Raw genomic sequence first — 115,343 nt, forward strand, 5'->3', positions numbered from 1 at the left:
ACGGAAAACCTCGCCTACACCGCCAAGCTGATGGGACTGCCGCGCGCCGAGCGCGTGCGGCGGATCGAGGCTGCGTTGGTGCGGGTAGGATTGGCGGACGTCGCGTCACGCCGCGTCGCGACATTCTCGCGCGGCATGCGCCAGCGGCTGGGCCTTGCCGAGATCATCGTCAAGCGCGCCGAGATAGCGATCCTCGACGAGCCGACTTCCGGACTTGATCCGCAGGCGACGCAGGAATTCCTCGGATTGATCGGGGAGTTGAAATCCGAGGGCATCACGGTGCTGTTGTCCTCCCACATGCTCGACCAGGTTCAGCGCATCTGCGATCGCGTCGCGCTGTTCCAGGCCGGCCGCATCGTGCTGATGGGCGCTGTGCCGGAACTGGCGGTCAAGGTGCTCGGCGCCGGCTTCGTCGTGGAAGTCGAGGCCGAGGGGCTTGGCATCGCCCGGCGGCTCGCGATGATCCCCGGCGTGACCCAGGTCGAGACGCTTGCCGCCGATCGCTTCCGCATGACCGCGGAGCGGGACGTGCGGCCGGACGCGGCGCGCGCCGTCGTCGCGGTCGATGGATCGCTGCGGCGCTTGTCGGTCGACGAGCCGAGCCTGGAGGCGATCTACGCGCGCTATTTCCAGGTCCAGCCCACCGGAGACGTTCGTCATGCGGCGTGAGGGTTCACCATTCCAGGGACTGTCCACGGTCTTCGTCAAGGAACTCGCGGACCACATCTCCAGCGTCCGAATGCTGATGCTGGAACTGCTGATCGTCTTCACGGCGCTCGCCGCGCTCTACGAGGCGATCAACAGCCTGCGGCAGAACACGGCCGAAGATCCGTTCCTGCTGCTGCGGCTGTTCACCATCGACCAGGCGCCGCTGCCGTCCTTCGTCGCGATCCTCGGATTTCTCATCCCCCTGATGGCGATCGGATTGGGCTTCGATGCCGTCAACAGCGAACACAACCGGCGGACGCTGTCCCGTATCCTGGCGCAGCCGATCTACCGGGATGCGTTGCTGATGGGGAAATTTCTCGCAGCCCTCGCGACCATCGGCATCAGTCTCGCCGCATTGTGGCTTTTGGTGATTGGCCTTGGCCTGATTTTCCTCGGGGTGCCGCCCGGCGGCGAGGAGATCGCGCGCTCGCTCGTTTTTCTGGTGGTGGCGATCTTCTATGCCGGGGTCTGGCTGTCGCTTGCGATGCTGCTCTCGATCGTATTCCGCTCGCCCGCGACCGCCGCGCTGGTCTCGCTCGGCATCTGGCTGTTCCTGACCGTGCTGTGGCCGATGCTGGCCCCGGCGATCGCGCAGGCGGTCGCGCCGTCCGATCCGCGCTACGCGCTGCTCGGCCTGAACGACCCGGCAACCGCGATCTGGACTCAGGAACTGCTGCGGCTGTCGCCAAACGATCTGTTCGGGGAGGCCATGCTTGCCGTGCTGTCGCCGAGCACGCGCACGCTCGGGCCGGTCTTCCTCGATCAGCTCCACGGTGCCGTCATGGGCGCGCCGCTCCCGTTCGGCGAAAGCGTCATGATTGCCTGGCCGCAGACCGTAGGCCTCGTCGCGGGCACCATCGTGCTGTTCGCGTCCGGCTACGTGCTGTTCCAGCGGCAGGAGGTGAGGGCGTGAACTGATTGCGCTTTGCCCTCTCTTCCTCCAGAGATGGGCGAAGAGGGGGTAGCCGGAGTCCCCCGTCCCGGCTACCCCCTCGACTCTCTGTTTCACCGTCGCCCGGTCTTCTCCCACAGCCACCGCGCCACTGCATCAGGCGACGAGTTCGCGTCATTGCCGCTGGCGCGCAAATTGGCTTCGCGCATGGTTGTGATGTCGATCTTGTCGAGCAGCGGTCTGAGCGCAGCCTGCAGCCGCTCGTCGCCGGCGCGCTTCGGGGCGAGCAGCAGGATCGCATCGTAGGGCGGAATCGCCTGCCTGGGATCGTCGAGCGCAACGAGATCGTATTTCGCGATCAACCCGTCGCTGGTGTAGCCGGCGATCACGTCGACCTCGCCGCTGGCGACGGCCGCATACATGAAATCCGGCTGCATCTGGCGCTGGGCGCGGAACTGGAGCCCATAGGCCTTTTGCAGTGCGGCCCATTCGGGCCGCGAGAAGAACTCATAGTCGCCGGCGATCGACAGCGTCGGCGCATGCGCGGCGAGATCGGCGATGGTGCGGATGCCAAGCGCCTCGGCGCGCTTTTTCGGGATCACCAGCGCATAGGCATTCTCGAAGCCGAGCTCGCCGAGCAGGGTGATGTTCTCCTTCGCAAGTGTTGTCTTCAGCTCCGCGAGCAACTCGGCGCGCGGCTTGATGTCCGTGCGATGCAGCTGGTTGGCCCAGAGCGTGCCGGAATAATCGACGTAGAGATCGATGTCGCCGGCCTTCAACGCCGCGAAGATCACGCTGGAGCCGAGGCCCGATCGTGCGGTGGCCGAGAGGCCGGCGGCCTGGAGGCGCTCCCTGAGCAGGGCGGAGAGCACATATTGTTCCGCAAAAGTCTTGGCGCCGACGACATAGCCTTGCGCGGAGCGTCCCATCGTCGGCACCAGCGTTGCAGCGACCAGCGCCGCGATCCCGCCCGCGCCAAGCGCCATACGCACGCGGCTGCGGCGGCGCAGGCCGCTCTCGATCAGGCCGAGCAGTTGATCGACCGCGAGCGCGAGCAGCGCCGACGCAAAGCAGCCGAACAGCACGAACACCCAGTTCTGGGTCTGAAGCCCGGCAAAGATGTAATTGCCGAGGCTGGTCTGCCCGATCGGGGTCGACAGCGTCGCGGTGCCGATCACCCACACCGCGGCGGTGCGGATGCCGGCCATCATCACCGGCAGCGCCAGCGGCAGCTCGACCATGACGAGCGACTGCCGGGCCGTCATGCCGACGCCCTTCGCGGCCTCGATCAGCGCGGGATCGATGCCGTTGAGGCCGGTGATGCCGTTGCGCAGCACCGGGAGCATCGAATAGAGCGCCAGCGCCAGCATCGCCGGCAGGAAGCCGAAGGCGGAGAAGGAAATGCCGAACCAGGCCAGCGTCACGGAGGCCGCCGCAAGCAACAGCGGATAGAACAGCGCAAGCAGCGCCAGACCCGGGACTGTCTGCACGATGCTGGCGAGCGCGAGCAGGACGCCGCGCGGTGCCGGGCGATTGCGCGTCACGATCGCCAGCGGCAGGCTGGCGGCAAGGCCAAGCGCGAGCGCGACGAGACTCACCCGCACATGATTGCCGAGATAGTCGGGCAGATGCGCCAGCGCCTCGCCCCAGCGCGGATCGGACGACAGGCTCATGCCGCACCGCCGTGCGGTAGCAGCGCGTTCAGCCGCTCGACCTGTCGTCGTGGCGTGCGCAACAACTCCAGCACGTAGGCGTCGCTGCTTCTCGAGAGCTCCGCCGGCGTGCCCTGCGCGAGCAGCTTTCCGCTGCGCATTACCGCGATACGGTCGGCGAGCAGGATCGCTTCCGTCATGTCGTGCGTGATCATCACGGTGGTCAGGCCAAGGCTGCGGTGAAGCGAACGATAGTCGTCGCCGAGCGCATCGCGGGTGAGGGGATCGAGCGCGCCGAACGGCTCGTCCATCAGCACGATGCGGGGCTTTGCCGCGAGCGCCCGCGCCACGCCGACGCGCTGGCGCTGGCCGCCCGAGAGTGCCTCCGGCAGACGGTCGCGATGCGCGGCACGGTCGAGCTGCACGAGTTCGAGCAGTTCGTCGACGCGAGCGCCGATGTCCGACGGCGGCACGCCCAGCAGCCTCGGCGTGATCCCGATATTGTCGGCCACGCTCAGGTGCGGAAACAATCCGCCGCTCTGGAACACGTAGCCGATCCGCCGGCGCAGTGCGACCGGATCGACATTTTGGACGTCCTCGCCCTCCACAGTGATGGTGCCGCCATCCGCCTCGATCAGCCGATTGGCGAGCCGCAGCAACGTCGTCTTTCCCGAACCCGAGCCGCCGACGATGGCCACAAACTCGCCTTCGGCGATGTCGAGCGACAAATCGTCCACGGCCTTGAGCGCGCCGAAGCTCTTGGTGACGTGGGCATAGCCAATCATCGGCCTGGACGGCATCGGGCGGGGCTCACTGCGCTGACCCGCCCAATGGAGGGAGGGGATGACAAGGCCCATGCGTACCACGCTTGGCCGGTTGATTGAACTTGGCCGCGCGAGGGGCTAAGGCATCGGGCCATATTCGGAGGGAACCCATGACAATGCCCACGGCAGTGGCGCTGGAAAATGCCAAGGTCGCGTTCCGGCTGGGGGACGACCGGGTCTATACGGCGGTGGAGCAGGCGAATCTGACAGTCGGGCAGGGCGAGTTCGTCGCCATCGTCGGCCCGACCGGTTGCGGGAAGTCGACGCTGCTCAACGTTGCGGCCGGGCTGCTCAAGCCGGCCGCCGGCGGCGTCGAGATATTCGGCCGGCCGCTCGCCGGGCTGAACCGGGATGCCGGCTATCTGTTCCAGGCCGACGCTCTGTTCCCCTGGAAGACCGCGATCGACAATGTCGCGATCGGGCTCGAGATCAAGGGCACACCGCGCAGCGAGGCGCTGCCGCGGGCGCAGAAATGGCTGACGTCGGTAGGCCTCGGGGCCTTCGCGGGCCGCTATCCGCACATGCTGTCGGGCGGCCAGCGCAAGCGTGTGGCGCTGGCGCAGGTGCTGATCCGCGATCCAAAGATCCTGCTGATGGACGAGCCGTTCGGGCCGCTCGATGCGCAGACGAGGCAGGTCATGGGTAACCTTCTGCTCGACCTCTGGAATGCCGACCGCAAGGCCGTGCTGTTCGTGACCCATGACCTCGAGGAGGCGATCGCGCTCGCCGATCGCGTCGTGATCATGTCGGCGGGGCCGTCCTCGCGCATCATCGGCGACTGGCGCGTGAGCTTGCCGCGACCGCGCGACATTTTTGAAGTGCGGCTAGACAAGGAGTTCCATGCGCTTCATCGCGAGATCTGGGGCGTGCTCAAGGACGAGGTCATGAAGGGCTATGCGCAGTCCACCCACGCGACGGAGGCAGTCTGATGTCGCGGGTCACGCTGCTTGGGCTGCAAATCCTGGTCGCCATCGTCGGCATCGCGCTGTGGCAATTGCTGTCGACCGTCCCCGTGTTCGGGAAGATCCTCCTGCCGCCGTTCTTCTTCTCCAACCCGGTCGACGTATTCGCGCAGATCGTCAAGTGGTTCTCGTCCGGTGTGATCTGGAAGCATCTCGGCATCACGCTGACGGAATCGATCCTGGCCTTCGTGATCGGATCGCTCGGCGGTGTGCTGATCGGCTTCTGGTTCGCGCGCCAGCCGCTGGTCGCCGCGGTGTTCGACCCCTACGTCAAGATGGTCAACGCGCTGCCGCGCGTGGTGCTGGCGCCGATTTTTGCGCTGTGGCTCGGCCTCGGGATCTGGTCGAAGGTCGCGCTCGGCGTGACGCTGGTGTTCTTCATCGTGTTCTTCAACGTCTATCAGGGTGTCAAGGAAGTCAGTCGCACCGTGCTCGACAACGGTCGCATGCTCGGCATGAGCGAGCGGCAGTTGATGCGCCACGTCTATTGGCCCTCGGCCCTGTCCTGGATGTTCTCCTCGCTGCACACCTCGGTCGGTTTCGCTGTGGTCGGCGCGGTCGTCGGCGAGTATCTGGGATCGGCGGCAGGACTTGGCTATCTCATCCAGCAGGCCGAAGGCATATTCGACGTCGCCGGCGTATTCGCCGGCATGTTCGTGCTGTCGGCCTTCGTCATCCTGATCGACTTCGGGGTGACGCTGGTGGAGCGGAGACTGTTGGTCTGGCGGCCGACCGTGGACGGGCGCGGCTAAGCCGGCCCGCGCCGGCTGACATTTATGTGATTGACCGGCCGGAATAGAACGCGCGCTCACGCGTCAAACCCCCATGCAACCACCTGCATGGGAGTTCAGGATGCCCCCCTTACAGTTTCGGCGCGCGGTAACGGCGCTCTCAGGCAGATGCCGATGGCCGCGGCCGCCTGGCCTCGGCACAGCGCTCCTTGCCGCGCGCATTCTCGTTGCGTTCGCGCTCCCTCCAATCGTCTTCGCGCACGAGTCCTATCCGAGCCAGCCTGCTGCGCTGAGCACGGAGGAGAGCGCCTTCCTGCAGGAGAACGATTCTGCCATGACCAGGATGATGAACAACATGGCGGCCAAACCGACCGGCGACATCGATCGCGATTTCGTCGCGATGATGAGCCCGCATCATCAGGGTGCCATCGACATGGCGGTGATCGAGCTGCGGTACGGCAAGAACGAGCAGCTTCGGCGCATCGCCCAGGAAATCATCGTCGATCAGATGCAGGAGATCGCCGCCATGAAGCTCGCCATCGGCGAGCCGGCGACCGACGCCACCCCTGCTCCGACCCAGCCGCAATCCGTTCCCATCGCAACCGTTCATCATCACCAGGGAATGCAGATGGACATGTCCACTGGAATGAAGAAGTAGGAGCCCAGATGACCACGTCACGAATCAATATGATGAAGAGCATTCTTCTGGCGGCCACCATGCTCGCCACCGGCCCCGTCGCATGGGCTGGACAGGCGCCGGGCGCGCTGTCCGCCCCCGACATTCCGATCAGTCATCACGATCGCGTCTACGCGGCGGAGCAGTTCTCGAATACGGTTTCGGTCACCGACCCGGTCGACAACAAGCTGCTTGGTGTGATCCGGCTCGGTGACCCGCAGCCCGGCAATTTCAGCCCGCTCTACAAGGGCCAGGTGCTCGTGCACGGCATGGGTTTCTCGCCCGATCACAAGACGCTGGCCGTTGTGTCGATCGGCTCGAATTCGGTAAGCTTCATCGACACCGCGACCAACGCGGTCAAGCACGTGACCTATGTCGGGCGGTCGCCACACGAGGCGTTCTTTACGCCTGACGGCAAGGAGGTCTGGGTTACCGTCCGCGGCGAAAACTACATCTCTATCATCGACCCGACGAGCTTCAGGGAGAAAACCCGCATCACGACGCCGAACGGGCCGGGCATGCAGATTTTCTCACCCGACGGCAAATACGGCTACATCTGCTCGTCCTTCAATCCCGAGACCGACGTGGTCTCGGTGGCCGAGCACAAGATCATCGCCACGGTGAAACAGGAGAGCCCGTTCTGCCCGAACATCGCGGCGACGCCGGACGGAAAACAGGTGTGGTTCACGCTGAAGGACGTCGGTCGGACCCAGGTGTTCAACGCCAGGCCGCCGTTCAACGCAATCAGGACGATCGACACCGGGCCGATCACCAATCACGTCAACTTCGCGCACACCGCCAAGGGCACATTCGCCTATGTCACCATCGGTGGCCTGAACCAAGTGAAGGTGTTCCGCACCGACGACTTCTCGCAGGCCGCGACGATTCCGATGGGCAGCCTGCCGCACGGCGTCTGGCCGTCCGGCGACGGCACACGCATCTATGTGGGATTGGAGAACGCCGACGCGCTTGCGGCGATCGACACCGCGACCAACAAAGTGGTCGGAAACGTGCCGATCGGCCAGGCGCCACAGGCGATCGCCTATGTTCCAAATGCCGCGCCCGACCCGGATGACCGTCAGAATTTGCAGGCACTCGGCATCGCTGGTCAGGTTGCTCATCTCACGCTCGCATCGAAGGACGCTGCAAAGGACGGTAAGGCGCCGACCAGCGTCTCACTGTTCGATCAGGGTCTGATCCAGGTATTGCAGGCTTCGGTGACGGGACTTCGGCCCAAGCAGAAATATGTGTTGGCGCTTGCGGAACGCAGTGACGGGGGCGGCCCATTGCAGCCGCTGGCAGCCTTCATGACCAATCCGGCCGGATCCGCTATCGTCAACGCGGCCGGTCCGATCCGGCAGATCGTCGACCAGTCTGCCGCGGCCGCAAAGCGCTATTTGGTGATAGCGTCCGGCGACGCAGCCATGCCCGGTGAGGCGGTCCAGATCGAGGCGCAATGACGACCAGCCGAACGGCAATGGAGAGCAGGCGGAGCGCTTCATGAAGGATATGCTGGTTCAGGTCGAGCCGCTGATCCCCGCGCTCCGCCGCTATGCGCGCGCGCTCATGCGCGAACGCGCGGCGGCCGACGATCTGGTTCAGGATTGCCTGGAGCGTGCCGTCAGCCGCTGGCACCAGCGGCGCGACGGCAGCGTGCGCGCCTGGCTGTTCACCATCCTTCACAACCTGGCGGTCACTCAGTTTCGCCAGGCGACAGCGCGGGGCAGGCATATGCCGATCGACGATGGCGAGCGGGAACTTGTCAGCGCGGCGGAACAGGAGCACAGGCTGATCTATCAGGACGTCCTGGGCAAGCTTGCGAAACTCCCGGAGGAGCAGCGGGCCGTGTTGTTGCTGGTCGCAGTCGAGGATCTCTCCTATGCGGATGCCGCGGTGGTGCTGAACATCCCGATCGGGACCGTGATGTCGCGGCTGTCGCGTGCGCGGGAAAGGCTGCAGCAGGAGATGGATGGCGTTGCGGCTGGAAATGTCGTGGCTTTGCGGAGTGTGAAATGAACCAGCGGCCGATCACCGAGGATGATCTCCACGCCTATGTGGACCAGGCGCTCGAGCCCGAGCGTCGCGCGGAGGTCGCCTCCTATCTGGACGATCATCCGGATGTCGCCGCGCGCGTTGCGGCCTTCGCGACCCAGCGTGAGCATTTGCGCGGTGCGCTTGCGTCGATCGCCGACGAGCCGTTGCCGGCCGAGCTGAACCTGTCACGCATCATCGAGCGCCGGAAGCCGCCTCAGCGGGCGTGGTGGGCCGTCGCTGCGATGTTGCTCCTGGGCATCGGTGGTCTCGGCGGGTGGACCATGCGCAGCGTGTTGCAGGAGGGCTCGAACGGACTGTCTGCGCTGGCACAAGAGGCCGCCTACTCCTATGGCGTCTACGCACCGGATCGCGTGCGGCCGGTCGAGATAAGGGCGTCCGAAAGTGCGGAACTCACGCAATGGGTCTCGAACCGGTTGAAGCAGCCGGTGAAGGTGCCGGACCTCTCTGTCTCAGGCTACAGGCTGATGGGTGGGCGCCTGGTTGCGACGTCGCACGGCCCGGCCGCGATGTTCATGTATGATGATGATCACGGCGACCGCCTCGTTGTGCTGACGCGCCCGATGAGCAACCGCAATCTGGACACGCCGATGATGCCGCAATCGACCGGCGATGTCGCGGGTTTCGTGTGGGCCGACGGCGGCATGGGTTACACGCTCGTCGGGCAGCTTCCGGGGGAGACCCTCAAGCCGATCGCGAATGAGATCCGGAAGCAGGCGCGCCCGATTTAGCTCTCCGCCCGTCGCGCCGAAAGGCTGAAGGCCAGAGCCTTGTTCGGCGCTTCTCAAGCGGCTGGTGCTGCTCTATGGTGCCGCCAGCCGAACGGAGGAAACCAATGAAGAACACGATTGCCAGGCTCGCCGGCGCGTTGCTCGCGCTGATGCTCACCACCGGTCTTGCCGTGGCGCAAAGCAAGGTAACCATCGCAGTCGGCGGCGGCTCCTGCCTGTGCTATCTGCCGACGGTGCTGGCCAAGCAACTCGGCGAATACGACAAGGCCGGCCTCAGCGTCGAGCTCGTGGACCTCAAGGGCGGCTCGGACGCGCTCAAGGCCGTGCTCGGCGGCAGCGCCGACGTGGTCTCCGGCTATTTCGACCATTGCGTCAACCTGGCGGCCAAGAAGCAGGAGCTTCAGGCTTTCGTGGTCTATGACCGCTATCCCGGCCTCGTGCTGGTGGTCTCGCCGTCGCACACCAACGAAATCAAGTCGGTCAAGGATCTCGCCGGCAAGAAGGTCGGCGTCAGCGCACCGGGTTCCTCCACCGACTTCTTCCTGAAGTATATGCTGAAGAAGAACGGCCTCGATCCGGCCGGCACCGCCGTGATCGGCGTCGGCCTCGGCGCCACCGCTGTTGCCGCAATGGAGCAAGGGCAGATCGACGCGGCGGTGATGCTCGATCCGTCCGTGACCGTGCTCCAGGGCAGCCACAAGGATCTGCGCATCCTCAGCGATACCCGTACCCAGAAGGATACGCTCGAGACGTTCGGCGGGGAATATCCCGGCGGCGCGCTGTATTCGACGGCTGCATGGGTCGCCGGCCATGAGAAGGAGACGCAGGCGCTCACCAACGCGATCCTCGCAACGCTCGCCTGGATTCACTCGCATTCGCCCGAGGAGATCATGGCGAAGATGCCGGAGGAGACGGTCGGCAAGAACAAGGACCTCTATCTCGCGGCGCTGAAGAACACGATCCCGATGTTCTCCGAAACCGGCAAGATGGACCCGAAGGGCGCCGACGCCGTGCTCGCGGTGTTCAGCGTCGGTTCTCCCGAAGTGGCCAACGCCAAGATCGATGTCAGCAAGACCTTCACCAACAAGTACGTCGAACAAGCGAAGAAGACCACGGGGAGCGCCAAATAGCTGACGCGAAGGCGTGGTAACCGGCCCGTCATGACATCCCCGGTCATTCATCGCGTCACGACGCTTGATCTCGCCGTGCGGCCGATGATCTGGCCGTTCGCCGAGGAGCGGCGCGCCGAGATCGCGGCGCACTTTGCCGAGAATCAGCGCGAGCGGCCGAAACTCTGGAACGGACGCGTCCTGCTCGGGCGCGACGCCGTGTTCACGGACGGCCATCTCGCCGCGACCTATTTCGAGACCGATTTTGCCAGCTTCCTCGCCTGGCGCGACTGGGGCTTCCCTGACACCGCCGTGTTCAACGGTTTTGGCATGGGAGCATTGCGGACTTCCGACGGCGCCTTTGTCATGGGCGAGATGGCGCCCCACACCGCCAATGCGGGCCGCATCTATTTTCCCTCGGGTACGCCTGATCTCGACGACGTCAGGGACGGAGCGCTCGACATCCCCGGCAGTGTCGTCCGCGAACTCGGCGAGGAGACCGGCCTGACGGCGGCCGACTACCAGGCCGAGCCGGATTGGCATTGCGTCGTCAGTGGCCGAGCGATTGCAATGATTCAGGTTCTCAACCTGGATATGCCGAGCGATGTAGCGCGTGCGCAAATTGAAGCCAATCTCGCGCGTGAGGCCGAGCCGGAGCTGTCGGCCATTCATCTCGTGCGCGGGATGAGCGATCTCACGCCGTCCATGCCGCGATTTGTCACGGCCTTCGTCGAGCAGCAGTTTGCTTCGCGCTGATGCGCGAGACTTGACATCGCTTCGCTCAACCCATGTGATGGGAAAAAAGCAAAAGCAAAAAGAATGCAATGCACAATGGTCCAGGGAGGTTTTGATGCGCCTGCGCATGGCTGCCCGCTTGGTACGTGGGCTGTTGGTCGCGATATCAGCGACGGGCTTGGCGATGTCCGCCCAGGCCCAGGAGAAGAAGATCAAGATCGGCGTCGTTTTCGATTTGACCGGACCTCTCGCCGGCGGCGGGTCTGAGCTCGGTTACATCGGCGCAAAAATCATCCTCGACCATTTCGCCAGGACCGGCGTCGAGGGCTACAAGATCGAGGCGGTTTACGCCGATGCGCAGAGCAAGCCCGACGTCGCCATCAACGAATCCGTCCGCCTGCTCGAGCAGGAGAAGGTCGACATGGTGCTCGGCTTCTTCTCCTCGGCGCAATGCGTGCCGGTGGCCGCGCGCGTCGAGCAGCTCAAGAAGTTCATGTGGATGACGACTTGCATCTCGTCGGCCGTGTTCAACGAGAAGGGCTACAAATACGTGTTCCGCCCGCAGGCGAGCGGCGACCAGTTCGGCATGATGACGATGGATTTCATCGCGCAGAACGCCAAAGCGAAGTTCGGCAAGGAACCGAAGGACCTTCGCGTTGCCATCATCCACGAGGACGGCGCCTATGGCGTCGACGTGTCCAGGGGCAACGAGGCCGGCGCGAAGAAGGCGGGCTTCAACGTCGTGATGAAGGAGGGCTATTCGGCCACCGCGCCTGATCTCTCGGCGCTGGTGACCAAGCTGAAGCGCGCCAAGCCCGACGTCATTTTTCACACCGGCTATAACCCCGATATCACGCTGTTGCTGCGCCAGGCCCGGGAGCAGGGCCTGAAGTTCGGCGCGCTGATGGGGCACGGTGCGGGTTACGGCGTCTATGAGAAGCTGAAGGAGGGCATGGGAGCCGACGCCACCTACATCTTCAACACCGATCCGATCTCGATCTGGCTCGCCAACCAGAAGACCATGGATCCGAAGCTTCCGCCCGTCATCAAGATGGTCGGTGAGGAGTTCGACAAGATCCGGCCCGGCGTCGCCATCCGTTCCGCCCATGTCGGCATCGGTGCGTCCAACACGTATGTCTTCCTGGCCGACGTGCTGCCGCGCGCGATCAAGAAATATGGCGGGGGCGATCCAGACGCCTTGCGCAAGGCCGCGCTCGATACCGATATCCCCGAGGGCGGCACTATGCTCGGCTTCGGCGTCAAGTTCTACGGCGAGGGCACGCCGATGGCGGGGCAGAACGAGCGCTCATTCCCGGTCGTGATCCAGTATATCGACGATAAATCCTCCGTGGTGTGGCCCAAGAGCCAGGCGCAGCGCGAGGCTGTGCTGCCGCTGCCGAAGGGCACCACCTACAGCAACCAGTAGCGGCGGAGCGGGACGGTGCTGGAAGTCAGCGGGCTGGTGAAGCGCTTTGGTGGCTTCACCGCCGTCAACAACGTGTCGTTCAAAGTCGATCAGGGCGAGATCCTCGGCCTGATCGGCCCCAACGGCTCGGGCAAGAGCACGATCTTCAACATGCTCTCCGGCACGCTGGCGCCGACCTCGGGTTCGATCCTGTTCGGCGGTTCCGAGATCGCGGGCCTCGCGCCGCACCGGATCATCAACAGCGGCATCGGCCGCACTTTCCAGATTCCGCGGCCATTCCGCCGCCTGACCATCTTCGAGAACGTCGCGCTGGCCGGCTTCTACGGCCAGGGCCGCCACAGCCGTGCCAGGGCGGAGGAGGCGGCCGAGCGGTCGCTCGCCATGGTCGGCCTGCCGACCGATCGCCATGCCAGCGTCGATGGCCTCGGCGCGGCCGGCCTGAAGAAGCTCGAGCTGGCGAAAGCGCTCGCCACGGCGCCGAAACTATTGCTTGCCGATGAGAGCCTCGGCGGTCTCGACGAAGCCGAGATGGGGCAGGCGGCCGATATGCTGCGCAACATCCGCGATGAACTCGGCATCACCATCATCTGGGTCGAGCACATCATGGGCGTGCTGATGCGCGTGGTCGACCGCGTCATGGTGCTCGATCACGGCGAGAAGATATCGGAGGGACTGCCGAGCGCGGTTGCCGGCGATCCGCGCGTGATCGAGGTCTATCTCGGCACCGACGCCGAGACCACGCAGGCCGCGGCCGCCGCAGCGCGCCGCCGCGCGGGAGGGCAGTGATGCTGGAGCTCCGCGGCGTCAATGCCGGCTATGGCACGTTCCAGGCGCTGTTCGACGTCAATCTCGACGTCAAAGCCGGCGAGGCCGTCGGCGTCATCGGCCCGAACGGCGCCGGCAAGACCACCTTGATGCGCGTCATCTCCGGCCTGATCCGTCCCTCGCGCGGGTCGATCAGGATGGAGGGGGTCGATGTCGTGGCGACACCGCCGCACAAGATCGTCAGCCTCGGCATTGCGCATGTGCCCGAGAACCGGCGGCTGTTTCCGCAGCTCTCGGTCGACGACAATCTCAAGATGGGCGCCTTCATGAAGGAGGCGCGCGGCCATTATGCCGAGCGGCTGGACGTCGTGTTCGACCTGTTTCCGCGCCTGAAGGAGCGCCGCCACCAAATGGCCGGCACCATGTCCGGCGGCGAGCAGCAGATGTGCGCGATCGGCCGCGCGCTGATGTCCAAGCCGAAGCTGCTGCTGCTCGACGAGCCCTCGGCGGGACTCGCGCCGGTCGTGGTGCAGCAGGTGTTCGAGCTGGTGAAGCGGATCCGGGCCAGCGGGCTGACGGTGCTGATCGTCGAGCAGAACGTGCAGCAGGTGCTGAAAGTGGTCGATCGCGCCTATCTGATCGAGGCGGGCACGATCAGATCGTCCGGCACGTCGGCGGAGATGCTGGCAAGCGACACGGTCAAGGAAGCGTATCTCGGGGTGTGAGGTTCATGCGGGCATGCAAGCTTTTCTGGACATTTTCGACATCTACCTGCTGGAAGCCGTGATCAACGGCATCCTGCTCGGCGGCGTGCTGGCGCTGCTCGCGCTTGGGCTCAATCTGATCTTCGGCGTCATCGACGTGACCTGGATCTGCTACGCCGAGCTGGTGATGATCGGCATGTACGCGATGTATTTCCTGGTGCAGTATTACGGCGTCAGCTATTTCGTCGCCGCGCCGCTCACGATTCTGCTGGTTGCGATGCTCGGCGCCGCGCTGCACTACCTCGTGATTGCGCCGCTGCTCACGGCCCCGCCGATCAACCAGCTGCTTGCAACGGGCGGTGTGCTGTTCGTACTCCAGAGCTTTGCCACCGTTGCCTTCGGCATCGACTTCCGCAATCTCGGCATCCGCCTGCCGGTGCTCGCTTTCGGCGACATGAATTTCAGCTACGCACGGCTGCTGTCGTTCCTGGCCGCACTGGTCGGCATGGTCGCGGTCTACCTGTTCATGACGCGGACCTTCACCGGCACCGCGATCCGCGCCATTTCGCAGGACCGGCAGATCATGGCGCTGATGGGCGTCGATACGAAGAAGATCTACCTGATCACCTCTGCACTCGGCGGCGCGCTGGCCGGGCTCGCCGCCTGTCTGCTGGTGCTGCAATATGACGTGCATCCCTTCGTCGGTCTCTCCTTCGGACCCATCACCTTCCTGATCTGCGTGCTCGGCGGGCTCGGCAATTTCATCGGCGGCTTCATCGCCGCCTTCGTGTTCGCCGAGATCATCTCGCTCGGCGGCCTGTTCTCCGATCTCGAATGGGGCTACGTGCTCGCCTTCGCCTTCTTCATCGTCATGATGTTCATCCGGCCCGCGGGCCTGCTTGCGAGGCGCCGATGATGGGGCAGGGGCGCCTTGCAGCCTGGGCGGTCGGGCTGGCGGCGCTGATCGCGCTGCCCTTCGTCTATCGCGATCCCTATCATCTGCACATCCTGGTGCTGATCCTGATCTGGTCGTTCGCCTATACATCGTGGTCGATGATGGGGCGGTTTGGCCTCGTCTCGCTCGGCCACGGCGGCTTCATGGGGATCGGCGCCTATGTCACCGCGCTCTTGTGGAATCATCTCGGCTGGTCGCCCTGGATCGGCATTCCCATCGGCATGGTCGCGGCCGGCGCGCTGGCGCTGATCGTCGGCTATCCCTGCTTCCGCTTCCGCATCACCGGGCATTATTTCGTGCTGGTGACGCTGGCGCTCTCCGGCATCGTGCTCCAGGTCATCACCGCGACGCGCGACTATACCGGTGGCTCGCTCGGCTATACGCCGAACCGCGCCTCGGGCAACAAGCTCCTGGCGCTGCAATTCGACGACAAGATCACCTGGTACTTGATCGCGCTCGGGGTCTGGCTCTTCGGCATCGTGGTCTGGCACTGGGTCGACCGCAGCATGGCACGTTATGCGCTGGAGGCGATCTCGGAAGACGAGGACGCCGCGGCCGCGGTCGGCGTCGACGTCACCGCGGAAAAGCTGAAGATCACGCTGCTCAGCGCCTTGATGACGGCGCTGGCCGGTGCGCTCTACTGCCAGTACCAGATGTTCATCACGCCCGACACCGTCAGCGGCATCGCGGTCTCGCTCCAGATGGTGTTCGCGGCCATCGTCGGCGGCCTGTTCGTCTCGCTCGGCCCGACCTTCGGCGCCGTCATCACAATTTTGCTGGCCGAGACCCTGCGTATCGGCTTCGGCACCAAAGCGGTCGGCTGGGACAATCTCGTCTACGGCGTGCTGCTGGTCCTTTTCATCATATTCCTTCCCAAGGGTATCCTTGGTAGCGTGCTCGACCGATTGAAGCCGCAACGCAAGGTGCCCCGCGCTCATGAGCAAGAAGCCGTCCAAATCGCTCGCCCAGGAACTTGACCGCTACATCACGCCGTTTCGCTATGATGGGTCGGGCAAGTTTCATCTCAAGGACCACAAGACCAACGAGAGGGACGACCTCGACAAGGAGACGGCGCAGGACATTCTCGACGCCAACAAGAAGCGGCTGATCGAGTTTCAGGAGAGGCTCTACGCCCAGGACCGCTGGTCGCTGCTGATCGTGTTCCAGGCCATGGACGCCGGCGGCAAGGATTCTGCGATCAAGGCGATCTTCGAGGGCATCAATCCGCAGGGCTGCGAGGTCCATGCCTTCAAGGCCCCGAGCACCAACGAGCTGGACCACGATTTCCTCTGGCGTCACGCGGTCGCGCTGCCCGCGCGCGGGCATATCGGCATCTTCAACCGTTCCCATTACGAGGAATGCCTGGTGACACGCGTGCACCCGGAGATCCTCGCCAAGGAGAAGCTGCCGCAAAAGCTCGTCACCAAGAACATCTGGAAAGAGCGGTTCGAGGACATCTCGGCTTTCGAGCGCTACCTCTACCGCAACGGCACACTGGTGTTGAAGTTCTTCCTCAACGTCTCCAAAGAGGAGCAGCGCGAGCGCTTCCTCGACCGGCTGGAAGATCCGGCCAAGCAGTGGAAGTTCTCAATGGGCGATATCAAGGAGCGCGCACTGTGGCCGCGCTACCAGGCGGTCTATCAGGACATCGTCCGCCACACGGCCACGCCCCATGCGCCGTGGTACGTCGTGCCGGCCGATCACAAATGGTTCGCACGGGTCGTGATCGGATCGGTGATCAATGCCGCGCTCGAAAAGCTGGACTTGCGCTTTCCCCGCGCCGACAAGGCCTCGGCTGCGGAGTTCGAAGCGGTGCGCGAGGCGCTTCAGAAGGAGGAGAAGGAGAGCAAGAAGCGAGCAAGGTGATCGCCGGCAAGCGGCAAAACCCGCGTACTCGCCGGCCCCCGACGAAAAGTTCGAAAACAACCCCATGCACAGTAGCCGGTGCCAGCGAAATCAATGGCTTGACCGCCCACCCGAATGGATGCGGATTTTACGAAATCTGTTTGACGCGTCGGGCAAAACAGGGGCATGATGTCATCATCGCCCCTGTGCCCCCCTCAATACCCGCGGCCCCACCAGTAGCAGAAGCGCTCGACGTTGGCGGGAAGGCCCGCTTCGTAGTTCCCCCATTTCTCGTATTTCGGCAGCTTCACTTCCTTCATCGCGGTGTCGAAGCATTTGCCGGCATCAGCTGCCTTCTTCACCTCGGCGGAGAGGTCCTCCATGTAGGCAATATCGTCCTCGATATCCTTCTTGGTGCCGAAGCGTCCGCCGGCATAGGGGTGACCGGGGATCATCCGCTCCCAGTCGAGCGAGGCCAGCTTCTTCAGCGAGGCGATGTATTCCAGCGGCGAGGCGTTGTCGGGAATGTTGCGGAACTGGACGGACTCGATCGGCGCGAAGTCGACGACGAAGACGATCTTCTCCTTCGGCAGCCGCATCACCAGCGAATTGTCGGAATGGTTGCGGCCGACATAGTCCAGCTCCAGCGTGGTACCGCCGAGCGTGATGGTCTTCTTGTCGTCCACCACCTCATCCGGCATCACGACGTCGGCGAGCAGGGATTTCTGCTTTTTCAACTCGAGCAGACGCTCTTTGGTCCGCCGGTGCGCGATGAACGTGGCGCCGAGATCCTTGAACGACTGGCCGCCGGCGATGTGGTCGTAGTGGTGATGGCTGTAGATGACGTATTTGATCGGCTTGTCGGTGACCGCCTTGATCGCGTCGATATAGGGTTTTGCCGGCCGCAAATACGAGATCGGGTCGGTCGCAATCACGCCCTTCGGCGTCACCACGAACATCGACTGGTGGCCGCCATAGCGGAAGACGTAGACGTTCTCGGTGCCGTCGACCTTTTTGGTCGAGGTCTGCGGCGGGTTTTGCGCGGCGGCCGATCCAATTCCGGCAACGAGCGCGGCAAGCGCAATGAGGCAAATCGATATCTTCATCTCAGGCTTTCTGGAAATGACGGAGGGCAGGAGAGGTGGAGATCCTCATCATCACTAACGCTGCCGGGAAGACTTTATTCCGCTACATCGGGTCGCAGGCCGTCCAAACCGACAGGTCATGATGCGTTGCGCTGCCGCTCGCGGAACTGCCACGTTCAATTGTGATGGCTTGGGCCTTTGATCCTGCTTGACAGTTTTGTGTCGCAGGAGGACCATGCAGATGGTCGCGAATACGCGACGCGCAACGTCCACCTCAAGAGCAAGGGGAGGTCTATGACACCACCTCCGCAAATCCAGCCGCGTTAAGTGCGATGGAGCTCGTTCGGACTATCGCATAGCGGCGCAAACCGCGAACGGCACGCCGGGTCAAGGTCTAGAGGGCTGCATCAGTGTGGCATGGCCCCTACCTGCCCGGCGCTGTGCTTTTACAGCCCGCTCATCGTGTTGGATGCCTTGACGAGGCCACCTGCGCGAATGTCCTGATAGCCTGCTTTCTCTCCTCCTCCTCACCGTCATTCCGGGTCCGATTCCCGGAATGACGAGAGAGGTTTTGCGTGCACCGGATTCCATGGCGCGCGCGTCTTTGCCGAGCCGCCTTCCCGATCCTGCGTTGCAGCAAATGCCAAGAGATTGTCGCCCCATCGGCAAACTTCCGACACAGGACGCGGGCGAATAACGACCATCCGACATGACGCATGCGTTTCGGCGGTGACCGCTCCGATTCCGCCGGGACGCATCTATTTTTTCCAGGGAATCCTCGTGTCGCATAAGCTTGCCCCCGCGCTTCTTGCCGCTCTCTTCCTCGCCGTCGCATCTCTCGCCGGAGCCCACGCCGAGCCAGCTGTGCCAGCGACCAGCAACGCTGCCGCGCTGTCGCCGGATGATGCCAGGCGCGCACTGGAGACGCTCCAGGACGACAAGAAGCGCGCGCAGATGATCGACACGCTGCGCGTGATCGCGAATGCATCCGGTCCACAGCAGCCTGCACCGCCCGCGCCCGAGCAGAAATCTGCGATCCCGCTCTCGGCCGACGGCCTCGGGGCGCAGCTCCTGCTCACCGTGTCCGAGGAGATCGGAGATATCTCGCGCCAGGTCGCCGACGTTGCCCGTACGCTCACGCATTTCCCGGCGTTCTACTACTGGATCGTGCGGACCGCGAACGATCCAACAGCCTACAATCTCCTGATCGAGATCGCCTGGAAGCTCGCGCTGGTGCTCGGTTGCGCCCTCGCGGCGGAATGGGTGATCTTCCGGCTGATCCGGCGCCCGGTCATATTCCTCGAATCGCGCGTGCCGCAGACCGTGCACGTACCGGCACAGCCGCTGGCCGCCGGCGACCCTCCATCGTCCGCGTCCGGCGTCGCCGCCCAGCCCGAGCAGCACCGGCGCCGCGTCAGCCTGGCGCGCGCGTGGCAATTGCTGCTGCGGCTGCCCTTCGTACTCGGACGCCTATTGCTGGAGTTGCTTCCTGTCGTCATCTTCGTGGGCGTGGCGACCACGCTGCTCGGAACGGAGATCGGCGACCCCGCCACCGTCCGTCTCGTCATCCTCGCGGTCGTGAATGCCTATGCGTTCTCGCGCGGGCTCATCTGTGTCGTCCGCGCACTGGCGGGCCCCTACGGCCTGTTTCCGGTCCGTGCCGAGACCGCGGCCTATATCGAGATCTGGGCGCGCCGCATCGTCGGCGTCGGTGTCTCAGGCATCGCCTTTGCCAATGTGGCGCTGTTGCTCGGGCTGCATCGCGCCGGCTATGCGGCGCTGCTGCGCATGGTGATGCTGGTCGTGCACCTCTTCGTCGTCGTCATCATCCTGCAATGCCGCCGTCAGGTCGCCGAAGCCATCCGTGCGCCCGCCGACCGGCAAGGCATCGCGGCCCGGATGCGCAATCGTATCGCCGGCGGTTGGCATTATCTCGCCATCGCGCTCGACATCGCGCTGTGGGCGGTCTGGGCGCTCAATATCCGCAACGGCTATTCGCTGCTGCTGCAATATTTCGTCGGCACTATCGCTGTGGTGCTGATCACCCGCGTCGCCATCATGGTGACGCTGAGCCTGATCGATCGCGGCTTTCGCATCAAGCCGGAGATCCTGCAGCGCTTTCCGGGCCTCGAGATCCGGGCCAACCGTTATTTGCCGCTGCTGCGGAAGATCGTCTCAGGTGTCATCGCCTTCATTGGTTTCGTAGCGGTGCTCGAGGTCTGGGGCGTCGATGCCATCGTCTGGTTCTACGGCGGCCAGATCGGCAGCCGGCTGATCTCGGCGGTGGCGACCATCGGCATCGCCGTCTTCATCGCCGCGGCGATCTGGGAAGCCAGCAACGCGCTGCTGGACCGTCAGATCAATACACTGTCGCGGGACGGGCATTATGCCCGCGCCGCGCGCCTGCGCACGTTCCAGCCGATGCTGCGGACGGCGCTTCTGTGCCTGATAGCCACCGTCGTCGGCCTGACCGCGCTGAGCGAGATCGGGGTCAACGTCGCGCCGCTGCTGGCGGGCGCCGGCATCGTCGGCATCGCGATCGGCTTCGGTTCGCAAAAGCTGGTGCAGGACCTCATCACCGGGCTGTTCCTGCTGCTGGAGAACACGGTCCAGGTCGGCGACAACGTCAGCGTCTCCGGACTTTCCGGCGTGGTCGAGAACGTCTCGATCCGCACGATCAGGCTCCGCGCAGGCGACGGCGCCGTGCACATCGTGCCGTTCAGCGCGGTCACGACCATCACCAATGCCAGCCGTGGCGCCGGCAATGCTTCGGTCAGCGTCAACGTCGCCTACAAGGAGGACACCGACCGTGCCGGCCAGATCCTCAAGGACATCGTCGACGAGATGCGCCGCGAGCCTGAATTCCGCAGCCTGATCCGCGGCGACCTCGATCTTTGGGGCATCGACAAGGTCGATGGCGCCATGGTGTCGATCGTCGGCCAGATACGCTGCACCGAGGCCGGCCGCTGGCCGGTCCAGCGCGAATTCAACCGCCGCATGAAGCAGCGTTTCCAGCAGAACGGCATCGAGGTCGCGTCCGCCACCCAGACCATCTTGATGCACATCGCGCCGCCGGCCGAGGGCGCCGTGAACCTCACGCAGCGAAGAGCGGCTGGATAGTCGCTCGGAAAACTTACTGCTTGCCTCGGTCGAACCGGCATCGTTCACTCCGCCCCACCGAGAAAGGGTGGCCGATCGTGAAAGCCGCCGACATCAAGCCTGAGTAGTTTCGAGGCGCCAAGAGCATTCCTGCCTCATCCTGGGCCGTCTCGAAGGATGGCCGCGGGCGAGATCGGGAGCCTTCATGGTTCGAGACGCGCGTGCCGCGCTCCTCACCATGAGGCGAGAGAGCTGCGACGTTAACCTTTCATGCTGCGCGGCATTCTCGCTGCGGTGCGAGATCACAATCAATGCCTAGAATTCTACGTCCTTGATCTCAGGTGAGCGGTGGCCGACAATGTCGGCTGTTCAATAAGAAACTCCCTGGGGGAATTCGTGAATAGACCTGCTCGGGTCAGCGCCCATTCGACATCATCCGACTCCGCGCACGGCATGGCGCTGCTGCGTGACCCCTTGCTCAACAAGGGCACCGCCTTCACGGAAGCGGAGCGCGACGCGCTCGGCTTGCGCGGCTTGCTGCCGCCCTGCGTGCTGACGATGGAGACCCAGGTCGAGCGCGTGCTGACCAATCTGCGCATGCTGCCGACAGACCTGGAAAAATTCGTCGCGCTGAACGCACTGCATGACCGCAACGAGGCGCTGTTCTTCCGCGTGGTCGTCGACAATATCGACGAGATCCAGCCGATCATCTACACGCCGACGGTCGGGCTCGCCTGCCAGAAGTTTGGCCTGATCTACCAGCGGCCGCGCGGCATGTTCATCTCCTCGCGCGATCGCGGCCAGATCGCCGAAATCCTGAAGAACTGGCCCAACCCCGCAAAACTGATCGTCGTCACCGACGGCGAGCGCATTTTGGGACTCGGCGATCTCGGCGCCAACGGCATGGGCATTCCGGTCGGAAAGCTCTCGCTCTACTCGGCGTGCGCGGGCGTGCATCCCGAGCATTGCCTGCCGATCGTGCTCGACGTCGGTACCAACAATGAAGAGCTTTTGAACGATCCGTATTATCTCGGCCTGCGCGAGCGGCGGCTCATCGGCGAGGCCTATGACAGCTTCGTCGACGAATTCATGGTCGCCGCGCGAAAGACATTTCCGGGCGTGCTGATCCAGTTCGAGGATTTTGCCAATCACTCGGCGTTCAAGCTACTGCACAAATATCGCGACGAGGCCTGCGTCTTCAACGACGACATCCAGGGCACCGCGGCGGTGGCGCTCGCCGGCCTGTTCTCGGCCTTGCGCGTCAACGGCGGCAGGCTGAAGGACCAGCGCATCCTGTTCCTCGGTGCGGGCGAGGCGGCGACCGGCATCGCCGATCTCGTGGTCTCCGCCATGATGGCGGAGGGCGCCTCGGAAGCCGAAGCGCTCCGGCGTAACTGGCTGGTGGATTCCCGCGGACTCGTCGTCGGCAGTCGCGAAGGCCTCCACGGTCACAAGCTCCGCTATGCCCATTCCGACCAGGCGCCGATCGCCGACTTCCTCACGGCGATCAAGACACTGAAGCCGACGGCGATCATCGGCGTTGCCGCAGTCGGCGGCGCCTTCACGCCCGAGGTGCTCAAGACGATGGCCGAACTCAACGAACAGCCGATCGTATTCGCGCTCTCCAACCCGACCTCGAAGGCCGAGTGCTCGGCGGAGGATGCCTATCGCTACACCGAGGGCCGCGCACTGTTCGCCTGCGGCAGCCCGTATGACCCGGTCAAGCTCAACGGCCGCACCTTCGTGCCACGCCAGGGCAACAACTCCTACATCTTCCCCGGTGTCGGCCTCGGCGTCATTGCCAGCCGTTCGCGGCTGGTGACGGACGAGATGTTCATGGCCGCCGCCCATACGCTTGCCGATTGCGTCGGCAAGGAGGACCTCGCGCAGGGCAGCCTCTATCCAGCGCTCCCTCGTATTCGCGAGGTCTCGGTACGCATCGCGGCCGCCGTCGCAGACGTCGCCTTCCAGCGCGGGCTCTCGGACGGACCCGCGCCCAACGACGTGAAGGGCCTGGTCCAATCCCAGATGTACGAGCCGAAGTACTAAGCTGTTGCGGGAAGCCGGAACGGCTTGGCTAACGCTCTCACATCGTCATGGCCGGGCTTGTCTCGGCCATCCACGCGTTGCCCGTGGTCCAAGAAATCCGGATGCCGGAGATACAAGCCTGGGGCGCTTGGCTCGCCGCATCACGTTGATTTTTCACCAGTCTGTCTCGATTCAGGACAGGCCAGTGTGGTGGAATCGTCACAGCTGGCGCGAAATGGCCGCGGCCTCAGGCGTGCTTTTGTTCTGACAAGGTTCTGCCCTCATTGCCCACCGAAACTGCGGGTCGTTCGGAGGGCGTACCATGTATCGCATTGCACGTGCCGAAAGTACCCGGATTTCCCTCGTCACCTCGGGCCGGTTGCTGCTCGCCATCCTTGGCGCCGCCTCGCTCGCCGCCTGCGCGCAATCGCCGGTCGGCCGCCAGAAGGCGGATCTCGCCGGCACAAGCCGGCAGGCCAATGTCGAGCGCCCCCACAGGGTCGCGGCGCTGCATCCGCGGCCGATCAGCCGGGCGCGTGCGCCTGACCGTGCCGGAGACGCAAAGCAAACCGCCTCGCATGGCGTTGCCAGCTTCTATTCGGATACCGAGACCGCGAGCGGCGAGAAGTTCGACAAGAACGAATTGACCGCGGCCCATCCCAGCCTGCCGTTCGGCACCAAGCTGCGCGTCACCGACGTCTCCTCCGGCCGCTTCGTGACCGTCAGGGTCAACGATCGCGGGCCCTATGTTCGCGGACGCGTGGTCGACATCTCTCCCTCCGCGGCCGAGGCGCTCGGCATGATGGACAAGGGCATTACCAATGTCAGGCTCGACGTCGTGCGATAGGTGCGATTGAACGACCAGGACGCTGCCGCTTAACCGACTGTTAGCCGCTTCTCAAGCACCATGGATGCCCGAACAATTCGGGGCTTTTGGGGAGGCGGACGCTTGAACACGATCCAGTATCTCGAAGATCAGGCTGCACGCGCCGAGCGGCTCGCCAAACGGATCACGGATACGCTGACGATCGAAAAGCTGCTGAGCTTCGCCGGCAAACGCCGCCGCGAAATCGAGGTCATCACCGCGAAATATCGGCGCGCATAACTCCTCCTAAACCATGCAGCGGACGCATTCCCCGTCGCTTTGAGGCGCGGAACTTCTTTTCGCCTCCTGCGTCATCTGGACGGTGCATGAGGAGGAAGAAGTCATGGGTTTTGGACGAGGTGCTTTGCTTTGGTTGCTTGGCGTGCCGCTGCCGATCGTTCTGCTGCTGGCATTGTTCTGGCATCACTGACGTTGCCACACGAAAAGCGCCGCGGAAGCGGCGCTTTTTTGTTGCCTGCAATTTGACGGCGATCACCGCGCGGCGCGTCGTTAGCTGTGGTTCTCGACGAAGTCGCTGAGATAGTCGGGCAGCGTCACGCCATCGATGTCGCAGCGCGCCTGGATTTCGCCGGCGACGTCGGTCGAGATATCCTTCATCCAGTGCTCGAGCGTGTTGAACGAGATGACCTTGATGGGATCGTTGAAGCAGCCGGCGACGAGTTCGCGGATCGTGGCGTCGAGGTCGGTTCGCTCGATGCGGATTTCAGTCGCCTTGTCGCGGCGATCGATCACCACGAACAAGGTCTGGTCTGCGCCATAGGGCACGACCGGGGATGGTACGCCAGCTTCAAGCATCTCAGATACCCTCGCCTTGGCTTTCGACCCGTTAACGGGAAAAACCGGAAGAAGGTTCCTTCGTTGGTGAGAAGCTTGTCGGACGCGTGCAGCTTCGGTGTCTGCACGCAATCAGAGATACTCCCTCAGCCGCGATAGCTCGATGACGTGCTCGGGCGAAAGGATATCCGTGACCAGGGGCGGCTGCGCCGCCGTATGGATTTCGTAGAGGTGCCTGGTGGCCGCCGGCTTCTCCATAAAGGCCGAGATGCATTCGTCGAGCGTGCCTTCGCTGACCTGATAGGAATCTCTGTCGGGCCGCCGCTGGTTCGCAAGCGACGGCCATTTATGCAGCGCCGCGAGCATGCCGAAATCGACCTTTGAAACCCCAGCAACGTCCCCCATCGCACCGCCTCACGCAAAAAACACCCCAGCACGCGGACTTGCGTGCCGGGGCCTACATCTGTCGCTGCATCTCAATGCCACGCGAGCTTCAACGCGGCGGCCGGGAAAAGGTTCCCGGCCACCTTGCCATTCTCAGCTCGCGGCGGCCGCAATCCTGTGCCCCGGGCTGCCGTGACCGTGGCTGTGTTCGTCGCCGCGGCCGACCTCCGGCGGCAGTCCGGCGAAGCGGCGCAAGGCTTCCGCCATCTGCACCCGGCCCGAGACGCCGGTGATCACCACGTCGACCATCGCAAAGGACGAGTGGAAATGCCCGCGCGCCTTGAGTTGCTCGACCCGGACGCCGGCGGCCGCCATCGCCTCGGCATAGGCGATGCCTTCGTCGCGCAGAGGATCGAATTCGCAGGTGACGACGAAGGCCGGCGGCAACCCTGAGACCTTGCCGCGCAGCGGCGAGACGCGCGGATCGGTGCGGTCGGCCGGTGAGCAGTAGAGGTCCCAGAACCAGTACATCAGCGAACCGGTCAGGAAATAGCCGGTCGCATTGTCGTTGTATGAGGGACGATCGAAGCTGCAGTCAGTCACCGGACAGACCAGGAGCTGGCCGGCGATCTCAGGCCCGCCGCGATCGCGTGCGAGCTGGCAGGTGACGGCGGCGATGTTGCCGCCGGCGCTCCAGCCAGCGACCAGCACCGGGCCCGGCTTGCCGCCGAGTTCGGCGGCGTGCTCGGCGATCCAGCGCGTTGCCGCATAGCCGTCTTCGGCTGCGGCCGGGAAGCGATGCTCGGGCGCGTGGCGATAGCCGACGCTGACGAACATCATGCCGGTTCGCCGCACCATGTCGCGGCAGAACGGGTCGTCCGACTGCTCGTCGCCGAGCACCCAGCCGCCGCCATGGAAATAGACCACGACCGGATGCGGCCCGGGCGATGCGGGCTTGTAGACACGATAGGGCAGCGGACCGTCGGTGCCCGGCAGCGTGCCGTCGACGATGTCGCCGATCGGCCGCCCTGCGGGGCGGCCCTTGTTGAACTCGTTGACGAAGGCGCGGGCGCCTAGCGCGCCCATCGACTCGATCGGCGGCAGGTTGAGCGACGCGAGCAGGTTCAGCACCAGCCGCACATCCGGCTGCAGCCGCACCACCTCGCCGTCGTTGCACTGCGCCGCGATGTCGGGGCCGGCGAGCCTGAAGCCGAGCATGCCGCGGCCGACGACCTCGTCGCAGATGCTGCGATAGGGACCGACGCCGCCGGTATAGGGCATCAGGCCCTGCACCTTGCCGGGCACGTTGGCGCCGGTGTACCAGGTGTTGGCGAGCCGGTGCAGCGTCACCATCGAACAGTCGGCCATGTGCCGGCCCCAGCCGGCTTGCGCCGTCTGGGTCGGCTCGATCGTGGTGAAGCCGGCATCCCGCAGCGCTGCGAGCCGGTCGACGACCCAATCGACATGCTGCTCGATCGACACCGCCATGTTCGACAGCACCGACGGGCTGCCGGGCCCGGTGATCATGAAGAAATTCGGGAAGCCCTCGACGGTGAGCCCGAGATAGGTCTGCGGCCCCTGCGCCCAGACATCAGTGAGCGACTTGCCGCCGCGCCCGGTGATCGGATGCACGGCGCGGATCGCGCCGGTCATGGCGTCGAAGCCGGTCGCGAACACGATCACGTCGACGTCGAAGTTGCGCTTGCCGGTGGTGATGCCGCTTGCGGTGATCGCCTTGATCGGCTCCTCGCGCAGATTGACCAGCGTGACGTTCGGCCGGTTGTAGGTGGCGTAGTAGTTGGTATCGAGGCAGGGCCGCTTGGCGCCGAAGGGATGATCGTGCGGCATCAGCGCCGCCGCGGTTTCCGGATCCTTCACCGCCGCCGAGATTTTCTCGCGAATGAGCTCGCCGATTAGCGCGTTGCCATCGAAATCGACGGCCTGGTCGGCCCAGAGCTGCGTCAGGATGTGGACGAGGTCCCCGGCTGCCCAGGCACGTTCGAACCGCTCACGACGCTCGGCATCGCTCAGTTGCCAGCTCACGACGGTTTGTTGCGGGTAGGGCACCCCGGCCATCGACTGGCGTGCCTGCTCGCGATAGGCCGCGCGGTCGCTCTGGAACAGGTCCATGCGATCGGACGGCGCGGGGCCGTTATGCGCAGGCAGCGCGAAATTCGGCGTGCGCTGGAACACGGTCAGATGCGCCGCCTGCTCGGCGATCAGCGGGATCGACTGGATGGCCGACGAGCCCGTGCCGATGACCGCGACGCGCTTGCCGGCGAGATCGACGCCGTCATGCGGCCAGCGTCCGGTGAAATAGACCTTGCCGCCAAAATCCTTGACGCCGTCGATCTCCGGCGGCTTTGGCGCCGAAAGGCAGCCGGTGGCCATGATGTAGTGGCGGCAGGAGACCGGCGCGCCATTGTCGGTGGTGAGCTGCCAGCGCTCGGTCGCTTCGTCCCATCTGGCTTCGGTGACCTTGGTCCTGAAGCGGATGTCGCGGCGCAGGTCGTAGCGGTCCGCGACGAAGCCGAGATAGCGCAGGATCTCGGGCTGGGTCGCGTATTTCTCCGACCAGGTCCAGGCCGTATCGAGTTCCGGATCGAAGGTGTAGCTGTAGTCGATGGTCTGGATATCGCAGCGCGCGCCGGGATATCGGTTCCAGTACCAGGTGCCGCCGACATCGCCGGCCTCTTCGAGTGTGACCGCCGAGAAGCCGGCCTTGCGCAGCCGGTGAAGAAGATAGAGGCCGGCAAATCCCGCACCGACCACGGCAACATCGACCCGTTGGGCTCCGCTCGCCGCCTTGGATTCACGTGCGGCAACCATTGCGTCAGGCATGGCATTCCTCCCGTGTATTTTGTTTTGCCGGCAGGCTATCGCCGCAGGCTCGGCTTGTCATCAGAACAAGTGCAATCTTCGGTAGCCATTTGTGGCGTCAGCCGTGGCCGCGCGAAGGTTGCGGCGATACACGCATCGCGATGCACAATCGCCGGGATAGCCCGGACTCATCAGACCACATCCCTCTGTGTATGCTTGCGGATACTAGCCACGCGTGCCGACCGAGCGTCATGACAGAGTTGAGTGAACGGACCAAAGCGAACATGGACGTCGTCCTGGAGGAGACGTGTCGCCAATTGCCGCATGGCGGCGATCACGACAGCCGCAGGTTCATCGCCGAGCGCCTGATCGAGGCGGCACAGTCCGGTCACTCCACGCTCGGTGAGCTCGGCATCATTGCACGGCGCGCGCTCGCGGAGCTCATCGCTAAGAACGGTTAGGGCCGCTGCGGCGCTTGCCTCCCCATGGGACGCGGACGTAACCTGACGGCGAACCCGTCCGCGCATCGAGATCCACCAAGATGCGGTCCTTGCTCGCGCTTGCTGCGGCTTCCGCATTCCTTTGCACCGGCCCGGCCGCGGCCCAGCCCGCCGGACAGTTTCCATTCGCTTTGACGCGTGAAGGACAGATGCTCGGCGCCGTCGAAGGCGAAGTCGCGTCCTTCAGGGGGCTGGCCTATGCAGCGCCGCCGGTCGGCGCCCTGCGCTGGCGTCCCCCGCAGGCCACGGCCGAGAACGCCGAGATGCACACCGCCTATGAGTACGGCGCGCCCTGCCTTCAGCCATCGCTGCCGGGCGCGCGCGAGGATTGCCTCACGCTGAACGTGTTCCGTCCCTTCGGGGTCGACGGCCCGCTGCCGGTGATGGTGTTCATCCATGGCGGCGCCTTCGTCACCGGCACCGCGAACGATCCGCTGTTCGACGGCGCGAAACTCGCGCAGGCCGGCCTGATCGTGGTGACCGTGAATTTTCGTCTCGGCGCGCTCGGCTGGCTCATTGACCCCGATCTGTCGGAAGGCGGTTCGGGCAATTACGGTCTGATGGACCAGATTGCGGCGCTGCATTGGGTGCACGACAACATCGCGGCCTTCGGCGGCGATCCGGGCAACGTCACGCTGTTCGGCAGCGGCGCCGGCGCGGCGTCGATCGCGCTGCTGATGCTGTCCGCGCAATCGCGCGATCTCTTCCAGAAAGCCATTCTGCAATCGGTGCCCGGCCGTATGCGACTGCGTTCGGCGCAGGAGGCGGAGCTCGTGGGCCGGCAATTCGTGGCGGCGCTTGGGCGGCAGGCGGAGCCGCGCGCGGCCGAGCCGCGACGCCTGCTCGCCGCCGAAAGGCATCTGCTGGAAAAATCGTCGCGCAGCTTCGCGCCGATGATCGATGGAAGCCTGGTGATCGAGGATCCTGCCGCGGGCTTTGCGGCCGGACATGAGAGCCGCATTCCCCTGATGATCGGCTCGAACGACGACGAGACGAATTTCGACAGCGAGCTGGAAATCAAGGAGGAGCTTGCATCGTCCGGCACCACCAGCGATGAGCTGCGCAAGCTCTATCCGGACCTCGCCGGGTCTTCGGAGCTCGCGGCGAGGTTCTACACCGACAAGGCCTTCTCGGAGCCGGTGAGGCTATTGGCGCGCCTGCATGCGGCAAGCGGCGCGCCGACCTTTCGCTATCGCTTCGCCTATGTGCCGGAGGCGCGGCGCGCAAATCCCGAGGGCGGTCACGGGCGCGAGTTGCAGTTCATCTTCGGCGTGGAAGGCGTGCCCGGTGCGGGGATCCTGTCACGAAGTGATCGCGAGGTCGCAAGCCGCATGCGCGCCTACTGGATCAACTTCGCCAGGAGCGGCGATCCCAACGGCCCCGACCTGCCACGCTGGGACGTGGCGGCAGGCCGCGATCGCCTGCTGCTGATCACGAACGATCGGATTGCGAGCGGAGACGACCCCTGGACGGAGCGTCTCGACCGGCTCGGGCGCTAGGGCTGGATGAGCTGGACTTAAGCCGCGAGCTCGACGCGCGGCGCCGGGCTCAGCCGGTCTTCCTCGAGATAGTCCATCGCACCGTCCTTCTCGACGGCGTAGAACTGCTGGCCTTCCTTCGACCTGTAGGCGGCGCGAACGACGCCGCGGCGGCCCTTGTCACTGTTGACGACGTCCCCCAGCGCAAACTTCTTCATCTTACGTCTCGCTTGTCTTCAGGCCGATTCCTTCGGCCACGCCGGCGATTTTGTGCGGTGAATCGTTAACGTCTTGCTAACCATAGGAGTTTGCCTATGCTCGCGGCCGATCGTATGTGGCCAACGAGATGAGCTTCCACCAATGACGCGGTTTCCTACCTTCTTCCTGTCGCATGGCGGCGGCCCCTGGCCTTTCATGGAGGACAGGCGGGTGCAATATGCCAGGACCGCCGAAGAGTTCGGCCGGTTGCCGCAGCTTCTGCCCGAGAAACCCAAGGCGGTGCTCGTCATCACCGGCCATTGGGAGGCCGACGCCTTCACCGTGTCGACCTCGGCGCATCCGCCGATGGTGTACGACTATTACGGTTTCCCCGAGCATACCTATCACCTGAAATATCCGGCGCCGGGCCGGCCCGAGCTCGCCGCGGAGGTGAAGGCGCTGCTCACGCGCGCCGGCCTCGATTGCCGGGAGGATCCCAATCAGGGCTTCGATCACGGCACCTTCGTGCCGCTCGGGCTGATGTATCCGAACGCCGACATGCCGATCGTGCTGCTGTCGCTGAGATCGACCTATGATGCGGCCGAGCACGTCAGGGCCGGAGAGGCGATCGCATCGCTGCGCGATGAAGGCATTTTGATCGTCGGCAGCGGGCTCACCTATCACAACATGCGTGGCTTCGGGCGGGCAGAGTCGAAGCCGGTCTCGTATGATTTCGAGGCCTATTTGAACGAGGCGATCAGCCACAAGGATGCGGCGCGCCGCAACGCGATGCTGGTTGACTGGGAGAACGCCCCGAGCGCGCGTCTGGCCCATCCGCGCGAAGATCATCTGCTGCCGCTGATGGTGGCCGCCGGTGCGGCCGGCAGCGACGTCGGCCATCGCGTTTTTGTCGACGAGGTCGCAAACGTCGCGATGGCGTCGTATGTGTTCGGCAATCAGCCCTGAATCGCGCGGCTGCACTCAATTCACAATTTACGCCAACGACGCGTCGATCTTTCTCGCGGTATCCGTTCCGAGCAATTGCTCATAGCGAGCCTTGAGGGCGGCGTAACATTCGCACGTGCCTTCCTCCAGTCCCTCGGCATCCAGAATCCTGATCTTGCCGCGCGCGTAACGGATCAGACCGGCCGCTTGCAGCGTGCGTGCGACGACGGTCACGCTCGATCGCCGAGCGCCCAGCATCTGTCCGAGATATTCCTGCGTGAACTGGAGTTGGTCGCTGCCGGACAAGTCACGCGCGCGCAGCAGCCAGCGACAGAGCCGGGCCTGGACGCTATGCGAGGCGAAGCACGCTGCCGACTGCTGGGCTTGGGCGTAGACGGCCTGCTCATGCCGCATAAGGAGCGCCAACAACCTGGGACTCTGGAGCGTGGCCGTCTTCAGCGCATCCATATTGCAGACGACGATGTCTCCGCCAAGTTGAACGATGCCGCGACAGAGGGACATCCGCCCGTCCAGCGCCGCGGCTGCGCCGACGACGCCATCGATTCCGACCATCGCAGTTTCAATCATCTCTCCGGTCGAGAGGGTCACCACCAGCGAGACCACTGCGCCGGCAGGAAAGTAAACGGAGCGAATTTCCTGATCGGCCTCGAACAGCAGAGAATGCTGCTCGAAGGCGACTGTCTTCAAGTGCGGTTCGAGGATTCTGAAATCGGTTTCGGAAAGATGCCTCAGCAAGAGGTTCTTCATGCGTCGCTCCCTGGGACTGGCGGGAGCGCAGAGAACTCTCAGCTATCGGTGCCTCATGCGGATATCCGATAATGGAACAACAGTAAGAGCCGTACCGCACATAGCGAGTCTTTATTTCACTATGCCAGATTTTGACATAAGGATCGAAGGGAATCCGGTCGAGAACGTCAGTAAGGCTCGCCTGTATCTGCGGCGCGACAGCTAACCGCTGCGGGGCCTTCACATGTCTCGGCGAGCAGCCGAATGCGATAGATGGGCTCCCGTCTTGGACCCAGAAGCTCGATCCGCCATTCGGCATTTTTTTCGAGAATGCAGTCTCGCGCCAAATCCCCGAACACTCTCGTCGTTTCCGTCCACGCAGATTTATGATCCACGATCTCGGCCAGATGCTCGACCGTGCCGCCGTCGCACCTGGTAATCCGGAAGTAATGGTCGGGCATGATGCGCTCCGAACGGCCGCGAGGATATCACTCAGTCTGACCGGTCCGCCAATTATGTCAGCTAACGCACATAAGGACCCTGGGCGCCTGTACCTGCAAATGCAAGCGAAATCGGGCGCATGGCCTGAGACTGAATCTCGCAAAGGTTGAATCGTGACGCCGGCTTTTGGGCGGGATCCGGCGGTCCGCACTCCAGCGTGCCTATTCTCCTCGTTTCCAGGAGTTCGCCGGAACAGCGTTTCGCTGGTCGCTCATGCTCTTCAGCAGGCGAACGTCATTCGATTCAGCCGTGGCCACATCGAGTCGTCAACGTCGCAGAGCTCAATAAGGCGACCCGCGAATGCTATCGCGCGGTGATGTTGCAGTACAAGCGGCTCCGGTTTTCTCCGGAAGAGAAATCCGAGGCTTGAACAAGCCTAACCGTACTTCAGCTTCATCACCAGAATGCCGCCGGCGAGCACCATGGTGACGGTGTTGGCGGCGACCAGCGGAGCGTCGCCGGAGAGCAGGCCGTATATCAGCCAGAGTGCCAGGCCCAGCACCATGATCAGGAACATGCCGAGCGAAATGTCGCGCGCCGAACGGGTCTTCCAGACCTTGATGGCCTGGGGCGCGTAGGCGATTGTGGTGCAGGTGGCGGCAGCGAAGCCGATCAGCTTGATCGCGAAGGGGTCCATGGCGGCTCTATAACATTGATTCGGCGGCGGCAGAGCGTCTGAGGCGGCCCTCCAGGCGGCAGTCTGCCCGCGCCTCGTCCTTCGAGACGGCGCTTAGGCCCCCCTCAGGATGAGGCTGGGCAGCACGGTGCTGTGGAAATTGTTGCCGCATATTCCGCCCTCATCCCGAGGAGGCCGCGGATGCGGGCGTCTCGACGGATGCGCCGCAGGAAGCCGCTATTCAAATGCGAGAGGCCTGCCGCTTCAGGTGCGTCCAGCAATGAGATCGCGATAGAGCGCGGCATAGTCGCCTGCGCGGTTGCGCCAGGACACGTCGGTTGCAAGGCCGCTCAACTGCAGCCGGCGCCAGGTCGGCTTGTCGTGGAAGGCGGTGTTGGCCTTGCGCAGTGTGCCGGCGAGGGCGTCCGCGGTGACGGGTGCGAACTTGAAGCCGGTGGCATCGCGGCCTGACGCAGCGGCCTCGCCGATATCGACAATGGTATCCTCGAGACCGCCGACGCGCGAGACGATGGGCACGGCGCCGTAGCGCAGCGCGCAGAGCTGTGTCAGGCCGCACGGCTCGAAGCGAGACGGCACGATGAGCGCGTCCGAGCCGGCCTGGATCAGATGCGCGAGAATTTCGTCATAGCCGATCACGACCCCGATCCGGCCGGGGTTCGCGCGCGCGGCGGCCTGATAGCGATCCTGCAGATCGCGGTCGCCGCTGCCGAGCAGCGCGAGCTGCATGCCTTCGCGCAAAATGGTCGGAATGGCCTCGAGCAGGAGATCGAGCCCCTTCTGCCAGGACAGGCGGCTGATGACACCGAGCAATGGCGCCTCGTCGGAGGAATCCAGATTGAACTGCTGCTGGAGCACGGCCTTGTTTGCGGCCCGGAACGTGAGGTCCTCCGCGCCGAAGCGGTAGGCGATGTGCGGGTCGCGTTGCGGGTTCCACACCTCGATGTCGATGCCGTTGAGGATACCGCTCAGCACGCTGGCGCGGGCGCGAAGCAGGCCGCCGAACCCCATGCCGCCCTCGTCGCTCTGGATTTCCTGCGCGTAGGTCGGCGACACCGTGGTGATGCGATCGGCGAACTGCAGGCCTGCCTTCAGGAAACTGATGCCGCCGAAATATTCGAGGGCGTCGACGTTGAAGGCGTGCCAGGGAAGGCCAATCGATCCGATGAGCTGAGGAGCGAACTTGCCCTGATAGGCCATGTTGTGGATGGTCATCACGGTGGCGGGCCGTGGCCGGTTGTCGTAGTGCAGATAGGCCGGCGTCAGCCCGGCCTGCCAGTCATGGGCATGCACCACGTCAGGCACGAAGGCGGAAACGAGGCCGTGGCCGATATCGGCCGCGATGCGCGACAGGGCCGCAAAGCGCACGCCATTGTCCGGCCAGTCGACGCCTTCGGCCGTCACGTAAGGGTTGCCAGGCCGCGCGTAGAGATGCGGCACGTCGAGCACGAACAGGTCGAGGCCGTCATGTGAGCCGGCCAGCAGGCGTCCGGGGCCGCCGAAATAATCCGGCCAGCGCCGGATTTCCTCGGCTCCCCCCAGCAGCCTCATCACGTCGGGATAGCCCGGCATCAGCGTGCGCATCTCGATGCCATGCGCCTTCAGCGCAATCGGCAGCGCGCCGGCGACGTCCGCGAGCCCGCCGGTCTTGACGATGGGATAGACTTCAGAGGCGACCGCGAGGACGCGAACAGGCGTCATGTATTGAGCCTGTCGAGCATCGGCTGGGTGATGAGCGAAATGCCCTGTTCGGTGGTGCGGAAGCGCTTTGCGTCCAGCTCGGGATCCTCGCCGACGACGAGGCCTTCCGGGATCTCGACGCCGCGATCGATCACGACGTTCTTCAAGCGCGCGCCGCGGCCGATATTGACGTAGGGCATGATCACAGCGTTCTCGACATTGGCATAGGAGTTGATGCGCACGCCGGTGAACAGCAGCGAACGCCGCAGCGAGGCGCCGGAAATGATGCAGCCGCCCGAGACCAGCGAGCTCACGGCCTGGCCGCGGCGACTCTCCTCGTCATGGACGAATTTCGCCGGAGGCGTGATCTCCGAATAGGACCAGATCGGCCAGGCGCGGTCGAACAGATCGAGTTCCGGCACCACGTCGGTGAGGTCGATATTGGCGGCCCAATAGGCGTCGACCGTGCCGACGTCGCGCCAGTAGGAGCGGGGGTCTTCGCCGGAGCGGACGCAGGAGGTCGAGTACTGGTGCGCCATGGCGCGGCCGTGCTTGACGAGGTAGGGAATGATGTCCTTGCCGAAATCGTGGTTGGAGTTCGGGTCCTCGGCGTCGCGCTTGAGCTCCTCGAACAGGAATTTCGCGTTGAACACGTAAATGCCCATGCTGGCCAGCGAGACATCCGGCTTGCCGGGCATCGGCGGCGGATCGGCCGGTTTCTCCAGGAACGACTTGATCCAGCCGTTCTCGTCGATGTGCATGATGCCGAAGCCGGAAGATTCCTGGCGCGGCATCTCCAGGCAGCCGACGGTGACGTCGGCGCCGCTCTCGACGTGCTGGCGCAGCATCACCTCGTAGTCCATCTTGTAGATGTGGTCGCCGGCGAGCACGACGATGAAGCGGCAGGCGTGGGATTCGATGATGTCGATGTTCTGGTAGACCGCATCCGCCGTGCCGACATACCACATGTTCTCGGAGACACGCTGGCTCGCCGGGAGGATGTCGAAGCTCTCGTTGCGCTCGGGGCGGAAGAAGTTCCAGCCCATCTGAAGATGCCGGATCAGGCTGTGCGCCTTGTACTGGGTCGCGACCGCGATACGGCGAATGCCCGAGTTCACCGCGTTCGACAGCGCGAAATCGATGATGCGGGATTTTCCGCCGAAATAAACCGCGGGCTTGGCGCGCCGGTCGGTCAACTCCAGCAGCCGGCTGCCGCGTCCGCCGGCCAGAACGAAGGCCAGCGCCTGGCGGGCAAGCGGCTCGGGTCTCGCGGCACTCATTTGATCCTCCCACACAGACTGGGGCGCAGCCAAAATCCCTCTCTCACGGAGGGCCTGTCGGGCGCCGTCGGGCAAAGAATAGTAGCGGTAGGAACGGTAAGTCGGAAAGTAGGTTGTTGGTTGCGAAACGCATGAACCTTAATGCTTTATCGCGGCCCGCGTGGGCCGGCGTTCCCGGATCGGCCGCCGGGATGACGATGGCCGGGCCAGGCGATCTGTCCGGCCGGCTTGGCTCATCGTCGCTATTGGGGCCTGGGCCTGCAGGTATGGAACGGCTGATGGGCAAGGATACCCGTGCACCACGGGCTTTTCAGGCGAGTGACGATATGCCGCCTGGTTGGCTCGACAGCCAAATTTCCGATCCCGGCCGGTTTGCTGTCCTGCCCGGGCGTTGTCCAGGCGTCGCCCGTCTTTACGCGGGCCATCCTTGCGGCCATGCCGTCGAGGGCTTCGAACGATCGAACGAGATTGTCATCAAGTGTGGCGGTTTCGGGTGGCGGCCTGAACTCGAAGCGGTCGCCAGTGACCAACAACAACGTCACGACGACGAGACCGATTGCGCAACATGCCAAGGCAACGGCCGTCGCGATCATGGCACGGTAATCGTCCGTATCGTCGCTGAACGGTTGAGACAGCAACATGGATTATGCAAACCGTCGACGCCAGGTGACCTCAATCCCGAATGCTTCCGACCAGGGTTGGCCTAGATCAGGCAAGTCAGGTAAACAACGGCGGCGGTGAGCGCGGTCGCAATCGACCAGAGCGCGGGATCGAAAGTCTCCGCGATCACTTTGGCTTCGGCTCTTTTCCTTCGCATGGATTTCCTCCAGTCAACGGGAAGCGGCGAGCACCGCGCTGCCTGCGATATGCGGCCTTCCGAGCGCTGCTTCGATCGTAGCCGGCTTGGCATACACATGAACACACAGTGTGAATGCAGTGACCGAGATGGCAGCGAGCAGCGCCACAATCACGATTTTGCGGTGGGTCGCGCGATCCGCATGGTGAATTGAATGGCTCATCAAGGCCCCTCCGTGCCCACCTGGGCACGATCAACCAGAACCTGGCGGCTTGGATATTGCGCTGCTTATCTTAGGGAGACTTACCTAGGTGGTTTGACGGAGGCGTACGGACCACATGGCACGGGCGGCGGAGTCCCTGCTGTCTTGTGCGGTGCACCGCAAAACGAAGTCTTTGACTTGGGGCAATGAAACGCCATCGTGGTGTGCGACGTTTGAGATCGAGGCGTCAGACAAGGAGTGAAGCGATGAGCATCTGGAAGACAGGAGCTGCCTGTGCACTGGCAATAACCGTGACGGTCGGCCAATTGGAGCAGGCCGCGGCGGCGCCGATGCCGACCAATATCGAAACCATGAAGACGATGGTTCCCAACGACGCCACGCAGGTGCATTGGCGCGGCGGCGGCTGGGGATTGGGCATCGGTGGTCTCGCGGCCGGCGCGATCATCGGCGGCGCTATCGCGAGCGGCGGCTATTACGGCGGCGGCCCGTATTACGGCGGCTATGGATATCCGGGCTACGGTTATGGTTATGCGCCAGCCTACTATGGCGGCGGTCCGTATTATGGTGGCTACGCGCAGCCTTACGTCTATCCCCGGTATTACGGCTACCGTCGATATTACCGGCCTTACTATGGTCCGCGTTATGGATACTACAGGCCCTACGGTGGCTATCATCGATACTACCGTCGCCATTGGTGAACTCGCGAGCCCGGTAGACGAAGACCCGGTAGACCAAGAGATGCCTGAACCTGATCATGCTTGAATCGGGTTTGGTCAGAACAGGGTTTGGTATGCCTGAACAGGTAGGCGCGGCGCCAATTGTATCATCCGGTTGCACGTCGGGCTTGCCGGCCATTCGGCAAGCCCGTTGATTTGTCATAGGCAGGCTCCTTTGACGCGAACGCACGCAGTGCGCAGCGGCTGCGCCGGCTCGCACGCGGGTGCTTCATAAACAGTAACAATGTGTGATGGCACCACCGGCCGGGCCCTGCCGCGGCTTGGAACCTCGTGGAACAGCGGAACGTTTGTAGCGCGGGGCAGGGTTAACGGGGAGCGGTGCCGTGCGAGCGCAGCCGACGCTATTGTTTTGTCTAGCTACCTTCTTGCTTTCAGCTTTTTCTGTCGCCCACGCTGAAAGCGGGCTTGCCTCCTATTACGGATACGGAAAGGCCGGAAAAGGCGAACTGACCTGCGCTCACCGGACGCGGCCCTTCGGCAGCATGCTGCGGGTGTCGTATGGTAGCCGCTCGATTCAGTGCCGCGTCAACGATCGCGGCCCCTTCATCCGCGGTCGCATCGTCGATCTCTCGGTGCCGGCCGCCAGAGCGCTTGGCATGATGAGCGCCGGCGTGGTGCGGGTCTCGGTGGAATAGACCTGCCGGCGCGCTATAGTGCTGCCCAAGGTGTGGGTGAGGGGCGCTATGGCCAGGATCAGGGTGGGACTCGTCGGCTGCGGCTTCGTGTCGGAGCTGCATATGTATGCGTTCCGGCGCGTCTACGGCGTGGATGTCGAGGTCGCGGCGGTCGCCGCGCGCGGGGACCACGTCGTCGAATTCGCCGCCCGCCATCAGATCCCGCGCGTCTACCGCAGCTTTGCCGAACTGATCGCCGACCGCGAACTCGACGTGATCGATATCTGCACGCCGCCCAATCTCCATGCCGGGATGATCGTCGCCAGCATGCAGGCCGGCAAGCACGTGATCTGTGAAAAGCCCTTTGCCGGCTATTTCGGCCGTCAGGGCGACAAACAGCCGATCGGCAAGCACGTCCCGAAGGCGCAGATGTACGAACGCGTGCTGGAGGAGATGGACGCGACCCGCGCCGCGATCGAACGTACCGGCAGGCTTTTCATGTATGCCGAGGACTGGATCTACGCGCCCGCGGTGACCAAGACCGCGGAAATCATCAAGGCCACCAAGGACAAGATCCTGTTCATGAAAGGCGAGGAGAGTCATTCCGGCTCGCATGCGGCGCATGCCGCGCAATGGGCGATGACCGGCGGCGGATCGCTGATCCGGATGGGGTGCCATCCGCTCTCCGCCGTGCTCTATCTGAAGCAGGTCGAGGCCAGAGCGCGCGGCGAAACCATCCATATTGCCAGCGTCACCGGCGATGTCGGCAACGTCACGGCCGTCCTCAAGCCGGAGGAGCGCACCTACATCAAGGCCAATCCCGTCGACGTCGAGGACTGGGGCACGCTCACCGCGACCTTCTCCGACGGCACCAAGGCCACCGTGTTCTCCGGCGACATGATCATGGGCGGCGTGCGCAACCTGATCGAGACCTACACCTCCGGCGGCTCGCTGTTCGCCAACATCACGCCGAACACGCATCTGATGAGCTACCAGACCTCCGAGGAGAAGCTCGCCTCCGTCTACATCACCGAGAAGGTCGACCGCAAAACCGGCTGGCAATATGTCTGCCTGGAGGAGGAATGGACCCGCGGCTATCTCCAGGAGATCCAGGATTTCATGGAGTGTGCCGCGACGGGCCGGCAGCCGCTGTCGGACCTCGCGCTGGCCTACGAGACGATCAAGGTGAACTACGCCGGCTATTGGGCGGCGGAGGAGGGACGGCGGGTGGTGCTGTAGGGCGTGGCGAGTGGGTAGAACTATCGCCGCAGCGGGACTGCTCCCTCTCCCCGCAAGCGGGGAGAGGCGCAGAACGATAGTCTCACGTCCCGTAAGTCGATCCCTTCGGCAGCGGAAACACCGGGTCCCGCGTCCTGATGTTGGTCGGCCACACCACGGAGATGTGCTCGCCGGCATTCTGCATCACCACGGGCGTCGAGCGCTCGTTCTGGCCGGAGAGCGGCGTGCCCGGCGGGAAGAATTTCACGCCATAGCCTTGGATGGTGCCGCCGGCGGGAATGTCGACGTCGAGCGCGGCCTTGCGGATGGCCTCGGGCTCGAAGCCGCCGTACTTTTCCTTGGCGACCGGCAGCACGTTGTTGAGCAGCACCCAGGTCTGGTTGAAGCCCATCGAGCAGTGCGGCGGTACGTCGGTCGCGCCGGTCTTGGCCTGGTAGCGCGAGACCATGATCTTGGTCAGATCGCCGATGCCCGGCGCAAGCTTGGCGGGATCGAGCAATTGTGCCGGCACCGGATCGATGTTGCAGAAATTGTCGATGTCGGCGCCGAAGGTCGCGCGCAGCTTGTCGAGCTGGCTGTAGCCGGCGCCGGCGCCGAACAGCATCTTGAAGCGCAGGCCGCTCTCGCGGGCCTGGCGCAGGAACAGCGTGATGTCCGGATTGTAGCCGGCATGCGAGATCACATCGGCCTTGGCGCGCTTGATTTTTGTAACCAGCACCGACAAATCGGGGGCCGAAGCCGAATAGCCCTCTTTCAGCACGACCTGAAGTCCGGCCTCCTTGGCATAGGCCTCGTCCGCGGCGGCGACGCCAACACCGTAAGGGCCGTCCTCGTGGATCAACGCGATCTTGACGTCCTTTGGCTCCATGCCGAGCTTCGCCTTGGCGTGCTCGTTCATGAAGCCGGCAAAGGCCTGGCCATACTGGTCCGAATGGATCTGCGCGCGAAACACATATTGCAGGTTCTTGTCCTTGAACACGGCGGTCGAGACCGCGGTCGTGATCCAGAGGATCTTCTTCTGCTGCTCGACCTTCGCCGCCATCGGCACCGCATGCGCGCTCGAATAGACGCCGTTGATGATGTCGATCTTTTCCTGGCTGATCAGCCGCTCGGCCTCGTTGATCGCCACGTCCGCCTTGCTCTGCGAATCCGCCGCGACCGGCACGATCTTGGTCTTGCCGCCGATGCCGCCCTTCTCGTTGACGAGGTCGATGGCGATCTGCGCGCCGACCGAGGAAGCGACCGAACCGCCGGCGGCGAACGGGCCGGTCAAATCGTAGATCAGGCCAATGCGCAGATTCTCGGCTTGCGCCTGGGCCCGTGTCCAATCCAGGCTGAGTGCGGCGGCGGCAGCCGCCGAGCTCTTCAGCAGCTGCCTGCGTGAAGTCGGCATTCTATCCTCCCTCGAAACCGTCTTATGATCTGGTCTTGTTATTTTTTTTCGAAGTATGGCGAGCGGGACCGCGGAAAGTCAACATCGCCCAAGGTCGATACGCTCCGGCCGCGGCACACAACGCACCTGCGAAAGGCAAAGCAAAAGCCCACCGCTCCCTGCGGAGCGATGGGCTTGATGCTGGCGAAAGCCGATTTACTGCGACAGCTTCACGAAGGCCGGAAACTTCAGCTTCCCTTCGGCGATTTTCTCCGGCCACACCACGACCTGCTTGCCGTCCTGCCATTGGAAGACCAGGCCGGACACGGTTGTGGGGCCGGACTTGATGCCATGGGTGAACTCGTCATCCTTGCCATAAAACTGGATGCGGCCAATCGTGCCCTCGAAATCGGTCTTCTCGAGCTCGGTGACCATCTTGTCGGGATCGGTCGAGCCTGCGCGCTTGATGGCTTCCGTAATGAAATAGACCTCGTCATAGGCGGTATAGCCGGTATAGGCCGGCGGCGCGCCGAACTTGGCCTTGTAGGCGGCTGCGAACGGTTTGGTCTTGGAGGTCACGGCGACGTCGGGCGTCGCGACGGCGAGCGACGGCACGCCGTCGGCGGCGCCATTGGTGTCCTTCCAGAAGGTCGGGCTCAGCGCCTGCGCGCTGATTCCGAACATCGGGACCGGCACCTGCTGGTTCTTCCACTGCACCGTCGGCTGTACGCCGACATGCGAGATGCCGGTCACGATCACATCAGGCTTCTTGCCCTCGATGTTGTTGAAGATCGGCGTGAAGTCGGTGGTGTCGGGCGAGAAGCGCACGTGCTCGACGACTTTCAGGCCCGCCTTGGGCAGGCAGGCCTCGTAGCCGACGTCGAGCGGTTTGGTCCAGGCGGCGTCCTCGCTCATGATCGCGACGGTCTTGAATTTGAGCTTGTCAACGAGGAGATCCTTGGCGGCGTCGCAGACGAGCTGGGCCTGGGCAGCCGAGGTCAGATAGCCGTGGAAGGTGTATTTGTTCTTCTCGTAGTCGTTGTGGATCGCCTTGGTGATCTCGTTCGAGGCGGCGCCGGGGGTGATCAGCGGCATCTTCAGCCGCGCCGCCCAGGGCTCGAGCGCCAGCACGACCTCGCTGATGTAGCTCGCGATCACCGCCGACACCTTGTCCTCGCTGACGGCACGCTGGAACGCGCGCACGGAGTCCGCCGAGGAGCTCTTGTTGTCGTAGGTCACGATCTCGATCTTGCGGCCGAGGATGCCGCCCTTGGCGTTGATCTCGTCAGCGGCGATCTGGGCGCCGCCCGGCGTCGCGGCACCGGCGATCGATTGCACCTCGGCGATGACGCCGATCTTGATCGGATCGTTCGACTGCGCGTAGGCGGGAGCAGCGAGGCACAGCGCCAGCGCGGAGGCGAGGAGGAAGCTGCTCATATTCGTCGATGGTCGCATGGTCGTTTCCCTTTCGTTTGTTCTTGTTGATGCTTGCGCGCTACAGAAAATCGGCGCCGGCTTCCGCGGCGAAGCGGCCGGGATCGCCCTCCCAGACGACCCGGGCATGCTCCAGCACATAGACGCGGTCGGCATGCGGAAGCGCGAAGGTCACGTTCTGCTCGCCGAGCAGCACCGTGATCGAGGTGGTCTGCCGCAGCTTCGTCAGCGCCTTGGACAATTGTTCGAGGATGACGGGAGCGAGGCCCAGCGTCGGCTCGTCCAGGATCAGGATCTGCGGCTGCATCATCAGCGCGCGGCCGATCGCGAGCATCTGCTGCTCGCCGCCGGAGAGCGTCTGCGCCATCTGGCCCTGGCGTTCCTTCAGGATCGGGAACAGCTCGAACAACCAGGCGAGCTGCTTTGCGCGGGCCTCGTCGGCCAGATGCTGGCCGCCGAGATCGAGATTTTCCCGCACGCTCATCTCGCCGAACAGCTCGCGCGATTCCGGACATTGCACGAGACCGCTGCGTGCGATCCTGGCCGGGCTGGTGCCGCGCAGCCTGTCGCCGCCGCGCACGATCTCTCCGCTATAGGGCAGGAAGCCGGAGATGGTGTTGAACAGCGTGGTCTTGCCGGCGCCGTTGAGGCCGACGATCGAGACGAACTCGCCCTCGTGGACGTGGATAGAGACGTTCTCCAGCGCCTGCGCCTTGCCGTAGAATACGCTGACATTCTCGACCTGGAGCAGCGGCACCTTGTCCTTGAAGCTGGTCTCGGGCCGCGCATGGGTCTCGATGGCGCCGCCGAGATAGACCCGCCGCACGGTCTCGTTCTTCATGACGTCCTCGGCCTTGCCGGTGACGATCTCCTCGCCGAGATACATCGCGAGCACGCGGTCGACGAGCGCGGCGACGCTCTTGACGTTGTGGTCGACCAGCATCACCGCACGGCCCTCGTCGCGAAAGCTGCGGATCAGGTCGGAGAAGATTTCGACCTCGGCCCGCGTCAGCCCGGCGAAGGGCTCGTCCACCAGCACGACTTTTGGATCGCGCGCGATGGCCTTGGCGAGTTCCAGCCGGCGCAAATCCGCGAATGGCAGCGTCGGCGGGCGGCGGTGCATGACGGCGCCGAGGCCGACGCGGTCGGCGATCCATTTGGCGCGCTCGATCAGCGCCTTGTCCGGGAACAGCATGAACAGGCTGTCCGGCAACAGCGCCACCATGATGTTCTCCAGCACCGTCTGCCGGTTCAGCGGACGCGAGTGCTGGAACACCATGCCAAAGCCCTTGCGCGCGATCTTGTGCGCGGGCAGGCCGGCGACGTTCTCGCCTTCGAAGATCACCTCGCCCGCGGTCGGGCGCTCGATGCCCATCACGCTTTTCATCGCGGTCGACTTGCCCGAGCCGTTCGGCCCGATCAGGCCGAAGATCTCGCCGCCGTTGACCTCGAAGCCGAGGTTCTTCACCGCCGTGAGACCGCCGAAGCGCTTGGTCAGACCGCGGACTTCGAGCACGGCCCGGTTTGAAAGCCTCATATCCATCACGAACGAGCCTCGCGCGAGAGGGCCGCTCCGAGGAAGCCGCCGGGAAAGAACAGCACGACGAGCAGGGCGACCGCCGAGACGATGAAGGTCGCAAGCTCCCCGGTCGGCCGCAGGAATTCGCCGGCGACGATCAGGAAGATCGCGCCCAGCGCAGCGCCAAGCACGGTGCGCCGGCCGCCGAGCACGGCCGAGACGATGACGTTGACGCCGACCGCGACGTCGACCACGGTGCCGACCGAGGCGGTGCCGAAATAGAACACCAGCAGCGCGCCCGAGAGCCCGGAGAAGAACGCGCTGACGATGAAGGCGGCGAGCTTGTGCTTGACGATGTTGAAGCCGAGCGCGCCGGCCTGCACCGGATCCTGGCCGCTGGCCTGGAGCACGAGGCCGATCGGCGATTGCGACAGCCCGTAGAGGATCGCGGCCGAGATCGTCATGAAGCCGAGCGCGATCCAGTAATTGGCGCCGGCGTTGATGGTGATGACGTCGGGGATGGTCAGCCCGATCTCGCCGCCGGTCAGATCGGCGAACACCACGATGAAGTTCTGCAGCATCAGCACCGCGACCAGCGTGGTCAGGCCGAAATAGGGTCCGCGCACCCGAAGCGCCGGCAAGGCCAGTACGAGACCGGCGATGACGGAGGCAAGCGCGCCGAGTACGATGCAGAGATAGACCGACCAGCCGAACTGGGCATTCAGGATGCCGGCGGTGTAGGCGCCGACGCCGATCAGGAAGGTCGGGCCGAAATTGACCTCGCCGGCGAAGCCGAACAGCAGGTCCCAGGCCATCGCGAACACGCCGAAATAGAACGCCACGGTGAGCAGGCCCAGCACGTAGCCGGAGACGTAGAGCGGCAGCGTCGCCGCGACGACGACGAGCGCGAGCGAGATGAAGAACAGGCGTGAGGTGAAAAAGCTGGACATCTCAGCGCCTCCCCAGAAGGCCCTGGGGCCGGATGTACATCACGAACACGAGCAGCAGCAGCGCCGGAATGGTGCGGTAGGCCGGCGAGACCAGATAGGCCGTCAGCGTTTCGAGATAGCCGACCACGAAGGCCGCGATCAGCGAGCCTGAGACGCTGCCGAGGCCGCCGAGCACCACGATCGAAAACGCGCTCGCCGTCAGTGGTCCGACACTGTAGGAGCTGACGCCGAGGAACATGCCGAGCAGCACGCCGGCGATGCCGGCGAGGATGCCGTAGATTCCCCACACCACGATGTAGATGTTGGTGAGCTCGAGCCCGAGGAGGGTGACGCCGCGCGGGTTCATCGACGCCGCCAGCACCGCCTTGCCGGTGCGGGTGCGGTTCACCAGCAGCCACAGCAGCGCGATGACGAGGCAGCACACGATCGCGGTGAAGATCTCGTTCTTCGGCGTGCGCACGCCGAGGATCTCGACGACGCCCTCGACGATCGGCAGCACGGTTTTGGCGTTATTGGTGAAGAAATAGGCGATCAGCTCCTGGATCATGATGCCCCAGAGCAGCGTTCCCGTCAGAACGAAGATCTCCTTCTCCTCATTGGGGATGCGCCGGGAATCCTGGATGGGCTTCACCACCGCGAAATAGGTGGCGAAGGCGGTGAGGAGAGCGACACCGACGCCGATCAGCGCGCCGGCATAGGTGCCGACATTCAGCACGCTGGCGGCGGCCCAGGCCGCCACCGCTGCCGCCACCATGATGGCGCCGTGGGAGAGGTTGAGCACGCCGGAGACGCCGAAGATGAGCGTGAAGCCGGTGGCACCGAGAGCATAGAGGGCGCTGATGGCAAAGCCATCGATCAAAATCTGGAAAGCTCGCATTGATGATTGGCCGCGTGGCAGCTCGGGCTGCCGCTTTGAGGAAAGGTGCTGCGGGGACGCCGCAAGTGGAAGCTCCCGGGAGGTGATCCCGGGAGCATGTCCTGCCGACTAGTTGCTGAGCTTGATGAAGCTCGGGAACTTGATATCGACCTTGGCGATGTCCTTGGGCCAGACCGCGCTCTGCTTGCCGTCCTGCCATTGCAGCATCAGCCCGGTGATCAGGCCCTTGCCGTACTTGATCGAGTGGGTGAACGGATCATCCTTGCCATAGAACTGGACGCGGCCGATCGTGCCTTCCCAGTCGGTCGTCTCCAGCGCAGCGACCAGCTTGTCGGCGTCGGTCGAGCCCGCGCGTTTCACCGCATCGGCGATGTAATAGACCTCGTCATAGGCGGTGTAGCCGGCATAGGACGGATAGTTGCCGAACTTCTTCTTGAAGTTCTCCGCGAACGGCACCGACTTCGGCGTCACTGCCACGCCGGGGCCGGAGACGCCCTGGTAGAGCACGCCTTCGGCGGCCTGGTTGGTGTCCTTGCCGAAGGTCTCGTTGGTGGCCTGCGAGGAGATGCCGAACATCGGGATCGGCACCTGCTGGTTCTTCCACTGCACCGTCGGCTGCACGCCGACGTGGGAGATTCCGGTGATGATCACGTCGGGCTTGGCGCCCTCGATCTTGTTGAAGATCGGCGTGAAGTCGGTGGTGTCGGGCGAGAAGCGGATGTGGTCGAGCACCTTCAGCCCGATCTTGGGCAGGCATTCCTCGTAGCCGACGTCGAGCGGCTTGGTCCAGGCGGCGTCCTCGCTCATGATGACCGCAGTCTTCATGTGCATCTTGTCGACGAGCAGGTCCTTGGCGCCGTCGCAGACCGACAGCGCCAGCGCCGCGGAGGTCAAATAGCCGTGGAAGGTGTATTTGTTCTTCTCGTAGTCGGCATGCACGCTCTTGCTGATCTCGTTGGAAGCGGCGCCGGGCGTAACGAAGGGCGTCTTCAGCCGCGAGGCCCAGGGCTCAAGCGCGAGCACGACCTCGCTGATGTAGCTGGCGATCACGACGTTGACCTTGTCCTCGTTCACCGCGCGCTGGAACGCACGCACTGAATCTGCCGAGGAGGAATGATTGTCGTAGCCGACGATTTCGATCTTGCGGCCATCGACGCCGCCCTTGGCGTTGATCTCGTCGGCGGCGAGTTGCGCCGCCTGGGGAATCGACGCGCCGGCGATTGCCTGCGCTTCCGCGATCACGCCGATCCTGATCGGATCGGCCGCAAGTGCCGCGCCTGACGTCATCAACACACCGGCTGCGGCGGTACCGAGTGCCATTCGCAACGCAACAGAGAGTCGTTTCTTCATCTTGTTCTCTCCCTTTGAACAGGCCTCTTGTGAGCCATTGTGTCGCAACTATACCGGCGAGGGCACTCTCGGCAAGTGAAACTGCGTTCAGGATTGTGAGAGAGAACTAAAGTCTAGCGCTGCGCAAATTGCAGGCAAAAGAGCAGCGAAACACTGATCGTGCGCAGGCATGCAGATTCCGTCGGCGGGCATGCGTGAGTATCAAGGGCTGAGAGCAATCGTCGGTTGACGAGCCGCGATCTCGTCAAGCGCTTCAGCGTGCTTGCAGCAGGGATGGATCGAGCGGTGTCAGCCGGGCGGGATCGAATGGCGACAAGTCAATCTCGCGCGTTGCACCTTCAGCGATCAGTTCTGCCAGCGCTTGCCCGGTCGCCGGCGCATTGAGGATGCCCCAGACATTGTGCCCGGTCGCAACATAGAGGTTATCGCTCCGCGGCACCTTGCCGATCAAGGGCAAGCCGTCCTGCGTCACCGGACGGAAACAGGCCTGCTGCGCGATGATCCTTTCGGGACGGAACAGCGGCGATAGCCGCCCGGACATGGTCTGCAGCCGCGCGATCGCATCGCGATCGGGCGTCACGGCGGCGGGATCGAGCGGCAGCGGCGCGATGTCGGAAAGAGCCGTGATGTGCGTGCTGCCGTCCGCGCGTGGGAAGACCTCGATCGACACTGCGCTGCCGTCTTCCTCCCTCTCCAGGAATAACGCTTCGGCCGGTGCGTCGCCGTCGGTGTCGTAGACGATGCTCGGGCTGCGCTGGCCGTAGACGGGAGGCAGGCTCATCCATTGCGCCGCGAGCAGCGACCACGGTCCCATCGCGATCACGACGGCATCCGCCTCGATCAGATCACCATCGATCTCGACGCCCCCGGCTGTCATTCCGTCAGTGCCGCGCGTGATGCCGGTGACACAGCCATGATGCAGCTTCGCGCCTTGCGCCCGCGCTGCGTTCATCACGGCCGACGTGAACTTGCGGGGATGAACGATCGCAGTCGTCTCCGCCGTGCCGATGCACTGTGCAATGACGACGCCGTCGCTGAGCCAGCCAAGCGCGGACGGTGCATCCCGGCGCGCGTCGCCGTCGGACGCAACGAAACCGCTATAGGCGGTCATCGGCCGGTAGCCCCAATCGCCCGAGATTTCCTCCGGCAGTTGTGCGTGAAGCGCAAAGCTGCGCCGGGCCAACGCATCGAGCGGCGTGCCGGTGCACCAGTCCCGTGCCAGGAAGCCGCCGGCCTTGCCCGACGCGGCGGCCGCGACCTCGGTCCGTTCCACGACGGTCACGTCGATGCCGCGGCGGCGCAGGAAATAAGCCGTGCAGGCCCCGATCACGCCGCCGCCGCAGATCACAACGCGCATGATTTCTTTCCTGACTCAGGTCGCTCCCGGGAGCCCGTTTCGACTCCATCGGAAACAACCTAGCTCGCGTAACCCCGTTCCAGCGATTGACGCTGCCGGTGCCGGTCCAGCGCCAGATCGACGAGCCGCGTCAGCAGCTCGCCATACGGTACGCCCGAGGCTTCCATCATCTTCGGATACATGCTGATCGACGTGAAGCCGGGCAGGGTGTTGATCTCATTGAAATAGAACTCGCCGGTTTGCCGGTCGAGGAAGAAGTCGACGCGTGCGAAGCCGCCGCATTCGAGCGCGGCGAACACTTCTGTGGCCAGTGAGCGCACGCGCTCCATCTGCGCGGCGTCGAGCCGGGCCGGAAGGTCAACCCGAGCGCCATCGGGATCGAGATATTTTGCCTCGTACGAATAGAACTCGTGATGGGCATTGGGGTTCAGCTCGCTGGCGACGCTCGCGAACAGCGTCTCGCCCTCGAGCACCGCGACCTCGATCTCGCGCGCGTCGATGCCCTGTTCGACCAGCACCTTGACGTCATAGCGAAACGCATCGTCGAGCGCCGTTTCTAGCGCATCCTGCGTCTTGACCTTGTGGATGCCGACGCTGGAGCCCATGTTGCACGGCTTGACGAAGACCGGGAGATTCAGGCCCTCGACTGCCTTCGCAAGCGATGAGATGCGGTCCTGGACCAAGGCCTTGCGGGTGAGCACGCGATAGGGCGCGACCGGAATGCCGGCGAATTCAGCGAGCCGCTTGGCGACATCCTTGTCCATGCTGACGGCGGAGGCGAGAACGCCCGATCCCACATAGGCGACATCGGCCAATTCCAGCAGGCCTTGCACGGTGCCGTCCTCGCAGAGCGGCCCGTGGATGACCGGAAACACGACGTCGATCTCGATCGGGTTGGCAGCGCCTTGCGTGATCGGCATCAGGGCTCCGCGCCCATCGGGGCCTCTGGCGAGCCGCATCTCCGGCGCATCGGGCAGAATCGGCAAAGCCGTCGCGTGCGACTGATCGAGCGTCTGAAGATCGTTCCATTGCCACCGGCCCGTCTTGTCGATGGAGACCGGGATCACCTCGAAGCGGGTGCGGTCGAGATGCCTGAATACGGAGGCGGCCGATTTCAGCGAGACCTCATGCTCACCGGACCTGCCGCCATAGAGAACAACGACGCGAATTTTGTCTGCCATGGCTCAATTATCATGCGCTCGATCCGGAAGTCACCCTTTGTTGTCCGATTCGAGCATCAACGCAGCGATGGGAACAACACGGCGCCGGCGAGGCACACCGGCGCCGTGTCGCAATTGAAGGCTTGTGCCGTTCAGCCCGGGCCTGCACCTTGCGTTGCCGTGTACACCGCGTAGAGCGACTGGCTCGCAGCCATGAACAGTCGGTTGCGCTTCGGGCCGCCGAAGCAGATGTTGCCGCACACTTCCGGCAGCCGGATGCGGCCGAGTAGCTTGCCTTCGGGCGACCACACCGTCGCGCCGCTATAGCCGACGGCGCGGCCGGCATTGCTGGAGGCCCAGACGTTGCCGTTGACGTCGCAGCGCACGCCGTCCGGTCCGCACTTCACGCCATCGACAACGCACTCGCTGAATCGCTTGTGGTTGGTGAGCTTGTTGTCGCTGCCGACGTCGAACACGAAGATCTCGCCTTTGCCACCGGGGCCGGTATCGCCCGGTCCCTTGCCGGTCGATACGACATAGAGCTTCTTGAAGTCCGGAGAGAAGCACAGCCCGTTCGGATCGGGCACCTGCTCCTCGGTGACGACGAGATCGATGCGGCCCGATGGGTCGATGCGATAGCAATTGGTCGGCAGCTCGCGCTTGCCCGGCACGAAGCCGGCCGGCTGTCCGATCCGCGGATTGAGCTTGCCGCCGGAATTGCTTGGGCCGCCCGCGGCGTCGGGCTCGCCTTCATAGAGCTGGCCGCCATAGGGCGGATCGGTGAACCAGTAGCTGCCGTCTGGATGTGCAACGACATCGTTCGGCGAGTTCAGCCGCTTGCCCTGATAGGAGTCGGCGAGCACGGTCGCGGTGCCGTCATGCTCGTAACGCGTCACCCGCCGCGTCAGGTGTTCGCAGGAGAGCTGCCGGCCCTGGAAGTCGAACGAGTTGCCGTTGGAGTTGTTGGACGGCGAACGGAATACGCTGACGCGGCCGTCGTCTTCGCTCCATCGCATTTGCCGGTTGTTGGGAATGTCGCTCCACAGCAGATAGCGGCCCTGCGCGCTCCAGGCCGGGCCTTCGGCCCACAGCACGCCGGTGTGCAGGCGCTTGATCGCCGTGTTGGGCTGCGCGAGATCGTTGAAGGACGGATCGACCGCGATGATGTCGGGGTCCCAGAAATAAGTGGTCGGCGCGCCGTGGGGGCCGAAGTCGCGCGGCGGGGTGGTGATCGTCGTCGGCGGTGCGGCAGGTCCGGTCTGGGCCAGCGCGGCGCCGGCACCGGCCATGGTGGCCGCGCCGAGCGCGAGTCCCCGGACGAGTGTTCGTCGTGAAAGCGCAGTCTCCTGGTCACGCTGAGCCTCTTGGCGTGTCATCGCGTCCTCCCGGTCTTGTTCGCTGGCCGGTTGATCCGGCCGAGCAAGGGGAAGGTTAGTCCGGTCTGGTGACGGTTGCGAGGGGTAGGCTCGCATCCTCTGCGCGATATCGCGCCGCAAGCGGGTTGGAATATCGAACAAGAAAACGACAAATTCGTCTCGGCGCGGGCGGGTCGCAGAAACCGGTTCCGGGCGTCGCCAGGCTGTGGAGCATGTCAAGCCTTGACCTCCTGCGCGATGCTGGCAGAACGTCATTCGGGGCGCAGGTCGGAGTTCACTGTGGCAGTCGCTGTCGTCGTACTGGTTATGCTGCTGGCGATCGCTTTTTCGGCCGGCTATTTCACCCGCGACTATGTCTCCCGGAAACGGCGGGCGGCGGCGCGTCGCTGGCGCGGGTACACCGAGCCGGATTGGCTCCGCGCCAATGCGCCGGCCAACACCAACGAGGTCGCGAACCCCGACGAGGCGATACCTGTCGCCACCGGCGAACTCGGTCAGATGCTGGACCGCTGGGAGAGCAGGGCGCGCTCCCGCCGCGCGGGATAGCCGGCGAACCGCCCATCCCTCGGAAATCAGGTCAGCTGTTCTGACCATCTTTTGGCGTTGCAGGGGCCGCCAATTCTCGTCTAGAAACATTGCATCGAGCCTCCCGGCAACCAACCGTCAACGGTTTTGACCGAGGATTGAGGGCTCAAAAGGGTCTGGCAATGCTGATTCGCGGCCAAATTGATGGGATTTCGGGGGAGGTGGCTCTGGCCGCCGCCACGATCCCGGCCGCGCTGCTGCCCACCCTCCTGATTGGCGGGCTTCTTCTTAGCTGCCCCTGAGGGCCGGCTGGGCGCCATGCGCCTGGGCGCTCAGGGGTTGGTCGAGATCACCGGACACCTCAAGCGCCCAGAACACTGACGGCGCAAAAGCTCAAAAGGAATTTTTCAATGGCCTCCGTGAACAAGTCCGACAAGGACCGCGTCATCATTTTCGACACCACGCTGCGCGACGGCGAGCAGTGCCCCGGCGCCACCATGACCTTCGAGGAGAAGCTCGAGGTCGCCGAGATGCTGGATGATATGGGTGTCGACGTCATCGAGGCCGGCTTCCCCATCACCTCGGAAGGCGACTTCCAGGCGGTCAGCGAGATCGCCCGCCGCTCCAAGAACGCCGTCATCGCCGGCCTGTCGCGCGCCCATCCCGCCGACATCGATCGCTGCGCCGAGGCGGTGAAATTTGCAAAGCGCGGCCGCGTCCACACCGTGATCGCGACCTCGCCGCTGCATATGCGGGTGAAGCTGAACAAGACCCCCGAGCAGGTGCTCGAGACCTCGGTCGCCATGGTTGCGCGCGCCCGCAACCAGATCGACGACGTCGAATGGTCGGCCGAGGACGGCACCCGCAGCGAGATGGATTATCTGTGCCGCATCGTGGAAGCCGTCATCAAGGCCGGTGCGACCACGGTGAACATCCCCGACACCGTCGGCTACACCACGCCCGACGAATACACCCACTTCATGAAGACGCTGATCGAGCGCGTGCCGAACTCGGACAAGGCGGTGTTCTCCGTGCACTGCCATAACGATCTCGGCATGGCGGTGGCGAACTCGCTGGCCGGCGTCATCGGCGGCGCGCGCCAGGTCGAGTGCACCATCAACGGCATCGGCGAGCGTGCCGGCAACGCCGCGCTGGAAGAGATCGTGATGGCGATCAACGTCCGCAACGACAAATTCCCGTTCTGGAATAAGATCGACACCACGCAGCTCACCCGCGCCTCGAAGGTGGTGTCGGCGGCGACCTCGTTCCCGGTGCAGTACAACAAGGCGATCGTCGGCCGGAACGCCTTCGCCCACGAGAGCGGCATCCATCAGGACGGCGTACTGAAGGACGCCTCGACCTACGAGATCATGCGGCCCGAGATGGTCGGCCTGAAGCAGTCTTCGCTGGTGCTGGGCAAGCATTCCGGCCGCCATGCCTTCGTGCACAAGCTGGAGGAGATGGGCTACAAGCTCGGCCCGAACCAGCTGGAAGATGCGTTCACGCGGATGAAGGCGCTCGCCGACCGCAAGAAGGACATCTATGACGAGGACATCGAGGCGCTGGTCGACGAGGAGATGGCGGCCTCGCACGACCGCATCAAGCTGACCTCGCTGACCGTGATCGCCGGCACCCATGGTCCGCAGCGCGCGACCATGAAGCTCGACGTCGACGGCCAGATCAAGATCGAGGAGGCCGAAGGCAACGGTCCGGTCGACGCCGTGTTCAACTGCATCAAGGCGCTGGTGCCGCACGAGGCCAAGCTCGACCTGTACCAGGTCCACGCCGTGACCCAGGGCACCGACGCGCAGGCCGAGGTTTCGGTGCGGCTGTCGCATGAGGGACGCGCGATGACCGCGCGCGCGGCGGATCCGGATACGCTGGTGGCGTCGGCCAAGGCCTATCTCGGCGCGCTCAACAAGATCGTCATGAAGCGTCAGCGCGACACGGTCACGACGGCGACGGCGGCGGCAAGCTGAGCTGCACTCACGGCCAATCGGCAGAAACGCGGCGCGCTCGGCGCCGCGTTTTTCGTTCATCGTCCTGCGTGGTGCTTCCGCGGATATCCCCGCGGCCCTGCATTTTTGCAAGGAGACCCCCTGCTAACAGGCAATGGTGCCGATACCGGCTTCCCTATAAAGCTGCCTTCAAGTCTTTGACTTAAAATCTTGAAATCAAGCTTTGGGGCCGGCGTGCCGCGCCTCACAAGAAATGCGGGAGGAAGCATGAGGAAACTCATTTTGGCTGCGGCGTCGATTGCGGCCCTGGCGCTGACCGGGCCGGCACTGGCTCAATCGCCGATCATCATCAAGTTCAGCCACGTGGTCGCCGCCGACACGCCGAAGGGCAAGGCGTCGCAGAAATTCAAGGAGCTCGCCGAGAAGTACACCGGCGGCAAGGTCAAGGTCGAGGTCTACCCGAACTCGACGCTCTACAAGGACAAGGAAGAGCTCGAGGCGCTTCAGCTTGGCAGCGTGCAGATGCTGGCGCCGTCCAACTCGAAATTCGGCCCGCTCGGCATCCGCGAGTTCGAGGTGTTCGATCTGCCCTACATCCTTCCCGACCTGAAGACGCTGCGGAAGGTGACGGAAGGCCCGCTCGGCCTCCGCCTGCTCAAGCTCCTGGACTCCAAGGGCATCACCGGCCTTGCCTATTGGGACAACGGCTTCAAGCAGATGAGCGCCAACAAGAAGCTGATCGCGCCGGCCGATTACCAGGGCGTCAAATTCCGCATCCAGTCCTCGCGCGTCCTGCAGGCCCAGTTCAAGGCGCTCGCCTCGCTGCCGCAGGTGATGGCGTTCTCGGAAGTCTACCAGGCGCTCCAGACCGGCGTGGTCGACGGCCAGGAGAACACCTGGTCGAACATCTATACCCAGAAGATGCACGAGGTGCAGAAGTACATCACCGAGACCAACCACGGCTACATCGGCTACGTCGTGATCGTGAACAAGAAGTTCTGGGACGATCTTCCGGCCGACATCCGCGAGCAGCTCACGAAGGCGATGAAGGAAGCCACCGACTTCAACAACACGCAGTCGCAGAAGGAGAACGACGACGCGCTCGCCGAGATCAAGAAGAGCGGCAAGAGCGAGATCATCAAGCTCACACCGGCGCAGGACGAGGCGATGCGCAAGGCGATGGAGCCGGTCTACAAGGACGCAGCCAGCCGCGTGGGCCAGCCGCTGATCGACGAATTCCTGAAGGAATCGAAAAGCACGACGAACTGAGCCAGACGATGCATGAATGAGGGGCTTCCGTGCCGGGCGCGGAAGCCCTTTTTTTGTTGCGAATGATTTCCGGTTGCGGCTGGAGGTAAAATCAGGCGTTACATCCTCGTAACAACGCCCTCCCTGTCCAAGTTGTAAGTTGCGCGTCAGCCTCGCGGGCCCCATCTTCAGGGCATCCTTCCAGAGGAGGTCCGGATGAGGAAGTTCACCATCGCTGCCATCGTCGTGCTCAGCATCGCCGGCTCGGGCGCGGTTTATGCCCAATATCATCGCCCGTGGATGGAGCACATGCGCCACATGCGCATCAATCCGGAAGACCGCGCCGCCTTCGTCGACGCGCGGATCGCCGCCGTCCATGCCGGGCTGAAGCTCAACGCCGACCAGGAGAAGCTGTGGCCGCCGGTCGAGGCCGCCGTGCGCGACTTCGCCAAGCTGCGCATCGATCGCGCCAATGCGCGAATGAATGCCGGCCCGGACGATGCGGGCAGGGATGCAAGCAAGGATGCCGACAGGCCGGAGGATCCGGTTGCTCGCCTGCGCCAGCGTGCCGACGACATGGGCGCGGCGTCGGTGGCCCTGAAGAAGATCGCCGATGCCGCCGATCCGCTCTACAAGACCCTGGATGACGGCCAGAAGCGGCGCCTTGCCGTGCTGACCCGCCACCGCGGCCCGTTCGGCGGCGGCGAGGACGGCCCGCATCGCCACTTCATGGAACGCGGCATGGACCGGATGATGGAGCGCGGCATGGACCGCTTCCACCATGACCGTTTCGACCGCGACGGCGGCCCGGACCGGGACCGCGAGGGCCGGCTTTGAGCCATCGGGGATTTTGCGGGAATCAGCCCCTGGATTAACCTTGGCGAAGCCGCTGGAATCCAGCGGCTTTTCGCTTTTTGGGGACTGTTGAAAAACCTTCGCCGCATCGCTTGCCATACCCGGATCGCTTTGCTAAACGACCGGCCTCGCAAGGCATTGACCGCCTTTCGGGCGCATAGCTCAGTTGGTAGAGCAGCTGACTCTTAATCAGCGGGTCCCAGGTTCGAGCCCTGGTGCGCCCACCAAGTCAAAGACTTAGCGACCAAGACCGTTTGAGCAACTAACTTTTCAAACGGTCTTTTTGAAGCAGCGATATCGGCCGTTTAACGTCTGAGAGGCCTGCCTTGCGGCCGTAGGTCAGGAGGTCGTGCTCTTGAGCTATTGCTTTCGCGGGACACGAGTTTTTGCGGCCGGAACCCTCAGCAGACGGTGAGCGCGGTCTGTCCAATGATGGATCGGAGCGACAGTTCAAGCTGTTCAATAGGTTGTAAGGTCGCGTGCGCACGACGTGTGCATCCGGAGATCATGAAAAATCTCGCGACAGCCAACGTGAGCAAGTCTCTGAAGTCGTAGGCTCGCCCCGGGTCACGGCTTATCGAGCAGTGCGACCCATTGGAAAGATATGCCGACGATGGGTCTCGAAATACTCGGTGAGTTCGCCAAGCTGCACCCCAGCTCTGCACTCAGTTTCGCCACGATCAGGCTCTCCCTGCAATTCTCGGTGAATATTAGATGCCCGCATTGACGAGCAGCGGATCGGCTGAGGTCACGAGCTTCAGGGTCCGCAGCGAAAAGGTCGATCGGGTGTGCCGGATGCCCTGGATCCGGTAGAGCTTCTCCCGGAGAAAGCGCTCGTAATGCGTGGTGTCGGCGACCGCGACCTTGACCAGATAGTCGTAATCGCCGGTGACGAGATTGGCCTCGATCACCTCCGGGATCTTTGCAAGGGCGTCGCCAAACCGGGCCAGCACCTTGTCGTCGTGCTTGTCGAGCGTGACCTCGATGAAGACGATATCCTTCAGACCGATGGCGACGTGGTCGATGACGGCCGCGTAATGCTTGATCACGCTGATCTCCTCCAGATACCTGACCCGCGACCAGCACGGCGACGACGACAGTCCGACGCGATCGGATAATTCGTTGATTGTCAGCCGTCCTTCGTTGCGGAGGATCGAGAGAATCTTTCGATCGACCAGGTCGAGGTCCGCCTTGGTGCGCGGCTTAGCGCGGGAAGACGATTTCATCAGAGATCTCCGGAAATGCAGACGATTCTTCTGCAAAATCCGACTATCCCACAAAATATCGGGAAAATCACCTGTTGACCCGGCAGTAGAGTCTCGTCGAGGAGATCAGCCAATGTCGTCCACCGCATGTCGCGCTTCGTCCGTCGTCTTCAGAGCCATTGCCACGGATTCGCTTGCCGCGGCATCCCAGCTTCTGGCCGATGTGCAGCGCTTCGGGCTGCAGATGGTCGAATTCCGGATGCTGGTCGATGGGGAAGGCGGAGCGGCCATCGACTTCGGCATCGACGCAAACCCGGACCGCGATCCCTTGGTGCTCTGCTCTCGCTTCGCACGACATCCCGCGCTCCGTTCGGTCGAAATTGTCGGACGGTCGCCGGTCAACGCCGAAGGCACGGTGTCATGAGCGTCCAGCCTCTCACCTTTCATGTTCCCGAGCCGCACCCTTGCTTCGGCAGCGCGGCGGATGTCAGCGGCTTCCAGCTGTCGGACGCAGTACGGGTTCGTCGCCCGGAGATCGATGTCGAGGCGAGCGAGATCCGCGATCTCGCCTACGAGTTGATCCGGGTGCTCGATGCCGACGGACATGCGGTCGGCCCCTGGTCTGAGGCATGTACCGTGGATCAACTCCGCTCCGGCCTGCGCGCGATGCTCAAGACGCGGGCCTACGATGCGCGCATGACCGTGATGCAACGGCAGCGCAAGACGTCCTTTTACATGCAGTGCACCGGCGAAGAGGCGATCGCGTGCGGCTTCCAGTCGGCGCTGCAGGCAGGGGACATGAACTTCCCGACCTATCGCCAGCAGGGGCTGTTGATCGCGCAGGACTGGCCGCTGGTCGACCTGATGTGCCAGGTGCTGTCGAACGAAAAGGATCGCATGAAAGGTCGCCAGCTTCCGGTGTTCTATTCGGCGCGTGAGGCCGGCTTTTTCTCGATCTCCGGTAATCTCGCCACCCAGTATGTGCAGGCGGTGGGTTGGGCGATGGCGTCGGCGATGCGGGGCGACAGCCGCGTGGCCGCAGCCTGGATTGGCGAGGGCGCGACCGCCGAAAACGACTTCCATGCCGCGCTGGTGTTCGCCTCGGTGTACCGCCCACCCGTGGTTCTCAACGTCGTCAACAATCAGTGGGCGATCTCGACGGCGCAGTCAGTAGCCGGCGGCGCACAGGCGACCTTTGCGGCCCGCGCGCATGGCTACGGAATTCCCGCGTTGCGCGTCGATGGCAACGATTATCTGGCCGTTCACGCGGCGGCGTGCTGGGCCGTGGAACGCGCCCGCCGCAATCTCGGGTCGACGCTGATCGAGTGGGTGACCTATCGGGCCGCACCGCATTCGACCTCAGACGATCCGTCGAAATATCGCCCGCAGAACGACCAGGCGGTGTGGCCGCTCGGCGATCCCGTCGAGCGGCTGAAGGATCATTTGACCGGGATTGGTGAATGGAGCGAGGCGCGTCACGTCCAGCTAAAAGCGGAGCTCGACGAGGAGATCGCCGGCGCGGCGAAGGAGGCGCAGGGTTCTGGGACGCTGGTCGAGGGCTCCAAGTGCAGCCCGGCCTCGATGTTCGATGATGTCTACAAATCGATGCCGCCTCACTTGCGCGAACAGCGGCAGGAGCTTGGGTTCTGACCATGCCGTCCTTGACGATGATCGAAGCGATCCGCGATGCCATGGACGTGATGATGGCGCGGGACGACCGTGTCGTCACCTTCGGCCAGGACGTTGGTCGCTTCGGCGGCGTGTTTCGCTGTACCGACGGCCTGCAGGGCAAATACGGGTCATCGCGCTGCTTTGATACACCGATCTCTGAAAGCGGCATCGTCGGCATCGCGGTCGGCATGGGGGCGTACGGCTTGAGGCCGGTCGCTGAAATCCAGTTCGCCGACTACATGTATCCGGCCTATGATCAGATCGTGTCGGAGGCGGCGCGGCTGCGCTACCGCTCGGCCGGCGAGTTCAGCGCCCCGATCGTGGTGCGCATGCCCTGTGGCGGCGGCATCTTCGGGGCGCAGACGCACAGCCAAAGCCCAGAGGCACTGTTCACCCATGTGGCGGGGTTGAAGACGGTCATTCCCTCGAACCCGCATGACGCGAAGGGATTGCTCATCGCTGCGATCGAGGATGACGATCCGGTGGTGTTTCTCGAACCGAAGCGGATCTACAACGGTCCGTTCGACGGTCATCACGATCGGCCGGTCGTGCCGTGGTCGAAGCACGAGCTGAGTGAAACGCCCCAGGGTCATTACACCGTGCCGATCGGCGAAGCGGTCGTTCGCCGGGAAGGAGTGGAGGTGTCGGTCCTGGCCTATGGCACCATGGTCCATGTCGCCGAGGCGGCCCGTCGGGAGGTTGGCATCGATGCCGAGATCATCGATCTCAGGTCGCTCATTCCGCTCGACGTCGATACCATCGTGCGATCGGTGATCAAGACCGGCCGCTGCATGATCGTGCACGAAGCGACCCGCACGTCGGGCTTTGGCGCCGAGCTTTCCGCGTTGATCCAGGAGAAGTGTTTCTATCATCTCGAGGCGCCGGTCGTGCGGGTGACGGGCTGGGACACGCCTTACCCGCATGCGCAGGAGTGGGACTATTTCCCGGGGCCGGATCGCGTCGGCCGCGCGCTGATCCGGCTGATGGAGAGTTGAGATGCCCGTCGAGTTGGTCAAGCTACCCGATGTCGGAGAGGGCGTTGCCGAGGCGGAAATCGTCGAATGGCATGTGGCCGTCGGCGAAGCGGTCAAGGAGGACCAGATCCTGGCGGCTGTCATGACCGACAAGGTGACGGTCGAGGTTCCTTCGCCAAGGGCTGGCGTGGTCGTCGAGCTCGGCGGAGAACTGGGCGCGCGTCTCGCTGTCGGCAGTGCGCTGGTCGGAATCAGGTTTGGAGCTGACGATGACGGCGTTGCAAATGGGCACGAAGCTGTCGCGCGGGTCATCGTTGGTACTGGCTCTGATGCGATCCCGGTTGAAGTGACGCCCCGGACCACGGCGGATCGACGCAACCGCGCGGCCGGCGCCATCGCAACACTGTCGCCGGCACGGCCGATTGCCTCGCCGGCGACAAGGGCGCGAGCGCGTGAGGCGGGAATTGATCTCCGTTTGGTTTTGGGCTCTGGGCCCGCCGGCCGGATCACGCGCGACGACCTCGCCGATCATGTTCGAAATCGATCGAAGGGGACCGGTGGCCACCGGATCGCGCAGTGCAATGATGCTGTCGAGCAGATCAAGGTCATTGGTCTGCGTCGCAAGATCGCCGAGAGGATGGCGGAATCTACCCGGCGTGTGGCGCATTTTTCCTATGTCGAGGAAATCGATGTCACGGCGCTCGAGGAATGCCGCAAGCAGCTGAACGCGCGGTTTGCCGACGCCCGGCCGAAGTTGACCGTCTTGCCCTTTGTCGTTGCGTCGCTTGTTCGCGCGCTGCGCGATTTTCCGCAAATCAACGGAACCTATGACGATGACAAGGAGGTCGTCAGCCGCCACAGTGCCGTTCATGTCGGCATAGCCACGCAGACTCCATCCGGCCTGATGGTGCCTGTGCTCTTCCATGCCGAGGCGCGCGATCTCTGGGGCTGCGCGGAAGAGATCAAGCAGCTCGCGACGGCGGCGCGCGAAGGCCGCGCGAAGCGGGAAGAACTGAGCGGCTCGACCATCACCATCACCAGTCTCGGCGATCTCGGTGGCATCGCAACAACGCCCGTCATCAATCGGCCGGAGCTCGCGATCCTCGGCGTCAACCGAATGATGATTCGCCCGGTGTGGCAGGATGGTCAATTCGTTCCGCGTATGATGATGAGCCTGTCGTCGTCATTTGATCACCGCATCGTCGATGGCTACGAGGCCGCGCAATTCATCCGGCGTGTGAAAGAGCTGCTCGAGGCGCCGGCCCTTCTCTTGGTTGGAAACTGACGTGCGGGAGAGCACCGCAGAGGTCGTGATCATCGGCGGAGGGCCCGGCGGCTATGTCGCCGCCATTCGTGCCGGGCAACTGGGATTGCGAACCGTACTGATCGAGCGCGCCGCCCTGGGCGGGACCTGCCTGAATGTCGGCTGCATCCCGTCCAAGGCGCTAATCCACGCCGCTGATGCGTTCCATGTCGCCAATGGGCAACGTGAAACCACGCCGTTCGGCTTGAGTATGGGGGAGGCGAAGCTCGATTTCGGGCGGACCGTTGCGTGGAAGGACGCGATCGTGAATCGCCTGACAGGCGGCGTCGCAGGCCTCCTGAAGCGAAGCGGTGTGTCGGTGATCTCAGGCGTCGCCGAAATACTGGATGGCAAGACCGTCAAGGTCGGAACGGCTGATGCGACGACGCGTGTTCGCGCCAAGCACCTCGTTCTCGCAACCGGTTCGGTGCCGCAGGTCCTGACCACGCTGCCGTTCGGCGGCAATGTCATCTCATCGACCGAGTTGCTCTCGCTGCCCGAAAGGCCGCGCAACCTCGTTGTTGTCGGTGCCGGGTATATCGGCCTTGAGCTCGGAATAGCCTTCGCAAAGCTCGGATCTGATGTGACGGTCGTCGAGGCCGCCGAGCGGATCCTGCCGAGATGGGACGCGGCGTTGACGCGACCTGTGGTGAGGCGGCTTGAGGAGCTAAAGGTCAGTGTCATCACCTCGGCGTACGCTCAGGGGCTGACGCCGGATGGCGAGAGCTTGTTGATCGAGCAGCGCGGGCGGGCTCCGCGCGAACTACCAGCGGACAAAATCCTGGTCGCCGTCGGGCGCACGCCTTGCACTGAGGGTTTCGGCTTGGAGCGGCTGGATCTCGCGATGGACGGAAAGTTCGTTGCGATCGATGACCGCTCCGAGACATCGATGTCGAATGTCTGGGCGATCGGCGATCTCACGGGAGAGCCGATGCTGGCACATCGCGCCATGGCGCAGGGCGCGATGGTGGCGGAGAACATTGCGGGACAACGCCGCTCCTTCGATGCCACAGCCATTCCGTCTGTGTGCTTCACCGATCCGGAAGTGATTTCGGTCGGACGAACGCCGGAAGAGGCCAAGGCAGATGGCAAGGTGGACGGTTACGAGATCAAGGTCGCGACCTTTCCCTTCGCTGCCAATGGCCGGGCCCTGACGCAGGTGGACGAGGAGGGGTTCGTACGGATCGTCGCGCGCGCCAGCGACCACCTCGTGCTGGGGGCGCAGGCGGTCGGGGCGGGAGTCTCGGAACTGACGTCGTCGCTGACACTTGCCATTGAAATGGGAGCGGTGCTCGAGGACATTGCCGGCACCATCGGCGCCCATCCGACGCGGAGCGAGGCGATCCACGAGGCTGCGCTTGGCGCGTTGGGGCGCGGCCTGCATTTTTGATGGACGAGAAAGAAAATTTGGTGGAAACGTCCTGCAAGACTTGCAGCAGGATCAAACTCTGGAGCGCGGACCTTGTCTAAATCTGAACGGACTTACCGCAACTACATCGCCGGCCGCTGGGTCGATGCCGCCGATGGACGCCGCCTCGAGATCCTGGATCCGTCCGACGGTTCGCATCTTGCCGATATTGCCCGTGGCAGCCGCGAAGACATCGATCGCGCGGTCCTGGCGGCCCGAGCGGCGCTGGCCGGCGACTGGGGACGCATGTCGGCGACTGACCGTGGCCGTGTCCTGCACCGGATCGGCGAGGGTGTTCTGAAACACGTCGATCTGCTGGCGGATCTCGAAGCACGTGACGTCGGCAAGCCGCTCAAGCAGGCGCGAGCCGATGTCGAGGCACTGGCGCGCTACTTCGAATTCTATGGTGCCGCCGCCGACAAGGTTCACGGCGACACCATCCCTTATCGTTCCGGCTTCACGGCCATCACACTGTATGAGCCTCACGGCGTAACCGCCCATATCATTCCCTGGAATTATCCGATGCAGATCATCGGACGCAGCCTTGGTGCAGCCCTTGCTATGGGCAACGCCGCCGTCGTGAAGCCGGCGGAAGAAGCCTGCCTCACGGTGATCGAGTTCGCCCGCATTGCGGAAGAGGCGGGATTGCCGCACGGCGCGTTCAACCTTGTCACCGGGACCGGCGAGGAGGCTGGCGCGGCCTTGTCCGGCCATCCCGGCATCAATCACATTTCGTTCACGGGTTCGGTGGCGACCGGCGCGCTGGTGCAGGCAGCCGCGGCGCGGAATGCGGTGCCGGTGACGCTGGAGCTTGGCGGCAAGTCGCCGCAACTGGTGTTTGCCGATGCCGATCTCGATCGGGCTTTGCCGTTCCTGGTGATGGCGGGCATTCAGAACGCCGGCCAGACCTGCTCTGCATCGTCGCGGATCCTGGTCGAGCAGTCGGTCTACGAAGAGGTCGTAGCACGCATGGCCGATGCGTACCGAAAGCTGAAGGTGGGACCGGCGCTGTCCGACCTGGATGTCGGCCCCGTGGTCTCCCGCCGGCAGAAGGACATCGTCGACGGTTATATCGGTCTTGCCGAGCGTGACGGCGCGCGTATCGCAGCGCAAGGCACGATCGCGCCAGATGCACCTGCCGGTGGCGCCTATGTCAAGCCGACGCTGATCCGCGACGTTTCGCCCAGCCACCGCCTCGTGCAGGAAGAGATCTTCGGGCCGGTCCAGGTGATCATGCCCTTCGACAGCGAGCAACATGCGCTCGAACTGGCGAACGGTACGCCCTTTGGCCTTGTCTGTGGAATCTGGACCCGGGACGGCGCGCGACAATTCCGCCTCGCGCGCGGGATTCATTCAGGCCAGGTCTTCATCAACAACTACGGCGCCGGCGGCGGCATCGAGCTGCCGTTCGGCGGCGTCAAGCGCTCAGGCCATGGCCGCGAAAAGGGCTTTGAAGCGCTCTACGGCTTTGCAACGACCAAGACGATTTCGATCTATCACGGCTGACGGCTGCGAAGTGCTGGCGGCGATCAAGCCGCCCGGCACTAACCGTGATTGCGCGTCAGGCGCGCCCGCGCAACCTTGCGCAGAGAATGTCAGTGATTTCCTCGGAACCGGCCGTTCCGCCGAGATCCCGGCTCAAAGCCATTTCGTCGGCGAGAGCAAAGTTGACGGCCGCTTCGATCCGATCCGCCGCTTCGACCAACCGTGCATCGGCATGACGCCGGCCCAGCCAGTTCAGCATCAGGGCGGAGGCCAGCACCGTTCCGTAGGGATTGGCGATTCCCTTGCCGGCGATATCCGGAGCCGAGCCATGGGAAGCCTGAAAGAAGCCGTTGCCGTCGCCGAGTTCGGCGGACGGTGACATGCCCATGCCACCGATCGTCGCGGCTCCAAGATCGGAGATGATGTCGCCGAACATGTTCTCCGTGACGATGACGTCGTAATGCGATGGACGATTGATCAGGTGGACGGTCATGGCGTCGATCAGCACGTGTTCAGCCTCGACATCAGGATATTGTGCCGCGATCTCATCGAACACACTTCGGAAGAACGCGTAGCTGCGCAGCACATTGGCCTTGTCGCAACAGGTGACCCGACGGCGTCCGTCGCGCGGAGCGCCGCCACGCGTGCGGGCGAGTTCGAATGCGAAGCGCACGATCCGTTCGATGCCCTTGCGGGTCTGCACCAGGGGATCGACGGCGACCTCGCCGCGAAGCAGCGTTCCTGCGCCACGTGCGGCATAGAGGCCTTCGCTGTTCTCACGAACGATGACGTAGTCGATGGCGCCGGCATCGCGCAGCGGCGATCGCACGCCTGGTAGCAGCTTGATCGGCCGGACATTGGCGTAGAGATCGAGTTTCCCGCGCAGCGTCAGGGTAAAATCGAGGCCTGCCTCGGTGCCGTCGGGGTGGACGACGCCTGGCATGCCCGCAGCGCCGTGTAGGATCGCGTCGGCGGCGCGACATGCCTCGAACGTCTCGCCCGGGAAGGATTCGCCGGCTTCGAGGAAATGCTGCGCGCCGGCGGGGTGCTCGCTGAAGTGAAGCGGCGAGGTGTCGCCGAACGCGGCCTCCAGCGCCCGGACCGTTGCCTTGCCCACCTCAGGTCCAATGCCGTCGCCGTGGACGACGCAGATTTCGTACGTGGTTTTCATGACGTGGTCTCGCCTCAGATGCAGCGGCCGCCGTCGACTTCCATCGCGACGCCCGTGATCATGCTTGCCTCGTCCGAGCACAGGAAGGCGGCAGCGTTGCCCATGTCCTCCGGCGTGGAAAAGCGGCCGAGTGGAATCGTCGACAGGAATTTGGCGCGGATCTCGGGCGTGTCCTGGCCCATGAAGGTCTTCAGCAGCGGCGTTTCCCCGGCGACGGGGTTGATCGCGTTGACGCGGATGCCGAACGGCGCAAGCTCAACAGCCATCGCGCGCGTCGCCGTGATGACCCAGCCTTTCGAGGCATTGTACCAGGTCAGGTTCGGTCGCGGACTGACGCCGCCGGTCGAGGCTACGTTGAGCACTACGCCAGATTTTTGCTGCTTGAAATGCGGCACGATGATCTTTGCGCCGTAGTAGATCGACTTCATGTTGACGCTGGCGATCCGGTCGAACATGTCGTCCGTCACCATTTCGAGCGGTTGGGGGGTGTGACCGACGCCGGCATTGTTGACGAGGACATCGAGTCCTCCGAAATCCCGCTGGGCTTTCTGCACGACTGAAGCGAAGCCGGACTCGGTGGAGATATCCGCCTCCGCCGCAATGGCTTTGCCGTCGAACGAGCCAGCCACGCGCTCTGCCGCGGCTCGATCGCGATCGGCCACGACAACGCGGGCACCTTCGGCTACGAATTTGCGAACGATGCCTTCGCCGAAGCCGGAGCCGCCGCCTGTCACGATTGCGATCTTGTCTTTCAGTCTCATGGCGGTCCTCATGGTTGGAAGTGTTCGAGATTGGCTGGCCGCCGGCACCGCTTGAATGGCAATGCGATCGCCGGTGAAGGCGCGGGAGCTGCCTCGCTTTGCAGACGAATGGGAGGAGAGGGGACCGTCTCGGTCAGGACGAGTCGTTGAGAATGCCGGCGTTTGCCGCCTGCGCGGCGTTGTGCCGGCCACCCCATACGTCGCGCGACCTTTCCAGGTGTCGTCGGATGGTTGCTTCGGCCCCGCAGCGATCCTGCTTCGAGATGTAGTCGAGCAGCTTGAAATGCTCATTCGCGGATTGCTTGAGAAAGTCTCGCGGCGACTCGCCGCTTGCAAAGCCCTGCAGCCGCACGCGGTCCCTGAGCGTCTCGACCAGTTTGGCGAGATAGTGATTGCCGAGCGTGGCGATCAGCTGAACGTGGAATCTGAGATCGGTATCAAGGAAGGCAATCAGATCGCCGGAATCCGCCGTCTGACGCGTGGCCTCCGCCAGTTGATGAAGTTCGTCGAGTTGTCCACCCGACAAGCCGCTCTGGGCGATATCGCCGAGGCTCGGCACCTCCAGCAGCAGCCGGACAGCAAAGATATCGTTGAGTTCGTTGAGCGACAGCGACACCACGCGAAAGCCGCGATTGCGCTCCGCTTCGAGCAGGCCTTCGCGCTCGAGATCGAGCAAGGCTTCCCGTACCGGTGTCGCCGACACGCCGAGTTCGGCCGCCAACCGCGGCACCGAGTAGAGTTGATCCGGTTGCATCTGCCCGGTGATGACAAGCCCGCGGATCACCTGACGCGCCTGCTCGCGCAGGCTTGGCGCCGAAATCAGCCCTGCCGAGCCCTTTTGCATCGTTTCCATGCATTCTCATTAGCACACTGGCTTAAAAATCCACAATATAAAGTGTGATGTGTGATATATTGTAGCTTGACGATCAAAGTGTGATGCGTGATATTTTACTCCAGAAGAAAAACCAGGGAGATAACAAATGGCGGTAGATCGCATCCTCATGATCGTGTCCGACACTGTGCGGACGGACATGCTCGGCTACAACGGTGGTGGGGTTAGAACTCCCAATCTCGACAAGCTTGCCGCCAAATCGATGGTGTTCGATCGCTACTATGCATCGAGCTTTCCGACCGTCCCCGCGCGCTACGATTATCTGACCGGTAAGCCAGCCTTCGCCGGTGTCGGCTGGGGCGCGCTGCCGCGCGCGGATCGCTCGATCGCAACCACATTGACCGAAGCGGGCTACACGACGCTCGGCGTGGTGGACACACCATTCTATCAGGTCAACGGCTACTCATATGACCGCGGATTCAATTTCTTCTACGACATGAAGTCCCAGCTGTTGGGAACGCCGCACTATTCGTCCTACAGCGCGCCCAACAAAACCAAGCGCCAGGGCGAAGGCAAGCTGCCGCAATGGCCGATCACCGGCAAGGTAAAGCCCGATCCGCGTACGGGCGAGATGGACTGTCCGGCGCCGCTCACCATGGTGCAGGCTGCCAAATCTCTGGAGCAAATCTACGAGGACAAGTTCTTCGCGCTGGTCGACACCTGGGATCCGCACGAGCCGTGGGATCCGCCGGCCTATTACGTCAGGCACTATCTTCCCGATTATGCCGGCGAGCGCGTGCACCCGCCCTATGGCGAATGCAAGAAGCACGGCATGACCGATCGCGACATCGCGGTGGCGCGCGCGCTCTATAGCGGCGAGCTCGAGCTCGTCGATCGCTGGATCGGGCATCTGCTCAATCAGCTCGCCTATCTCGGCATCGAGGACTCCACCGCCATCATCTTCGTCTCCGACCACGGTTTCCTGCTGGGAGAGCATGGGCTGATGGGCAAGATGGTCCGCAGGGCGCCCGGCGAGGCGACGTGGATGCGCTCGCCGCTTTACGAGGAGATCGCGAAGGTGCCGCTGTTGATTCATGTGCCGGGCGCAAAGGCCGGTCGAACCAGCAAGCTTGCCTGCGCGCTCGATCTCGCGCCCACGATTTGCGACATGGCCGGCCTGCCGCGCCAGGCGGAGATGCAGGGGATCTCGCTGCTGCCCGCAGTCCATGGCCAGCCGTTCGAAGGACGCGACCACGTGCTGACCGCGCTGCCGCTTGCCAATCCCGGCGATACGGTTGAAGTCGTCGACGATCTGATGCGGACGGTGGTCGAGTGGCAGCCCGTCACCATCACGACGGAGCAATGGTCGCTGCTCTACGCGACTCCGAACGATCCGGTCGAGCTCTATGATTTGCGCTCCGACCCGAAGCAAGCGACCAACGTGGCGGCAAAACATCCCGACGTCATCCGCTCTCTGCTGAAGTTGTATGCGGAAGACCTGCGACGCGCCGGCGTCACCAGGAAATACAGCGATCCGCGCCTCGCCGCGTTGCTCGAACCTGCATCCTAGTTCGCATGAAGACGACGCATCAAAACAGGGATCCGGAGCGTCGGCTCTGATTCAATCAGAACCGACCATGCTCCAGGTCGTTACGGCGGCAAAACTCGATCGACTGGTGGAGAGAGACATGAGGGGCGACTTCACGCGAAGGCAATTCCTCGGCTCCACCGCGACGGGGCTGGTTGCTCTCGGATACGGCGTAGGGGCGCCGTCGATGGCGGCGGAGGGCGAGGGGCCCACGCCGAAGCGAGGCGGCGTGCTGACGATCGGTCAGGACGAGAATCCGATCGGGCTCGACCCGCACAAGACGGCGGCGTTTTCGACCACGAACATCGCCGAGCATATCTTTACCTGCCTGCTCAGGTGGGATGCGACTGTGAGCCGTGTCGAACCGGACCTCGCGGTTGCGTGGGAGAATCCGGATCCCCAGACATTCGTCTTCCATCTGCGCGACGGCGTTAAATTCCACAATGGCGATGTGCTCACCAGCGACGACGTCAAGTTCACGTTCCAGCGCATGGTCGATCCCGCGACCCGCTCGCCGTGGGCCTCGATCTTCTCGGTGATCCGCGAAATCGAGACGCCGGATCCGCGGACCGTGGTGTTTCGTCTCGCCCATCCGTTCTCCCCCTTCCTCAACTATCTCGCCACGGTCAGATATACCGCGATTGTCAGCCGCGAGGATGTGAAGCGCCGCGGTGACCTCGTCACGGGCGGCGTCGGCACGGGGCCATTCATGCTGGAGGATTTCCGGCCGAACTCGCTGGTGCGGCTGAAGCGCAACGCGGACTATTACGAGCCCGGATTGCCTTATCTCGATGGCCTCGACTTCCGCATCATTCCCGACGAAGGCAGTCGCATGGCGGCGTTGCGGGCGGGCAGCGTTCAGCTGACCTGGCTGAGCCGCCCCGATTCGGCTGCGCAGATGCGCGATGTCGCAGATATCGTGGCGCCCGAGCCTGAAGCCTATTCGCGGCTGATGCTGCTCGAATTCGATCAGCGCAAGCCACCCTTCAACGACGTTCGCGTTCGCCGCGCCTTCAGTCTCGCGCTGAACCGTGAGCTGATCGTCAAGGTGGTTTGGCGTGGCCGGGCTGGCCTCACGGCCGCGCTGCCGCCGATGCAAGCGCCTTTCGCGGTCCCGAGCGGCGAGGTGCCCGGCTTGCCCTATGCCAGGGAAGACGTGGCCGCGGCCAAGGCGCTGATGGCAGAGGCCGGCTATGCCGGCGGCTTCGAGACGATTTTTGCCGTCTCGCCGGCCAACTATGGCGACGTTCAGATTGCCCAGATCATTCAGCAGATGGTTGGCCGTGTCGGCATCAGGATCAAGATCCTGCAGAAGGAATGGAGTAATCTCGTCACCGATTTCCAATCGACGGAATCTCCGATCTCGATGGCCGGCCTGGTTTGGGGACCCGATCCCGACACCAACATCTCGATCCGGCTGGACTCTCATTCCACGGTCAACCCGGGCAAGACGGCCGATCCCGTGCTGGACGATCTGCTCGCCAAGGCTCGCCAGAGCTACGACCAGGCCGAGCGTGTCAGCCACTATCGCGCGGTCCAGCAGCGCGTCGCCGAGATGGCTTACGTCATCACGCCCTGTGCCGCCGCGCTGCGATGGGAGATGTGGTCGACGAAGCTGCAGGGCTACCGCGCCTTGCCATCGACGCTGCGTGTCTATCTTCGGCAGTCCTGGTTGCAATAGGCGCAAGCGCAGGACTTGAATGGAGGTGTCGATGCTCAGATATGCCGCGGGCCGCATCGTTCTCACCGTGCCGGTGCTATTCGGCGTGTCGCTGATGAGCTTCGCCATCATCCATTTGATCCCCGGCGATATCGTCAGCGTGCTGGCGGGCCCCACGGTGGCGCTCGACTCGGAAGCGGCCCAGAACATCCGCCACGCGCTGCATCTCGATCAGCCGCTGCCGGTCCAATACGGCATCTGGCTGACCGGCACGCTGCGCGGCGATTTCGGCAACTCGTTGGTGATGGGGCTGCCGGTCGGCCCGCAGATCGCCTCGCACCTTCCGGTGACGCTGGTCCTGACCGCCCTGTCTCTGATTCTAGCGATCATGATCGGATTGCCAGGAGGCGTCGTCGCGGCGACGACCCGCGGCCGCTGGCCCGATCTCGCCATTCGCGGCGTTGCTCTGCTCGGCCTGTCGACGCCGCCATTCTTCGTCGGCGTGGCCGCGGTGTTGCTGCTTTCGATCTATCTGCCATCGTTCAAGACGCTGGGCGCCGTCGACCTCCATCACGATCCGCTCGGCGGACTTCAGACCTTGCTGCTGCCGGCTTTCGTGCTGTCGCTGGCGTCCGCCACGACGATCATGCGCTACACGCGCGTCGCCATGCTGGAGGTGCTGGCGGAGCCTTACATGGCGACGGCGCGCGCCAAGGGTGCCGGTCGTCTCCGCGTGCTGATTCGGCATGGTCTTCGCAATGCCCTGTTGCCGGTGGTGACCGCGGTCGGTGTCACCGCGGCTCACCTCATCGCGGGCGCGGTCGTGGTCGAACAGGTGTTCGGCCTGCCCGGTATCGGACAGTTGATGCTCAACGCGATCTATCAGCGCGACTATACTCAGGTTCAGGCCACGGTGCTGGTGATCACCACGCTCGTGGTCCTGATCAATATCATGGTCGACCTCAGCTATTATTTACTCGATCCGAGGATTCAGCAGCATGGCTGATGCGCATCCGACCGTGATCGACGTGCCGGACCAACCCGGTGTGCAGTTGAACCGGCCGACGATCGCCGACGAATCCGATCTGGCTTCCTGGCGTTTCCGGCATTGCCTGAATCTGCCGCTCCTAATCGGTGCCGTGATCGTCCTGCTGTCGATCGCCCTCGCGCTCACCGCGCCGTGGCTGACGTCGCACGATCCCCTGGAGATCGCCGACGCATCGCTCTCGCCGCCGTCAAGTCAATATCTGCTGGGTACGGATCAACTCGGACGGGACGTCCTGACGCGGATCCTTTACGCAGCGCGCAGCTCGCTCGCGGCGGCCTGCCTGAGCGCTGCGCTGGCATTCGTATCAGGCACCATGATCGGTCTCCTTGCCGGATACTCCAGCGGGCTGCTGGATGCCTGCCTGATGCGCGTGCTCGACATTCTGCAGGCCTTTCCCGCTCTTTTGCTGGCCATTGCGCTGGTGGCCGCACTCGGGCCGAACCTGCCCAATCTCGTGTTCACCATGGGCCTGTTGTTCATGCCACGCTTCGCCCGTGTTGCGCGCGCCTCGACGCTGTCGGTGCGGGAGCGGGACTACATCACCGCTTCCATCGGGCTCGGCGTGTCGCGCGCGCGAACCCTGTGGCGGCACGTTCTGCCGAACATCGCGGCGCCCCTGATCGTCGAGGCGTCACTGACGGTGACGATCGCGATCCTGACCGAGGCCTCGCTGTCGTTTCTCGGGCTCGGCGTGCAGCCGCCCGATCCGACCTGGGGCGGCATGATCGCCGAATCCACCTCGGTGATGGCGCTCGCGCCATGGCTCGCCCTTAGTCCGGGGCTTGCCATCGTGTTCGTCGTCGTCGGCTTCACGCTCATGGGCGATGGCTTGCGCGATGCTCTGGATCCAAGAGGTTGATCGATGCTCGAAAAATTGAAGACTGATGCAATGCGCGATCGGCCCTCCGATCTTCACTGGATGCCGGCTTGGCAGATCCGCGAAGCCATCGTCACACGGCGCCTGTCGGCGACCGAGGTCGCCTGTCATTTCATCGAAAGGATCGAGAAGCTCGATCGACGCCTCCACTCCTTCTTCACGGTGTCGGGGGAAGTGGCGCTGGGCCAGGCCAGGGCGATCGATCGGCGGATCGATCGCGGCGAGCCCGTCGGTGCGCTGGCGGGTGTGCCGGTGTCGATCAAGGATCAGTTCTTGACCAAGAGCATCCGTACCACCAGCGGATCTCGGATCTATGCCGACCATGTGCCGGAGGAGGATTCGCTACACGTCGCGCGCGTGAAGGCGGCCGATGGCGTGATCATCGGAAAGACTGCCACGCCTGAATTTGGGACGTTCTGGCGCACAACCGGCCGCGTCGCGCCGGAATGCGTCAATCCCTGGGATCCCCGACGCACGTCTGGGGGCTCAAGCGGAGGGGCGGCGGCAAGTGTCGCTGCCGGCTTCGGCCCGCTGGCGCTAGGGAGCGATTCGGGTGGATCGATCCGGCTGCCTTCGGCGATGTGCGGGGTGCTCGGCGTGTTGCCGAGCAACGGCAGGGTACCACAGCACGGCTCGCTCGGATCCACCATGTTCCTTTGTAGCGCAGGCCCGATCAGCCGCGACGTGCGCGATGCGGCCACGTTGCTGCAGCTACTGGCGCAGCCGTCCGTCGACGATTCCCTGTGCCGGCTGGATGAGCCGCCCGACTATCTTTCCGGGCTCGATGACGGCATCGCGGGACTGCGGCTCGGATGGTGGGAGGATCAGAGCATTTCGGGTCAGGTCGATGCCGCCGTGATCACCGCGATCAAGAAAGCTGCGTTTGGCCTCGGCTCGCTCGGTGCCAACATTGTCGATGATGCCGTGACGTTCGACACGCAGGGGGTGGACGAAGCCTGGCGGGTGCTCGACTTCGTCGATCGTTACGCCTCGCTCGGCGAGTCGCTCTATGCCGACCCGCTGGCACGGCGCAAGCTGACCCAGTATGCGCGCGAGCGATTTGCCTGGGCCAAGGGCGTGAACGGCGCCGATTATTCGCGCGCGGTGCTCCGGCGCGCCGCCTTCATCCGCTCGTTCGAGGCCGGCTTCCGCAGCTGTGATCTCGTGCTCTCGCCGACGCTCGGCTTCACCGCGCCGGTGATTGAATCCGTCGGTCCCGCCCAGCGCATCCCGGCGCTGGTCGCCTATACACTGGCTGTCAATTTCGCCGGCTTCACGTCCGTGACAATTCCCTGCGGCTTCGTCGATGGAATGCCGATCGGCCTGCAGGTGATCGCGCCGCCAAATCAGGAGGCGCTGGTGCTGCGCGCGGCCCGTGCCTTCGAGCTCGCTTGGCCGTGGGCCGGACGAAGGGCCGCGGTCTAGCGGAGCAGAATCATGTCGCTGCTGCGCGTTGAAAATCTCCGAACGTATTTCGACACGCGATCCGGCGTGATGAAGGCCGTCGACGGAATCAATCTCGAGGTTCGCGAGGGCAGCACGCTTGGCATCGTCGGTGAATCCGGCAGCGGCAAGAGCGTCACCGCGCTTTCGATCATGCGTTTGATCGAGCGGCCGGGCCGCGTCCTGCCTGGTAGTCATATCTATTTCGAAGGCGTGGACCTCGCCGCGATTTCGGAACGGGAGCTCGAGGACGTTCGCGGCAATCGCATCTCCATGGTGTTTCAGGAGCCGATGACCTCGCTGAACCCGGTCTATACGGTCGGCAACCAGATCATCGAAGCCATCAGGTTGCATCATCGAGTGAGCGTGCGGGAGGCTCGCGAGCGTGCGATCGAATTGCTGGAGCTCGTGGGAATTCCCTCGCCCGAGCGCCGCATCGACGCCTTTCCGCATGAGCTGTCCGGTGGCATGCGGCAGCGTGTCATGATCGCGATGGCGCTCGCTTGCGAGCCCAAGCTCCTGATCGCCGACGAACCGACGACTGCGCTCGACGTCACCATTCAGGCGCAGATTCTCGAATTGCTCAGGCAGTTGCGCGACAAGCTGGCTATGGCGGTGATCCTGATCACCCACGATCTCGGCGTCGTCGCAGAGATGTGCGATGATGTCGCGGTGATGTATGCAGGCGAGGTGGTGGAGCGAGGCTCCGTCGACGCCGTCTTCTGTGCTCCCCAGCACCCCTATACCGAGGCATTGCTGAGGTCGGTCCCACTATTGGGAATGACACAGGCCGAGCCGCTCAACGTGATTCCCGGCATGGTTCCGAGCGCGCTCCACTGGCCGGTGGGCTGTCGGTTCGCGGCGCGTTGCGACTACGCATCCGACCATTGCCATCGTGAAGCGCCGGAATTAGTCGCAACCCGCGCGAGATATGCAGCCTGTTGGTTGCGCGGCAATGCACCGAGCAGCGAATAGTGGGGAAGCGAGCTATGCATGAGCCGTTGTTGAATGCTCGTGGCGTCAAGAAGTATTTTCCGATTCGCAGTGGGCTATTGGGACGCAATGTGGTCCAAGCGCGGGCGGTTGACGGTGTAGATCTCAGCGTCAGCTCTGGAGAGACACTCGGTCTGGTCGGCGAATCCGGTAGCGGAAAATCCACGCTCGGACAGATTTTAGTCGGCCTGATGAAGCCGAGCGCTGGCGAATTGTCGTTCGATGGCACACCGATCGCCGATCTGAAGGGATCTGAATTGCGACGTTCGCGCCGCCAGATGCAGTTCATCTTTCAGGATCCGAGAGGATCGCTCGACCCCCGCATGAAGATCCACGACATCATTGGGGAGGGCCTCGATGCTGCCCAGAGCATGGAGCGTCCCATGCGTGACAGGCTCATTGCAGAAATGCTGGACAGGGTGGGGCTGCGGCGGGAAGCTGCGCAGCGCTATCCTCACGAGCTGTCAGGTGGCCAGCGTCAGCGTGTCGGGATTGCAAGGGCGCTCGTACTTCGACCGAGACTTGTGGTTGCCGACGAGCCCGTTTCCGCACTCGACGTCTCGATCCAATCACAGGTGCTGAACCTGATGGTGGAACTAAAGCGCGAGCTGCACCTGACTTACGTTTTCATCTCGCACAATCTCGCGGCGGTCAGCTATGTCAGCGATCGGATCGCGGTGATGTATCTTGGCAAGCTTGTTGAGCTCACATCTACCGAGCGGCTCTGCCGCGCGCCGCTTCATCCCTATACTCAGGCGCTGGTGTCGGCGGTGCCAGAGCCGATTCCGGGCCGCCAGCGACAGATCGTCGTATTGCGGGGGGACATTCCAAATCCGATCCAGCCTCCTTCCGGTTGCCGCTTTCGGACGCGCTGTCCACTGGCACAGCCGATTTGCGCGGAAAGAGAGCCGCAGCTGAAGGCGGTTGGAGTGGCAGATCATCTCGTTGCCTGCCATTTCGCATGACCGGCCCTATCACTGTGCTTGAGTACCGCCACCTAGGGGCGAAGCGCTTGCATCGCCACACGAACCCCAGGCTTCCGCCTATCTCCTTGATGTCGCCGTACGACGAGTGGTGAAATTCGTAAATCGTTCGTGCTGAAACCCAGCAAAGGGTGCACCGATTGGCAGCGTGTCTCGCGGCGAAAATCAACGAGAGAGCTGCGGGTGCTTCTGCTAGGGCTTCCGGCGGACTATGGCAATTGTAATCGCGGCACTCAACTCGGACCGTCTGAGTTGCGCGACCGCAAATATCGATAAATCGAGCACCACAGGATTTCTGCGCGGGAGCGCTTCCGTCCTTCCTTTCCTACCAGCAATTCGAGTAGATCGATGCCGGAGATGGCGCGATCCGCGTCGCGAGCCCACGATAAGAATGGTTCAGTAAACGTCCTGACCCGAGAGCGCTATCACGGTCCGGATCATGATGCGAATGTCCAACCAAATGCTCCAATTGGCGACGTACCAGACATCGTACTCAACGCGTTTCTTCATCAGGTCGATGGTAGGAGTCTCGCCGCGCAAGCCGTTCACCTGAGCCCAACCGGTGAGGCCGGGTTTGACGTGACGGCGACAGGCATAATTGCCAATCGTCTGGTCGTAATATTTGTCATGTGCGAGAGCATGCGGTCGTGGGCCAACCAACGACATTTCCCCGCGCAGCACGTTCCATAATTGAGGCAATTCGTCGATGCTGGTCTTCCGCAAAATGCGCCCAACTCTGGTAACCCGCGCATCCTCCTTACTTGCCTGCTTGATCTCGGAACCATTCTCCGAAACCGTCATGGTGCGGAACTTCCAGATGTCAAACAACTTGCCGTTGAAGCCGCGGCGCGTTTGACGAAATATGACGCTACCTGAGGACTCGAGCTTGACCAGGAGCGCCGCCACAACAAGCAAAGGCGCAAGGAACAACAACCCGAACGATGCAAGACCAATATCGACGCTGCGTTTCAGGGCTCGCTCGCTGACCGAAAGAGGCGCTCGCTGGATTTCGATCGCGACTGATCCGCCAATGGGTGCGAATGGCCGCGATACAAGGTCGGCGATTTCAAAATCCGGCAGCAGGCGGACGGGATTTGGCACCTGGCGCAGGCATTGGCTGAGGCGTTGAAACAACGGCAGGTCGTTCCAGTTGAAGGCAAGAAGAAATTCGTCGACGCCTGCTGCGCGCGAACTTCGAATGATGGTCGTCAGCTCGCGCTCCATTGCCGCGTCGTCAGCCTTTAGCACAGCGTCCAGAACGAAGTGACGTACGACCTGAAAGCCGTTCTTGCGCAAGTCCTTGAAGCGGCTTGAGGTAAAGTCGAGCGGCTCGCCGCTAATCAGTACGACGCTTCGTTTGACGGAATGTCTTCGCGCGAAAGAAGAGTTCAAGGCGAGCCGCCAGATCGCGCGATGCGCGCCCAGACCGACAAGGCCGGCCGCTGCAAACAGAACGATGGTGATGCGGGACAGCTCGGCAGTCGATCTAAGCAGGAAAGCAGAAAATGCGAGAATCGCGAGTGACAGAACCCACACGGATGAAGCCATACGCAATTGCCAGCTTGTATTGACTAGATTGTGGCGGTCGTAGCAGCCTCTGAAAAAGGCGATCGCGACGAACGCTGTCGCCACAAGCAACGCGACGCCGACCGAAAGTTCTCGCTCAGCCAGTGTTGCCATGAATTTTCGGTGAATTAGGTTGGCGGCGGCATAGCTGAGCAGAATGAGCAGGAAGTCGCCTGTCATAATGCCAAATTGAAACGGTGTTTGCAGTGAGACGCCGCGTCTCGTCGAGGACTTCGAACCATATGTGGCTAATGACATGAAAGGCCTCGTTCTAAAGACTGTACGCGGCAATGCACTGACGAAAGCAAGGGCATATTCAAAAGCCTGCATCGAGAGACTGCAGACCCGATGATATCGATGTAGCTCCTCGCGACGTTTCGACGACGGAGATCGCGGGTATCAACTGCGTTTAGGGGGCCGACCGTGGCGCCAAGGTCCGCAGACAAGGCGAGGGTCCAGATGCAGTGCGCTGCATGCCGGCGGCTGTAGCAGGAAGCGGAGACTCGGCCAGGGGTGGAGGCGGGTCTGCGACAAACTGCGCGGTGCTGCCCGAAAAGAAGTATAGTGTGGACCAATCTGGGGAGAGCTCGACCCAGTTGCTGTTGCCGGCCCCTCGATTGTTGGCGCCGCTGTGCGGCGAGTCAGGAGAACGCCACCAGTCGGCCCCAACGTTGGCAACCACTCTCATCTCGGGGTCCGTCGTCTTCATGTCTATCTGGACGTAGACAGAATCGACAGCTCCGGCGGCGAAACCGCCGCGTCTCACGAGCCACATCAGGTCGTTGCGGCCGGGAGGGGGACCGTCAACAAGGGTGCCTCCATTCGTCTGAACTTCAATCTTCATCTGGACAGCAGGGCTCTTGGGAACCATTGCGTCAAAATGGGCTCCAACGATCTCGTTCTCTGTCTGATCCTGCACTAGGATCCATTCCTTCGTGCTGCGAAGGCGTACATATGTCTTTCCGTTGGCGACCAGGACCTTGCCGTCCTTGTTCGATGTGTTCGCCCCAAACTTTGGAAATACCGATGCCATTCCTGTGACGGCAGTGAATTCGGCGGGAGGTTCGCCGTTCTCGGGCTTGGAGGCGCCGTTGCACCAGGAGGATGTCTTGGGGGCACCGGCAGGATATGCCTGGCTATACCCAACGCTGTTCTGCTCGATGACGCGCGAAGCGAGACTCACAGAGGTGACGGCATCCGGTCTTCCACTCGCCGCATCGGCACTCTCCGTGGAGGCGGCCAGAATTCCAATGAGGCCGAGTGGCAGGAGCCAACCCGAGGCAGATCGCTCGAGGATGCAAATCATACGTGCAATAGCAGCGCGCGGCGAGCAGGATGGGATAAAATGGTAAGTGTCAGACATAGACCGACCCATAACCAGTTAAACGTCTTCTTATATCGTAGACACCGGGCGCTCGGCCAACTTGACAATCGTCAAGAATGGATCTGCGATTTGGGACCGTTCAACCGCGTGTTGCACGGTTAGCCTGTTTGACGTCGTAACCCTTCGTTCTCGGATGCAACGACGTCTGCGACGCTACGCTTATTCGCTCGACCGAGACCGTCGATATAGCGCCGAGCCGGCGTTTCAATCACAAAGTAGGAGAAATAGGAGACAGCGAATATGATCAACCAGGAGACTATGCAGAACGCGACCGTCAGTCCGGGCGACGCGTGAAAGAGCTTGTCGGCGATCGCATTCATGACAATCAGAATTACCAGGGGATGCCACATGTAGATTGAATAGGTGAGCTGGCCGAGAGGGGCGAGGCGCTTCACCAAGGGTGGCGCAGTCCCCTGATCGGCCGCCATCGCGGTGATCGCGACGACATAGACGAGTCCCAGCGAGATGAGATGATGGGTATAGGTCATCATCGAGATCAGCAATAGCGCCATTGACAATAGCAAAGCTCGCCTCGGCGCAGGAATGATCTGAAGTTTGTGTCGAAAGCAAAAAAGGCAAATGCCAATCATGAAGGAAGGAAGCGCCCTGAAGGGCGGCCACACGTCGACCCACGAGCGGTCGATGGAATTCTGAGTGAGATCGATGGCGATCATGACGACAAGAACAAGGAAGGACGCCACCAGAAGCCCAAGCCTTGATCTGACTGCCGCCCAAGCGAAGAGCGGAAACATCAGATACATTGCCATCTCGGCGCCAATCGACCAGGATACACTGCTGAACGAAATTCCATTGCCGCAGGTCAACATCGCATTGAGGAGAAGGGCGGTTTCCGCGATGCATGTCGCTTCGAAAGACGGTTGGTGATTTCCCGCCTTGCCGAGCACGACGAATACAGACCAGACAATGATGGAAGCCGCCAGCGTCAACCAGTGCAGCGGCATGAGCCGGCCGACACGTCGCTGGAGAAATGATCCATAATCGGAGAGCGTCTCGACTTTTCCTTGATAGACATGCGCAATAACAAATCCGGAGATCACGAAAAAAAGGTCAACGAATAGGGCAAGGCCGCTCGGTAGCGTAGGCCGAATGGCCGCCGGAAAGAAGAACTCGAAAGAATGTCGAACTACGATGCCGATAGAGGCGACGAATCGAAGCAAATCCAGATGCAGCATCTCGCCGGACGCAACACGAAGAACTGGAATTGTCCACGCTTTGACCGTCATGTCGCCGCGTTCCGGCTTGTTCGTTGGCGACCCGGCGGGTTGTTACGGCTGATTTTGGCCAGTGTTCCCAGCGTCAGAGCAAAGGCCAGAAGACAGTCGTTTGAGAAGGCTTGCGCGGTTGCGGTTGAATCGGCAGGGATGGGGCGTGAACCGGCCTCAATAAGCTGCTGCCGTCCGTCTGCCGACGGAGAGGATCTATCTCTGTCGTTGTCCGCAGAATTGCTCCACTGGCTGGAACGGGCCCCGAGAGCAGCCGATTTGCCTTGGATGAGAATCTCGCCGCTTCGGGTTGGTCTCGAGGGGGACGCGGGCAATATCTCCTTTACCAATCCGCGCAGCGGCGGAGCTGGGCTCGCGCGAAAGCCGTCGGCGCTCATGGAATAGAAACCGATCGTCTTCCACTGGGTCGAAAGTTCGATCCAGTTGCTGCCGCCGACGCCTGGATTGTTGCTGTGGTCTTCGAGATAGGGCGCTCGCGCGTCGCGCCACCAGTCGGCGCCGACCATGGCCACGAGATGCAGGTTCGGATCGGTAACCCTCATCTCCATCTGGACATAGACGGCATCCGCAGCGCCAGCCGGGTAGGTTCCGCGCGCCTTGTACCAAAAATGATTGTTGTAGCCGGCCGGAGGCGCGCCAAAAGCGATCGTCGTGCCGGCCACGGGGGTGGCTTTCATCGGGATGGCAACGTTGCCAACGAAGTCCGGGACGAAATGCCCTCCAGTCAGTTGCGTTTTCGACTGGTCTTGCACCAACGTCCATTCACCAGTGTGCTTGAAGCGAACGTAAGTCCTGGCGTTGGCGACCTCAACGGCCGCGTCCGGATTTGAATACGGCGGTGACCCCACCTTCGGATAGACTTGTCCCCAGCCTTCGACCGCAGTGAAATCCGCGGGCGGCGACCAAAGCCCGCCATCATTCCATCCCTGGTACCAATTGTAGCTTGGGGGCACGCCTGCAGGAAAGCCTTCGCTACTCCCAGGAGTGTTCTGTTTGATGAGATCGGACATTGAGAAGTCCATCAACGACACTTCCTTGCTCATGCGCCGGACGGGCTGTGTGCAAGCCATTTCGGCGACGTAAACCGGCCCGCGTAGCAAAAGAACAACGTCATCGATGTGAAATTGTCGATGAGGTTCTCGGATAGAAAGTAGATGAGGAGCACCGTGTACATGGTCTTCGCCGCCCGATCCTTCAGCGAAAAAACGATGGTGAAGACGAAGATGGCGAAGACCAGAAAATTCAGCAGCCCATACTCTGCCAATACGCGCAGGTAGTCATTGTGCGGCGGCAGCGGCAGGACAGTAAGGACACCGGTCTGACTTGCGCCATATCCGAACAATATTCCGCCGATTCCGAGCGACGAATATATCTGCCATATGTTCGTCCAGTGTGTGACGCGGAAGAACGCAGACATGTCCGTCGTTCCGGTCAAATCGATCAACTGCTTCGTCGACATTCGGGCGACGGTGCTCGGATCGAGGCTCCAGATCAGCGCGATTGCGTTCAACCCGGTTATCAGTCGATCCAGCGCGCCGACGGCGTAGGCCGCAACGCTGGCGCATGCCAACAAGATGAGCGCGACGAAGACCTGTGGTCGCAATGGGAAAAAAGACCAAAGGCCGATGGAGACGATGGTCGCCAGGGCTGGGCCAACACGGTTCATGATGGCAGCGTTTATGAACTGTGCGACCAGGACCTTGTTTCCGAACCAGGGGGACAAGGCAAAGAACAGGGCCGAGAAGTACAGCGCTGCCGTGTTTGTGTTCGGAAAGTAGGAGAACACGTCAGGATATTCGATGCCGGTATAGACGTGAGTGTGGCCGATCACCTTGAACAGCAGCGGCAATGCCGCAAGCACATAGATGCAACGCTTTTCGGCCGGCTGGATCCGCTGGGCCATGCCGCGGCCCGCTACGTAGAATGAGTAGATTGAGACAAGCTTTAACCCATCGGACAGCTCGAAAGCGCCAAAGTTCACCAGGTAGCTCGCGCCCGTGAAGATGCAAGCGAGCGTCAACAGGGCATTGTAAAAGTAGCTTCTCTCGTCCGCGATCAGCACATGGCGCGCAGACCACAGGATCAGAAGCAGGCTTGTCGAATTGCTCAGGACGTTGAATACCGTCGAGCCGGTGAAATGATAGAGAAAGGTCAGGCAGTTCAGGAACACGAGGCCAAAGCAGGTCACCACGAAGAAGCGGCCCTGCATGGTCGTCGAACCGGAGGCGAGGTGCGGTGTACCCTCTCTTCCCAGAGCTAGATCGTTCACAACTGGGTACTCCGCGCTTCTGACCTTTCGGTTCCGCGTCGCCCCTCCGAACGGGAGCGCACTATCCGGGACCGACCTGTCGGATCAACATGTCGGGAATCGCCAAGTCTGAGTTGACGATCGTCAATTCCCGCCCGTCCGCTTCGGTGGAGCTTAAGCTGTCAGAGGAATTGGAGTCGACAGTGGAACGTGGCACGAGCAGTGTATTAGCCAGCGCGTTCGGTCTGTTATGGCGTCGGCAATGGGTCATATATCTGTGCCTGTTGCTGACGTCCGGCGCGGCCTTTCTTTACTACGCTGCGGTTGGAGAGCGCTACGAAGCGTACGTCTTGCTTCGCGCCGGGCAGGGAATCAAGGAACGATCTTCCAGTAACGCGGCGACTACGCCGTTCGGGGAGGGCGTTGACCTCCAAAGCCGAATGGAATCACTGTCGCGCATCGCCAAGATCGATCTGGTCATCCTGGAGGCGGCGAAGAACGTCGGTTACGAGAGACTATCGTCCGACTCAAACCCGACGCTCCTGGCCAGATTTATGGCATGGGGAAGGGAGATTGATCTTCGAGACGTGTTTGCCAAGGAACCTGCAGAACCGAAGGCGCAGGCGAAGCCGGTTGACGAGACGGAAGAGGACATAGAGCGTAACCAAGCGGGCATTCTAAGCTTGCGAGACCGCGTCAACGCGAAACAGGAGGGGCGCTCCGATCTATTGAGGATAACGTTCCGTCACAAGGATCCGGTGATCGCCGCGAGCTATCTGAACGAACTCGCGAACGCGTTGGTCACCGTGCAAAGCCTCGACGTGCAAATGCCAGGTGCACAGGAGTTCTTCCAGCAACAAACGAAGCGGCTGGAGGAGGAGGCCGAGATAGCAGCTGCAGAACTGAAGCGCTTCTCCGTCGAGGCCTCGATCTATGCCGTCGACGACCAGCGGCAGCTGCTTCTCAAACGTGCCAGTGATCTGTCTGCGCTGATCGCCACGACGCGAGGAGCGATCGAGGACAAGAAGGGGCAGAAACAGTCGGTCGCCGAACAATTGGCCGTATTGCGGCCAGTTGCGCAGAACAAGGCCATCAGTCGGATGGTAGCCACGCTCGGAGGGCAGGATGGCCGTAGGGGTCTTGACCCGGTCGCGAAGCCGCCGGAGCAGTTTGAGGAGCAGCCGCCGTTGCTTCTGATCAAGGTCTACCAGGACAACATGGCAACGCTGATGAAGCTGAATGCCGAACTGAATGGGCAGACGGAGCTCCTGAATCAGCTCGGTACTGAGCTCGAGAAGGTAAACAAAGAGCTGGCGTCGCTTTCCGCAAAGGAAGCAGAATACGGCAGATTGAAACGAGTTCTCACGACCGCGTCATCGGCCGCCGCACAGTATGCAACTCGTATTGTCGAAGAGCAGATAAGCTCCGAAGTGGCCAAGAAGAGCCAGCTCTCCAGTCTTAGAGTGGTGCAGAAGGCGATAACGCCAACGGCGCCGGTGTTTCCGCAAGTCTCGCAGCTTGTCGCATTGGCAGTCGCTGGCGGAATTCTGCTTGGCTTAGGCGGTATCTTCGGTCCCGAGCTTGCCAAGAGCACCAGGTATCCGGCGTCAAACCCGGCTACCGCCGTTGAGGATCACGATCCGATAAAGAACTTGTTGATGGCCGTTCCAAGAGGGGACGGGATGAGGGGGCTTCATCCCGTCGGATGGGCTGACTACGAGGAAAACGGCGCCGGGATTGGCGCGCGATCACCCAGAGTGCCTCCACTGAAGGGGTGAATACAATGTGCCATGAGAGTGCCATGTGACGGGTCGGTGGCCGTCACCGGTACCAAGGGTAATCCTCGACATGAAGATATTCAGCATTTGTTGCGTTCGAGACGAGAACGACATTGTCGGCGAGACGTTGAAAGCGGCTCTCGAATGGAGCGATCGGATCTTCGTTTTTGACAATGGAAGTGTCGATGGAACCTGGGAGACGCTTCAAGACTTGGCGAATTGCTATCCCAAGATCGAGCTTGTTGGCCACGACGATCGGAGGTTCACCGATGAGCTACGCGGGGAAATATTTGAAACGAGACGGCACGTAGCGTCGCCGGGGGACTGGTGGTGCAGGCTCGATTCTGACGAGTTCTTTATCGATGATCCGGCGCAGTTCCTTGGGAACGTGCCCCAAAGCTATGGCTTCGTTCTTTCGGCGACTATGAATTTCTATTTCACGGACGCCGATCTGAAGAACTACGAAGAGAACCCGGCTGAATGGCTCGCCCGCTCCGTGCAAGAGCGGCTCAGGTACTATCAGAACAACTGGAGCGAACCGCGCTTCGTTCGCCATCGAGGCGATCTCCATTGGGGCGGATTGATCTGGCCACATAATCGCGGACGGACATCTCCATCGCGGATACGTTTAAAGCATTTCCCATATCGCTCGCCGGCGCAGATATCCAAGCGACTGGCGATACGTCAACAGCAGCCGGGGCTGTTCAAGCACGAGGCGAACCGAGCGCTTGCGAAGGGCTTGCAGCCTGACTGGATGGAAAAGGGTCCAATGCCCTTTCATGAGCTGGCCTCCTGGCGCGATCGCGTGAGAGAGGCCGCTGAATGTGACGTTGATCGGGGCGATGGAATATTCTTCATGCGCGATGACCTCATGCCGCCACTTCCGTCGCCGGCCTTGGACCTGGTGAAGGTCGGTCTGCGGCGGACCCAAGTAGGGAGAGCAATTGTGTCACCGCTCCTGAGATGGCGTCGAAGCCAACTCGGCAGGCGGTGAGCCGTCTGTCCCACTTGCGCGCGATATCAACGGCGGAACCGAGCTGGACGAAAACTGACAGGAGCAGAGAAATATGGTGGTGAAAGACCGACTGAAATCGTTCGTGAGGTCAGCAGGATACGAAATTCGCCGTCATCATCCGAATTTGGCGGAGTTCCTCCGATCCCGTTCCGTAAACCTTGTTCTGGACGTCGGAGCGAACGAGGGCCAGTTCGTACACGATCTCAAATCGCAAGGTTATGCAGGGAGGATCGTCTCCTTCGAGCCTGTGGTTGATGTGTTCAAGAGACTCGAGAAAGGGTGCGAGGCCGATCAGAAATGGGAGTGCCGAAATTTGGCGCTGGGCGATATCAACGGTATCATCCAGATCAATGTGAGCAAGAACACGGCGATGAGCTCGATCGTCAGCCAGACAGAGATCGGTCGGAACAGCATCTACGAATCCCAGGTGGTTCGCGTCGACAAGGTCCGGATCGCCACGCTCGATTCGATATTTGAGGAGTTCGTCGGCGAGCGTGTTTTCCTGAAGGTTGATACGCAGGGATTTGAGCAAAGCGTCCTGCGCGGGGGGGCAAACTCGCTTCATCGCCTGGTTGGCGTCCAACTCGAATTGCCGCTGATCCATCTTTATGAGGATACCTGGAAGTTCGATGAAGCACTCCGCTTCATGCGTGAGGCTGGCTTTACGCTGAGCCAGCTGCGTCCGGTGACCTACTACTCCCGGGATCCAGCGTCGCTGCTCGAGGTAGATTGCCTATTTAGGCGGACTGATTACGCCGATGGTCTCAGCTACGATTAATTGCCGAACATTCCTGAGATCGTTCTGAATCTGCGATTAGGCGCCCACTCGGCGGGAATAGGCGCTCGAGATCGGGAAGCCGAACAGCAACCAGTAGCGCCATAGTGCCATGATGAGCGACGTCAACAGGATCGCCACTCCGGCGCCATGGAGTCCGGCGAGCGGCAACAGCGCCAATTGTGCTATCACTAGAACTCCTACCGAGGTCAGGTTCGTGACCGTCGTCAGGCGGTCAAGATGCGCTGTAAACAAGGCCAAGACGCCGAAATCGGCCATATAGCGAACAGCCAGTCCAGCGACGATCAACCAGAATGCCGACCACTGGACGACGAGCGCGGGCTGAGCGACCCATGGCAGAAGGACCTGGAAGGCAAATCCGACCGCCGTGCTGAGCGCAGCGGTCGCGAGCGCGGTTGTCCGCAGGAAGCGCCAGGCCAGCTGACGGTGCGCCGAGGGGCCGCTGGTCCGATATGCGCTGATCAGCGATGGGCGCTGCTTTTGTTGAAGGACCAGAGCCAGGAAGGTGGTTGCGGAACTGCCGACCGTCCAGAAAAGGAAGTAGATGCCGGCGACTTTCAAACCCAGGAACAGTGTGATCAGGTAACGGTCGATATACTGGCTCGTAATAAAGCCGAGGTCGCTCAACAGCATGAGGAAGGACTTTCGGATCGCGTCGGTGATCACTGAACGCCTGAACGGCCGGAAGAAGGATGCCAGCCATGGCCATGACCGGCTCAGGAAAGCGAACAGCCCCACCGAGGCAACGCCTCCCACCAACCAGAAGCCGAACAGATACGGAAGCGATCTGAAGCTGGTGTCCCAAATGGCGAGCGGAACATAGAAGAGGATCCAGGCCGCGCCGCGGATGAAACCGATGGCGTTCGCCCAGACGTGCCGCTGCAGGCTGGAAAGGAGGTAGAAAATGTCGTTGCCAACATGCTCGAACATGATCACGGCGACGATGAGGATCCAGAGAGGCGGAGTGCCGAAGAGGACGGTGACCAGCGTCGTGATCGTCAGAAGAACCGCGTACGCTAAGACCACGAAGCACCAATAGTGGCGCATGCTGTCGATCATTTCGCTGGTGGAGGCCGTTACGGCGTCGCGCATCAGCAGGTGGTTCATACCGAGATTGACCACGATCGGAACGGCTGCGATCGCGCCGGCGGCGAGGCCATAGAGACCCAGCGACGACAGATCAAGATAGCGAGCAATGAACAGGGTGAGGCCGAATTTGCAGCCCATGACGCTCGCCCGCATGGCCATGACCATTAGATCGACGAGGAGGCGGCTGGGAGAGTCGTTCAAGGCTGGTGTGCTCATGATGCAGGCAATGAATCAGGCATAACAGATCACCATCGCATTCATCTCGCGTCCGGTCCGCTCGATCGGAAAACCAATGACTCCCGGGGGAGCCTATGGGTGCGAGAACCGGCCGAATTTGAGAGGCATCAATAACGGTTTAAGCCGACAAATGTGGCCGACAGTGCTTGCTGTCAGACTCGTGGGTCGGGAAACGGACCACAATCCGTGCGGTTACCGTCAAGCGAGTTGTTCCGGTGTGCTGCGCCTCAGGCGACGCAAGCGGGCGGCGAGAAACGGCGGACAAAGGGCGACAGCAACGAAACGAAGGACGGCTTGCAGGCTGACGCCATGAAGATCCCGGCGAAATTGCCAAGCCACGCTCGACATCTCCACTATGCTCGCACCGCCTTTACGAAAATCTGTCAGCGTGATCAGTCCCCGACGCGCAAAGCAGCGCCTGGCCTGGAGCTGGACGGTTTTGCGCAGCTGTGTGTCCTGGACACTGGATTCGGCAGTCTGCGCGATCAAATCGGCTACCTTGCGTGCGTCGTGCAGAAGCTGCTCCACCCCCAATCGAGCCGTCTCAGAATCCTCGTGATAGGTGTAGGTCGCACAGGCCTCGTTGATGAGACCTGCTTTGCCGAGAAGTAGCAGCGGCGCCCAGGCAGCGACGTCGGCCGTGTGCGGCAGATCCAGCGGGATGCCGCCGCGCTCGCGCAGGAGGGCAGTGCGCATCACCACGCCGCATACGTTAACGGTGATCTGGTCGGTCAGGAACGCATTCAGAATCGTGGTGCCGTCCCGAATGCCTGTATCGAGAGTCCGACTGACGCGTGGAGGGCGCGTCTGGCCGAGCGAGGCCGCATGTAGATTGCTTAGGGTAATGACGATTGGAAGTTGCGGGTGTTGGTCGATGAGGGCAACGCATCGCTCGAGCAGCGACGGCATTATTCTGTCGTCATCGGAGACGAGGATGATGTATTCGCCTCGAGCATTCGCGAGACATGCATTCCAATTCGGGAGCAGGCCGATGTTCGTTTCCTGGGTGATGACGCGTAATCGTGGGTCGCTAAAGTCGTTCAAGGTCTGTGCGGTATCATCTGGCGAAGCATTGTTCGAAACGAGGACCTCGAAATGGGGGTAGGTCTGCGCCAGGGCCGACGCGACGCATCCCTTCAATAGGGCGGCCCGGTTATACGTGGGAATTGCAATCGTCACATAGGGATGGCTTGTCGTGGCCGGAGGCATACGACTCGCGATTGCATTCGCAATATTCGAGGGCGGACACTCCGTGATATTTGCCGAATGTGTCATGGAATTTCGATTGTCAGACCTGTCGTCGCGACAATCGCCATGAGACGCTCGGTCCGGTATTGTTTGGTTCCCGATCGAAAGTGAACTTCCTGGAATGCACGGCCGGCTCCTTCCACGTGTGAAATCGCACAAGGGCGTCATGGACGGCGAACGGCATCATTCTGGGCGCGCCCGGCATCATCTAGACTGCGACAGACGGGGTCCGAGTTGACGGCTATCAATTCCGTCGCCCGTTGTTCGTCAAGCCGCGGCTGCTTGCGTGAGGGCGTTCCTCACGGGCGGGCGCAAGCGAGCATGCGAGGGCCGTGAAACGGCGCCCCGAGGTTTTGTTCTATCCCATCGCGAGAAAACTAGTGTTGGGCAGGCAACGAGAGCGTCTGCGCGAGTGAAGCGTTCGGATCGGCCGCGAGAGGCCCGTTCGTCACCGCGCTGGTTGTGATCGCATCGGTTGCGGCATATTGGTTCATTAGCGCAACCGCCTGACTTGCACTGCTCAGCAGGGACGCCGAGGCAGAGCTCGCCGGCTTTGCAACCAAAGACACATTGTCATAGAGCGCACCGAGCCCGTCACTGCCTTGGCCCGCGACCTCGCGGAATGTCACGCGGTCCTGCCCGCCTGTACCGGTCACCGTGAAATCATAGTTTTGCCAGGTGCTGTCGGGAGGAACCAGCCCAACGACCGAGCCATTCCAGAGGACTTCGATCGAGCAGGTCGAGCTTGTGAATCCCGGGCGCGAGCGCGCATCGAAGGAAAGGACGTATTGCTGCCCCGCCACGGTTTTCACATCCTGGTAAAGTCCGTCACGGGCTCCAGCATAGTCCAATTCGCCGTAGTTGACGCCGTCGCTCGCTTTCACGCCATTTAGATTGTTCCAGAGCTCGATGGTTCCGCCACTGATGGCGTGCCAGCCTGGGATAGCATCGAAGGCCCCCCAGCGGCCGCCTTGGAGTGGCGTCAGCGAGGATGACTCGAACGATCCGTTCACCAGGAGAGTCTTATCCGCGCCCCCCGGTAGTGAATCGGCTGGCGTCGCCGTGGCGACGGTGAGCTCGATATTGTCATAGAGGGCACCCAGGCCGTCGCTGCCCTGGCTAGCTACTTCGCGGAAGGCAAGGCGATCGTTGCTGCCGGTGCCTACGACCTTGAAATCATAGGCGTCCCAACTACTGCCAGGCGGAACGGTCGCAATGACTGAGCCATTCCACAAAACTTCGATCGAGCAGGTCGCGCCGGTGAAGCCGGGCCGTGACCGCGCATCGAAGGACAGTTGATAAACTTGTCCCGCGACGGTCTTGACGTCCTGGTAGAATCCATCTCGGGCGCCGGCATAGTCGAGCTCGCCAAAATTGCCGCCGTCGCTCGCCTTGACTCCGCCAAGATTGTTCCAGAGCTCGATCGTGCCGCCGGAGATCGCGGTCCAGCCGGACACCGACTTGTAGGCTCCCCAACGGCCGCCAGCGAAGGGCGCCAAGGACGTTGCCTCGAACGACCCGTTGACAAGCAAGTTCTTTCCATTTGCCGGTGGTGAGGTGACGGGCGCGCTCACCGTCACATTCAGGGCGGCAGATTTCGTGCTGACGTTGCCCGCAGCGTCAGTGGCCATCGCAGCAAAGGCATGGTTCCCGGTAGCCAACTGGGCCGTTGTCAGGCGCCAAGCGCCGCCCGCGTCAGCAGTGGTCGTGCCAATCACGGTCGTTCCCTCAACGACCTTAACCGTGCTTCCCGCTTCCGCCGTGCCGCCCAACGTCAGTTGCCTGGTGTTCGTCGTCTTGGCCGCGACGGTACCACTGTCCGGTGTGAATGCGGCAATCTTGGGGGCTGCTGGCGCAAGCGTGTCCACAAGGATACTGCGAGAAGCGGATTTTGAACTGACGTTGCCTGCAGCGTCTGTGGCGGTTGCGGTGAAAGCATGATTGCCGTCCGGCAATTGGGCAGTGGTCAGGCTCCAGGTGCCGCTCGCACTGGCCTTGGCCGTGCCAATTGCGGTGGTGCCCTCAAATACCTTGATGGTGCTGCCCGCTTCTGCCGTTCCGCTCAACGTCAATTGCTTGACGTTGGTGATGTTGTCTCCGGCGGTACCTGTATCCGGCGTGATTGCGACTATCGTGGGCGATGCCGGTGCCAGCGTGTCGGAAGGCTCGACTGGAGGAGAAGATCCAAACAACGACGGAGGCAAGTCTGCCTGGAACGCCGCAGTGCTCATGGAATAGTAACCGATCGTCTTCCACTGGGTTGATAGCTCAACCCAGTTGCTGCCTCCGACACCTGGATTGTTGCTGTGGTCGGCAAGATACGGCGCTGTCGCGTTGCGCCACCAGTCCACGCCGACCATGCCCACCAGCTTCGCGTTGGGATCGGTCTTCCTCATGTCCATCTGGACGTAAACGCCGTCGACCGTGCCAGCTGCGTAGGTCCCGCGCGATCCATACCAGAAATGATCGTTGTATCCGGTCGAAGGCGCATCAAAGCTCGCCGCTCCGTTTGGCAGGCGAGTCACCATCATCGGATAAGCTGAGTTACCGGCGAAATCAGAGACGAAATGCCCGCCTCCGATGCCAAGCTTTGACTGGTCCTGAACCAGCAACCACTGGCCGGTCTCCTTGATGTGCACGTAGGTTCTTGCGTTCGCGACTTCGATGTCCGAACTTGGGGACGCTGGAGCCCCTTCCTCCGTATAGACCTGCCCCCAACCTTCGACCGCGGTGAAGCCGGCGGGCGGGGTCATCTGACCGCCAGGATTCCAACCCTTGTACCAACTGTAGCTGTGCGGAACACCGGCAGGATACCCCTCGCTGAGCCCAAGCGTGTTCTGTTTGATCAGCTCCGATAGCGAAATCCCCATTTCACTTTCCTAGTCGTTCGAATGTGTGAATGTGAGACAACGTTTAAAGCTGCCCGCGAACGTGCGAGGACAGAACGCACAATCGACGTTTCGCCGTTCGCGCCAACTAAACGCTGTTTCTGCTGATACTCGAAAGTTGCAAGAACCGGCCCGACGCCCTGCGGCCATCGTCTCGCATTACCGAAATCGGACTTGCCGAATCACCTTGAGCCTTTCCACAAAGCATGAACCAAGCCGCAGTAAAGTTCAATCGACGCGTCGCAACGAACTCTTCACAGCTTCTGCGACTGCACTCATTTTGAGCAACCGGTCGTCAGCGCAACGGCCTGCAAATGCAACCTAGCGCGTTCGCGAGTTCACGCTCGCAACAGAATCTGTCGTCAATGTGATTGATTTGTTGCGGAATGAGGTGGCAGTGAGGCGCTCTCCCATCATCGCCGTCTAATGGTGGCGTTTGCGGCTTGAGGCAGCAGGAGCTATTTTATCACCACGTTTGCTATCACGAGGAAATACCGGCTGTTTTTGTGTTTGGCTCGCTGTGGTGTGGTCGCATGTTGAGCGCATTGCGTCGAATTGTCCCGCCTCAGTGAGACGCATGCCGTTTCCGACATTTGAAGCTTTGAGCATCGACCCTTCGACGAGTGCGTTGGTCGAAATCCCTGCGACGAGAGGTTTCCGCACCTCTTATTGTTGCGCCGCTCATTATTGAGCATCGTCAACTCGATTGGAACGGTTGGGTCTAAGCGAGAGGAAAGGCGTCTCTTCTGTGGTTCGCCGAAAGGGTTCGAGACGGAAGGCATCACGTGATCGGCTTTCGTGCACAGACCGGAATTTCGAGTGTTCTATCGGACTGGCTCGATCTTGCGCGCGGCCTCGCTGCCGTCGAGGTGCTGGCATTCCATTCCTATCAGTTGATGTTCATGGAGAAGCTGCCGGGCGAGAGTTACGACCCGGCAATGAGAGCGGTCTATTCCATTCTGTGGGCAGCAAGCGCGAATGGCCCCGCGGCTGTTCTCGTGTTCTTTGTTTTGAGCGGTTACCTTGTGGGAGGGCCAGCTCTGGTTGGAGCCTTGCGAGGACGGCTGAACGCTGTTGACTATTTCTCGGCGCGCTTATCGCGCCTCTATGTCGTGCTCCTGCCTGCGCTGACGATATCCTTCTGCCTCTATATCTCGGCGCGGCAGTCAGCGGGGTGGCAGGTATATGTGTCCTCGCATCAGGACGTCTACAATAATGCGGTCATCTTTCACGCGCCTGTTGGCGCGGCCGCCGCGATCTGCAACGGCCTGTTTTTCCAGACGATAGCCTGTTCGGAATTCGCAGGAAATGCGGCCCTCTGGAGCTTGTCGAACGAATTCTGGTACTATGTGTTGTTTTTTGCGCTGATTTCGGTGCGTAAGAAACCGGCCTACATCGCGATGATCTTCACGGTCTTCGGGCTGTTTGCGCTCGCCGAACACCATGACGCGGGCGGCACGCATGTCGGTCTGAAGTTTGTCTTCTTTTTTTTCATCTGGTGCTTCGGCGTGATCGCCTATGCGGTGATTGCGCCGGCCTGGGCGTGGTGTTGCGGCTTTCTCTTGAGCATGACGGGACTGTATCTTCTCACGTTGAAGGGCATCTTCCCTCAATGGGCGTCGTTCAGCATGGTGGTCGGGTTAGGGACGGCCGCATTCATTGTTGGCATAGACCGTCTGAAGGTGCGTCTGCCTTCATTTCTTCGAGCCGGCCGGGAGCTCGCAAAGTTCAGCTTTTCCCTCTATGCGATTCACTATCCGATCCTGCTGCTCCTGAACGTCACCGCCGCCAGTGATCGCCAGGAATTCACGCTGGCCTCGGTCGGGCTTAACGCAAGTTTCATGCTGGCCTGCCTGTTCACAGCGGCAATCTTCTATCTCGTTTTTGAAGCCCGCACCCCAACGATCCGCGACTGGTTGAGGGCCAAGATGCTTCGCGGCTGGACCGACAGTCGTCTGCTGCACCCTACGGTGGCTGTTGACGCCGCCGCTCTGCCATACGCGCTCGGATCTGATCGTGCTGCGGTGCCCCCTGCTGCCGCCGGAGCCGGACCGTCCTTGCCGTCGGCTGCCTCTGGAATGCCGCTGAAGCAGGCAGAACCGTCGCGAGGGCACCTTGCAGCAGTCGCAACTCGAGTCCCGATGGTGTCGCTCAAGGACGGCCATGCATTGCCTCAGCTCGGCTTTGGAGCCTGGCAGGTCGACAACGCGATTGCGCCGGAAGTCATCACATCCGCGATCAACGCAGGCTATCGCTTGATCGACACGGCTGCGGATTATGGAAACGAGAGCGGAGTTGGCACGGCCCTGAAGCAGGTAAGAAACCAATTCTATATCACGACGAAGCTTCGCAATGAGGATCAGGGATACGATCGGACAATGCGTGCGTTTGACGCAAGCTCTGCTAGGTTGCAACTCGACGTTGTCGATCTCTATCTGATTCATTGGCCATGCCCTCAACGGCGGGCTTATATCGAGACTTGGCGTGCGCTCATCGAGCTCCAGAAACAAGGACGTGTCCGGTCGATTGGTGTATCGAACTTCATGGCCGATCATCTGGAACGCATCGTGCATGAGACCGGCGTCGTACCAGCGGTCAATCAGGTCGAGCTGCATCCAGCGTTCCAACAGCGCGAGCTACGGAATATCCACGAGCGCTATGGCATCGTGACTCAGGCATGGAGTCCGCTCGGGCGGGGCGCGGCTCTCACCAATCCGAGAATATTGGCCATCGCAGAACGGTGCGGCTGTTCGCCTGCGCAGATCGTGCTTCGCTGGCACCTCGAAAACGGCACGATCGCGATACCGAAATCGGCAAAGGCAGCTCGCATGGCCGAGAACATCGACCTGTTCGACTTTGAGTTGACCAGCGACGACCACGCCGTCATTTCGAGGCTCGATCGGCCTGATGGAAGAATCGGCCCCGATCCTGCATCCTATGGGCAAACGGGCTTATTTCGTCGACTGACCCGTCTCCTCTCGAGGACTTGAGGCAGCTCGGGTTTTGTCTTTCCGTGGCTGCCGGTTGAGCTCATATCGGCTCAGTTTGTCGGAACCGGCGGCTTGGAAGGCGCTGTACGGGCTTCCGCAGGGCGGCCAAACAGCGAACTCTACGCGGTTACGAGCATGTACCGCACTCGATCCACGAGCATTGAGACGAACGCCAGGATCTGCTTCTTCCCTGTCATCACCCTGGATTCGAGCAGATGCCAGGATGCAATCGCGAAGATCAAGGTCACGGCAAGGCTGATCCCAAAATTGACGTACCAAATGCGGTAGGTCGGCAAGAACTGGGCAACTGTTTGCTGAACGGGAAACCCGTAAAGATAGATGCCATACGAGTAGTCGGTCACCCGGGTGACAGGTCCGACGTTGAAATTGAGTAGTCCGACATACACCGTGAGGTAGCTGACGAAGAGCGCGGCGAGATCCTCTCCGGCGCGGCTCGAGGCGAGGACGGAAGCAACGAAGCCAACGAGGCTGATCAGCAGCAGCCAACGCGAAAACACGATCCGGGTTCGATTCAGGAACAGCGCCACTCCGCACAGGAAGGCGAGAACTAGCATCCGGCCCGGTGGAGCGGCAAGCGAAGCGGGCTTCCCGCCAACAATGTCACGCAGCGCCAATGCGCTGACTACGAACAGGACTGCGAACAAGAAGAGTCGGCGGCGCCTCGTCAAGCCGATTAACGCGGCCGCACTGATGGCAACATAACATTCTAGTTCGTGCGGAACGGTCCAAAGCTGGCTGTTTACCATGTTTGGTACGGGCAAGTCGGCAAAGACGCCGGGCAAATAAAAGTGAACGTCACCGATTGCATTGAGGAAGTAGCGAAAGAAGGCGGGGTCGGTGAAATAGTGCGACAGGGCGAGGTTTGTGAAGAGCGGGCCGATCAGCATAGCCGAGATTACGACTTCTGCAGTCAGGGCGGGGAATATCCTGATGACCCGCAGCGTGACGAAAGCCGGAAGGTTGTTCCGTTCGAGGCTTCCTGCAACGAGGAAGCCGCTGAGGGCAAAGAAGGCGGGGACGATAAGCCAGACAATGGGCTTCAATGAGCCACCATAGAACCATTGTTCGGCGGGCAAGCCGTAGCAAACCGCGACAGAGTGCCAAAGAATGACGGCGACTGCCAATGAGATGCGCAGGAGATCGAAACCCGCGGGCCGTCCCTTCGCCGCTTCCCACTTGTCACCGATCGATGTCATCGCGTGTTCTTCCGGGGTGGTAGGCGTTCGCCTCGATCTTTGAATATCGGCAGCGCAGATCGGCAAGTTGATGATCGTCAAATCGTTTATGCACGCGAACGCTTGTCATGACGCGGTGAGCGGCATCAACCGATGTCTGCCGAGTTGACGGTCATCAACTTGGTCGTGCCCCAGCGAACTACGGTCAGAACTGCGCCATCCGAAAGTGCATCTGCGCATGTTTCGGTCGGGAACCTAGGACAGGAGATCCCTATGAAGGTTGTTATTCTCGCCGGTGGCTACGGTACGAGATTGAGCGAGCAGACTTCGGTGGTGCCGAAGCCGCTGGTTGAGATCGGTGGTCGTCCGATCCTGTGGCATATCATGAAGCTGTATTCCCATCATGGCCTCAACGAGTTCGTCATCTGCTGTGGCTACAAGGGCACGATGATCAAGGACTATTTCATGAGCTACCTGTCTCACCAGGGAGACTTCACGCTCGACCTTCAGCGCAACCGCATCGAAATGCATCGAAACGGATCGGAGCCTTGGCAGGTTACGCTGGTCGATACCGGAGAGAAGACGATGACCGGGGGACGCCTCAAACGAGTGCGCGAGCATCTCGGGAATTCGACCTTCTGCATGACATACGGCGATGGCGTCAGCGATGTCGACATACGTGCGCTAATCAAATTCCACCATCAGCAGGGCGCGTTGGCGACTGTCACCGCGGTCCAGTTACCCGGCCGCTTTGGCGCGATCAATCTCTCGTCTGATCGCCCCCGCGCGGCCGGCTTTCGCGAGAAGGACGCGACCGACGGTCAAGTCATCAACGGAGGTTTCTTCGTTGTCGAACCTCAGGCCCTCGATCTCATCGACGACGACAGCACGAGCTGGGAAAGCGAGCCGCTCGCCCGTCTGACCGAGCAGGATCAACTGGCTGTCTACAGGCACCGTGGCTACTGGCAGAACATGGACACCTTGCGCGACAAGGCCATTCTCCAGGATCTCTGGGATACCGGGGATCCACCCTGGTACGTCTGGAATAAGGGCGTTGCCGCGAATGGAAGCAACAAGTTATCGCACCCCGCAATCGCCGATCGGACAACAATCTGAGGAGATGAAGCAGATGCGCGTTCTCTTCACTGGAGCTGACGGATATATCGGTGCGGTGCTCGGCCCGAGGCTGCTCGAGCACGGTTACGATGCGATCGGGATCGACACGGGCCTCTACCGCCGCGGCTGGCTATTCGATGACGGCAGGACACGGCCAATGGTCATGTCGCGCGATACGCGGCAGTTGTCACTGTCTGATTTGGAGGGGTTTGACGCTGTGGTGCACCTCGCGGAGCTCTCCAATGATCCGCTGGGAGAGAATGACCCTGCGATCACGATGGAGATCAACCATCGCGGCTCCGTGGAATTTGCCCGCAAGTGCAGGGAGGCGGGAATCGGGCGATTCATCTATGCGTCCTCTTGCAGCATCTATGGAGCGGCCGGCAGCGAGGTGAAATCCGAGACGTCTTCTTGCGAACCTCAGACGGCTTATGCGCGATGCAAAGTGCTCGTCGAGCGCGATCTCGTCGAACTGGCTGACTCCCGGTTCACGCCCGTGTTTCTGCGTAACGCCACCGCGTTTGGAGCGTCTCCCCGGCAGCGCTTCGATCTCGTCCTGAACAACCTTGCGGGGTGGGCCTTCACAACAGGAAAAATTCGCGTCATGAGCGACGGCACCCCCTGTCGTCCGTTGGTCCACATCGAGGACATCTGCCAAGCCATCCTGTGCGCTTTGGACGCTCCCCGCGAAGCGGTTTGCGCCGAGGCGTTTAATGTCGGCGATGAAAGTCAGAATTATACGGTGCGCGAGATCGCGGAGATCGTTAACGACACTTTCACCGATTGCGATCTTTCGTTTGGTCCGAGTGGTCCGGACAATCGCAGCTATCGCGTCTCCTTTGCGAAGATTAGGGCCCACATGCCGAATTTCCGCTGCCAATGGAATGCGGAGCGCGGCGCGCGGCAATTGAGCGGGGTATTCCAGCGCATCCAATTAGACGAAGCGACCTTCAATGCCGCGCCATTTACTCGCCTTTTGGAGCTTCGACACCTGCAGCACACCGAGCAACTGGATCTTCATTTGCGGTGGACGCCAATTCCCGAAATCGTGCCGGCGCTCGCGCGCACTTAGTAGCCTTTGCGGCGGGAAGGTTCGCGTATTTGCCTGCCGATGCCGATGGACCCAGGTCGAAGCCCGTCCGCGCGGCAGCGTTGGAAACGAATTGCTATCACCAGTTGACTTTTCCTCAACTGATCATAATATTATTGCAATGCGGCAATCCTGATTATGGGTGGCCGCGTATGGCCGGAGGGAAGGGAACACCGAGCAGAAGTACCAATGGGTGAGGTTGTTTTGCCGTTTCATCAGTTCAAGCTGCCAACGATGTGAGAGTCCCGGGTAAGAGTACGGGATTGCTCGGAGATTGAGCAGTGCCAGTCATCCTAATAGTTGATCAGCACAGTGTTTATCGTAGCGGTCTCCGAGATGTAGTTGAGGCCAAGTTTAAGAAGTCCCGCGTCATAGACATGGCACAGCTTGAGAATTTTGAGCTGGAGACAGGCATCGATTTGATCTTGATCGATCTAGGTTGTCTTAACCAACGTTCGCTCTCGGTTCTCTCGGAAGTCGTCGACTTGAGGCCCGCTACTCGTATTGCAGTGATGTCGGCTTCGAGCAGCCGTACGGACGTGCTGAAATGTCTTTCGGCTGGATTTCATGGATTCTTGCCCAAGCTTCAGTCGGATGAGGAATTGCTGTCCGCGGTCGGCGATTTGCTGTCTGGACGCATCTATGTTCCGCGGTGGTTGGCCGATGATGATGTAGGCCGACCAGAGCCCCCTCAGGCGGTCAACTTCAACCTGGAGGCTCTGCGATTGACACGCCGGCAGAACGAAATTCTTCCGCTGCTGGCCCAAGGAATGTCGAACAAAGAGATTGCGCGCGAGCTAAGCATCGCGGAAGGAACCAGCAAGATCCATACAGCGGCGCTTCTGCGCGCGCTTTGTGCCCGCAATCGGACGGAGGCGGCCTTTATAGCCGCGAAGTTGGTCGGGCCCAGGGACAGGTTGGCTAGCAGAATGAGAAGCAAGAGGTTCTCGATCGACCGGGGTAATGGCTCAGGCCCAGGTTCGGAGTTGATCGTTGGCGATCGATGGGCGCAGCCCACGGACAGGCCTCTCTTTCGAAGACCAGCCGGGTGATCGCTGCATTTTCCAGCTTGCCGCGCTTGGCAACAACGTCTTGCTCGGCGCCGGCTGCTAGAGATGCAACCCCGGGGCCGTGTCCCCGGCGAATGGTGGTGGAGAGCTCGGCAGAGCAACGCTCCCCTACGCGCCTGAGATCCTAGCGGGTCGGCAGCTTTGCGGAGACTGGAGAGTCGCCGGTAGGATTGGGTTGCGACGCGCCAGCGCAACCGAGGAACCACCGATGATCGACGATATCATGACGCTCCGCGCGCTCGTGGACGAACCAGGTGAAAGCCCTATCGTCCGATCGAGGGCGACTGGCCATATCTGTGGATCGACGCAACCCAAGTGAAGGGCTAGCCAGCAGGGATGCATCGTCCGGGTCGTGGCGATCGTCGCGGTCGGCGTCAACGCCGATGGCTGGCGCGGGGTTCTCGGCAACGGATATTCAGTCTCCTTGAGGCAGCCTTCGCGGCATCGTCTCCGATCCCCCCAACGAGAACAAGGTTCTCAACGCCAGCTGGCAGCGTTGCCGCGTCAACCTCATGCGCAACGCTCTGGCGCACGCAAGTGGTTGCCATGTGAATTGTGGGAACCTCGTGGGAGGCTCGCAGCTTCGGATCAAATTACTCAGCAAGGACAATTGCGCTCCTCGACCGCAACTCTTCCCAAAAAATCGATCCGACAGAAGGCGCTGTGTAATTGGGCACAGCTGGTACACGCGTGAGCACTTTCACTGCGAGCTTGCACGAGCTTTTTGCTCTTTTGAGCGCGGCATAGGCAGCGAACAGTTTCTTCGCCCGACGGACTAGTCCAACTGGCTTATACGGAACCAGTAAAATCCTAACGCTTTAGCCTGAGTATCCTTCGGATTAGGTCCGCCTACACTTCAACGTATTGGATTACGTATTGAGGTGAATTCAAATGCTTACAGAATCCGCTTTACTTCAGGGTAAACTTTCTCCGCAAGTTCATAGATCGACCAGCGTTCCCGATTTTCGACGCCCGTCTACGTCCTTCGTACCTCGCTGCAGGGCTCTCTTTTGGGAAGGAGAGGAAGAAGCTCAGAAGATCGAGATCGTTGAGGGGGTCGTACGGGCAGTCCGCCTTCTTGAGAACGGAAATCGCCAGATTCTTGCTTTCTACTGGCCCGGCGATGTCGTTATGCCGACCCATTCAACCCATCAGCAGTTTACTGCAGAGGCCGTGACAGATTGTCGCGTTATCCGATCGAGGACTTCTGGGGTGTGCCGGAGCGATGAGCCCTGTGGGGCCCACCAGGTGCTGGCAGATACCCTCACCTTGGTGATGACCATGAGCCAAAAGAACTGCGTGGCGCGCATCGCCTGGCTCTTGCTGCGCATACGGCCACACTTGCCTGCGGACCCAAAACGCCCTGGCGCGCTCCGACTTCAGTTACCCCGGGCTGATATCGCCGATCACGTTGGAACGTCGCTCGAAACGGTTTGTCGTACCTTGGCCGAGTTCAAGGCGAAGAAGGTCATCGACCTTCCCAATCGTAAGACGATCAAGTTCACCGATCTTGAGGGGCTAGCGAGGATTTCCAACGGGCGAGCCGTTGATTAAACCGCTTCGTGCTGTAAGCGTCTCGCCGCGACTGTTCTTTGTGGTTCGCGGCGGGTTATCCTCGGATGTCGAACGTGATCAGATTGAGGCTTTCACAACTACACCGCCGCGCGCCAGGCCTTGATCGGCTAACTGGCTTTCGCATCGCTTGACCCGCGAACTCTCGTTCTCGGCGTTCCGGCCGAAGTCGAAGTGGCCTGTCGACGGAACACCGGTGCGACCGGCCTGCCAATCAGATGGGCTTCCGGCCCGTCCTCCAGCGCCTTCTGATATACGGCGAGTGCGCCGTCGATGGCCTCGATGGTTCGGTCGATATCATCGTTGGTGTGCGAATAGCTTGTGACCAGTGAGGGCGCTAGCAAGCCGCGGCGGATTGTCTCCTGGAGAAACAATGTGCGGAAGGTCTGTGATGGCACTCCGTCACGATCACAACAAGCATAGACCATGTTGGACGTCCGGCCGGCGAGCTTGAAATAGCGGGTTAATCCGCGGCGCTGCGTGGAGTCTTCGATGCCGGCCTTCAGGCGACTTCCTTGGCGATGGAGCGTCTCGATGACTGGTTCGTCGCGATAGGTGTTCATGACGGCCAGGGCCGCAGCCAAAGCGTGAGTCTCGGCACCATGTGTCGTCGAAAGCAGGAAGACGCGATCGCGATCATGATTGAGGCCGCCCAGCTCCATGATTTCGCGTCTGCCGAGCAGCGCAGAAATTGCGATGCCGTTGCCCATCGCCTTGCCGAAGGTCGATAGGTCGGCCTTAATTCCATGGTGACGCTGGGCAGAGCACTCCGGCCATCGAAAGCCTGTGATCATCTCGTCGATGATCAAGAGAGCACCGTTCCGATGACACAATTCGTGCAGTTCGGCGAGATATCCCGGCGTCGGCGGTACCTCCTTTTCGGCTTCGAGGATCAGGGCTGCCAACCGACCCGGGTATCGAGCGAACAGCGCCTCCGCCGAGGACAGGTCGTTGTACCGGAATCCCTGTGTCAACTGCGCCATAGCCCGGGGTATGCCGGCGCTCATGGGTGTCGTGCAGATCGCCCAGTCGTCGTAGGAGAAGAAGGGCTGACCGGAGCAGAGCGCTATCATGTCCCGGCCCGTATAAGCTCGGGCAAGCCGTATGGCAGCCGTCGTGGCAGTTGATCCGTCCTTGGTGAATTTCGCCATTTCGGCGGCGGGGACGAGCTCGATCAGGCGCTCCGCACATTCGACCTCAAGTGCCGAAGGCCGCGTAAAGTTTGTGCCTTGTGCCAGCTGCGCGGCTGCGGCCTGCATGACAGCTGGAAAGCCATGGCCCAGCGACACCGCGCGCAGTCCCATTCCGTATTCGATGAACTCGTTGCCGTCGACGTCCCATACATGGCAGCCCAAGCCTCTCGAGATGAAGCCTGGCGCGAGGAGCGGGTACTGATCGTCGCCCTTCGCGTAAGTATGTGCTCCGCCCGGGATCGCAGCGCGCGCCCGAAATCGCAGCGCTCCCGACGCTGCGAAGTTGTCTAGATTTGTTTCCGCGAAAAAACTCGACCTAATATTCATCGCCAAACCCCTTTTCAACGCGTGATGTTCGAAGAACCGCAATTACGCGCCGCCCGGCTGCATTTGATGACACAAGAATGTCACGTATTTGAGGGTTCTCAACTTGGCATCAGCCGCGACCTGGAATCCAGACGACCTTTCCCAATTGCCGCAGTTCGGTCAGGCTGACTGCAAAGGTAGTCGACCTTTTGACAATCTCCGTTTTTTGGGGCGGACGCAGCTGGCCTGGCGGGGTACATCACCCCGCTACCCAGAGCATCGTTTGAACGCCGCCATTGCATGGCCCACCGTTATTGAGCTTTGTCAGATTGGCGAATTCAGCTCTGGCTAGGCTGTCGTGAGGTCATGTCACGGATTGAGTGGGCAATGTCTGAATTCGAACAACTCAGAAACGCAACCTACGCAACCCAGTTCAGGGGCACGAAAGCGGCGAGCCGAAGTTTCGAATGGCCTGTCCTCGGTATCGCATTTGCGCTGGTCAGCGTCGTTGCGTGGGATCTAGCTCTGCTGTGGCTTGCAGCCAAACTCTGTCGGATCGTGTTCATCTAGTAGCCTGAACCCAGCTATTTCATCTGCCTCATGATATTTTCCGAAACAATCCTCGCCGGCGCCTACACGGTGGAGATAGATAGGCATCAGGACAACCGGGGATACTTCGCTCGGGTATTCTGCGCCGACACATTTCTTGCGCACGGCCTCAAGCCCGTCGTCGCACAGGCAAGTATCAGCTACAACGCAAAACGCGGTACGCTGCGCGGCCTGCATTTCCAATATCCCCCAGCGACGGAAAACAAGTACGTCCGATGCACCAAGGGCGCGGTGGCCGACGTGATCGTCGACCTGCGGCCGGAATCGGCAACCTATTTGCGACATATCATCGTTAACCTCTCCGCGGACAATGGCCGCGGGCTCTACATACCGGAACGCTTCGCACATGGTTTCATCACGCTCACTGACGACACAGAGCTGATTTATCTAATCAGCAACTATTACACGCCGGGCGCGGAAGGCGGGTTGCCGCATGACGATCCTTCGCTTGGAATTTCCTGGCCGGCAGAAGTGCGCGTGCTCTCGGATCGTGACAGGGCATGGAAGCCCCGCAGCAATATCGGGAACGAATTGAAGGCCCGCATGAATATCGCTGTCCCCAAGAGGTCGTAGGCGAGGGCTCCACGTTCGCAAAAAGCAAACGTGACTTGACGACCGTCAATAGCTCTGTCCCGACCAACGCTAGCGTGTCGGTGACATCACAGATTGCCATCGGCAGGAGCATAGAATGCTGAAAGAAGCAGCATCCACCCTTAACGTCAAAGCACCAACTGCGCATGCAATGGAGTTGAGCTGTTGTCGTTTCTGCAGCGCGCCTCTTGAACGTGTGTTTATCGATCTCGGAATGTCTCCATTGGCAAATTCCTATCTCCGGAACGAGAAAGCCAAACAAGACGAGCGCTTCTTTCCGTTGCGGGCTTACGTTTGCGGAGAGTGCTTCCTTGTCCAGCTCGAGGAATGGGAGGCGCCGGAGAATATCTTTGGAGACTATGCCTACTTTTCATCCTACAGCGATTCATGGCTGCAGCATGTTAAGTCCTACGTCACCCGAGTCATCGAAAGGTTCGGAATCGGGGCAAACAGCAAGGTCGTCGAGATCGCGAGCAACGACGGCTATTTGCTGCAATACTTTGTCGAAGCCGATGTGCCGGTTCTAGGCATCGAGCCGGCTCAGAACGTCGCTGCCGTTGCGCGCGCGAAGGGCATTCCGACCCGTGTGGAGTTCTTCGGCGAACGTGCAGCCCGTACCTTGCGACGCGAGGGGCTACGCGCTGATCTGTTGATCGGAAACAATGTCTTGGCTCACGTGCCAAATTTGAATGACTTCGTCAAAGGCATGAGCCTTCTTCTCGCCGACGCGGGGGTCATCACGATGGAGTTCCCCCATCTGATGCGTCTGTTTGACGAGTGTCAGATTGACACCATCTATCACGAGCATTTTTCATACTTCTCGCTTATCGCTGTCGAGAAGATCTTTGCCGCCCACGGCCTGACATTGTTTGATGTCGAAGAGTTGCCGACCCATGGTGGCTCGTTGCGAATCTATGCTCAGCACGCCAACAAAGGATGGCATCCGATCTCCCATCGGGTACTGGATCTCAGGCGCCGCGAAATCGATGCCGGATATGCCAATCTTGACCACTACGACGCATTCGAAGAGCGCGCTGTGGAAACCAGGCAAAAGCTTCTTTCCTTTCTGGAGGATGCAAAGCGACAGGGCAAGCGTGTTGTCGGGTACGGCGCCCCAGCCAAGGGCAACACACTCTTGAACTACTGCGGCATAACCTCGGACCTCATTGAGTATACGGTCGACCGAAACCCACACAAGCAGGGGGCGTTGTTGCCGGGATCCCACATTCCAATTCTCGAGCCCGAACGCATAAACGTGACAAAGCCGGACTACATTCTCATTCTACCCTGGAACCTGAAGCGGGAGATCGTTAGCCAGCTGTCATTCGCCCGCAGTTGGGGAGCTCAGTTCGTGGTGCCGATACCCGAGCCCAGGATCGTGGATTGAGCCGACCGGATACCGGAGGGACGTGGAGCATGGATGACATTGCAAGGCATGCAGACTTCGCGGACCTCAGGGAGAGTGAGGCGGCCGTTGACCTGTCAGCGGACAAGACCGGACGTGCACTCCACGAGTTTATTGCGGATATGTATCCCATCTCCCGCAGCATAACGGGGGATGGGATCCGAAGAACGATCGATCTCATCCGGAACTACGTTCCTCTTACCACGTGCGAAGTACCGTCCGGCCTCCAGGTATTTGATTGGACCGTTCCACCGGAGTGGAACGTGCGTGATGCATATGTCAAGAACAGCGCCGGCGAGCGCGTGATCGATTTCGGGAAGTCGAACCTGCACCTCCTGGGCTACAGCATACCGGTGAGGGCGCACATGACGCTCGACGAGCTTAAGCCTCACCTCTACTCGGATCCGGATAAGCCGGACTGGATTCCCTATCGGACAAGCTATTACCAGAAGACCTGGGGCTTCTGTCTGCCGCACAATGACCTATTGGCAATGCAGGAGGACGATTACGAGGTTTGTATCGATGCCAGCCTCGCACCGGGTCATCTGACTTACGGCGATCTGAGACTGCTTGGTCGCACCTCGGACGAGGTGCTGATCTCCTGCCATATCTGTCATCCGTCGCTCTGCAATGACAACCTGTCCGGGATCGCGGTCGCAACCGCGCTGGCGCAGCACCTTCGGAAGATGGAGCTCAGGTATACATATCGCTTCGTATTTATCCCCGGCACTATTGGAGCGATCACCTGGTTGGCGCTCAACGAGGCTCATGTCGGTCGGGTGAAGCATGGATTTGTGTTGACCTGCGCCGGCGATTCGGGGGCGATGACCTACAAGAGGAGCCGCCGCGGCAACACAGAGATCGATCGAGCCTGGTCCTATGTGCTTGAGCAGAGCGGCGAACCGCACGAAATCCAGGAGTTCTCACCTTACGGCTATGACGAGCGGCAATATTGCTCGCCTGGCTTCAACCTACCAATCGGCACCGTAATGCGAACGCCGTTCGGTAGATTCGCGGAGTATCACAGCTCGGCCGATAATCTGGAGTTTGTTCGCCCTGCTGCGCTGTACGATACTCTAACGAAGGCGATTGCAGCCATCGACGTCATCGAGAACAACGCCTACTTTCGGAACGAGAAGCCATTCTGCGAGCCAAAATTGGGCAATTATGGCCTTTATCGTGGATTGGGCGGGCTCGCGGCCGGAGACTTCCAGATGGGGCTGCTATGGGTCCTGAACATGTCGGACGGGGATCATTCACTCTTCGACATCGCCGAACGATCCAAGTTGCCTTGGGCGGTGATAAAGGAAGCGGCCGCCGCGCTGAGCCGAGCTGGTCTCATCAAGCAAACCGAGCCGAGCCCGACAAACTAGTTTCGTCAGGGCGGGTGGTGTTTGGCCGCCGATAGAGGTTGAGACAGCTGAAGGGCGACGAGTTGATGGTGTCCGCTGGAAAAATGGCTCGCCAGCACGTCGAATTTGAGCATTCCCGGACCGGCGAGAGGTCATGATACAGAGGGTGGTGCTCATTGTCGGGTGGGTGGTACTCGTGTTCATCACGTTCACTAACACCAATTCAAGGTCGTCCGAGGTTGGCTGGTCTTCAACTGGAGCACTTCGCTGCCTTCGCTGTAATGGGCTCTGCGTTTTCGTTCGGCATGACACGTCGTACATGGGCTGTTCTTGCCTTGGTGATCCTCAGCGCGCTTGCTCTCGAAGGCATGCAGTTGCTAGCGACGGATCGGCATGGTCGGATTCTCGACGCCGCAGTGAAGGTCATCGGGGGAGTCTGCGGGGCCGGCGCCGGCCGTCTAGTTCCGCATCTGATCGATATCCTGACCTCGCCATCCGCGAAACGTCATCAGTAACAGCGCGTGGTATTTGCAGCGAATACCCTTGCACAGCTGCTCGTGCGCTACCGCTCCCGCAAGCTTTCCTGCTTATACCGCATGATCGGTGATAAGAGATAGCTAATGACACTACGTGATCCAGACTTGATCTCGACGGTGGCGGCCATACCGGGTGAAAGGCTGACATGCTTGTTCTCGATGTTCATGTAGCTGCGGTCGAGCGACACCCGCGCTGCGTAGACGAGCTCCTGTCCATTGGGTTCGCTGCTGGTTGTCCCGGCGCCGAGAGGCCTGGTGTTGCCGTTCTCCGGTGGCTTGTTCCGGGGAATGGCGTCCTGGGAGATGTTGATCACCTTGCCATGTAGCAGTCCGTACCGGGTAAAATTGAAGGTATCGATCTTGATGGCGGCGTTCTGGCCTGCCTCGACGAAGCCGATATCCTGATTCGAGATCATGGCCTCAACTTCGAGATTGCTATCGATTGGAACGATCATCATGATTGGTTGCGCCGGCGTGACGACACCCCCGACGGTATGAACTGCGAGTTGCTGTACGACGCCATCAATTGGCGCAGTCAGGTTTTGCAGGCCGGTGTGCCGCTCGGCTTTGATGACGTCCTGGCTTAGACCGGCAGCCTTCTGTTCCGCCTTGGCGAGTTCCTCGAGCAACGTTCGTTCGTATTCGGCAATGGTCTTGTTGCGGTTCTCCACCAGAACCCCGACGGCGGCATCTGCTTCGCCAAAACGGCTTTGCTGAACGAGTATCTCCTGTCGTTGACCGAGTAGCTCTTGGTAGTCGGCCAAGTACTGCAGCTTAGAACCGAGTTCTTTCTGGTACAGCTGCTCGCGTATCTCGACGCGCTGCTGGAGCGGGCCAATTGTGGCTTTCAGCTTATCCATCGACGCCTTCGAAGTGGCCCGTTCAGCTTCCTTTTGTGAGATTTGGCGGTCAATTGCAGCGAGTTTGGCAGCCTGCTCGGTGGCTTGGCTGACGAGAAAGCGACGATGCATCTCGATCAGCGCAGTTGTGGCGGCTGGGGGCGGGTTAAACGCCGAAGCGGGATCAGTCTTATTTGACAGTAACGCCTTCAGGCGGGAGGCGTCGAGCTGCGCACTCATCAGATCGCTCTTGAGGTGGTTCAGCTCTGCAGCGGAAATGGTCGCATCCAGATCAACCAGGCGTTCACCGGCTCTGACGGTTTGGCCGTCGTGAACGTAGATCGCGCGAACAACGGCGGTCTCGAAGGGCTGGATGGTCTTGGTTCGGTCGCTCGGGATGATCTTGCCAGGAGCGATAGCAACAATGTCGATGGTTCCAAGGCAGGCCCAGAGCAAGGCGACAATGAAACCCGCCGTGATGCTGATGACGATGGTACGTCCAACGGGCGAAGGAGGGGTCTCGATGATTTCGAGTGCTGCGGGGAGGAAAGCGAGTGCTTCGCTCGGATGAATCCTGTGGGAAGGCGTCAGCCCGACAACGGCGCGGCCGAGCTTGCGGGCGTGATCCGCGAAAACAATGACCGCGTTCCCGCTGTTCGCATTCCGGGGAGGCTCCGTCGGCGCGGCCGGCCGCTGCTTGGACATTGCAGATGCGCGATCGGCGCGAGACGAAAACATACCAGCCAGTCGTGCCCTAACAATCAGGGATCGCTCCTTTGAACGCCGGATGAATTCCAGGCAGCATCGTGAAAAGCGCAGTAGCCGAGCGGTGATGGCGCGTTGATGGGTGATCACGACGAGCCGTCCGTCCCAATTGGACTCAAGCTCGTATCTGGAAATGATAGATGGCCTTGCGGCGCCAGCGGTCATCACCACGGCCTCATAGCCATGTACTTTTCCGAGTAGGAGAAAGCTGCCGCTGCGAATCGGGAGGATGCCAGGCAGGGCTGATGCCGATAGTCCGTCCCAATCGGTCAGAACACAGCTCGCAGAGAGATTGAGCTCCCTCGCATAAGCGAGCATTTCCGGGACATCGATAGGCGTGTAGCCGGACCGCTGGCGAATATGATCGAGGCTGCTGTCAACACCACGCAATCGGAGCAGGAGGTCGAGCACAAACAGCCCCGGATCGTCGAACGTCTCTGCCGTCGTCTGTTTCATGCGGCCTCGTCGATGCCCGCGTGAGCTCGACCGTGTCGCCTGTCGGTGTCGACGCAAGCGAAGGGCAGGCTATGCAAGGTCATGGAAGCCAGACTGTAGGCGGAAGAGCTTTGAATAACGTCCTCCGCGCTTGACCAGCTCTTGATGAGAACCATCCTCGACCAAGCGGCCATCTTCAATCGTGATGATCCGGTCGGCCATTCGTAAGGCCGATAGCCGATGCGCAATGATCAGGACAGTACGGCCGTGCACGATTTTGGCCATGTTCTGTTGAACGATGTGCTCACTCTCGTAGTCGAGTGCGCTGGTCGCCTCGTCAAAGATCAGGATCCGGGGATTGGTTACCAGCGCGCGCGCAATCGCAATGCGCTGACGCTGTCCGCCGGACAGGCTGCTCCCGCGTTCGCCGACTATCGTGTCGTATCCGTTCGGTAGTTGTAGAATGAAATTGTGTGCACCGGCCATTGTGGCCGCTTCAACCACACGCTCCGTCGATGTCGCGGGATCCGCGAAGGCAATATTGTCCCTGACCGAACAGTTGAAGAGGACACTGTCCTGGAGAACTACACCGATCTGTCGGCGCAGCCAGGCGGGGTCAACCTGAGTCACGTCGATCCCGTCGACGAGGACCCGGCCTCGCTCCGGGATATACAGCCGCTGCACCAGTTTGGCCAAAGTGCTCTTCCCCGAGCCCGAGGAGCCCACTATTCCAATGACCTGCCTTGCCGGAACGTGCAGCTGCACATCTCGAAGGATTTCAGGCCCATCGATGCGGTAGCGAAAGGCCACCTGTTCGAACGCAATATCACCTCGGATGCTATGCAGCGCCGTTTTTCCAGGGCTGTAAACAGGCTCCGGCTCTGTATTCAGGATGTCGCCGAGGCGCGCGATCGAGAGCCTGGCTTGGTGAAAATCTTGCCAAGTCTGGGCTAATCGGAGGACCGGGCCGCTGATGCGACCGGAGATCAGATTGAAGGCAACCAGCTCGCCAACAGTAAGATCTCCAGCCATGACGAACCGAGCGCCGAAATAGAGGATGGCGACGCCGACCAGCTTGTTGACAAGCTGGACCGATTGGCTGGACACGTTCGCCAGGCTGATGACACGAAAGCTCGCTGCGACGTATCCGGCGAGCTGTTGCTCCCAGCGACGTTGCATCTGAGGCTCGACAGCCATCGCCTTGAGCGTTTCCATCGCGGTGACGCTCTCCACAAGAAAGGCCTGGTTCTCCGCACCCAGCCGAAATTTTTCGTCGAGCCGCCGCTGAAACAGAGGCGTCGCTCCGGCAGAAATTGCGACATAGACCGGAAGCGAAGCGAGGACGATCCAGGTTAGCGTTGGCGAGTAGAAGGCCAGCACTGCAATGAAGACAACCGAGAAGGACAGGTCGATGACCAAGGTCAGAGCAGAACTCGTCAGGAAATTGCGGATATTTTCGAGTTCCCTGACCCTCGCGACAGAGTCACCCACCCGCCGAGCCTGGAAGTAGCCGATCGGCAAGGCCAACAGGTGACGGAATAGCCGAGCGCCTAGTTCGACATCGATTCGGTTGGTGGTGTGAGAGAAGAGGTATGTACGGAGAACTCCGAGGATCGTTTCAAACATCGCGGTCGCTACGAGGCCGATGGCGAGTACGTCCAGCGTACTCATGCTGCGATGCACTAGAACCTTGTCGATAACCACCTGGAAGAAGAGCGGCGATACCAGGGCAAACAGCTGAAGGCAGAACGATGCTGCAAGGACTTCGAGGAGCAATCGCCGGTATTTTCGAATTGCGCCGAGAAACCACGTGATGTCGAAACGCCGTGCAAGATCGGAAAGAGCGGCTCGACGCGTCATCAGAATGACCGCGCCGTCCCAGACGGCTTCGAGTTCTATCCGCGACATCATGACCGGTTGCGGGCGACCCGGCTCAAGCGCGATGACCCGCTCCTCGGTGGCCTTTCCGAAGATAAGAAATCTATCCTCACGAAGGATCGCGAGCGCGGGCATCGGCAGACCGGAAAGCCTAGACCAATTGGTCCTGACGACACGTGCCTTCAACCCAAGCTCCTTGGCAGAGCGGAGAATCTCGGCGACCCTGATAATGGTCCCAAACTGATGACGGATGCGCTCAGGATCTATGGCGAGGCCGTTGAAGCGGAGCATCATAACCAACGCGATCAACCCTTGATCGGGGATTGCGCCAATTGGCTCAAGGTGCTCGGGCATCCTCTCTCCGCATTGCATCGAGCAGTTGCGATCCGGCAGTCACCGGGCAGTTCTCGCCGATCACGAAGTTATGTCGTTTTGACGCCCGAGCGCGTCCTTAGACGCAGCCCGTATCCTCAGAATTGGGCCGCATTCCGACTCGAAGAGGGGCCAGCACCCCATCATCCTAGGCCGCGCACTGGTGGCGAGTTGACGGCCGTCAATATCGGCGCATAGCGGTCGCCTATCATCCTGCTGATGGTTGTAGTTGCGACGAGATCAGCCTGCCCGACCGAACACCATCCTGCAGGCGTTGGTGTCCGCCCCGCAGTGTGGCCTGTTTCGGTCTCCAGAAAAGGACCGCGGCGATGACGGAGCCTTCGTTCGATTTCAGCGAAGAAATCGCTGTTTCGGTGGCGCGCTCAAGGCTGAGTCCGGAGCAGGATGTCCCGTCTTCTAGACGAGAACGGCTTGGCGGATCGGGTCGGAACGCTATGAAAGTGTTGTTTGCGAACAAGTTCTTCTTTCGTAACGGCGGCTCCGAAGTCGTGATGTTCGACGAGATGGAGTTGATGCGCAGGCGGAATGTTGATGTCGTCGAATTCTCCATGAATGACGATCGAAATATTCCATCACGCTTCCAATCGTACTTCGTCTCGCAGAAATCGTATCACGCATCATCCAGACGCGAAAAGCTGAGATCGGCATTATCCTTTATTCATTCATCCGAAGCTGTCTCGCAAATTACGCGCCTCATCCGAGATGAGAAGCCGGACATATTGCACTGTCATAACATCTATCACCAGCTCACTCCCTCGATCGTCACCGCAGCAGCGGAAATGGGGGTTCCCGTCGTTCTCACGCTTCACGACTACAAACCGGTGTGTCCCGTCTATACGCAGCTAAGCAACGGACAGGTGTGTGCGAGATGCGGCGACGGCGCCTTCGAGACGATTCTCGCTCGTCGTTGCGCCGACGGTTCTCTAGGGCGCAGCGCCTTGCTTTGGGCGGAGGCGCGCTATCACGCGCTGCTGGGAAGCTATCATCGCGTCGGAAAATTCATTGCGCCGAGCAAGTTCATGTATGAGGCCATCGTCCGTCGGTTCGGTGCAGATAAGGTGGTTCATATTCCAAACGGGATCGACGCATCGCGTATCGATACCTCTGTCGGCGATGACGGATACGCACTGTATTTCGGGCGCCTGTCGCCTGAAAAAGGCGTTGAGGATCTCCTTAAAGCTCATGCGACCGCCCAAGGCGCCTGGCGGCTGGTAATCGCCGGCACTGGACCGCTTTTCGATGAGCTTCGGCGGAAATACCCCGCGGCGGAGTTTAGAGGGCATCTCATGGGCATCGACCTCGAGCGCACAATCAGGGAGGCGGGTTTGATTGTCGTGCCCTCGGTGTGGCACGAAAACAGTCCTCTCTCGATTCTTGAGGCGATGGCGCATGGCAAGCCAATCGTCGCTTCCCGCATTGGCGGAATTCCCGAGTTGGTCAGAGACGGGACGACAGGTCTGTTGTTTGACCCTGGCGACGTTATTCCACTCTCTGAAAAGGTCAGAACTCTCCTCGTCGACCGCAGTCGTCGCGAGGTGTTCGGTCGCAACGCACGCAAGACCGTCGAGAACGAGTACTCGCTCGAGAAACACGGTGCGGCGTTACTCTCGTTATACGAGGATCTGATTGCATCAGTCGGCTTACACAGGAAAGTTGGATCATAAAATGGACCTTACCGTCATTTCCACGTTCCGCTGCAACTCCAAGTGTCAGATGTGTTACATCTGGCAGAATCCGACCGAGCCGAAGGAAGAGGTGTCGCTGGCTACGTTGTCGAAGCTTCCATCCGGCTTCGACAATTTGAATGTGTCGGGTGGAGAGCCGACGCTTCGCAAAGACCTCGAAGAGATGATCGATCTTCTCTATCCGAAGGCAAGAGTGACGGAAATATCGTCGAACGGGCTGCATCCGGAGCGCCTCGTTCCGATCATCAAGAAACACCCCAACATCAAGGTACGCTTCTCGCTCGAGGGCGATCAGGAGACCAGCGATAGAATTCGCGGGGAGAAGGACGGTTACAGCACCAAGATCGCGGGACTTCGTATGCTGCGCGAAGCCGGCGGCACCGACCTCGGCTTTGCGATGGTCATCCAGGACGAAAACGTCGATCAGCTCGTCAATGTCTATGAGTTCGCTCGCAAGGAAGGATTCGAGCTGGCAACTTCCACGCTTCACAATGCGTGGCAGTTCTACAAGAACGACAATTACTTCTATGATCGGAAGGCAGTCGCGCGGAAGGTTGAAGGGCTTATTTCGGCGATGCTGCGTAGTCCGAAGCCAAAGAACTGGTTTCGGGCCTACCTGAACCTTGGCCTGATCGAGAAGATTCTCGGTCATGATCGGTTGATCCCGTGCAGTGCGGGTAAGGATTTTGCCTTTATCGACCCGTGGTCGGACGTATGGGCTTGCAACGTCCGCTCGGATCTGCCCATGGGAAATCTTGCGCGGGAATCATGGAACGAGATCATGAACAGCGAGGCCGCTCAGCAGACACGGAAAAAGGTCGCGAGCTGTGGGCAGAACTGCTGGATGGTGACGACCGCGCGGACCGCGATGCGGTCCAACTTGGTCCCTCAGCTTCCAAAAGGCGAGCCGTTGTTATGGGTCATCAAGAACAAGCTCAAGGTCTCGATCGGCAAGAGCATATGCTTTGACAGCTATATTGATTATTCCGACGTGCGTCCATCGCCGCATGTCGAGCGAACGTCGTTCTTGAACAAAAATGTCAAGGCCCGGCTGGTCAAGGGCCGCATAACCCCGGACGAGCATTACCCGCTGCGAACATTTATGAACAATTAGATTGGAAGGAAGTCCAGATGAGAAGGCGTGAGATCTACATGTTCGGCTTCCGTGGCTTCCCTCAAATTCAGGGTGGTATCGAGACGCATGCAGAAAATCTCGCACCAAGGTTGGTCGAGCTAGGCAGGGGGGTTACCGTCTGCATGCGATCTCCTTACGTCGCCCCGAATGTCCCCAAAGTCTGGAAGGGGGTGCGGGTACTGCGACTGTGGACTCTAAGTAACAAGTATCTGGAGACTCTGCTCCATTCCGTAGTCTGCGCACTTGTCGCAATGGTGCGGCGACCGGCGTTGGTGCACATTCACGGTATAGGTCCTGCAATTGTAACGCCGTTGCTTCGTGCTGTCGGCCTGCGGGTCGTCGTCACGCATCATGGTGAGGACTACAATAGGGAAAAATGGGGCTGGGCGGCGCGTATGGTCCTGAGGACCGGCGAAGCTGTCGGAATGCGCTATGCTAGCAAGCGCATCGCAGTCAGTCGCAGCATAGGCGAACTCATCACTTCCAAATATGGCAAACCCTGCGAGGTGGTGCCGAATGGCGTGGTGTTCTCGGACTTGCCGCAGCAAAGCGAACAGGTGGTCGGGTTGGGATTGGAGCCGGGACGATACATATTGACGGTCGGCCGGCTTGTTCCTGAGAAGCGGCAGCTCGATCTTTTGCGCGCATTCCTGGCTGCGGCAATGCCGGGATGGAAGCTTGCCATAGTTGGAAAGATCGACCACCAGAATGAGTACGCGGATCAGCTGGTTAGAGAGGCGGCCCGCCACCAGAACGTTGTCATGGCCGGGTTTCAGACCGGCGACGGGCTGCGACAACTCTACGCCCATGCGGCACTGTTTGTTTTGCCGTCGTCGCATGAGGGATTGCCGATCGTTCTGCTTGAAGCGCTTAGCTATGGATTGCCGGTGCTGGTAAGCGATATCGCACCTAACCTGGAGGTGGTGGGCGATCCCGAGCACATTTTCCATGTCGGTGATTGTGAGGAGTTGGGTGCGAAGCTGTTGGTGCTGACAAAGACGCGTCTGAGCGCGTCTGAGCGCGAAATGGTACGTCGCGAAAGCGCCTTGCGGTACGATTGGTCCGATATCGCATCGAGAACGTCGGATATCTATGATGACCTGCTCGGCCGGACACGGCAGCAAGACGATCTATCGCGCGCAAGCTGGGGCGCCAGCGCAAGGTCGCAACAATCGGCATATGGCAGACCAGCCAACCATTGAGGCATTGCCAGTGCTTTCGACGACAAAGTCTGGCAGCATATTGGCGCGCCCCATACGTTGATCGGGTTGAAGCGATGCCGCTCCCGGGCCGGCGGTGCCGAGGATTATGGCTGTTACTCGGAGCTTGATTTCAAGTCGGGCGTCCCCGGTTCTCAGTGCTGAGATCTCAGCTCTTGCGGTCCTCCCGCAACTATGGTCTGGCGATAGCGTCGGCCATGGTCGATGGGCGTGGCGTCCAGAGTCTGTAGCCCGCGACCGAAACCTCGGGGAGCCACGGGCTCTGCGACCGGATCCGATCGGTCGGCCAGCGGCCAGCACAAGCTGGATTTCTCCCATTGCCTAGATAATGGACATAGATTGGGGCTTCCGAAAGCCGTCGAACCCTGAGAGGCTCCGGGTCGGGGATTCGCCGGCCCGATGAAGCTGGTCAGGTGTCGAAGCGCCGGGCGTTGCTGGATTATGTGAGAATGAGCAGGGTGGATGAGCTAACGACCGGTGAGATTGACGAGCAGATTGTTTCGATCATCGAGCTGGCCGGTGAAAATTTAGTGCGCCTGTCCGATCCGTCATTCGAGTTCGTGCCGGAGCGAATGACAGGAGCGATATCGGCCATTCATCAGCGCCTGAAAGCGGAGCTTGCTGCGCTTCTTAAGCTGCGGACCGTATACGGCGATCTGATCGTTTGCCGCATTGTTGCCGGCAGCTATCCCTGGATCCGTGACCAATTGTCGCCGTATCAACATTTGAGACTCGCGTGGCTACAGCTCACGCAGCTGAGCAGCATGTTTGATCACTCCATGACTGAGCTCGATCGCCTTCACGACGAAACGCTAGAGTTGCTTTCTATCGACGTTGAAAGAGCGGTTGCTGATGGCTCTCCTCGAACGAGGGCGGGCGAGCGGAACACGCGGGTAGATCGCTGGTTCGAAGTTGTGCCGCAGCACGAAGCGCCAACGTTCGAGACCATGAGGATTGCAAGCGAGTTGTCGATCGCTGACGCACTCATCGCGGAGTACTGTGACGCTGCGCGGCGCGAGCTATTGGGAGAGATCGACGCGACCGCACAAATCGTGAGTTCCAGCATCGCTGGTTTTTTGTCGGATCATGGGGGCGAGCTGATAGACCTTATTGGTCGTTACAACGACATGGTCGAGAACCTCAGACTCCGGTATCGCCGAACGTGAGACGCAGATTTTGAACTGTCGGGAACACGAAATATCCTTTCATTCTGCAGAACTCGATTCCTGTTTAGATTCCTGGATACCGACTCGCAGCTGACTGGCCGTTACCCTGCCTGCGACGGAAGCGAGCTCGTAGCTCACTCTTTGCCCTTCAATCAACGTCGAAATGCCGGCTTCCTCGACGGCGGACATATGAACGAATATGTCCTTGCCTCCGCCGTCGGGCCTTATGAAGCCGTAACCCTTAAACTTATTGAACCAGACTACGAATCCGTTAGCCAAAGTTCCTCCGGCATCCGCATGATCTAGTCCGACGTAAAGATTGCGAAGCGTAGAAATTCACATCGGGCGTAGAATGACTTCTTTTGCTCAAACCCCGGTTGTTACCCCTTGGTCCGATGAGGGGTGAGTTTCGTTCATTCAGACTAACCGGCGCTGCAAAAATGCTGCGTATGAATCGGAACTCGTGGCCCAATGCTCACATCCCCACAATAGATACGTCAAGTGTTGCTG

98 protein-coding genes, 1 tRNA gene and 3 pseudogenes (1 of these 102 cut by a window edge) are annotated in these 115,343 nt (G+C 61.6%); 62 read left to right on the forward strand and 40 right to left on the reverse strand.

Features of this window, described 5'->3' with window-relative positions; genetic code table 11:
* On the forward strand, nt 1-669 hold the 3' portion of the coding sequence (locus OC450_RS02950; RefSeq protein WP_262047136.1) for an ABC transporter ATP-binding protein. Its footprint begins 318 nt before the window's first position; 669 of the gene's 987 nt are visible here — the last part of the coding sequence; its start codon lies off the left edge, out of view; it ends in the stop codon at nt 667-669.
* A complete protein-coding gene (locus tag OC450_RS02955) occupies nt 659-1,621 on the forward strand; it encodes an ABC transporter permease (protein ID WP_262047137.1) in 963 nt (320 codons plus the stop codon). The genes OC450_RS02950 and OC450_RS02955 overlap by 11 nt, the downstream gene beginning before the upstream one ends.
* A 92-nt stretch (nt 1,622-1,713) precedes the next feature.
* Here OC450_RS02955 and OC450_RS02960 read toward each other — a convergent pair whose 3' ends face one another.
* Together OC450_RS02960 and OC450_RS02965 are read right to left on the reverse strand one after the other, a co-directional pair.
* Nucleotides 1,714-3,273 (reverse strand): glycine betaine ABC transporter substrate-binding protein, encoded by a 1,560-nt coding sequence (locus OC450_RS02960; RefSeq protein WP_262047138.1) that lies wholly within the window; start codon nt 3,271-3,273, stop codon nt 1,714-1,716.
* Nucleotides 3,270-4,052, reverse strand: a complete 783-nt coding sequence (locus tag OC450_RS02965; protein ID WP_211384611.1) for an ABC transporter ATP-binding protein — start codon at nt 4,050-4,052, stop codon at nt 3,270-3,272. The genes OC450_RS02960 and OC450_RS02965 overlap by 4 nt, the downstream gene beginning before the upstream one ends.
* 134 nt (nt 4,053-4,186) lie before the next feature.
* Between OC450_RS02965 and OC450_RS02970 the strand changes: the two genes are divergently transcribed.
* The 14 genes from OC450_RS02970 (at nt 4,187) to OC450_RS03035 (ending at nt 16,788) form a co-directional block, all read left to right on the forward strand.
* Nucleotides 4,187-5,005: an ABC transporter ATP-binding protein gene (locus OC450_RS02970; RefSeq protein ID WP_256806086.1), complete on the forward strand. Its 819-nt coding sequence runs from the start codon at nt 4,187-4,189 to the stop codon at nt 5,003-5,005.
* Complete coding sequence (locus tag OC450_RS02975; RefSeq protein WP_211384613.1) at nt 5,005-5,790, forward strand: ABC transporter permease; 786 nt, start codon at nt 5,005-5,007, stop codon at nt 5,788-5,790. Before OC450_RS02970 ends, OC450_RS02975 begins: the two co-directional genes overlap by 1 nt.
* Before the next feature lie 100 nt (nt 5,791-5,890).
* Nucleotides 5,891-6,427, forward strand: a complete 537-nt coding sequence (locus OC450_RS02980) for a DUF305 domain-containing protein (RefSeq protein WP_262047139.1) — start codon at nt 5,891-5,893, stop codon at nt 6,425-6,427.
* An 8-nt stretch (nt 6,428-6,435) separates the two neighbouring features.
* Entirely contained in the window at nt 6,436-7,905 is a 1,470-nt protein-coding gene (locus tag OC450_RS02985) for a YncE family protein (RefSeq protein ID WP_262047140.1), read from the forward strand.
* A gap of 40 nt (nt 7,906-7,945) precedes the next feature.
* Nucleotides 7,946-8,461 (forward strand): sigma-70 family RNA polymerase sigma factor, encoded by a 516-nt coding sequence (locus tag OC450_RS02990; protein WP_262047141.1) that lies wholly within the window; start codon nt 7,946-7,948, stop codon nt 8,459-8,461.
* Complete coding sequence (locus OC450_RS02995; protein ID WP_211384617.1) at nt 8,458-9,228, forward strand: anti-sigma factor family protein; 771 nt, start codon at nt 8,458-8,460, stop codon at nt 9,226-9,228. The genes OC450_RS02990 and OC450_RS02995 overlap by 4 nt, the downstream gene beginning before the upstream one ends.
* A 104-nt stretch (nt 9,229-9,332) precedes the next feature.
* On the forward strand, nt 9,333-10,358 hold the full coding sequence (locus tag OC450_RS03000) for an ABC transporter substrate-binding protein (RefSeq protein ID WP_262047142.1): 1,026 nt from the start codon (nt 9,333-9,335) through the stop codon (nt 10,356-10,358).
* Between the two features lie 30 nt (nt 10,359-10,388).
* On the forward strand, nt 10,389-11,093 hold the full coding sequence (locus tag OC450_RS03005) for an NUDIX hydrolase (protein WP_211384619.1): 705 nt from the start codon (nt 10,389-10,391) through the stop codon (nt 11,091-11,093).
* A 94-nt stretch (nt 11,094-11,187) separates the two neighbouring features.
* Nucleotides 11,188-12,498, forward strand: coding sequence for an ABC transporter substrate-binding protein (locus OC450_RS03010; RefSeq protein ID WP_315986370.1), 1,311 nt, complete (start codon nt 11,188-11,190; stop codon nt 12,496-12,498).
* A gap of 15 nt (nt 12,499-12,513) precedes the next feature.
* A complete protein-coding gene (locus tag OC450_RS03015; RefSeq protein WP_211384621.1) occupies nt 12,514-13,284 on the forward strand; it encodes an ABC transporter ATP-binding protein in 771 nt (256 codons plus the stop codon).
* The gene (locus OC450_RS03020; protein WP_211384622.1) at nt 13,284-13,988 is read left to right on the forward strand and encodes an ABC transporter ATP-binding protein; all 705 of its coding nucleotides are present in this window, start codon (nt 13,284-13,286) and stop codon (nt 13,986-13,988) included. Before OC450_RS03015 ends, OC450_RS03020 begins: the two co-directional genes overlap by 1 nt.
* A gap of 13 nt (nt 13,989-14,001) precedes the next feature.
* Nucleotides 14,002-14,883, forward strand: coding sequence for a branched-chain amino acid ABC transporter permease (locus OC450_RS03025; RefSeq protein ID WP_211384623.1), 882 nt, complete (start codon nt 14,002-14,004; stop codon nt 14,881-14,883).
* On the forward strand, nt 14,880-15,899 hold the full coding sequence (locus OC450_RS03030; protein ID WP_262047144.1) for a branched-chain amino acid ABC transporter permease: 1,020 nt from the start codon (nt 14,880-14,882) through the stop codon (nt 15,897-15,899). The genes OC450_RS03025 and OC450_RS03030 overlap by 4 nt, the downstream gene beginning before the upstream one ends.
* Complete coding sequence (locus OC450_RS03035) at nt 15,859-16,788, forward strand: polyphosphate kinase 2 family protein (RefSeq protein WP_211384625.1); 930 nt, start codon at nt 15,859-15,861, stop codon at nt 16,786-16,788. Before OC450_RS03030 ends, OC450_RS03035 begins: the two co-directional genes overlap by 41 nt.
* A 194-nt stretch (nt 16,789-16,982) precedes the next feature.
* Here OC450_RS03035 and OC450_RS03040 read toward each other — a convergent pair whose 3' ends face one another.
* The gene (locus OC450_RS03040; RefSeq protein ID WP_262047145.1) at nt 16,983-17,873 is read right to left on the reverse strand and encodes an MBL fold metallo-hydrolase; all 891 of its coding nucleotides are present in this window, start codon (nt 17,871-17,873) and stop codon (nt 16,983-16,985) included.
* 759 nt (nt 17,874-18,632) lie between these two features.
* On the opposite strand from OC450_RS03040, the gene OC450_RS03045 reads away from it, so the two are divergent.
* The 4 genes from OC450_RS03045 (at nt 18,633) to OC450_RS03060 (ending at nt 24,084) form a co-directional block, all read left to right on the forward strand.
* Nucleotides 18,633-20,972 carry a mechanosensitive ion channel domain-containing protein gene (locus OC450_RS03045; protein ID WP_262047146.1) on the forward strand — a complete coding sequence of 780 codons (2,340 nt, stop codon included), beginning with the start codon at nt 18,633-18,635 and terminating at the stop codon, nt 20,970-20,972.
* A 375-nt stretch (nt 20,973-21,347) separates the two neighbouring features.
* On the forward strand, nt 21,348-23,000 hold the full coding sequence (locus OC450_RS03050) for an NAD-dependent malic enzyme (protein ID WP_262047147.1): 1,653 nt from the start codon (nt 21,348-21,350) through the stop codon (nt 22,998-23,000).
* 301 nt (nt 23,001-23,301) lie between these two features.
* Nucleotides 23,302-23,826 carry a septal ring lytic transglycosylase RlpA family protein gene (locus tag OC450_RS03055; protein ID WP_256806093.1) on the forward strand — a complete coding sequence of 175 codons (525 nt, stop codon included), beginning with the start codon at nt 23,302-23,304 and terminating at the stop codon, nt 23,824-23,826.
* Between the two features lie 102 nt (nt 23,827-23,928).
* Entirely contained in the window at nt 23,929-24,084 is a 156-nt protein-coding gene (locus OC450_RS03060; RefSeq protein WP_262047148.1) for a hypothetical protein, read from the forward strand.
* On the opposite strand, the gene OC450_RS03065 is transcribed toward OC450_RS03060, so the two are convergent.
* The 4 genes from OC450_RS03065 to OC450_RS03080 all read right to left on the reverse strand — a co-directional run bounded on the left by OC450_RS03065 (nt 24,059) and on the right by OC450_RS03080 (nt 27,864).
* On the reverse strand, nt 24,059-24,340 hold the full coding sequence (locus tag OC450_RS03065; RefSeq protein ID WP_256806095.1) for a hypothetical protein: 282 nt from the start codon (nt 24,338-24,340) through the stop codon (nt 24,059-24,061). The genes OC450_RS03060 and OC450_RS03065 overlap by 26 nt on opposite strands.
* A 14-nt stretch (nt 24,341-24,354) precedes the next feature.
* Entirely contained in the window at nt 24,355-24,660 is a 306-nt protein-coding gene (locus tag OC450_RS03070) for a hypothetical protein (protein WP_256806096.1), read from the reverse strand.
* A 111-nt stretch (nt 24,661-24,771) separates the two neighbouring features.
* A complete protein-coding gene (locus tag OC450_RS03075; RefSeq protein ID WP_211384632.1) occupies nt 24,772-25,044 on the reverse strand; it encodes a hypothetical protein in 273 nt (90 codons plus the stop codon).
* 132 nt (nt 25,045-25,176) lie between these two features.
* The gene (locus OC450_RS03080) at nt 25,177-27,864 is read right to left on the reverse strand and encodes a flavin-containing monooxygenase (RefSeq protein ID WP_211384633.1); all 2,688 of its coding nucleotides are present in this window, start codon (nt 27,862-27,864) and stop codon (nt 25,177-25,179) included.
* Nucleotides 27,865-28,055: 191 nt separating this feature from the next.
* Between OC450_RS03080 and OC450_RS03085 the strand changes: the two genes are divergently transcribed.
* Nucleotides 28,056-28,304 (forward strand): hypothetical protein, encoded by a 249-nt coding sequence (locus tag OC450_RS03085; RefSeq protein ID WP_306235253.1) that lies wholly within the window; start codon nt 28,056-28,058, stop codon nt 28,302-28,304.
* A gap of 80 nt (nt 28,305-28,384) precedes the next feature.
* Nucleotides 28,385-29,842, forward strand: coding sequence for a carboxylesterase/lipase family protein (locus tag OC450_RS03090; protein WP_262047149.1), 1,458 nt, complete (start codon nt 28,385-28,387; stop codon nt 29,840-29,842).
* A 17-nt stretch (nt 29,843-29,859) separates the two neighbouring features.
* Here the strand turns inward: OC450_RS03090 and OC450_RS03095 are convergent, their stop codons facing one another.
* A complete protein-coding gene (locus OC450_RS03095; RefSeq protein WP_027519499.1) occupies nt 29,860-30,039 on the reverse strand; it encodes a hypothetical protein in 180 nt (59 codons plus the stop codon).
* A gap of 142 nt (nt 30,040-30,181) precedes the next feature.
* On the opposite strand from OC450_RS03095, the gene OC450_RS03100 reads away from it, so the two are divergent.
* Nucleotides 30,182-30,985, forward strand: coding sequence for a DODA-type extradiol aromatic ring-opening family dioxygenase (locus OC450_RS03100; protein ID WP_211384636.1), 804 nt, complete (start codon nt 30,182-30,184; stop codon nt 30,983-30,985).
* Nucleotides 30,986-31,012: 27 nt separating this feature from the next.
* Here OC450_RS03100 and OC450_RS03105 read toward each other — a convergent pair whose 3' ends face one another.
* The 7 genes from OC450_RS03105 to OC450_RS03140 form a co-directional block, all read right to left on the reverse strand.
* Nucleotides 31,013-31,732: a Crp/Fnr family transcriptional regulator gene (locus OC450_RS03105; RefSeq protein ID WP_262047150.1), complete on the reverse strand. Its 720-nt coding sequence runs from the start codon at nt 31,730-31,732 to the stop codon at nt 31,013-31,015.
* 167 nt (nt 31,733-31,899) lie between these two features.
* Nucleotides 31,900-32,172, reverse strand: a complete 273-nt coding sequence (locus tag OC450_RS03110) for a hypothetical protein (protein ID WP_262047151.1) — start codon at nt 32,170-32,172, stop codon at nt 31,900-31,902.
* Nucleotides 32,173-32,588: 416 nt separating this feature from the next.
* A complete protein-coding gene (locus OC450_RS03120) occupies nt 32,589-32,849 on the reverse strand; it encodes a SemiSWEET transporter (RefSeq protein WP_211384639.1) in 261 nt (86 codons plus the stop codon).
* Between the two features lie 243 nt (nt 32,850-33,092).
* On the reverse strand, nt 33,093-34,547 hold the full coding sequence (gene glgA / locus OC450_RS03125) for a glycogen synthase GlgA (protein WP_262047152.1): 1,455 nt from the start codon (nt 34,545-34,547) through the stop codon (nt 33,093-33,095).
* Entirely contained in the window at nt 34,544-35,806 is a 1,263-nt protein-coding gene (gene glgC / locus OC450_RS03130) for a glucose-1-phosphate adenylyltransferase (RefSeq protein ID WP_211384641.1), read from the reverse strand. Before glgC ends, glgA begins: the two co-directional genes overlap by 4 nt.
* A 242-nt stretch (nt 35,807-36,048) precedes the next feature.
* On the reverse strand, nt 36,049-36,447 hold the full coding sequence (locus OC450_RS03135) for a hypothetical protein (RefSeq protein WP_211384642.1): 399 nt from the start codon (nt 36,445-36,447) through the stop codon (nt 36,049-36,051).
* Nucleotides 36,448-36,636: 189 nt separating this feature from the next.
* The gene (locus tag OC450_RS03140) at nt 36,637-36,825 is read right to left on the reverse strand and encodes a hypothetical protein (RefSeq protein ID WP_211384826.1); all 189 of its coding nucleotides are present in this window, start codon (nt 36,823-36,825) and stop codon (nt 36,637-36,639) included.
* Between the two features lie 245 nt (nt 36,826-37,070).
* Here OC450_RS03140 and OC450_RS03145 point away from each other — a divergent pair, with 245 nt between their 5' ends.
* The 3 genes from OC450_RS03145 to OC450_RS03155 all read left to right on the forward strand — a co-directional run bounded on the left by OC450_RS03145 (nt 37,071) and on the right by OC450_RS03155 (nt 39,415).
* Nucleotides 37,071-37,523: a hypothetical protein gene (locus tag OC450_RS03145; RefSeq protein WP_211384643.1), complete on the forward strand. Its 453-nt coding sequence runs from the start codon at nt 37,071-37,073 to the stop codon at nt 37,521-37,523.
* A 362-nt stretch (nt 37,524-37,885) separates the two neighbouring features.
* Nucleotides 37,886-38,197, forward strand: a complete 312-nt coding sequence (locus OC450_RS03150; protein ID WP_211384644.1) for a septal ring lytic transglycosylase RlpA family protein — start codon at nt 37,886-37,888, stop codon at nt 38,195-38,197.
* 48 nt (nt 38,198-38,245) lie between these two features.
* Complete coding sequence (locus tag OC450_RS03155; protein ID WP_262047153.1) at nt 38,246-39,415, forward strand: Gfo/Idh/MocA family protein; 1,170 nt, start codon at nt 38,246-38,248, stop codon at nt 39,413-39,415.
* A gap of 82 nt (nt 39,416-39,497) precedes the next feature.
* Here the strand turns inward: OC450_RS03155 and OC450_RS03160 are convergent, their stop codons facing one another.
* The 9 genes from OC450_RS03160 to OC450_RS03200 all read right to left on the reverse strand — a co-directional run bounded on the left by OC450_RS03160 (nt 39,498) and on the right by OC450_RS03200 (nt 50,810).
* Nucleotides 39,498-40,808 carry an ABC transporter substrate-binding protein gene (locus OC450_RS03160; protein ID WP_211384646.1) on the reverse strand — a complete coding sequence of 437 codons (1,311 nt, stop codon included), beginning with the start codon at nt 40,806-40,808 and terminating at the stop codon, nt 39,498-39,500.
* A gap of 195 nt (nt 40,809-41,003) precedes the next feature.
* Nucleotides 41,004-42,242, reverse strand: a complete 1,239-nt coding sequence (locus OC450_RS03165; RefSeq protein ID WP_211384647.1) for an ABC transporter substrate-binding protein — start codon at nt 42,240-42,242, stop codon at nt 41,004-41,006.
* 40 nt (nt 42,243-42,282) lie between these two features.
* Complete coding sequence (locus tag OC450_RS03170) at nt 42,283-43,764, reverse strand: ATP-binding cassette domain-containing protein (protein ID WP_211384811.1); 1,482 nt, start codon at nt 43,762-43,764, stop codon at nt 42,283-42,285.
* A complete protein-coding gene (locus tag OC450_RS03175; RefSeq protein ID WP_211384648.1) occupies nt 43,764-44,690 on the reverse strand; it encodes a branched-chain amino acid ABC transporter permease in 927 nt (308 codons plus the stop codon). Before OC450_RS03175 ends, OC450_RS03170 begins: the two co-directional genes overlap by 1 nt.
* A gap of 1 nt (nt 44,691) precedes the next feature.
* On the reverse strand, nt 44,692-45,567 hold the full coding sequence (locus tag OC450_RS03180) for a branched-chain amino acid ABC transporter permease (RefSeq protein ID WP_211384649.1): 876 nt from the start codon (nt 45,565-45,567) through the stop codon (nt 44,692-44,694).
* A gap of 108 nt (nt 45,568-45,675) precedes the next feature.
* Entirely contained in the window at nt 45,676-46,887 is a 1,212-nt protein-coding gene (locus OC450_RS03185; RefSeq protein ID WP_249129170.1) for an ABC transporter substrate-binding protein, read from the reverse strand.
* A 283-nt stretch (nt 46,888-47,170) separates the two neighbouring features.
* Nucleotides 47,171-48,274 (reverse strand): NAD(P)/FAD-dependent oxidoreductase, encoded by a 1,104-nt coding sequence (locus OC450_RS03190; protein ID WP_211384651.1) that lies wholly within the window; start codon nt 48,272-48,274, stop codon nt 47,171-47,173.
* Between the two features lie 59 nt (nt 48,275-48,333).
* Nucleotides 48,334-49,455: a D-alanine--D-alanine ligase family protein gene (locus OC450_RS03195; RefSeq protein WP_306235180.1), complete on the reverse strand. Its 1,122-nt coding sequence runs from the start codon at nt 49,453-49,455 to the stop codon at nt 48,334-48,336.
* Between the two features lie 131 nt (nt 49,456-49,586).
* Entirely contained in the window at nt 49,587-50,810 is a 1,224-nt protein-coding gene (locus tag OC450_RS03200; RefSeq protein ID WP_211384653.1) for an SMP-30/gluconolactonase/LRE family protein, read from the reverse strand.
* Nucleotides 50,811-51,047: 237 nt separating this feature from the next.
* On the opposite strand from OC450_RS03200, the gene OC450_RS03205 reads away from it, so the two are divergent.
* From OC450_RS03205 to OC450_RS03225, 5 genes are all read left to right on the forward strand, one after another.
* On the forward strand, nt 51,048-51,356 hold the full coding sequence (locus OC450_RS03205) for a hypothetical protein (RefSeq protein WP_211384654.1): 309 nt from the start codon (nt 51,048-51,050) through the stop codon (nt 51,354-51,356).
* A gap of 389 nt (nt 51,357-51,745) precedes the next feature.
* Nucleotides 51,746-53,314 (forward strand): 2-isopropylmalate synthase, encoded by a 1,569-nt coding sequence (locus OC450_RS03210; protein ID WP_211384655.1) that lies wholly within the window; start codon nt 51,746-51,748, stop codon nt 53,312-53,314.
* A 246-nt stretch (nt 53,315-53,560) separates the two neighbouring features.
* Nucleotides 53,561-54,562: a TRAP transporter substrate-binding protein gene (locus OC450_RS03215; RefSeq protein WP_211384656.1), complete on the forward strand. Its 1,002-nt coding sequence runs from the start codon at nt 53,561-53,563 to the stop codon at nt 54,560-54,562.
* 195 nt (nt 54,563-54,757) lie between these two features.
* Nucleotides 54,758-55,378 (forward strand): Spy/CpxP family protein refolding chaperone, encoded by a 621-nt coding sequence (locus tag OC450_RS03220; RefSeq protein ID WP_262047154.1) that lies wholly within the window; start codon nt 54,758-54,760, stop codon nt 55,376-55,378.
* A 169-nt stretch (nt 55,379-55,547) separates the two neighbouring features.
* Nucleotides 55,548-55,623 (forward strand) — tRNA-Lys (locus tag OC450_RS03225).
* Nucleotides 55,624-56,106: 483 nt separating this feature from the next.
* Here the strand turns inward: OC450_RS03225 and OC450_RS03230 are convergent.
* A complete protein-coding gene (locus tag OC450_RS03230; RefSeq protein ID WP_211384658.1) occupies nt 56,107-56,622 on the reverse strand; it encodes an Lrp/AsnC family transcriptional regulator in 516 nt (171 codons plus the stop codon).
* A 112-nt stretch (nt 56,623-56,734) separates the two neighbouring features.
* On the opposite strand from OC450_RS03230, the gene OC450_RS03235 reads away from it, so the two are divergent.
* The 6 genes from OC450_RS03235 (at nt 56,735) to OC450_RS03260 (ending at nt 63,463) form a co-directional block, all read left to right on the forward strand.
* Nucleotides 56,735-57,025, forward strand: a complete 291-nt coding sequence (locus OC450_RS03235; protein WP_211384659.1) for a hypothetical protein — start codon at nt 56,735-56,737, stop codon at nt 57,023-57,025.
* Nucleotides 57,022-58,251, forward strand: a complete 1,230-nt coding sequence (locus tag OC450_RS03240; RefSeq protein ID WP_262047155.1) for a 3-methyl-2-oxobutanoate dehydrogenase (2-methylpropanoyl-transferring) subunit alpha — start codon at nt 57,022-57,024, stop codon at nt 58,249-58,251. Before OC450_RS03235 ends, OC450_RS03240 begins: the two co-directional genes overlap by 4 nt.
* A 2-nt stretch (nt 58,252-58,253) precedes the next feature.
* Nucleotides 58,254-59,267 (forward strand): alpha-ketoacid dehydrogenase subunit beta, encoded by a 1,014-nt coding sequence (locus OC450_RS03245; RefSeq protein WP_262047156.1) that lies wholly within the window; start codon nt 58,254-58,256, stop codon nt 59,265-59,267.
* Between the two features lies 1 nt (nt 59,268).
* Entirely contained in the window at nt 59,269-60,531 is a 1,263-nt protein-coding gene (locus OC450_RS03250; RefSeq protein WP_262047157.1) for a dihydrolipoamide acetyltransferase family protein, read from the forward strand.
* A 1-nt stretch (nt 60,532) separates the two neighbouring features.
* On the forward strand, nt 60,533-61,939 hold the full coding sequence (gene lpdA, locus OC450_RS03255; protein WP_262047158.1) for a dihydrolipoyl dehydrogenase: 1,407 nt from the start codon (nt 60,533-60,535) through the stop codon (nt 61,937-61,939).
* 72 nt (nt 61,940-62,011) lie between these two features.
* Nucleotides 62,012-63,463: an aldehyde dehydrogenase family protein gene (locus OC450_RS03260; RefSeq protein WP_256806110.1), complete on the forward strand. Its 1,452-nt coding sequence runs from the start codon at nt 62,012-62,014 to the stop codon at nt 63,461-63,463.
* Nucleotides 63,464-63,518: 55 nt separating this feature from the next.
* Here the strand turns inward: OC450_RS03260 and OC450_RS03265 are convergent, their stop codons facing one another.
* From OC450_RS03265 to OC450_RS03275, 3 genes are all read right to left on the reverse strand, one after another.
* Nucleotides 63,519-64,613, reverse strand: a complete 1,095-nt coding sequence (locus OC450_RS03265; protein ID WP_211384665.1) for an isocitrate/isopropylmalate dehydrogenase family protein — start codon at nt 64,611-64,613, stop codon at nt 63,519-63,521.
* Nucleotides 64,614-64,627: 14 nt separating this feature from the next.
* Complete coding sequence (locus OC450_RS03270; protein ID WP_262047159.1) at nt 64,628-65,374, reverse strand: glucose 1-dehydrogenase; 747 nt, start codon at nt 65,372-65,374, stop codon at nt 64,628-64,630.
* A gap of 133 nt (nt 65,375-65,507) precedes the next feature.
* On the reverse strand, nt 65,508-66,218 hold the full coding sequence (locus tag OC450_RS03275; RefSeq protein ID WP_211384667.1) for a GntR family transcriptional regulator: 711 nt from the start codon (nt 66,216-66,218) through the stop codon (nt 65,508-65,510).
* Between the two features lie 136 nt (nt 66,219-66,354).
* Here OC450_RS03275 and OC450_RS03280 point away from each other — a divergent pair, with 136 nt between their 5' ends.
* The 7 genes from OC450_RS03280 (at nt 66,355) to OC450_RS03310 (ending at nt 74,780) form a co-directional block, all read left to right on the forward strand.
* Nucleotides 66,355-67,776, forward strand: a complete 1,422-nt coding sequence (locus OC450_RS03280; RefSeq protein ID WP_211384668.1) for a sulfatase — start codon at nt 66,355-66,357, stop codon at nt 67,774-67,776.
* A gap of 118 nt (nt 67,777-67,894) precedes the next feature.
* On the forward strand, nt 67,895-69,475 hold the full coding sequence (locus OC450_RS03285; protein WP_262047160.1) for an ABC transporter substrate-binding protein: 1,581 nt from the start codon (nt 67,895-67,897) through the stop codon (nt 69,473-69,475).
* A gap of 31 nt (nt 69,476-69,506) precedes the next feature.
* Nucleotides 69,507-70,460 carry an ABC transporter permease gene (locus tag OC450_RS03290; protein ID WP_211384670.1) on the forward strand — a complete coding sequence of 318 codons (954 nt, stop codon included), beginning with the start codon at nt 69,507-69,509 and terminating at the stop codon, nt 70,458-70,460.
* Nucleotides 70,453-71,361, forward strand: coding sequence for an ABC transporter permease (locus OC450_RS03295; protein ID WP_211384671.1), 909 nt, complete (start codon nt 70,453-70,455; stop codon nt 71,359-71,361). Before OC450_RS03290 ends, OC450_RS03295 begins: the two co-directional genes overlap by 8 nt.
* Nucleotides 71,362-71,391: 30 nt before the next feature.
* On the forward strand, nt 71,392-72,804 hold the full coding sequence (locus OC450_RS03300) for an amidase (RefSeq protein ID WP_211384672.1): 1,413 nt from the start codon (nt 71,392-71,394) through the stop codon (nt 72,802-72,804).
* 12 nt (nt 72,805-72,816) lie between these two features.
* A complete protein-coding gene (locus OC450_RS03305) occupies nt 72,817-73,797 on the forward strand; it encodes an ABC transporter ATP-binding protein (protein WP_262047161.1) in 981 nt (326 codons plus the stop codon).
* A gap of 14 nt (nt 73,798-73,811) precedes the next feature.
* Nucleotides 73,812-74,780, forward strand: coding sequence for an ABC transporter ATP-binding protein (locus tag OC450_RS03310; RefSeq protein ID WP_211384674.1), 969 nt, complete (start codon nt 73,812-73,814; stop codon nt 74,778-74,780).
* Nucleotides 74,781-75,194: 414 nt separating this feature from the next.
* On the opposite strand, the gene OC450_RS03315 is transcribed toward OC450_RS03310, so the two are convergent.
* The 4 genes from OC450_RS03315 to OC450_RS03330 form a co-directional block, all read right to left on the reverse strand.
* Nucleotides 75,195-76,622, reverse strand: coding sequence for an undecaprenyl-phosphate glucose phosphotransferase (locus tag OC450_RS03315; protein WP_262047162.1), 1,428 nt, complete (start codon nt 76,620-76,622; stop codon nt 75,195-75,197).
* 1,224 nt (nt 76,623-77,846) lie between these two features.
* Complete coding sequence (locus tag OC450_RS03320) at nt 77,847-78,992, reverse strand: acyltransferase family protein (RefSeq protein WP_262047163.1); 1,146 nt, start codon at nt 78,990-78,992, stop codon at nt 77,847-77,849.
* Nucleotides 78,989-80,002: a hypothetical protein gene (locus tag OC450_RS03325; protein ID WP_262047164.1), complete on the reverse strand. Its 1,014-nt coding sequence runs from the start codon at nt 80,000-80,002 to the stop codon at nt 78,989-78,991. The genes OC450_RS03320 and OC450_RS03325 overlap by 4 nt, the downstream gene beginning before the upstream one ends.
* Before the next feature lie 29 nt (nt 80,003-80,031).
* Nucleotides 80,032-81,261: an O-antigen ligase family protein gene (locus OC450_RS03330; RefSeq protein WP_211384678.1), complete on the reverse strand. Its 1,230-nt coding sequence runs from the start codon at nt 81,259-81,261 to the stop codon at nt 80,032-80,034.
* 89 nt (nt 81,262-81,350) lie between these two features.
* On the opposite strand from OC450_RS03330, the gene OC450_RS03335 reads away from it, so the two are divergent.
* The 3 genes from OC450_RS03335 (at nt 81,351) to OC450_RS03345 (ending at nt 84,811) form a co-directional block, all read left to right on the forward strand.
* Nucleotides 81,351-83,018, forward strand: coding sequence for a hypothetical protein (locus OC450_RS03335; protein WP_211384679.1), 1,668 nt, complete (start codon nt 81,351-81,353; stop codon nt 83,016-83,018).
* A gap of 70 nt (nt 83,019-83,088) precedes the next feature.
* A complete protein-coding gene (locus tag OC450_RS03340; protein WP_262047165.1) occupies nt 83,089-84,012 on the forward strand; it encodes a glycosyltransferase family 2 protein in 924 nt (307 codons plus the stop codon).
* Nucleotides 84,013-84,085: 73 nt separating this feature from the next.
* Complete coding sequence (locus OC450_RS03345; protein WP_211384681.1) at nt 84,086-84,811, forward strand: FkbM family methyltransferase; 726 nt, start codon at nt 84,086-84,088, stop codon at nt 84,809-84,811.
* Nucleotides 84,812-84,847: 36 nt separating this feature from the next.
* Here the strand turns inward: OC450_RS03345 and OC450_RS03350 are convergent, their stop codons facing one another.
* The 3 genes from OC450_RS03350 to OC450_RS03360 form a co-directional block, all read right to left on the reverse strand.
* On the reverse strand, nt 84,848-86,134 hold the full coding sequence (locus tag OC450_RS03350; RefSeq protein WP_211384682.1) for a lipopolysaccharide biosynthesis protein: 1,287 nt from the start codon (nt 86,132-86,134) through the stop codon (nt 84,848-84,850).
* Nucleotides 86,135-86,353: 219 nt separating this feature from the next.
* Nucleotides 86,354-87,430 carry a glycosyltransferase family 2 protein gene (locus tag OC450_RS03355; RefSeq protein WP_249129139.1) on the reverse strand — a complete coding sequence of 359 codons (1,077 nt, stop codon included), beginning with the start codon at nt 87,428-87,430 and terminating at the stop codon, nt 86,354-86,356.
* 350 nt (nt 87,431-87,780) lie between these two features.
* A complete protein-coding gene (locus OC450_RS03360) occupies nt 87,781-90,273 on the reverse strand; it encodes an Ig-like domain-containing protein (RefSeq protein WP_262047166.1) in 2,493 nt (830 codons plus the stop codon).
* Nucleotides 90,274-91,076: 803 nt separating this feature from the next.
* Here OC450_RS03360 and OC450_RS03365 point away from each other — a divergent pair.
* Together OC450_RS03365 and OC450_RS03370 are read left to right on the forward strand one after the other, a co-directional pair.
* Nucleotides 91,077-92,156: pseudogene (locus tag OC450_RS03365) on the forward strand (acyltransferase family protein); the annotation flags it as partial.
* Nucleotides 92,157-92,369: 213 nt separating this feature from the next.
* Nucleotides 92,370-93,281 carry an aldo/keto reductase gene (locus OC450_RS03370; protein ID WP_249129173.1) on the forward strand — a complete coding sequence of 304 codons (912 nt, stop codon included), beginning with the start codon at nt 92,370-92,372 and terminating at the stop codon, nt 93,279-93,281.
* Between the two features lie 119 nt (nt 93,282-93,400).
* On the opposite strand, the gene OC450_RS03375 is transcribed toward OC450_RS03370, so the two are convergent.
* The gene (locus OC450_RS03375; RefSeq protein WP_262047167.1) at nt 93,401-94,579 is read right to left on the reverse strand and encodes an acyltransferase family protein; all 1,179 of its coding nucleotides are present in this window, start codon (nt 94,577-94,579) and stop codon (nt 93,401-93,403) included.
* Between the two features lie 171 nt (nt 94,580-94,750).
* Between OC450_RS03375 and rfbF the strand changes: the two genes are divergently transcribed.
* The 6 genes and pseudogenes from rfbF to OC450_RS03400 all read left to right on the forward strand — a co-directional run bounded on the left by rfbF (nt 94,751) and on the right by OC450_RS03400 (nt 99,307).
* Nucleotides 94,751-95,593 (forward strand): glucose-1-phosphate cytidylyltransferase, encoded by an 843-nt coding sequence (gene rfbF / locus OC450_RS03380; protein ID WP_211384685.1) that lies wholly within the window; start codon nt 94,751-94,753, stop codon nt 95,591-95,593.
* Nucleotides 95,594-95,606: 13 nt separating this feature from the next.
* A complete protein-coding gene (locus tag OC450_RS03385; RefSeq protein WP_256806120.1) occupies nt 95,607-96,665 on the forward strand; it encodes an NAD-dependent epimerase/dehydratase family protein in 1,059 nt (352 codons plus the stop codon).
* 299 nt (nt 96,666-96,964) lie between these two features.
* A complete protein-coding gene (locus OC450_RS03390) occupies nt 96,965-97,735 on the forward strand; it encodes a LuxR C-terminal-related transcriptional regulator (protein WP_211384687.1) in 771 nt (256 codons plus the stop codon).
* A 285-nt stretch (nt 97,736-98,020) separates the two neighbouring features.
* Nucleotides 98,021-98,289, forward strand: a pseudogene (locus OC450_RS34365) (transposase); the annotation flags it as partial.
* Between the two features lie 355 nt (nt 98,290-98,644).
* Nucleotides 98,645-98,938: pseudogene (locus OC450_RS34370) on the forward strand (hypothetical protein); the annotation flags it as partial.
* A gap of 63 nt (nt 98,939-99,001) precedes the next feature.
* Entirely contained in the window at nt 99,002-99,307 is a 306-nt protein-coding gene (locus tag OC450_RS03400; protein WP_244550073.1) for a Crp/Fnr family transcriptional regulator, read from the forward strand.
* Nucleotides 99,308-99,435: 128 nt separating this feature from the next.
* On the opposite strand, the gene OC450_RS03405 is transcribed toward OC450_RS03400, so the two are convergent.
* Nucleotides 99,436-100,845 carry a glutamate-1-semialdehyde 2,1-aminomutase gene (locus OC450_RS03405; RefSeq protein ID WP_256806216.1) on the reverse strand — a complete coding sequence of 470 codons (1,410 nt, stop codon included), beginning with the start codon at nt 100,843-100,845 and terminating at the stop codon, nt 99,436-99,438.
* 579 nt (nt 100,846-101,424) lie between these two features.
* On the opposite strand from OC450_RS03405, the gene OC450_RS03410 reads away from it, so the two are divergent.
* From OC450_RS03410 to OC450_RS03420, 3 genes are all read left to right on the forward strand, one after another.
* Nucleotides 101,425-102,006, forward strand: coding sequence for a dTDP-4-dehydrorhamnose 3,5-epimerase family protein (locus OC450_RS03410; protein WP_211384690.1), 582 nt, complete (start codon nt 101,425-101,427; stop codon nt 102,004-102,006).
* A 169-nt stretch (nt 102,007-102,175) separates the two neighbouring features.
* The gene (locus OC450_RS03415) at nt 102,176-103,411 is read left to right on the forward strand and encodes a class I SAM-dependent methyltransferase (protein WP_211384814.1); all 1,236 of its coding nucleotides are present in this window, start codon (nt 102,176-102,178) and stop codon (nt 103,409-103,411) included.
* A gap of 29 nt (nt 103,412-103,440) precedes the next feature.
* Nucleotides 103,441-104,802 carry a DUF4910 domain-containing protein gene (locus tag OC450_RS03420; RefSeq protein ID WP_256806122.1) on the forward strand — a complete coding sequence of 454 codons (1,362 nt, stop codon included), beginning with the start codon at nt 103,441-103,443 and terminating at the stop codon, nt 104,800-104,802.
* 541 nt (nt 104,803-105,343) lie between these two features.
* On the opposite strand, the gene OC450_RS03425 is transcribed toward OC450_RS03420, so the two are convergent.
* On the reverse strand, nt 105,344-107,377 hold the full coding sequence (locus tag OC450_RS03425; RefSeq protein ID WP_262047168.1) for an HlyD family type I secretion periplasmic adaptor subunit: 2,034 nt from the start codon (nt 107,375-107,377) through the stop codon (nt 105,344-105,346).
* 69 nt (nt 107,378-107,446) lie between these two features.
* Nucleotides 107,447-109,588, reverse strand: coding sequence for a type I secretion system permease/ATPase (locus OC450_RS03430; protein ID WP_256806124.1), 2,142 nt, complete (start codon nt 109,586-109,588; stop codon nt 107,447-107,449).
* A 347-nt stretch (nt 109,589-109,935) separates the two neighbouring features.
* On the opposite strand from OC450_RS03430, the gene OC450_RS03435 reads away from it, so the two are divergent.
* The 4 genes from OC450_RS03435 to OC450_RS03450 all read left to right on the forward strand — a co-directional run bounded on the left by OC450_RS03435 (nt 109,936) and on the right by OC450_RS03450 (nt 114,833).
* Nucleotides 109,936-111,291, forward strand: coding sequence for a glycosyltransferase family 4 protein (locus OC450_RS03435; protein WP_211384693.1), 1,356 nt, complete (start codon nt 109,936-109,938; stop codon nt 111,289-111,291).
* A gap of 1 nt (nt 111,292) precedes the next feature.
* Entirely contained in the window at nt 111,293-112,426 is a 1,134-nt protein-coding gene (locus OC450_RS03440; protein WP_211384694.1) for a radical SAM protein, read from the forward strand.
* A gap of 17 nt (nt 112,427-112,443) precedes the next feature.
* Nucleotides 112,444-113,649 carry a glycosyltransferase family 4 protein gene (locus tag OC450_RS03445; RefSeq protein ID WP_211384695.1) on the forward strand — a complete coding sequence of 402 codons (1,206 nt, stop codon included), beginning with the start codon at nt 112,444-112,446 and terminating at the stop codon, nt 113,647-113,649.
* Between the two features lie 467 nt (nt 113,650-114,116).
* Entirely contained in the window at nt 114,117-114,833 is a 717-nt protein-coding gene (locus tag OC450_RS03450) for a hypothetical protein (protein WP_262047169.1), read from the forward strand.
* A gap of 39 nt (nt 114,834-114,872) precedes the next feature.
* On the opposite strand, the gene OC450_RS03455 is transcribed toward OC450_RS03450, so the two are convergent.
* Nucleotides 114,873-115,112, reverse strand: coding sequence for a cold-shock protein (locus OC450_RS03455; protein ID WP_211384697.1), 240 nt, complete (start codon nt 115,110-115,112; stop codon nt 114,873-114,875).
* Nucleotides 115,113-115,343: the final 231 nt, after the last annotated feature.

The organism is Bradyrhizobium sp. Bra78 (assembly GCF_024519855.1).
GTDB classification, from domain to species: domain Bacteria; phylum Pseudomonadota; class Alphaproteobacteria; order Rhizobiales; family Xanthobacteraceae; genus Bradyrhizobium; species Bradyrhizobium japonicum_G.

Bases quoted from the DNA above. Each gene is read 5' to 3' on its own strand.
- OC450_RS03025 (WP_211384623.1), top strand. From the start codon at position 14,002: ATGCAAGCTTTTCTGGACATTTTCGACATCTACCTGCTGGAAGCCGTG.
- OC450_RS03070 (WP_256806096.1), bottom strand. From the start codon at position 24,660: ATGCTTGAAGCTGGCGTACCATCCCCGGTCGTGCCCTATGGCGCAGAC.
- OC450_RS03315 (WP_262047162.1), bottom strand. From the start codon at position 76,622: ATGTCATTAGCCACATATGGTTCGAAGTCCTCGACGAGACGCGGCGTC.
- OC450_RS03350 (WP_211384682.1), bottom strand. From the start codon at position 86,134: ATGAGCACACCAGCCTTGAACGACTCTCCCAGCCGCCTCCTCGTCGAT.
- OC450_RS02975 (WP_211384613.1), top strand. From the start codon at position 5,005: ATGTCGCGGGTCACGCTGCTTGGGCTGCAAATCCTGGTCGCCATCGTC.
- OC450_RS03075 (WP_211384632.1), bottom strand. From the start codon at position 25,044: ATGGGGGACGTTGCTGGGGTTTCAAAGGTCGATTTCGGCATGCTCGCG.
- glgA (WP_262047152.1), bottom strand. From the start codon at position 34,547: ATGACGCCTGTTCGCGTCCTCGCGGTCGCCTCTGAAGTCTATCCCATC.
- OC450_RS03140 (WP_211384826.1), bottom strand. From the start codon at position 36,825: ATGAGCCATTCAATTCACCATGCGGATCGCGCGACCCACCGCAAAATC.
- OC450_RS03285 (WP_262047160.1), top strand. From the start codon at position 67,895: ATGAGGGGCGACTTCACGCGAAGGCAATTCCTCGGCTCCACCGCGACG.
- rfbF (WP_211384685.1), top strand. From the start codon at position 94,751: ATGAAGGTTGTTATTCTCGCCGGTGGCTACGGTACGAGATTGAGCGAG.
- OC450_RS03245 (WP_262047156.1), top strand. From the start codon at position 58,254: ATGCCGTCCTTGACGATGATCGAAGCGATCCGCGATGCCATGGACGTG.
- OC450_RS03310 (WP_211384674.1), top strand. From the start codon at position 73,812: ATGCATGAGCCGTTGTTGAATGCTCGTGGCGTCAAGAAGTATTTTCCG.
- OC450_RS03270 (WP_262047159.1), bottom strand. From the start codon at position 65,374: ATGAGACTGAAAGACAAGATCGCAATCGTGACAGGCGGCGGCTCCGGC.
- OC450_RS03195 (WP_306235180.1), bottom strand. From the start codon at position 49,455: ATGGCAGACAAAATTCGCGTCGTTGTTCTCTATGGCGGCAGGTCCGGT.
- OC450_RS03120 (WP_211384639.1), bottom strand. From the start codon at position 32,849: ATGGACCCCTTCGCGATCAAGCTGATCGGCTTCGCTGCCGCCACCTGC.
- OC450_RS03230 (WP_211384658.1), bottom strand. From the start codon at position 56,622: ATGAAATCGTCTTCCCGCGCTAAGCCGCGCACCAAGGCGGACCTCGAC.
- OC450_RS03355 (WP_249129139.1), bottom strand. From the start codon at position 87,430: ATGACACATTCGGCAAATATCACGGAGTGTCCGCCCTCGAATATTGCG.
- OC450_RS03155 (WP_262047153.1), top strand. From the start codon at position 38,246: ATGGCCAGGATCAGGGTGGGACTCGTCGGCTGCGGCTTCGTGTCGGAG.
- OC450_RS03305 (WP_262047161.1), top strand. From the start codon at position 72,817: ATGTCGCTGCTGCGCGTTGAAAATCTCCGAACGTATTTCGACACGCGA.
- OC450_RS02990 (WP_262047141.1), top strand. From the start codon at position 7,946: ATGAAGGATATGCTGGTTCAGGTCGAGCCGCTGATCCCCGCGCTCCGC.
- OC450_RS03280 (WP_211384668.1), top strand. From the start codon at position 66,355: ATGGCGGTAGATCGCATCCTCATGATCGTGTCCGACACTGTGCGGACG.
- OC450_RS03085 (WP_306235253.1), top strand. From the start codon at position 28,056: ATGCTTGCGGATACTAGCCACGCGTGCCGACCGAGCGTCATGACAGAG.
- OC450_RS03345 (WP_211384681.1), top strand. From the start codon at position 84,086: ATGGTGGTGAAAGACCGACTGAAATCGTTCGTGAGGTCAGCAGGATAC.
- OC450_RS03160 (WP_211384646.1), bottom strand. From the start codon at position 40,808: ATGCCGACTTCACGCAGGCAGCTGCTGAAGAGCTCGGCGGCTGCCGCC.
- OC450_RS03005 (WP_211384619.1), top strand. From the start codon at position 10,389: ATGACATCCCCGGTCATTCATCGCGTCACGACGCTTGATCTCGCCGTG.
- OC450_RS03300 (WP_211384672.1), top strand. From the start codon at position 71,392: ATGCGCGATCGGCCCTCCGATCTTCACTGGATGCCGGCTTGGCAGATC.
- OC450_RS03080 (WP_211384633.1), bottom strand. From the start codon at position 27,864: ATGCCTGACGCAATGGTTGCCGCACGTGAATCCAAGGCGGCGAGCGGA.
- OC450_RS03425 (WP_262047168.1), bottom strand. From the start codon at position 107,377: ATGAAACAGACGACGGCAGAGACGTTCGACGATCCGGGGCTGTTTGTG.
- OC450_RS03295 (WP_211384671.1), top strand. From the start codon at position 70,453: ATGGCTGATGCGCATCCGACCGTGATCGACGTGCCGGACCAACCCGGT.
- OC450_RS03200 (WP_211384653.1), bottom strand. From the start codon at position 50,810: ATGACACGCCAAGAGGCTCAGCGTGACCAGGAGACTGCGCTTTCACGA.
- OC450_RS02955 (WP_262047137.1), top strand. From the start codon at position 659: ATGCGGCGTGAGGGTTCACCATTCCAGGGACTGTCCACGGTCTTCGTC.
- OC450_RS03325 (WP_262047164.1), bottom strand. From the start codon at position 80,002: ATGTCCGATCTCATCAAACAGAACACTCCTGGGAGTAGCGAAGGCTTT.
- OC450_RS03240 (WP_262047155.1), top strand. From the start codon at position 57,022: ATGAGCGTCCAGCCTCTCACCTTTCATGTTCCCGAGCCGCACCCTTGC.
- OC450_RS03435 (WP_211384693.1), top strand. From the start codon at position 109,936: ATGACGGAGCCTTCGTTCGATTTCAGCGAAGAAATCGCTGTTTCGGTG.
- OC450_RS03385 (WP_256806120.1), top strand. From the start codon at position 95,607: ATGCGCGTTCTCTTCACTGGAGCTGACGGATATATCGGTGCGGTGCTC.
- OC450_RS03055 (WP_256806093.1), top strand. From the start codon at position 23,302: ATGTATCGCATTGCACGTGCCGAAAGTACCCGGATTTCCCTCGTCACC.
- OC450_RS03190 (WP_211384651.1), bottom strand. From the start codon at position 48,274: ATGCGCGTTGTGATCTGCGGCGGCGGCGTGATCGGGGCCTGCACGGCT.
- OC450_RS03030 (WP_262047144.1), top strand. From the start codon at position 14,880: ATGATGGGGCAGGGGCGCCTTGCAGCCTGGGCGGTCGGGCTGGCGGCG.
- OC450_RS03450 (WP_262047169.1), top strand. From the start codon at position 114,117: ATGAGCAGGGTGGATGAGCTAACGACCGGTGAGATTGACGAGCAGATT.
- OC450_RS02980 (WP_262047139.1), top strand. From the start codon at position 5,891: ATGCCCCCCTTACAGTTTCGGCGCGCGGTAACGGCGCTCTCAGGCAGA.
- OC450_RS03135 (WP_211384642.1), bottom strand. From the start codon at position 36,447: ATGTTGCTGTCTCAACCGTTCAGCGACGATACGGACGATTACCGTGCC.
- OC450_RS02960 (WP_262047138.1), bottom strand. From the start codon at position 3,273: ATGAGCCTGTCGTCCGATCCGCGCTGGGGCGAGGCGCTGGCGCATCTG.
- OC450_RS03010 (WP_315986370.1), top strand. From the start codon at position 11,188: ATGCGCCTGCGCATGGCTGCCCGCTTGGTACGTGGGCTGTTGGTCGCG.
- OC450_RS03185 (WP_249129170.1), bottom strand. From the start codon at position 46,887: ATGGCACTCGGTACCGCCGCAGCCGGTGTGTTGATGACGTCAGGCGCG.
- OC450_RS03415 (WP_211384814.1), top strand. From the start codon at position 102,176: ATGGAGTTGAGCTGTTGTCGTTTCTGCAGCGCGCCTCTTGAACGTGTG.
- OC450_RS03235 (WP_211384659.1), top strand. From the start codon at position 56,735: ATGTCGTCCACCGCATGTCGCGCTTCGTCCGTCGTCTTCAGAGCCATT.
- OC450_RS03250 (WP_262047157.1), top strand. From the start codon at position 59,269: ATGCCCGTCGAGTTGGTCAAGCTACCCGATGTCGGAGAGGGCGTTGCC.
- OC450_RS03100 (WP_211384636.1), top strand. From the start codon at position 30,182: ATGACGCGGTTTCCTACCTTCTTCCTGTCGCATGGCGGCGGCCCCTGG.
- OC450_RS03420 (WP_256806122.1), top strand. From the start codon at position 103,441: ATGGATGACATTGCAAGGCATGCAGACTTCGCGGACCTCAGGGAGAGT.
- OC450_RS02985 (WP_262047140.1), top strand. From the start codon at position 6,436: ATGACCACGTCACGAATCAATATGATGAAGAGCATTCTTCTGGCGGCC.
- glgC (WP_211384641.1), bottom strand. From the start codon at position 35,806: ATGAGTGCCGCGAGACCCGAGCCGCTTGCCCGCCAGGCGCTGGCCTTC.
- OC450_RS03170 (WP_211384811.1), bottom strand. From the start codon at position 43,764: ATGGATATGAGGCTTTCAAACCGGGCCGTGCTCGAAGTCCGCGGTCTG.
- OC450_RS03095 (WP_027519499.1), bottom strand. From the start codon at position 30,039: ATGAAGAAGTTTGCGCTGGGGGACGTCGTCAACAGTGACAAGGGCCGC.
- OC450_RS03370 (WP_249129173.1), top strand. From the start codon at position 92,370: ATGCCGCTGAAGCAGGCAGAACCGTCGCGAGGGCACCTTGCAGCAGTC.
- OC450_RS03410 (WP_211384690.1), top strand. From the start codon at position 101,425: ATGATATTTTCCGAAACAATCCTCGCCGGCGCCTACACGGTGGAGATA.
- OC450_RS03145 (WP_211384643.1), top strand. From the start codon at position 37,071: ATGAGCATCTGGAAGACAGGAGCTGCCTGTGCACTGGCAATAACCGTG.
- OC450_RS03180 (WP_211384649.1), bottom strand. From the start codon at position 45,567: ATGCGAGCTTTCCAGATTTTGATCGATGGCTTTGCCATCAGCGCCCTC.
- OC450_RS03205 (WP_211384654.1), top strand. From the start codon at position 51,048: ATGCTGGCAGAACGTCATTCGGGGCGCAGGTCGGAGTTCACTGTGGCA.
- OC450_RS03000 (WP_262047142.1), top strand. From the start codon at position 9,333: ATGAAGAACACGATTGCCAGGCTCGCCGGCGCGTTGCTCGCGCTGATG.
- OC450_RS03110 (WP_262047151.1), bottom strand. From the start codon at position 32,172: ATGCCCGACCATTACTTCCGGATTACCAGGTGCGACGGCGGCACGGTC.
- OC450_RS03215 (WP_211384656.1), top strand. From the start codon at position 53,561: ATGAGGAAACTCATTTTGGCTGCGGCGTCGATTGCGGCCCTGGCGCTG.
- OC450_RS03340 (WP_262047165.1), top strand. From the start codon at position 83,089: ATGAAGATATTCAGCATTTGTTGCGTTCGAGACGAGAACGACATTGTC.
- OC450_RS03175 (WP_211384648.1), bottom strand. From the start codon at position 44,690: ATGTCCAGCTTTTTCACCTCACGCCTGTTCTTCATCTCGCTCGCGCTC.
- OC450_RS03220 (WP_262047154.1), top strand. From the start codon at position 54,758: ATGAGGAAGTTCACCATCGCTGCCATCGTCGTGCTCAGCATCGCCGGC.
- OC450_RS03440 (WP_211384694.1), top strand. From the start codon at position 111,293: ATGGACCTTACCGTCATTTCCACGTTCCGCTGCAACTCCAAGTGTCAG.
- OC450_RS02970 (WP_256806086.1), top strand. From the start codon at position 4,187: ATGACAATGCCCACGGCAGTGGCGCTGGAAAATGCCAAGGTCGCGTTC.
- OC450_RS03035 (WP_211384625.1), top strand. From the start codon at position 15,859: ATGAGCAAGAAGCCGTCCAAATCGCTCGCCCAGGAACTTGACCGCTAC.
- OC450_RS03320 (WP_262047163.1), bottom strand. From the start codon at position 78,992: ATGACGGTCAAAGCGTGGACAATTCCAGTTCTTCGTGTTGCGTCCGGC.
- OC450_RS03405 (WP_256806216.1), bottom strand. From the start codon at position 100,845: ATGAATATTAGGTCGAGTTTTTTCGCGGAAACAAATCTAGACAACTTC.
- OC450_RS03165 (WP_211384647.1), bottom strand. From the start codon at position 42,242: ATGCGACCATCGACGAATATGAGCAGCTTCCTCCTCGCCTCCGCGCTG.
- OC450_RS02965 (WP_211384611.1), bottom strand. From the start codon at position 4,052: ATGCCGTCCAGGCCGATGATTGGCTATGCCCACGTCACCAAGAGCTTC.
- OC450_RS03290 (WP_211384670.1), top strand. From the start codon at position 69,507: ATGCTCAGATATGCCGCGGGCCGCATCGTTCTCACCGTGCCGGTGCTA.
- OC450_RS03040 (WP_262047145.1), bottom strand. From the start codon at position 17,873: ATGAAGATATCGATTTGCCTCATTGCGCTTGCCGCGCTCGTTGCCGGA.
- OC450_RS03105 (WP_262047150.1), bottom strand. From the start codon at position 31,732: ATGAAGAACCTCTTGCTGAGGCATCTTTCCGAAACCGATTTCAGAATC.
- OC450_RS03360 (WP_262047166.1), bottom strand. From the start codon at position 90,273: ATGGGGATTTCGCTATCGGAGCTGATCAAACAGAACACGCTTGGGCTC.
- OC450_RS03275 (WP_211384667.1), bottom strand. From the start codon at position 66,218: ATGCAAAAGGGCTCGGCAGGGCTGATTTCGGCGCCAAGCCTGCGCGAG.
- OC450_RS03430 (WP_256806124.1), bottom strand. From the start codon at position 109,588: ATGCCCGAGCACCTTGAGCCAATTGGCGCAATCCCCGATCAAGGGTTG.
- OC450_RS03210 (WP_211384655.1), top strand. From the start codon at position 51,746: ATGGCCTCCGTGAACAAGTCCGACAAGGACCGCGTCATCATTTTCGAC.
- OC450_RS02995 (WP_211384617.1), top strand. From the start codon at position 8,458: ATGAACCAGCGGCCGATCACCGAGGATGATCTCCACGCCTATGTGGAC.
- OC450_RS03265 (WP_211384665.1), bottom strand. From the start codon at position 64,613: ATGAAAACCACGTACGAAATCTGCGTCGTCCACGGCGACGGCATTGGA.
- OC450_RS03090 (WP_262047149.1), top strand. From the start codon at position 28,385: ATGCGGTCCTTGCTCGCGCTTGCTGCGGCTTCCGCATTCCTTTGCACC.
- OC450_RS03020 (WP_211384622.1), top strand. From the start codon at position 13,284: ATGCTGGAGCTCCGCGGCGTCAATGCCGGCTATGGCACGTTCCAGGCG.
- OC450_RS03335 (WP_211384679.1), top strand. From the start codon at position 81,351: ATGTCGGGAATCGCCAAGTCTGAGTTGACGATCGTCAATTCCCGCCCG.
- OC450_RS03445 (WP_211384695.1), top strand. From the start codon at position 112,444: ATGAGAAGGCGTGAGATCTACATGTTCGGCTTCCGTGGCTTCCCTCAA.